Annotated in this window: 121 protein-coding genes, 1 pseudogene, 2 riboswitches and 1 other annotated feature (1 of these 125 running past the window's edge); of the genes and pseudogenes, 75 read left to right on the top strand and 47 right to left on the bottom strand. The window is 39.0% G+C overall.

Going from position 1 to position 115343, the window contains the following annotated elements; genetic code table 11:
• Positions 1-413, top strand: partial view of an AAA family ATPase gene (locus tag AC1VU3_RS11985; RefSeq protein WP_482983604.1) — the final stretch only. Its footprint begins 2668 nt before the window's first position; only the last 413 of its 3081 coding nucleotides appear in the window; its start codon lies beyond the left edge, outside the window; the stop codon is at positions 411-413.
• Positions 414-423: 10 nt separating this feature from the next.
• Positions 424-507: pseudogene (locus tag AC1VU3_RS11980) on the top strand (helix-turn-helix domain-containing protein); the annotation flags it as partial.
• Positions 508-608: 101 nt separating this feature from the next.
• Here AC1VU3_RS11980 and AC1VU3_RS11975 read toward each other — a convergent pair.
• Genes AC1VU3_RS11975 through AC1VU3_RS11960 form a run of 4 tightly spaced genes read right to left on the bottom strand, consistent with a single transcriptional unit; the run spans position 609 to position 4056 of the window.
• Positions 609-1979 (bottom strand): PH domain-containing protein, encoded by a 1371-nt coding sequence (locus AC1VU3_RS11975; protein ID WP_482983603.1) that lies wholly within the window; start codon positions 1977-1979, stop codon positions 609-611.
• Complete coding sequence (locus AC1VU3_RS11970) at positions 1948-2469, bottom strand: PH domain-containing protein (protein ID WP_482983602.1); 522 nt, start codon at positions 2467-2469, stop codon at positions 1948-1950. The genes AC1VU3_RS11975 and AC1VU3_RS11970 overlap by 32 nt, the downstream gene beginning before the upstream one ends.
• Positions 2462-3373 (bottom strand): ABC transporter ATP-binding protein, encoded by a 912-nt coding sequence (locus AC1VU3_RS11965; RefSeq protein ID WP_482983601.1) that lies wholly within the window; start codon positions 3371-3373, stop codon positions 2462-2464. The genes AC1VU3_RS11970 and AC1VU3_RS11965 overlap by 8 nt, the downstream gene beginning before the upstream one ends.
• Positions 3374-3375: 2 nt before the next feature.
• Complete coding sequence (locus AC1VU3_RS11960) at positions 3376-4056, bottom strand: ABC transporter permease (RefSeq protein WP_482983600.1); 681 nt, start codon at positions 4054-4056, stop codon at positions 3376-3378.
• 142 nt (positions 4057-4198) lie between these two features.
• On the opposite strand from AC1VU3_RS11960, the gene AC1VU3_RS11955 reads away from it, so the two are divergent.
• From AC1VU3_RS11955 to AC1VU3_RS11935, 5 genes are all read left to right on the top strand, one after another.
• Positions 4199-4900, top strand: a complete 702-nt coding sequence (locus AC1VU3_RS11955) for a response regulator transcription factor (protein ID WP_482983599.1) — start codon at positions 4199-4201, stop codon at positions 4898-4900.
• 2 nt (positions 4901-4902) lie between these two features.
• Positions 4903-6561, top strand: a complete 1659-nt coding sequence (locus tag AC1VU3_RS11950) for a sensor histidine kinase (protein ID WP_482983598.1) — start codon at positions 4903-4905, stop codon at positions 6559-6561.
• A 207-nt stretch (positions 6562-6768) separates the two neighbouring features.
• Complete coding sequence (locus tag AC1VU3_RS11945; RefSeq protein WP_482983597.1) at positions 6769-7590, top strand: ABC transporter permease; 822 nt, start codon at positions 6769-6771, stop codon at positions 7588-7590.
• A gap of 4 nt (positions 7591-7594) precedes the next feature.
• A complete protein-coding gene (locus AC1VU3_RS11940) occupies positions 7595-8374 on the top strand; it encodes an ABC transporter ATP-binding protein (protein WP_482983596.1) in 780 nt (259 codons plus the stop codon).
• 11 nt (positions 8375-8385) lie between these two features.
• Complete coding sequence (locus tag AC1VU3_RS11935; protein WP_482983595.1) at positions 8386-9468, top strand: ABC transporter substrate-binding protein; 1083 nt, start codon at positions 8386-8388, stop codon at positions 9466-9468.
• A 263-nt stretch (positions 9469-9731) separates the two neighbouring features.
• Here AC1VU3_RS11935 and AC1VU3_RS11930 read toward each other — a convergent pair whose 3' ends face one another.
• A complete protein-coding gene (locus AC1VU3_RS11930; protein WP_482983594.1) occupies positions 9732-10748 on the bottom strand; it encodes an S-layer homology domain-containing protein in 1017 nt (338 codons plus the stop codon).
• 946 nt (positions 10749-11694) lie between these two features.
• On the opposite strand from AC1VU3_RS11930, the gene AC1VU3_RS11925 reads away from it, so the two are divergent.
• Positions 11695-12147 carry a YaiI/YqxD family protein gene (locus AC1VU3_RS11925; protein WP_482983593.1) on the top strand — a complete coding sequence of 151 codons (453 nt, stop codon included), beginning with the start codon at positions 11695-11697 and terminating at the stop codon, positions 12145-12147.
• On the opposite strand, the gene AC1VU3_RS11920 is transcribed toward AC1VU3_RS11925, so the two are convergent.
• Entirely contained in the window at positions 12144-13004 is an 861-nt protein-coding gene (locus tag AC1VU3_RS11920; protein ID WP_480390542.1) for a glycerophosphodiester phosphodiesterase, read from the bottom strand. The two genes, AC1VU3_RS11925 and AC1VU3_RS11920, sit on opposite strands and share 4 nt — an antisense overlap.
• A 314-nt stretch (positions 13005-13318) precedes the next feature.
• Between AC1VU3_RS11920 and AC1VU3_RS11915 the strand changes: the two genes are divergently transcribed.
• From AC1VU3_RS11915 to AC1VU3_RS11890, 6 genes are all read left to right on the top strand, one after another.
• Positions 13319-14449: an ABC transporter ATP-binding protein gene (locus AC1VU3_RS11915; RefSeq protein WP_482983592.1), complete on the top strand. Its 1131-nt coding sequence runs from the start codon at positions 13319-13321 to the stop codon at positions 14447-14449.
• Complete coding sequence (locus tag AC1VU3_RS11910; protein WP_482983591.1) at positions 14446-15357, top strand: carbohydrate ABC transporter permease; 912 nt, start codon at positions 14446-14448, stop codon at positions 15355-15357. The genes AC1VU3_RS11915 and AC1VU3_RS11910 overlap by 4 nt, the downstream gene beginning before the upstream one ends.
• Positions 15354-16166, top strand: a complete 813-nt coding sequence (locus AC1VU3_RS11905; protein ID WP_482983590.1) for a carbohydrate ABC transporter permease — start codon at positions 15354-15356, stop codon at positions 16164-16166. Before AC1VU3_RS11910 ends, AC1VU3_RS11905 begins: the two co-directional genes overlap by 4 nt.
• Before the next feature lie 33 nt (positions 16167-16199).
• Entirely contained in the window at positions 16200-17558 is a 1359-nt protein-coding gene (locus AC1VU3_RS11900) for an ABC transporter substrate-binding protein (protein WP_482983589.1), read from the top strand.
• Between the two features lie 533 nt (positions 17559-18091).
• Positions 18092-19039 carry an oxygen-dependent tRNA uridine(34) hydroxylase TrhO gene (gene trhO, locus AC1VU3_RS11895; RefSeq protein WP_482983588.1) on the top strand — a complete coding sequence of 316 codons (948 nt, stop codon included), beginning with the start codon at positions 18092-18094 and terminating at the stop codon, positions 19037-19039.
• 147 nt (positions 19040-19186) lie between these two features.
• On the top strand, positions 19187-19624 hold the full coding sequence (locus AC1VU3_RS11890; RefSeq protein WP_480390548.1) for a GNAT family N-acetyltransferase: 438 nt from the start codon (positions 19187-19189) through the stop codon (positions 19622-19624).
• A 91-nt stretch (positions 19625-19715) separates the two neighbouring features.
• Here AC1VU3_RS11890 and AC1VU3_RS11885 read toward each other — a convergent pair whose 3' ends face one another.
• The gene (locus tag AC1VU3_RS11885) at positions 19716-20429 is read right to left on the bottom strand and encodes a TMEM164-related integral membrane acyltransferase (RefSeq protein WP_482983587.1); all 714 of its coding nucleotides are present in this window, start codon (positions 20427-20429) and stop codon (positions 19716-19718) included.
• Between the two features lie 273 nt (positions 20430-20702).
• On the opposite strand from AC1VU3_RS11885, the gene AC1VU3_RS11880 reads away from it, so the two are divergent.
• The 6 genes from AC1VU3_RS11880 (at position 20703) to AC1VU3_RS11855 (ending at position 25297) form a co-directional block, all read left to right on the top strand.
• Positions 20703-21341, top strand: coding sequence for an FMN-dependent NADH-azoreductase (locus AC1VU3_RS11880; RefSeq protein WP_482983586.1), 639 nt, complete (start codon positions 20703-20705; stop codon positions 21339-21341).
• Positions 21342-21603: 262 nt separating this feature from the next.
• The gene (locus tag AC1VU3_RS11875) at positions 21604-21993 is read left to right on the top strand and encodes a GntR family transcriptional regulator (RefSeq protein ID WP_482983585.1); all 390 of its coding nucleotides are present in this window, start codon (positions 21604-21606) and stop codon (positions 21991-21993) included.
• Positions 21993-23099, top strand: a complete 1107-nt coding sequence (locus AC1VU3_RS11870) for a DUF1648 domain-containing protein (protein WP_480390551.1) — start codon at positions 21993-21995, stop codon at positions 23097-23099. Before AC1VU3_RS11875 ends, AC1VU3_RS11870 begins: the two co-directional genes overlap by 1 nt.
• 99 nt (positions 23100-23198) lie before the next feature.
• Positions 23199-23504 carry an ArsR/SmtB family transcription factor gene (locus tag AC1VU3_RS11865; RefSeq protein ID WP_480390552.1) on the top strand — a complete coding sequence of 102 codons (306 nt, stop codon included), beginning with the start codon at positions 23199-23201 and terminating at the stop codon, positions 23502-23504.
• A 36-nt stretch (positions 23505-23540) separates the two neighbouring features.
• Positions 23541-23957 carry an arsenate reductase (thioredoxin) gene (gene arsC, locus AC1VU3_RS11860; protein ID WP_480390553.1) on the top strand — a complete coding sequence of 139 codons (417 nt, stop codon included), beginning with the start codon at positions 23541-23543 and terminating at the stop codon, positions 23955-23957.
• A gap of 65 nt (positions 23958-24022) precedes the next feature.
• On the top strand, positions 24023-25297 hold the full coding sequence (locus AC1VU3_RS11855) for an NAD(P)-binding domain-containing protein (RefSeq protein WP_482983584.1): 1275 nt from the start codon (positions 24023-24025) through the stop codon (positions 25295-25297).
• A gap of 333 nt (positions 25298-25630) precedes the next feature.
• Here the strand turns inward: AC1VU3_RS11855 and AC1VU3_RS11850 are convergent, their stop codons facing one another.
• Together AC1VU3_RS11850 and AC1VU3_RS11845 are read right to left on the bottom strand one after the other, a co-directional pair.
• Positions 25631-25813, bottom strand: a complete 183-nt coding sequence (locus AC1VU3_RS11850) for a hypothetical protein (protein ID WP_480390555.1) — start codon at positions 25811-25813, stop codon at positions 25631-25633.
• 71 nt (positions 25814-25884) lie between these two features.
• On the bottom strand, positions 25885-26325 hold the full coding sequence (locus tag AC1VU3_RS11845; RefSeq protein ID WP_480390556.1) for a peptidylprolyl isomerase: 441 nt from the start codon (positions 26323-26325) through the stop codon (positions 25885-25887).
• Positions 26326-26512: 187 nt separating this feature from the next.
• On the opposite strand from AC1VU3_RS11845, the gene AC1VU3_RS11840 reads away from it, so the two are divergent.
• The 9 genes from AC1VU3_RS11840 to AC1VU3_RS11800 all read left to right on the top strand — a co-directional run bounded on the left by AC1VU3_RS11840 (position 26513) and on the right by AC1VU3_RS11800 (position 35251).
• Positions 26513-27043, top strand: coding sequence for a GrpB family protein (locus AC1VU3_RS11840; protein ID WP_482983583.1), 531 nt, complete (start codon positions 26513-26515; stop codon positions 27041-27043).
• Positions 27044-27178: 135 nt separating this feature from the next.
• Positions 27179-27658, top strand: coding sequence for a DUF2975 domain-containing protein (locus AC1VU3_RS11835; protein ID WP_482983582.1), 480 nt, complete (start codon positions 27179-27181; stop codon positions 27656-27658).
• 161 nt (positions 27659-27819) lie between these two features.
• Entirely contained in the window at positions 27820-28023 is a 204-nt protein-coding gene (locus AC1VU3_RS11830) for a YwbE family protein (RefSeq protein ID WP_480390559.1), read from the top strand.
• 40 nt (positions 28024-28063) lie between these two features.
• Positions 28064-29143, top strand: coding sequence for an amidohydrolase (locus tag AC1VU3_RS11825; RefSeq protein WP_482983617.1), 1080 nt, complete (start codon positions 28064-28066; stop codon positions 29141-29143).
• A 17-nt stretch (positions 29144-29160) separates the two neighbouring features.
• Entirely contained in the window at positions 29161-30270 is a 1110-nt protein-coding gene (locus AC1VU3_RS11820) for a mandelate racemase/muconate lactonizing enzyme family protein (protein WP_482983581.1), read from the top strand.
• Between the two features lie 18 nt (positions 30271-30288).
• The gene (locus AC1VU3_RS11815; RefSeq protein ID WP_482983580.1) at positions 30289-30966 is read left to right on the top strand and encodes a GNAT family N-acetyltransferase; all 678 of its coding nucleotides are present in this window, start codon (positions 30289-30291) and stop codon (positions 30964-30966) included.
• A 338-nt stretch (positions 30967-31304) separates the two neighbouring features.
• Positions 31305-32537, top strand: coding sequence for an MFS transporter (locus AC1VU3_RS11810; RefSeq protein ID WP_482983579.1), 1233 nt, complete (start codon positions 31305-31307; stop codon positions 32535-32537).
• 70 nt (positions 32538-32607) lie between these two features.
• Entirely contained in the window at positions 32608-34266 is a 1659-nt protein-coding gene (locus tag AC1VU3_RS11805) for a hypothetical protein (protein WP_482983578.1), read from the top strand.
• Between the two features lie 202 nt (positions 34267-34468).
• A complete protein-coding gene (locus tag AC1VU3_RS11800) occupies positions 34469-35251 on the top strand; it encodes an alpha/beta fold hydrolase (protein ID WP_482983616.1) in 783 nt (260 codons plus the stop codon).
• 426 nt (positions 35252-35677) lie between these two features.
• Here AC1VU3_RS11800 and AC1VU3_RS11795 read toward each other — a convergent pair whose 3' ends face one another.
• From AC1VU3_RS11795 to AC1VU3_RS11780, 4 genes are all read right to left on the bottom strand, one after another.
• The gene (locus AC1VU3_RS11795; RefSeq protein WP_482983577.1) at positions 35678-36100 is read right to left on the bottom strand and encodes a hypothetical protein; all 423 of its coding nucleotides are present in this window, start codon (positions 36098-36100) and stop codon (positions 35678-35680) included.
• A 510-nt stretch (positions 36101-36610) separates the two neighbouring features.
• Positions 36611-37153: a hypothetical protein gene (locus AC1VU3_RS11790; protein WP_482983576.1), complete on the bottom strand. Its 543-nt coding sequence runs from the start codon at positions 37151-37153 to the stop codon at positions 36611-36613.
• A 131-nt stretch (positions 37154-37284) separates the two neighbouring features.
• Entirely contained in the window at positions 37285-37422 is a 138-nt protein-coding gene (locus AC1VU3_RS11785) for a hypothetical protein (protein WP_482983575.1), read from the bottom strand.
• Between the two features lie 524 nt (positions 37423-37946).
• Positions 37947-39677 carry a methyl-accepting chemotaxis protein gene (locus AC1VU3_RS11780; protein WP_480390685.1) on the bottom strand — a complete coding sequence of 577 codons (1731 nt, stop codon included), beginning with the start codon at positions 39675-39677 and terminating at the stop codon, positions 37947-37949.
• A gap of 362 nt (positions 39678-40039) precedes the next feature.
• Between AC1VU3_RS11780 and AC1VU3_RS11775 the strand changes: the two genes are divergently transcribed.
• From AC1VU3_RS11775 to AC1VU3_RS11760, 4 genes are all read left to right on the top strand, one after another.
• A complete protein-coding gene (locus tag AC1VU3_RS11775) occupies positions 40040-40528 on the top strand; it encodes a DUF4358 domain-containing protein (RefSeq protein ID WP_480390686.1) in 489 nt (162 codons plus the stop codon).
• Between the two features lie 3 nt (positions 40529-40531).
• Positions 40532-41917 (top strand): MBOAT family O-acyltransferase, encoded by a 1386-nt coding sequence (locus tag AC1VU3_RS11770; protein ID WP_480390687.1) that lies wholly within the window; start codon positions 40532-40534, stop codon positions 41915-41917.
• Between the two features lie 11 nt (positions 41918-41928).
• Positions 41929-43071: a DHHW family protein gene (locus AC1VU3_RS11765; protein WP_482983574.1), complete on the top strand. Its 1143-nt coding sequence runs from the start codon at positions 41929-41931 to the stop codon at positions 43069-43071.
• 116 nt (positions 43072-43187) lie between these two features.
• Positions 43188-43754: a histidine phosphatase family protein gene (locus AC1VU3_RS11760; RefSeq protein ID WP_482983573.1), complete on the top strand. Its 567-nt coding sequence runs from the start codon at positions 43188-43190 to the stop codon at positions 43752-43754.
• Between the two features lie 535 nt (positions 43755-44289).
• On the opposite strand, the gene AC1VU3_RS11755 is transcribed toward AC1VU3_RS11760, so the two are convergent.
• Positions 44290-45432, bottom strand: coding sequence for a YhgE/Pip domain-containing protein (locus tag AC1VU3_RS11755; RefSeq protein ID WP_480390716.1), 1143 nt, complete (start codon positions 45430-45432; stop codon positions 44290-44292).
• 126 nt (positions 45433-45558) lie between these two features.
• Here AC1VU3_RS11755 and AC1VU3_RS11750 point away from each other — a divergent pair, with 126 nt between their 5' ends.
• Both AC1VU3_RS11750 and AC1VU3_RS11745 read left to right on the top strand, forming a co-directional pair.
• Positions 45559-46152, top strand: a complete 594-nt coding sequence (locus AC1VU3_RS11750) for a TetR/AcrR family transcriptional regulator (protein WP_480390715.1) — start codon at positions 45559-45561, stop codon at positions 46150-46152.
• A gap of 33 nt (positions 46153-46185) precedes the next feature.
• Positions 46186-46590, top strand: coding sequence for an HIT family protein (locus AC1VU3_RS11745; RefSeq protein WP_482983572.1), 405 nt, complete (start codon positions 46186-46188; stop codon positions 46588-46590).
• Between the two features lie 134 nt (positions 46591-46724).
• On the opposite strand, the gene AC1VU3_RS11740 is transcribed toward AC1VU3_RS11745, so the two are convergent.
• Together AC1VU3_RS11740 and AC1VU3_RS11735 are read right to left on the bottom strand one after the other, a co-directional pair.
• The gene (locus tag AC1VU3_RS11740; RefSeq protein ID WP_480390713.1) at positions 46725-47747 is read right to left on the bottom strand and encodes a DUF4179 domain-containing protein; all 1023 of its coding nucleotides are present in this window, start codon (positions 47745-47747) and stop codon (positions 46725-46727) included.
• Entirely contained in the window at positions 47744-48307 is a 564-nt protein-coding gene (locus AC1VU3_RS11735; protein ID WP_482983571.1) for a sigma-70 family RNA polymerase sigma factor, read from the bottom strand. Before AC1VU3_RS11735 ends, AC1VU3_RS11740 begins: the two co-directional genes overlap by 4 nt.
• Before the next feature lie 402 nt (positions 48308-48709).
• Here AC1VU3_RS11735 and AC1VU3_RS11730 point away from each other — a divergent pair, with 402 nt between their 5' ends.
• Entirely contained in the window at positions 48710-49198 is a 489-nt protein-coding gene (locus AC1VU3_RS11730; RefSeq protein ID WP_480390711.1) for an LURP-one-related/scramblase family protein, read from the top strand.
• Between the two features lie 68 nt (positions 49199-49266).
• Here AC1VU3_RS11730 and AC1VU3_RS11725 read toward each other — a convergent pair whose 3' ends face one another.
• From AC1VU3_RS11725 to AC1VU3_RS11715, 3 genes are all read right to left on the bottom strand, one after another.
• Positions 49267-50061, bottom strand: coding sequence for a formate/nitrite transporter family protein (locus AC1VU3_RS11725; RefSeq protein WP_480390710.1), 795 nt, complete (start codon positions 50059-50061; stop codon positions 49267-49269).
• 312 nt (positions 50062-50373) lie between these two features.
• On the bottom strand, positions 50374-50685 hold the full coding sequence (locus AC1VU3_RS11720; protein ID WP_482983570.1) for a spore coat protein: 312 nt from the start codon (positions 50683-50685) through the stop codon (positions 50374-50376).
• Positions 50686-50709: 24 nt separating this feature from the next.
• Positions 50710-50913: a spore coat protein gene (locus tag AC1VU3_RS11715; protein ID WP_482983569.1), complete on the bottom strand. Its 204-nt coding sequence runs from the start codon at positions 50911-50913 to the stop codon at positions 50710-50712.
• A 143-nt stretch (positions 50914-51056) separates the two neighbouring features.
• Between AC1VU3_RS11715 and AC1VU3_RS11710 the strand changes: the two genes are divergently transcribed.
• Both AC1VU3_RS11710 and AC1VU3_RS11705 read left to right on the top strand, forming a co-directional pair.
• The gene (locus AC1VU3_RS11710) at positions 51057-51788 is read left to right on the top strand and encodes an SDR family NAD(P)-dependent oxidoreductase (protein WP_482983568.1); all 732 of its coding nucleotides are present in this window, start codon (positions 51057-51059) and stop codon (positions 51786-51788) included.
• Between the two features lie 78 nt (positions 51789-51866).
• Complete coding sequence (locus AC1VU3_RS11705; protein ID WP_482983567.1) at positions 51867-52691, top strand: squalene/phytoene synthase family protein; 825 nt, start codon at positions 51867-51869, stop codon at positions 52689-52691.
• A gap of 112 nt (positions 52692-52803) precedes the next feature.
• Here the strand turns inward: AC1VU3_RS11705 and AC1VU3_RS11700 are convergent, their stop codons facing one another.
• A complete protein-coding gene (locus AC1VU3_RS11700; protein WP_482983566.1) occupies positions 52804-53994 on the bottom strand; it encodes a class I SAM-dependent rRNA methyltransferase in 1191 nt (396 codons plus the stop codon).
• 260 nt (positions 53995-54254) lie between these two features.
• Here AC1VU3_RS11700 and AC1VU3_RS11695 point away from each other — a divergent pair, with 260 nt between their 5' ends.
• On the top strand, positions 54255-54887 hold the full coding sequence (locus tag AC1VU3_RS11695; RefSeq protein WP_482983565.1) for a hypothetical protein: 633 nt from the start codon (positions 54255-54257) through the stop codon (positions 54885-54887).
• A 132-nt stretch (positions 54888-55019) separates the two neighbouring features.
• On the opposite strand, the gene AC1VU3_RS11690 is transcribed toward AC1VU3_RS11695, so the two are convergent.
• Complete coding sequence (locus AC1VU3_RS11690; RefSeq protein WP_482983564.1) at positions 55020-55304, bottom strand: hypothetical protein; 285 nt, start codon at positions 55302-55304, stop codon at positions 55020-55022.
• Positions 55305-55421: 117 nt separating this feature from the next.
• On the opposite strand from AC1VU3_RS11690, the gene AC1VU3_RS11685 reads away from it, so the two are divergent.
• Positions 55422-55658 carry a hypothetical protein gene (locus AC1VU3_RS11685; RefSeq protein WP_480390566.1) on the top strand — a complete coding sequence of 79 codons (237 nt, stop codon included), beginning with the start codon at positions 55422-55424 and terminating at the stop codon, positions 55656-55658.
• Positions 55659-55700: 42 nt separating this feature from the next.
• Complete coding sequence (gene recQ / locus AC1VU3_RS11680; protein WP_480390567.1) at positions 55701-57467, top strand: DNA helicase RecQ; 1767 nt, start codon at positions 55701-55703, stop codon at positions 57465-57467.
• Here the strand turns inward: recQ and AC1VU3_RS11675 are convergent.
• The gene (locus AC1VU3_RS11675; protein WP_480390568.1) at positions 57452-57673 is read right to left on the bottom strand and encodes a DUF2187 family protein; all 222 of its coding nucleotides are present in this window, start codon (positions 57671-57673) and stop codon (positions 57452-57454) included. The two genes, recQ and AC1VU3_RS11675, sit on opposite strands and share 16 nt — an antisense overlap.
• 195 nt (positions 57674-57868) lie before the next feature.
• Here AC1VU3_RS11675 and AC1VU3_RS11670 point away from each other — a divergent pair, with 195 nt between their 5' ends.
• The gene (locus tag AC1VU3_RS11670; RefSeq protein ID WP_480390569.1) at positions 57869-59308 is read left to right on the top strand and encodes a DEAD/DEAH box helicase; all 1440 of its coding nucleotides are present in this window, start codon (positions 57869-57871) and stop codon (positions 59306-59308) included.
• A 290-nt stretch (positions 59309-59598) separates the two neighbouring features.
• On the top strand, positions 59599-60066 hold the full coding sequence (locus AC1VU3_RS11665) for an SRPBCC family protein (RefSeq protein WP_482983563.1): 468 nt from the start codon (positions 59599-59601) through the stop codon (positions 60064-60066).
• Here AC1VU3_RS11665 and AC1VU3_RS11660 read toward each other — a convergent pair.
• The 3 genes from AC1VU3_RS11660 to AC1VU3_RS11650 form a co-directional block, all read right to left on the bottom strand.
• A complete protein-coding gene (locus tag AC1VU3_RS11660) occupies positions 60052-60909 on the bottom strand; it encodes an alpha/beta fold hydrolase (protein ID WP_480390571.1) in 858 nt (285 codons plus the stop codon). The genes AC1VU3_RS11665 and AC1VU3_RS11660 overlap by 15 nt on opposite strands.
• Positions 60910-61152: 243 nt before the next feature.
• On the bottom strand, positions 61153-61335 hold the full coding sequence (locus AC1VU3_RS11655; protein WP_480390572.1) for a hypothetical protein: 183 nt from the start codon (positions 61333-61335) through the stop codon (positions 61153-61155).
• Positions 61336-61349: 14 nt separating this feature from the next.
• The gene (locus tag AC1VU3_RS11650; protein WP_480390573.1) at positions 61350-61916 is read right to left on the bottom strand and encodes a DJ-1/PfpI family protein; all 567 of its coding nucleotides are present in this window, start codon (positions 61914-61916) and stop codon (positions 61350-61352) included.
• Between the two features lie 144 nt (positions 61917-62060).
• On the opposite strand from AC1VU3_RS11650, the gene AC1VU3_RS11645 reads away from it, so the two are divergent.
• The 4 genes from AC1VU3_RS11645 to AC1VU3_RS11630 all read left to right on the top strand — a co-directional run bounded on the left by AC1VU3_RS11645 (position 62061) and on the right by AC1VU3_RS11630 (position 64744).
• Entirely contained in the window at positions 62061-63149 is a 1089-nt protein-coding gene (locus tag AC1VU3_RS11645; RefSeq protein ID WP_480390574.1) for an AI-2E family transporter, read from the top strand.
• A 12-nt stretch (positions 63150-63161) separates the two neighbouring features.
• Positions 63162-63617: a PH domain-containing protein gene (locus tag AC1VU3_RS11640; RefSeq protein ID WP_480390575.1), complete on the top strand. Its 456-nt coding sequence runs from the start codon at positions 63162-63164 to the stop codon at positions 63615-63617.
• 9 nt (positions 63618-63626) lie between these two features.
• A complete protein-coding gene (locus AC1VU3_RS11635) occupies positions 63627-64007 on the top strand; it encodes a DnaJ family domain-containing protein (protein ID WP_482983562.1) in 381 nt (126 codons plus the stop codon).
• Positions 64008-64204: 197 nt separating this feature from the next.
• Positions 64205-64744, top strand: coding sequence for a biotin transporter BioY (locus tag AC1VU3_RS11630; protein ID WP_480390577.1), 540 nt, complete (start codon positions 64205-64207; stop codon positions 64742-64744).
• Positions 64745-64990: 246 nt separating this feature from the next.
• Here AC1VU3_RS11630 and AC1VU3_RS11625 read toward each other — a convergent pair whose 3' ends face one another.
• A complete protein-coding gene (locus AC1VU3_RS11625) occupies positions 64991-65308 on the bottom strand; it encodes a DUF3243 family protein (RefSeq protein WP_480390578.1) in 318 nt (105 codons plus the stop codon).
• Between the two features lie 363 nt (positions 65309-65671).
• Between AC1VU3_RS11625 and AC1VU3_RS11620 the strand changes: the two genes are divergently transcribed.
• Positions 65672-66823 carry an NAD(P)-dependent malic enzyme gene (locus tag AC1VU3_RS11620; RefSeq protein ID WP_480390579.1) on the top strand — a complete coding sequence of 384 codons (1152 nt, stop codon included), beginning with the start codon at positions 65672-65674 and terminating at the stop codon, positions 66821-66823.
• Positions 66824-67612: 789 nt separating this feature from the next.
• Positions 67613-69751 (top strand): YhgE/Pip family protein, encoded by a 2139-nt coding sequence (locus tag AC1VU3_RS11615; RefSeq protein ID WP_482983561.1) that lies wholly within the window; start codon positions 67613-67615, stop codon positions 69749-69751.
• A 305-nt stretch (positions 69752-70056) separates the two neighbouring features.
• On the opposite strand, the gene pepT is transcribed toward AC1VU3_RS11615, so the two are convergent.
• The 3 genes from pepT to AC1VU3_RS11600 form a co-directional block, all read right to left on the bottom strand.
• The gene (gene pepT, locus AC1VU3_RS11610; protein WP_482983560.1) at positions 70057-71283 is read right to left on the bottom strand and encodes a peptidase T; all 1227 of its coding nucleotides are present in this window, start codon (positions 71281-71283) and stop codon (positions 70057-70059) included.
• Positions 71284-71319: 36 nt separating this feature from the next.
• The gene (locus tag AC1VU3_RS11605) at positions 71320-71970 is read right to left on the bottom strand and encodes a lysoplasmalogenase (RefSeq protein ID WP_482983559.1); all 651 of its coding nucleotides are present in this window, start codon (positions 71968-71970) and stop codon (positions 71320-71322) included.
• Between the two features lie 219 nt (positions 71971-72189).
• On the bottom strand, positions 72190-73839 hold the full coding sequence (locus tag AC1VU3_RS11600; RefSeq protein ID WP_482983615.1) for a M3 family oligoendopeptidase: 1650 nt from the start codon (positions 73837-73839) through the stop codon (positions 72190-72192).
• Positions 73840-74036: 197 nt separating this feature from the next.
• On the opposite strand from AC1VU3_RS11600, the gene AC1VU3_RS11595 reads away from it, so the two are divergent.
• The 6 genes from AC1VU3_RS11595 to AC1VU3_RS11570 all read left to right on the top strand — a co-directional run bounded on the left by AC1VU3_RS11595 (position 74037) and on the right by AC1VU3_RS11570 (position 77809).
• Positions 74037-74792, top strand: coding sequence for a DUF2087 domain-containing protein (locus AC1VU3_RS11595; RefSeq protein ID WP_482983558.1), 756 nt, complete (start codon positions 74037-74039; stop codon positions 74790-74792).
• 56 nt (positions 74793-74848) lie between these two features.
• On the top strand, positions 74849-75193 hold the full coding sequence (locus tag AC1VU3_RS11590; protein WP_480390584.1) for a DUF6176 family protein: 345 nt from the start codon (positions 74849-74851) through the stop codon (positions 75191-75193).
• Positions 75194-75238: 45 nt separating this feature from the next.
• Positions 75239-75868, top strand: a complete 630-nt coding sequence (locus AC1VU3_RS11585; protein WP_482983557.1) for an HAD family hydrolase — start codon at positions 75239-75241, stop codon at positions 75866-75868.
• A 78-nt stretch (positions 75869-75946) separates the two neighbouring features.
• Complete coding sequence (locus tag AC1VU3_RS11580; RefSeq protein ID WP_482983556.1) at positions 75947-76471, top strand: hypothetical protein; 525 nt, start codon at positions 75947-75949, stop codon at positions 76469-76471.
• 124 nt (positions 76472-76595) lie between these two features.
• Positions 76596-77342: a class I SAM-dependent methyltransferase gene (locus tag AC1VU3_RS11575; protein WP_482983555.1), complete on the top strand. Its 747-nt coding sequence runs from the start codon at positions 76596-76598 to the stop codon at positions 77340-77342.
• Entirely contained in the window at positions 77339-77809 is a 471-nt protein-coding gene (locus AC1VU3_RS11570) for a DinB family protein (RefSeq protein ID WP_482983554.1), read from the top strand. The genes AC1VU3_RS11575 and AC1VU3_RS11570 overlap by 4 nt, the downstream gene beginning before the upstream one ends.
• A gap of 609 nt (positions 77810-78418) precedes the next feature.
• Here the strand turns inward: AC1VU3_RS11570 and AC1VU3_RS11565 are convergent.
• Positions 78419-79006 (bottom strand): YdcF family protein, encoded by a 588-nt coding sequence (locus AC1VU3_RS11565; RefSeq protein ID WP_480390587.1) that lies wholly within the window; start codon positions 79004-79006, stop codon positions 78419-78421.
• Between the two features lie 9 nt (positions 79007-79015).
• Positions 79016-79663 (bottom strand): glycerol-3-phosphate acyltransferase, encoded by a 648-nt coding sequence (locus AC1VU3_RS11560; protein WP_480390588.1) that lies wholly within the window; start codon positions 79661-79663, stop codon positions 79016-79018.
• 140 nt (positions 79664-79803) lie between these two features.
• Positions 79804-79915: riboswitch (SAM riboswitch) on the top strand.
• A 114-nt stretch (positions 79916-80029) separates the two neighbouring features.
• Here AC1VU3_RS11560 and AC1VU3_RS11555 point away from each other — a divergent pair.
• Both AC1VU3_RS11555 and AC1VU3_RS11550 read left to right on the top strand, forming a co-directional pair.
• A complete protein-coding gene (locus AC1VU3_RS11555; protein ID WP_482983553.1) occupies positions 80030-81322 on the top strand; it encodes an O-acetylhomoserine aminocarboxypropyltransferase/cysteine synthase family protein in 1293 nt (430 codons plus the stop codon).
• A gap of 124 nt (positions 81323-81446) precedes the next feature.
• Complete coding sequence (locus AC1VU3_RS11550) at positions 81447-82433, top strand: homoserine dehydrogenase (protein ID WP_480390590.1); 987 nt, start codon at positions 81447-81449, stop codon at positions 82431-82433.
• Between the two features lie 144 nt (positions 82434-82577).
• Here the strand turns inward: AC1VU3_RS11550 and AC1VU3_RS11545 are convergent, their stop codons facing one another.
• The 4 genes from AC1VU3_RS11545 to AC1VU3_RS11530 all read right to left on the bottom strand — a co-directional run bounded on the left by AC1VU3_RS11545 (position 82578) and on the right by AC1VU3_RS11530 (position 86139).
• Entirely contained in the window at positions 82578-83129 is a 552-nt protein-coding gene (locus AC1VU3_RS11545) for a hypothetical protein (RefSeq protein ID WP_480390591.1), read from the bottom strand.
• 103 nt (positions 83130-83232) lie between these two features.
• On the bottom strand, positions 83233-84696 hold the full coding sequence (gene lysS, locus AC1VU3_RS11540) for a lysine--tRNA ligase (RefSeq protein ID WP_482983552.1): 1464 nt from the start codon (positions 84694-84696) through the stop codon (positions 83233-83235).
• Between the two features lie 64 nt (positions 84697-84760).
• Positions 84761-85020, bottom strand: a binding site (T-box leader).
• Between the two features lie 77 nt (positions 85021-85097).
• Positions 85098-85559, bottom strand: coding sequence for an NUDIX domain-containing protein (locus AC1VU3_RS11535; protein WP_482983551.1), 462 nt, complete (start codon positions 85557-85559; stop codon positions 85098-85100).
• 349 nt (positions 85560-85908) lie between these two features.
• Complete coding sequence (locus AC1VU3_RS11530) at positions 85909-86139, bottom strand: excisionase family DNA-binding protein (RefSeq protein WP_480390594.1); 231 nt, start codon at positions 86137-86139, stop codon at positions 85909-85911.
• An 85-nt stretch (positions 86140-86224) separates the two neighbouring features.
• Between AC1VU3_RS11530 and AC1VU3_RS11525 the strand changes: the two genes are divergently transcribed.
• Entirely contained in the window at positions 86225-86755 is a 531-nt protein-coding gene (locus tag AC1VU3_RS11525) for an EamA family transporter (RefSeq protein ID WP_482983550.1), read from the top strand.
• A gap of 131 nt (positions 86756-86886) precedes the next feature.
• Positions 86887-87264 carry an SET domain-containing protein gene (locus AC1VU3_RS11520; protein WP_480390596.1) on the top strand — a complete coding sequence of 126 codons (378 nt, stop codon included), beginning with the start codon at positions 86887-86889 and terminating at the stop codon, positions 87262-87264.
• 43 nt (positions 87265-87307) lie between these two features.
• Here the strand turns inward: AC1VU3_RS11520 and AC1VU3_RS11515 are convergent, their stop codons facing one another.
• A complete protein-coding gene (locus AC1VU3_RS11515) occupies positions 87308-87592 on the bottom strand; it encodes a transposase (protein WP_482983549.1) in 285 nt (94 codons plus the stop codon).
• A gap of 473 nt (positions 87593-88065) precedes the next feature.
• On the opposite strand from AC1VU3_RS11515, the gene AC1VU3_RS11510 reads away from it, so the two are divergent.
• From AC1VU3_RS11510 to AC1VU3_RS11500, 3 genes are all read left to right on the top strand, one after another.
• Positions 88066-88401: an NIPSNAP family protein gene (locus AC1VU3_RS11510; protein WP_482983548.1), complete on the top strand. Its 336-nt coding sequence runs from the start codon at positions 88066-88068 to the stop codon at positions 88399-88401.
• Positions 88402-88517: 116 nt separating this feature from the next.
• Positions 88518-89042, top strand: coding sequence for a sigma-70 family RNA polymerase sigma factor (locus AC1VU3_RS11505; protein WP_482983547.1), 525 nt, complete (start codon positions 88518-88520; stop codon positions 89040-89042).
• Complete coding sequence (locus AC1VU3_RS11500) at positions 89035-90426, top strand: DUF4652 domain-containing protein (RefSeq protein ID WP_482983546.1); 1392 nt, start codon at positions 89035-89037, stop codon at positions 90424-90426. Before AC1VU3_RS11505 ends, AC1VU3_RS11500 begins: the two co-directional genes overlap by 8 nt.
• Positions 90427-90537: 111 nt before the next feature.
• Here AC1VU3_RS11500 and AC1VU3_RS11495 read toward each other — a convergent pair whose 3' ends face one another.
• Both AC1VU3_RS11495 and AC1VU3_RS11490 read right to left on the bottom strand, forming a co-directional pair.
• Positions 90538-91008 (bottom strand): GNAT family N-acetyltransferase, encoded by a 471-nt coding sequence (locus AC1VU3_RS11495; protein WP_482983545.1) that lies wholly within the window; start codon positions 91006-91008, stop codon positions 90538-90540.
• Positions 91009-91258: 250 nt separating this feature from the next.
• Positions 91259-91915, bottom strand: coding sequence for a LytTR family DNA-binding domain-containing protein (locus AC1VU3_RS11490; RefSeq protein WP_482983544.1), 657 nt, complete (start codon positions 91913-91915; stop codon positions 91259-91261).
• 189 nt (positions 91916-92104) lie between these two features.
• Here AC1VU3_RS11490 and aceA point away from each other — a divergent pair, with 189 nt between their 5' ends.
• Positions 92105-93385 carry an isocitrate lyase gene (gene aceA / locus AC1VU3_RS11485; RefSeq protein WP_482983543.1) on the top strand — a complete coding sequence of 427 codons (1281 nt, stop codon included), beginning with the start codon at positions 92105-92107 and terminating at the stop codon, positions 93383-93385.
• A 22-nt stretch (positions 93386-93407) separates the two neighbouring features.
• Positions 93408-95003, top strand: a complete 1596-nt coding sequence (gene aceB, locus AC1VU3_RS11480; RefSeq protein WP_482983542.1) for a malate synthase A — start codon at positions 93408-93410, stop codon at positions 95001-95003.
• 182 nt (positions 95004-95185) lie between these two features.
• On the opposite strand, the gene AC1VU3_RS11475 is transcribed toward aceB, so the two are convergent.
• Entirely contained in the window at positions 95186-96085 is a 900-nt protein-coding gene (locus tag AC1VU3_RS11475) for a BsuPI-related putative proteinase inhibitor (protein WP_482983541.1), read from the bottom strand.
• A gap of 343 nt (positions 96086-96428) precedes the next feature.
• Between AC1VU3_RS11475 and AC1VU3_RS11470 the strand changes: the two genes are divergently transcribed.
• The 3 genes from AC1VU3_RS11470 (at position 96429) to AC1VU3_RS11460 (ending at position 100279) form a co-directional block, all read left to right on the top strand.
• The gene (locus AC1VU3_RS11470; RefSeq protein WP_482983540.1) at positions 96429-97094 is read left to right on the top strand and encodes a potassium channel family protein; all 666 of its coding nucleotides are present in this window, start codon (positions 96429-96431) and stop codon (positions 97092-97094) included.
• Positions 97095-97339: 245 nt separating this feature from the next.
• Positions 97340-98032: a response regulator transcription factor gene (locus AC1VU3_RS11465; protein ID WP_480390607.1), complete on the top strand. Its 693-nt coding sequence runs from the start codon at positions 97340-97342 to the stop codon at positions 98030-98032.
• Positions 98033-98173: 141 nt separating this feature from the next.
• Entirely contained in the window at positions 98174-100279 is a 2106-nt protein-coding gene (locus AC1VU3_RS11460; RefSeq protein ID WP_482983539.1) for a sensor histidine kinase, read from the top strand.
• 563 nt (positions 100280-100842) lie between these two features.
• On the opposite strand, the gene AC1VU3_RS11455 is transcribed toward AC1VU3_RS11460, so the two are convergent.
• Entirely contained in the window at positions 100843-101772 is a 930-nt protein-coding gene (locus AC1VU3_RS11455; RefSeq protein ID WP_482983538.1) for a nuclease-related domain-containing protein, read from the bottom strand.
• Positions 101773-101854: 82 nt separating this feature from the next.
• Here AC1VU3_RS11455 and AC1VU3_RS11450 point away from each other — a divergent pair, with 82 nt between their 5' ends.
• On the top strand, positions 101855-102313 hold the full coding sequence (locus AC1VU3_RS11450; RefSeq protein WP_482983537.1) for a DinB family protein: 459 nt from the start codon (positions 101855-101857) through the stop codon (positions 102311-102313).
• 140 nt (positions 102314-102453) lie between these two features.
• Entirely contained in the window at positions 102454-103842 is a 1389-nt protein-coding gene (locus AC1VU3_RS11445) for a M1 family aminopeptidase (RefSeq protein ID WP_482983536.1), read from the top strand.
• Positions 103843-103873: 31 nt separating this feature from the next.
• Here the strand turns inward: AC1VU3_RS11445 and AC1VU3_RS11440 are convergent, their stop codons facing one another.
• The 6 genes from AC1VU3_RS11440 to AC1VU3_RS11415 all read right to left on the bottom strand — a co-directional run bounded on the left by AC1VU3_RS11440 (position 103874) and on the right by AC1VU3_RS11415 (position 107711).
• Complete coding sequence (locus AC1VU3_RS11440) at positions 103874-104173, bottom strand: hypothetical protein (RefSeq protein ID WP_482983535.1); 300 nt, start codon at positions 104171-104173, stop codon at positions 103874-103876.
• A gap of 58 nt (positions 104174-104231) precedes the next feature.
• Complete coding sequence (locus AC1VU3_RS11435) at positions 104232-104873, bottom strand: response regulator transcription factor (RefSeq protein ID WP_480389871.1); 642 nt, start codon at positions 104871-104873, stop codon at positions 104232-104234.
• Complete coding sequence (locus AC1VU3_RS11430) at positions 104848-105933, bottom strand: sensor histidine kinase (RefSeq protein ID WP_480389872.1); 1086 nt, start codon at positions 105931-105933, stop codon at positions 104848-104850. Before AC1VU3_RS11430 ends, AC1VU3_RS11435 begins: the two co-directional genes overlap by 26 nt.
• Positions 105930-106631, bottom strand: coding sequence for a cell wall-active antibiotics response protein LiaF (gene liaF, locus AC1VU3_RS11425; protein ID WP_480389873.1), 702 nt, complete (start codon positions 106629-106631; stop codon positions 105930-105932). Before liaF ends, AC1VU3_RS11430 begins: the two co-directional genes overlap by 4 nt.
• 73 nt (positions 106632-106704) lie before the next feature.
• Positions 106705-107343: a PspA/IM30 family protein gene (locus AC1VU3_RS11420; RefSeq protein ID WP_480389874.1), complete on the bottom strand. Its 639-nt coding sequence runs from the start codon at positions 107341-107343 to the stop codon at positions 106705-106707.
• Positions 107344-107357: 14 nt separating this feature from the next.
• Positions 107358-107711 (bottom strand): lmo0954 family membrane protein, encoded by a 354-nt coding sequence (locus tag AC1VU3_RS11415; protein WP_480389875.1) that lies wholly within the window; start codon positions 107709-107711, stop codon positions 107358-107360.
• Between the two features lie 163 nt (positions 107712-107874).
• On the opposite strand from AC1VU3_RS11415, the gene AC1VU3_RS11410 reads away from it, so the two are divergent.
• Genes AC1VU3_RS11410 through AC1VU3_RS11400 form a run of 3 tightly spaced genes read left to right on the top strand, consistent with a single transcriptional unit; the run spans position 107875 to position 110399 of the window.
• The gene (locus AC1VU3_RS11410) at positions 107875-108963 is read left to right on the top strand and encodes a metallophosphoesterase (protein ID WP_480389876.1); all 1089 of its coding nucleotides are present in this window, start codon (positions 107875-107877) and stop codon (positions 108961-108963) included.
• Positions 108963-109565, top strand: coding sequence for a DedA family protein (locus AC1VU3_RS11405; RefSeq protein WP_480389877.1), 603 nt, complete (start codon positions 108963-108965; stop codon positions 109563-109565). The genes AC1VU3_RS11410 and AC1VU3_RS11405 overlap by 1 nt, the downstream gene beginning before the upstream one ends.
• 9 nt (positions 109566-109574) lie before the next feature.
• Positions 109575-110399: an undecaprenyl-diphosphate phosphatase gene (locus AC1VU3_RS11400; protein ID WP_480389878.1), complete on the top strand. Its 825-nt coding sequence runs from the start codon at positions 109575-109577 to the stop codon at positions 110397-110399.
• Positions 110400-110512: 113 nt separating this feature from the next.
• On the opposite strand, the gene AC1VU3_RS11395 is transcribed toward AC1VU3_RS11400, so the two are convergent.
• Positions 110513-110992, bottom strand: a complete 480-nt coding sequence (locus AC1VU3_RS11395) for a DUF2569 domain-containing protein (RefSeq protein ID WP_480389879.1) — start codon at positions 110990-110992, stop codon at positions 110513-110515.
• A 143-nt stretch (positions 110993-111135) separates the two neighbouring features.
• A riboswitch (cobalamin riboswitch) is annotated at positions 111136-111315 on the top strand.
• A gap of 145 nt (positions 111316-111460) precedes the next feature.
• On the opposite strand from AC1VU3_RS11395, the gene AC1VU3_RS11390 reads away from it, so the two are divergent.
• From AC1VU3_RS11390 to AC1VU3_RS11380, 3 genes are read left to right on the top strand one after another with little or no spacing between them, the layout of a single operon-like run.
• Positions 111461-113680 (top strand): ribonucleoside-diphosphate reductase subunit alpha, encoded by a 2220-nt coding sequence (locus AC1VU3_RS11390; RefSeq protein WP_482983534.1) that lies wholly within the window; start codon positions 111461-111463, stop codon positions 113678-113680.
• Positions 113668-114123 (top strand): flavodoxin, encoded by a 456-nt coding sequence (locus AC1VU3_RS11385; RefSeq protein WP_480389881.1) that lies wholly within the window; start codon positions 113668-113670, stop codon positions 114121-114123. Before AC1VU3_RS11390 ends, AC1VU3_RS11385 begins: the two co-directional genes overlap by 13 nt.
• A complete protein-coding gene (locus AC1VU3_RS11380; RefSeq protein WP_482983533.1) occupies positions 114095-115126 on the top strand; it encodes a ribonucleotide-diphosphate reductase subunit beta in 1032 nt (343 codons plus the stop codon). Before AC1VU3_RS11385 ends, AC1VU3_RS11380 begins: the two co-directional genes overlap by 29 nt.
• The last annotated feature ends 217 nt before the right edge of the window (positions 115127-115343 follow it).

Here is a 115343-nt window from a genome sequence, read left to right as displayed (position 1 = left end):
CCAATGGTCAATTTCAGCTCATTCGCAGTGAGCGTCAAGAGACACACGGGAAGCAAAGCGGTCTAGGATTAGATGTGTATGATGCATATACAGGTCAAATTCGAGATGTCAAAACGCTTTCTGGCGGTGAAAAATTTAATGCCTCTCTTTGTTTAGCCTTAGGAATGGCTGATGTGATCCAAGGACACCGTGGAAGTGTGAGAGTAGAAACAATGTTCATTGATGAAGGATTTGGCTCCTTAGACGAGGAATCGCTGAACAAAGCGATTCATACATTAATTGATTTACAGAAGTCTGGAAGAATGGTTGGTGTCATTTCCCATGTTGCAGAGCTGAAAGCAGCAATTCCTGCGGTCTTAGAAGTAGAAAAGCTAAAAGAAGGCTACAGCAAAACAAAATTCATCATTAGATAAGGATGGGAACTATGTACACGGAATTGTTGAGATGACAGGGATTAGCCGTGCTACAATTTATCGATATTTAAAACAAGAGCAGCCCAATATTTAACATTGTGCATGCTCTTGTTTTTTGATGATTTTTTCTTAATGTTGTAAATCAGCATTTTTATGACTCGACTCCTATAAGGTCATATGTTAAATCTAGTTTTATCAAGTTCTTCGTAATTCTAAATAAGCCTGCTGTATATTCTTTAAAACTTCTGCTCGCACATCTCTTAGCTGATATTCAGCAATTTGATCAGTATATGCTCGAACTGACATTGTTTGAAGCCCAAGCCAACGCTGAAGTAATGATTGCTCTAGCTCTAAATCGCAAATGTTGCTAAATCCAATAATCGTAATCTTACTGCCAAAAATCCCATGTCTAAGCTGGATTTGTTCATCATGTATACCAAATTGAAATTGCTTATAAGCTAACAGCACACCTACTAACACAGTAAAACTTATTGCCGCACCTAACCAATAATAGGAAAATGGTATCCACTCACGACCAATAAAACAAGCTAGCCAAATAACGATTACCAGCATAATTGCTCGAAAAATCCTCGGAATAAGTGAGACCTCTGTTAACCTCTCTTGCTCATTATGAATTGAAAATTTCGGAAAATGAGTATTCACAAAAGTAATTGCTTGCTCATATTCAAAATACGGATAAATTAACTGCAATTCATTTGCATCCCTACTCTTAAACTGTAATCTGATTTCTGCAAGGCCTAGTAATCGTTTCAAGAAACTTTGACGCACTTCTATCCCTGTAATATTTGAAAAATCGATTGTTACCTTCGATTCATTTATCATTCCTTTCCGAATGACTAACTGGTTCTCCTCCTTCACAACTTGATCTCGCCCAAATTTTATAAAAGTAAAGACTAAAGCACATAGGACTGAAACAACTATGTACAATGCAAGCGTTATTACAAGCCAAATAGAGTTTGTCTTCACGTTCTCAATAAACGTAGAAGTATACTGTTCTAGACGTATAAAATGATCGATTCGAGAGTAAAGCGATGCGAGGAAAGGAATCGCAAGTAAAAAGCGTAAAGGTGTAAATGACGCCTTTACTAATTGCTTACGTGTTGGTTGAAAGATAACATCCCCCTGCAACGATTGCTTCGTCTGTAGGTCATTCATTTTCTTTGCATCAATCATTTCAATTTTTAATTCCTCTTTTGCATCCGCTAGCTGATAACTACATGCTACCGTATTCGTTAGACGATGAAACCAGTTTTTCTTCATGGTCATCTGCTCTAACTGTGCAATAGGTACTTGTTGCGTCTTGCGTACAAAAATACCCGAACGCTTCGTCAACTGTTGTTCATCCAGCTTAAATGTTGTGAGCCACCAATCTAGTAAAATATAAATAACACTGAAACAGACGACAAACCAAAATATAGTCCGACTGAACTCGATTAATGTTGCTGACGAATCCTTTTTCACAACAAACAAAAATAAATAAAAGAAAACCGCATTCCGACCGATTGAAATACCTTTATATAAGAGGAGTAGTGGTGATTGTCTCATCCGTAGAAGTCTCCTTTTTTCCCGTCAATTCCGCTAGCTCTTGCTGTATCGTCAGTGCTACTTGCTTGTCCAATGCTGGCACACGGTATGCCTTTTCAATCACTTGTAATTCAATTGCTGCGAGATCAAGTTGACTTAATAATGAACCTTCTATTAGCGTAACAGCTTGGATTTTTTCAAATGGTAGTATTACAATCCGTTTTGTCCAAACCCCTTCACGAATGTAAAAAAAACGGTCGTCATACGTATAAGACCAATGTCTAAATCTCTTTTGCAGCGTACATAATCCAACTACGGATCCAACAAGACAAAGGACTAGTAAAATAATAAATATATACATGAGCCACTTCGGCCAATCCCAATATAATGCACTGCTCAATAATCCTCCAAAAATCAACACTGTTACAAAAAGTGTTATAAGTTCTTCCATACGCCAATAGACGCTAGCCTTGTCTGATAGCCGATTTTTCAACGCCTCCTTATTATGCATAGCGTTCATCCCCTATAAAAATATCCTCCAATGATATTTCATTGACTTCCACTCGGTAAACATCTGTTTTTAATTCATGGAACACTCTTAGTAAATGAGCAATATCTTGCTCCTGCTGTACATGGAAGCTAAGCCAGCCATCTTTCTTATCAACTAGCTCACCAAATTGTGTACAGCCTGCTATCAGTTGCTCTATTATTCCTTGTGACCGTGCTTTATATTTAATATTTACATAGTTATTAGTTACATAGCGTGCCCGTAACTCATCCATCGTGCCACATTTCACAATTTGTCCATCCTTCAAAATGGCAATACGATCACACAGCTTCTCTACCTCATATAAATTGTGTGACGTTAAAAAAATTGTTTTTCCTTTAGCTTTTAGCTCTTTAATAAAGTTTTGTAAATGAATAGCTGATTCTGCATCAATACCTGAAGTTGGTTCATCTAAAAAAATAAACTCTGGATTATGGATAACTGCCTGCGCAATACCTAACTTTTTTTTCATACCAAATGAAAATTTACCTACCTTCTCATGTACTGCCCCTTGAAGTCCCACTTTTGCTAGCAAAGCCATACAATGTGCTTTTGATACCTTGACCCCACTAATTCCCGCAAAGTATTGCAAATGCTTCAGAGCCGTTAAGTGGTCATAGAATGCCGTATAATCTGGTAGCACGCCAATACGCTTTTTTAAATCGGTTGTTAATGCCCCTTCATTAAAATAGTGTACTTGACCGCTTGTCGGCGGTAAAATTCCTGTCAAAATATTAATAAATGTCGATTTACCTGCCCCGTTGCGACCTAGAAAGCCGAAAATTTCGCCTTTCTCTACCGTTAAATCAATCGCATGTAATATATGTTTCTTGCCGAATCGTTTCTCTATTTTGGTTGCCTGTAACATTATTACGCCCTCCTTTTAAACACGATATATGTAAGTCCCATCATGACTACTCCTATCAAAAGCATAAAAATGATTTTCCAATCATCATTTTGCAAGTACTGATATGGTGTTAGGTAGCCCAACAGCCCCCACCAGTTGTCCGTGCCAATCAATAATAGGCTAACAATCGGTAGAGCTAAGCCAAGTACTGTGCTGATAAACATAGACATAAATGGCTTAGACACAACTACAGACAACAAGAACGCTAGCGACACCGAAAACATTAGCAGTAGCATCATCTGTATAAACAAATAAAACTCGATATGCCTTGCATATACAACAATAACTAAATAAGAGCAAACAAGGCAGACAAACCAGAAGCCTAAGACTCCTAGAAGCTTTCCCATTAAAATATTGGCATGTGACGTACGCGTTAATAAAAAACGAATTGTTTTGCTTGAAACTTCCCTGTTAATGACATCATGCGATAACGTAAAAGCAAAGAGAGGTCCAAATAATAAAAGAACGATTGAAAGTCCACTATAATAAACTTCCTTATCTTCCCCTCCCTCATTTAGAAATGTAACTAGCTCCGCACCATTTTGTGAAACAAAGTACGATGAACTAAGTAAAATGAATATAACAAAAATCGATTTTACACTTTTAAACAGCTGCCAAAACTCATATTTCGCAATTGCAATCATGTTTAAAACCTCCTTCAAATCTGTTATATTCACTATAATTTCTAAAGCTTACTCTGAGTGTAACATTACCTTAATTTTTACTTAATTCCCGATGAAATACATAATTGCGATGTTAATATATAGAGAGAAAGGTGTGAAAGGTTTGTATACTTCGAAAATTTTAATTGTAGAAGATGAAATAGCTATTAGTACTATGCTGAGGACAATTTTAATGAAAGAAGGCTTTGCTCATATCGATACGGTATATCGTGCAGAAGATGCCATTACCAATTGCCAACGTCATCTTTATGACCTTATCTTATTAGATGTTATGTTACCTGATCGAAGTGGTTTTGAAATTTGTCCGCTCATTCGACAGCTAACAGATGCTCCTATTTTCTTTTTAACTGCTCGTACTTCAGATTTAGATAAACTATCTGGCTTTGCATTAGGGGCAGATGATTATATTACAAAACCATTTAACCCGTTAGAGGTTATAGCACGGGTCAAGGCACATCTCCGTCGTCATACAGTGAATCCAAAAAGTGAGACAGAGCTCCTATTTCCAAACTTACATATTCAATTAAATGCCGGAATTGTGACTGTTCACGGTGAAGTAGTCAATTTACCTGCGCAAGTGTACCAGTTATTGGTATTCTTTTGTCAGCATCCGAATCAATTATTTAGTAAAGCTCAATTGTATGAACGCGTATGGGGAGATGATTATTTAGGTGAAGATAATACGGTCATGGTTCATATTCGCAAACTACGAGAAAAAATTGAACGTGATCCAAGTAACCCTCAATGGATTGTAACGGCACGAGGACTCGGCTATAAATTTGTCCCGACAGGCGGAGAGGTATAGCGATGCAAAGACGATTTATCACTCAATTTTTATTTCAAATTAGTTTTTTATCTTTGCTACTATTTATTAGTCTTGGCACGCTCGTCTTTGCGTTAGGCTTTTATCTTTCTGACTCTGAATCCTATCATAATATCCATAAAGCAGATGATGTGTTTTTTGAAAGCACAATAAAAAAGAAAGAAGATAATTGGCAACTCGATGAAGAGCTTAAAGAGGCTATCAAACAGCAAGATGGATGGCTTACACTATTTACCTTAGATGGTAAGTTGCTTTACCAATATAACGTACCACCGAATGAGCAAATCGATTACAAATTAATATTGCAAAGCACTCCGTTCGTCAACACAACGATGACAGAAATAAAACCACTTAGTGCAGAACCATTTATCGTTGCTTATAGTACTACTAATAGGGCAGCAAAGACCTTAAAAGTAATTAGCGAAAAAATGGACTGGTCACAAAATGAGTTACCTTACTTTAAAACTGACGCAATTATTTATTATGTCAGTCCAAACGGTGAGATGTTACATGCAATAAATCCTCTTTCGGAGCAATTAACAATGGATATCGTGACGAAATTGCAAAATAAGGAGCAATTTGATCTAGCTTCAATAACAGATGACACAACAAACAAAACGCTCATCGTCGCTTTCGAGCAAGTCATTTGGGATGACCTAGCATTTTTATCTGATTTCAAAAAGCCATTTTTTATTGGCTCAGCTATTGTTTTTTTCTGTTTGATAATGAGCACATTATTTTATGCAAAAAAATTCGGCTCTCCGCTACTCATTATGATGAAATGGATTCGCCAGCTTGGCAATAAAGATTACACTACGCCGAAGAATAAAAAAGGGCAAACGCTGTTGTTTAATAAAAAAGGGCAAATAAAAAGGAAATACAAATTATATAAAGAACTATTTCAAACGCTAGAAAGTGTCACGCAAACACTGAAAAAAAATGAGGATCAGCAACAGCTCATTGAGAAAACACGTGAGAAATGGATTAGCAGCTTATCACATGATTTAAAAACCCCACTTTCAAGCATTATTGGCTATGTTAAAATGCTGCAATCTGATTATGAATGGACTAAGGAGGAACAACAGCAATTTTATTCTGTAATGGATGAAAAATCTGACTATATGATGTCGCTTATTGAGGATTTAACGCTAACTTACCGCTTAAAAAACGGACAACTCCCTATGTATAAAGATGAGATTGATGTAAATGAAGTAATACGTCGTACTGTTATTCAATTAGTGAACCGACAGGATTTCAAAGAGTATCATTTTAATTTTAATACTAGCGAAGACAGTATATTTATTAATATCGATTTGAAATGGTTACAGCGTATTTTAGACAATCTTTTCATGAATGCAATCAAGCATAATCCACCTGGTACAACGATTTCAGTTGCGGTAGTTCGCAAACAAAATGAGGTCATTATTTCAATGGTAGACGACGGTATGGGCATGGATGAAGAGACTGTACAGCAATTATTTAATCGTTATTATCGTGGAACGAATACGACAGAAGCTCTTGAAGGTACCGGTTTAGGTATGGCTATTACGAAACAATTAATATTACTACAGGGTGGCACAATTGAAGTAAATAGCCAAGTTGGACAAGGTACTTGTATACACATCGTATTTTCAGCCTCATGAAATTTCATAATCAAAAGAGCAGATGAAAAGTGCACCTAACTTTTTATACAAAAATTTTTAGATGTTGTAGGGAACATAGGTTAATTGGTTATACAAACTTACGTAAAAAATCAAGAGAGCAGATTCAAGTTATATCTTTGTTCTAGGCAATTGCACCCTCACACATTTTGCCTATCCGACATATCTTTTTAGAAAGAGGTGGTGAATATGAGCAAAGAAAATAGAGTCGAAGAATACGACGCCTATGAAACGGAACAGAAGGAATGGAAAAAGCAACAAAGAAAAGAACGGGGTAAACAGTTACTTACCATCACTTCGCCTATACTTATTTTAGCTATTTGGGAGCTATGCTCTCGGACGGGTATTCTGGATATTCGATTTTTTCCGCCTCCGACGGCCATTATATCTACCTTTTTTGACCTAGCAGCTAATGGCACGCTTTGGACACATATTTCGGTTTCTCTCTATCGGATAGCTTGTGGATTCCTATTAGGGGTCATACCAGGAGTTGTTATTGGTCTCCTAATGGGGTTATATTCCCCGATTCGGCATTTTATTTCTCCGATTGTCATGGTGTTTATGCCTATCCCTACGCTAGCATTGCTACCAATCATCATCATTCTGTTTGGAATTGGTGATTTTTCTAAAGTTGTAACGATTGCAGCAAGCGTGTTTTTTCCTGTTGTCATCAATACCGTGGCAGGCGTTTTGAATATTGAGCGAGTACATTTAGACGTAGCAAAAAACTATGGAGCGAGTCCTAAGGATTTTTTCCTGAAAATTGCGTTCCCTGGAGCACTTCCTGTTATGTTAGAGGGAATTCAAATGGGGCAGGCAATCGCTCTTTTAACCATCGTTGCAGCAGAAATGATGGGAGCTACTTCAGGTATTGGTTATTTAATCTGGACCTCTTATAAAGCATTCATGTTAAAAGAAATGTTCGTCGGTTTGGTCCTCATTTCTTTTTTTGGGTTTCTTTTTTCCCTCTGTTTACGTGGGCTTCAAAAGAGAGTTGTCCCATGGAGGTGAGTAAATGAGTGAAGCAGTGAAAATCACTATTGATCAGCTGACAAAGGTCTTTTATAAAAAGCAAAATAGTGTAACAGCTATTAAAAATATCTCCTTTGACGTAAAAGAGGGAGAATTTATCTGTATAGTTGGTCCGAGCGGCTGTGGAAAAACGACATTACTACGCATTTTAGCGGGTCTAGAAAATCCTAGCTCCGGTAGTTTTGTTATAAACTCTGAGTCAGATGAGAGACCCCTCCAGTCCATGGTGTTTCAAGAAAAAGGGGTAATCCCATGGCTAACAGTTGCCGAAAACGTGGCATTTGGGTTGAAGATGCGCCACTTACCAAAGGAATTTATTCAAAAGCAAACAGCCTACTATTTGGAAAAAGTCGGTCTAACCAAATTCTCTTCTCTTTATCCCAATGAGCTATCTGGTGGAATGAAGCAGCGAATTAGCATTGCCAGAGCATTTGCCAATGACCCGGAAATCCTTCTAATGGATGAACCTTTTGCTGCGCTTGATGAGCAGAATAAATTCATCTTGCAAGAGGAGTTGCTCTCCATATGGTCAGAGCATAAAAAGACAGTAATCTTTATTACCCATAGTATCGATGAAGCACTTCTGTTAAGCGATCGAATTATCCTAATGAGTGCTCATCCTGGGGAAATTGTGAAGGAAATACAGGTACCTGTTCCAAGGCCAAGGACAATGGAACAGGTGAGAGCCAATGCAGAAATGGCGGAGCAATTTATTGCTATTTGGAATCACTTGCAGCAAGAGGTTCAAAAATCAAGAAAATAAGGAGGAAAGTTGTGAAGAAACGCTGGCTTGTCTTATTGGTATCTATCATTCTTTTGCTAGGTGCATGTAGTTCAACAGAAAAGGGCTCAGATGGAAAGCTTGATGACTCTGTAAGTAAAGATAATCCATCAGGGGATTTAGCGCCTTTAAAGGAAAAGGTAAAGGTTGTCATTGCGGAGGATGGAGCAGCTTCAGGAGCTGGTTTTTATATAGCAAAAGAGAAAGGCTATTTTGAGGAGTACAATATTGAAGTGGAATTTGCGCAATTTGCAAATAGTGATGAGATGCTTCCAGCTCTAGCATCAGGAGAAGTGGATATCGCAGGTGGCGTTTCAACAGCCTCCTTCTTTAATGCCATTGCACAAGGTATTGATGTAAAGATAATTGGAGATAAAGGTCATAATAACCCTGGTAGTTCTTATTTTTCTTTTGTCATTGGAAACCACATGAAGGACGTTATAAAAGAGTATAAGGATTTTAAGGGGAAAAAGATTGCGATTTCCTCTAAGAATTCTATAGACGAATATATCTTCTTAGAAATGCTGAAGCATGGTGGATTAACACCGGATGATGTGGAGTTAGTAGTTTTGGCTGATTTCGGAAGTATGCTGGGAGCAATTGAAAACCAATCGATTGATGCAGCTCTTCAAATCGAGCCATTAATCACGCAGGGAGAAGTAAATAATATGCATATCCGTTTTGGAGATGCAACCGATTATGCTCCTGAATCCCAAATTGCTCTAGTTTTAGGATCTCCAGAGTTTATGAATGAAGAGCAGGATGTGTCCTTACGCTTCATGGCAGCTTATTTAAAAGGAGTACGCGATTATAATGATGCCTTCTTAAAAGGTGAGGGAAAGAAAGAGATAATAGAAATCATGATTAAACACACTAGCTTAAAGGATGCTGCGATTTGGGAAAAGGTATCCGTTACAGGCTTAGATCCAAATGGGAATTTGTTTTTTGATGATATAGTGAAACAATTTGAAACCTATAAAAATAATGGTGCCATCACTGGTGATGTAGACTTTGATAAAGCAGTAGATACCTCCATGTCTGAAAAGGCAGTAGAAATTCTCGGAGAATATAAGTAAATAGCGCAAGGAATGAAACAGGTGGAGAATTTGAACTCTACCTGTTTTACATATTTTCTATAACTGGAGAAGAGTAAATACTAATAAAAAAGCTAAAGGACAAGCGAGTAATATGATTAGCATCATAAGTGCTTCCTTATGTTTTGAGGCTCAGGTTCTTGCTGAGTCGGACGCTTTCCGTGGGTCAACATTGTTGGAGCCAGAGTAATTTAAAAAAAGAGAAACCCTTCTGCATGAGCAGAAGGGTTTTATTTAGTTGTGATTTATCGTGTGAATTTGATTAATGCGGTCCATTTGTAATACACGATATAAACACCAAACGAATAGTCTGGAGCAATATATACCCCGCCTGATTTGATAACTTCGTTCACACCGTCATACCATTCATTGATACTGACACTTGAATTGATAGCCTCTAAGCCTTTTTCAAGATCACTTCGGAATTGTGGGTCATCAAATCTGTCTAATGTGTATGTACTTGTCCCGAACTGAGAACCAGTTCCTTTCTTTGGTGCGTACTGAAATACCGTATCAGCAATTGCTTTATCATGTTCTTTCGTTTTGCTCTCTGTCCAACCAGAAGGGACGCTGATTAATCCTGAGGGAAACGGATTCCCCTCGACTGGGGGCTTCGTTAGCGGTATTTCCGGTTTCGGTGTTTCACTCGGATGAAGCGCTCGGTATAAGAATACCGCATAGTTAGCTCGGGAAACAGGTTCATTCGGCATATATTTACCGTTACTGCCAACTGTGATTCCACTCATATACAATGACGAGATATAGTCTGTAGCCCAATGTCCCGTACTTACGTCAGTAAAGATAGTGCCTTTGTGGATGTCCAACTGAAACGCATTAACCATCACTTTTGCCATTTGAGCACGCGTTAAGTTGTCATTGATACCAAATGTACCATTTGCGTCCCCATCGAAGATACCGGCGCGATAAACACTCTGTACCGCTTCATAATATGGGCTTGTTTTCGGTACGTCTTTGAATTCTTTTCCTGCTCTCACAGATGGTAAATTAAGTATTCGGTCAAGCAAAGATGCAACGTGTACACGACTGATTGATTGTTCCGGTTTAAACGTGTTATCTGGATATCCACCAATTATGCCAAAGTCTCGCATTGCTGTGATTTCTTTGTATGCGGAGTGATTTTTTGAGACGTCTTTAAAATCTTGAGATATACCTTTACTAACTGCTTGTGCTTGTACGGGAGCTACTATTGCAGGTAAAGAAATAGTAGCTGCCAAGGATAATAAAAACAACTTTTTATTCATTTGAACATTCCACCCTCTTATAATAATATGGTTATTCTGCTTATTTATATATAAGTACATCTCTTAATATCATCCCATTTTTCTATGTGAATTAGGGTTCATCTTCTGAGATAAAGGTATTAGATTTGCGTATATATAACTATTTTAATCTAATTATTAAATAACCATATAAATACATTAACAAAAATTGAGAATAAAGGTAAGTATTTAAAATAAACACAGTCATAGAGGACAAAGAGCCTTTTAGTATATCTACATTCGACATGAGAAAAAAGACCTTGGAGAATGCTCTAGAAGATGCTAGAGCGGTAGATTTGTTGCGTGGAGGCAAAACAGTTATTTTATACCTTTCTAACTGGATTAAACTGTTAATAAGATAAATCATAATATGTAGATACACTAATTGACTACTTAAAAGATCCAATGGATTGTGCTACGTTAATTTTTATGGTAGATAACGAAAAACTTGATAATAGGAAAAAGGTAGTCAAAGCTTTGCAAGGATAAGCAAAAGCCATTGAGGCTAAGTATTTATTCAAAAATAACCTGCAGAAAGCTGGGAAAAGTATAGAGGATGATGCTATCACTATAATTAAGGGGAGATTAGGGAACAACCTGTTTTTAGGAGTCAATGAATTAGACAAGTTATCTCTAGCTTATCGTGATGAGAATGTAATAAGAGCGGATATTGTCAATAGTGTCTTATCTAGAACATTAGAAGACGATGTATTCAAATTATTAGACCATAATGCAAATAAAAGGTCTACTGATCTTGAGAAACTAGATGATTTATTCAGACTGGGAAATGAGCCTATACAGTGAAGGGGTGGAAATAACCTAGAAGGCCTTGTGAATTTATCTCCTTTGCCTAGTAAATAGCAACCACACTTCCTATAGTGAATAATTCCATAACCTAAGATACAATAGCTAAAAAGGAGGTACTTATATGGTTCGTGTGTTAGTTGATGCAGATGGCTGTCCTGTGGTCGATCAAACAATAAGTATAGCAAAACAATATAAACTCCCTGTTACGCTTCTTTGTGATACTTCCCACCATATGCAACGAGAGGGAGCAGAAACGGTAATGGTATCAAAGGGTGCAGATGCAGTAGACTTTGTACTGGTGAATAAGGTTAATAAAGGGGATATCGTAGTAACTCAAGACTATGGACTAGCAGCAATGGTTTTAGCGAAGCAAGGGTACGCCATCGATCAGAACGGACGCTGGTATACTTCGGAAAATATTGACCAGCTGCTAGATAGTCGTCATGTATCCAAAAAGATTCGACAAGCTGGTGGTCGCATGAAAGGTCCGAAGAAACGGAAGAAGGAAGACAACGAAAGGTTCCAAGAGAGCTTTCAAAGGCTCTGTGACTATGCCATGAACAGACAGCCTTAATACCTCTTTATTATTTCACGGGCAATATTTGGGCTGTCTGTAAAAATACCATTTGCTTTCATTTCAATTGCATTACGTACATCCGCTTCAGTTTTAACTGAAAAGAGGTGGACAGGTAATCCGCGTTCCTGAGCCTCGTGGATAAACGTTTGATCCACCATATTGATATTTACGCCAATTCCACTAGCGTACTTTTTCATGGTAGAGAAGTCTTGTCTAGATAACTTCCCTTTTTCTTTCAGGCTTAGTAGCTGGATGAGTGGAAGTTTAGGTTCTAGCTGATGCATCTCTTGAAGACTCGCTCTATCAAAGGATTGGATAATGACCTTTGGGATATCATTAGCTGTTTGAATTAAATCGAACTTCTTTAATAAACGTAGAAGCTCCTCCTCCATACCTTCATAGAGCTTTGGTGATTTTAATTCAATATAATAATTAGCTTCCTGTCCAAACTCCTCAAATATTTCCTCTAATGTTGGTACAGGTACGTATTCGTAAATCTCACTTGCAAAAGTAGGGTGAGCTTTATTAAACCAGTTACCGGCATTCAACTGCTTTATTTCCTTAAGTGTGTAGTCCTTTACTAAGCCGGTTCCGTTCGTAGTACGATCTACCTTCTCATCATGCATGGCAACCAAAACTCCGTCCTTTGTCATCTGCAAGTCTATTTCCATGTATGTGGTATCGAATTCTTTCGCTAGCTGGTAAGAAATCATCGTGTGTTCTGGTGCATAAGTAGAGGCACCTCGATGGGCGATTACTATAAACTCTTCACTTGTGATGGGAGAAGGTGGATTTTTAGTTGCACAGCCGGAAAGAAATGATATAAATAGTAGGATAATAGTTACCTTTCTCATAAATTTCCTCCGAATGTAAATTATATTTCAACTTGAAGAATATCATATTAAATATTGTGAAAATAGTAAATTTCTTTACTAATCAAACTTTTATTATGTAAAATAAAAAAGAGATTACATAATAAGATATATTTACCAATAGTGGACTTGAACCGTAAGTTAGGGGTGACTATTACGGATGAGTTAATTTGGGTGAATTGACACTTCATTTCAATACCATGAATAATAAGAATCTGTTATTCGAAAAATTGGTTAATATAATCTGAAATCTTGCATATTTTTCTATTACAAGATACATAGAGAGGATTGGGAAATTGAAACGTGTAGAACTGATAGATATCTCTAAGTCATATGACAAGCAAACGAACGTTATCTCTAATATTAACGTAACAATTGAGCCGGGTGAATTTTTTGTTTTAGTTGGTCCTTCCGGTTGTGGAAAAAGCACCATGCTTCGAATGATTGCGGGATTAGAAGATATCACTGGAGGGGTTCTGAAAATAGGGGATAAGGAAGTAAACGATTTATCACCGAGTAAACGTGATTTATCCATGGTTTTTCAGAATTATGCCTTATACCCGCACTTATCTGTGGAGGAAAATATCCATTTTGGCCTTCACGTAAAGAAAGTTTCAAAGGAAGAGAGAGCCAAGCGTACAGAAGAGGTAGCAAGTATGCTAGGGCTAACTGATTATTTAAAGCGTAAGCCTAGGGAACTTTCAGGCGGTCAAAGGCAACGAGTTGCTCTTGCGCGTGCCATCGTTAGTCAGGCACCAATCTGCCTAATGGATGAGCCACTATCCAATCTTGATGCAAAGCTGCGCGCTCATATGCGGTCCGAGATAAGACAGATCCAAAGAAGACTTGGTATTACGATGATTTATGTAACGCATGACCAAATTGAAGCGATGACAATGGGAGACCGGATTATGATTCTCCACCAAGGCGATATTCAACAAGTTGGTAAGCCTATTGATATTTATAATAATCCCGCTAATCCCTTTGTAGCTACATTCATTGGTTCTCCACCTATGAATATAACGGGCGGAAAGGGTGATAAAGGTACGCATACTATTATATTAAATGATTTGGTAAGTATTCCTGTCCCAGCTGAGGATGCCCACTATTTACAGGAAGAGATTATTGTCGGCATTCGACCGGAGCACATTATAGCCCCAACGAAGGATACGACAGAAGCAGAGAAATTTATCATTGATGTAGTGAACGTTGAGATACTTGGAAATGAAACCGTTTTCTCCTTCTTTATGAATGGAGAGCTATGGAATGTAAAGTGGAGCGGTCAATGGCAAATAGCAGTAGGAGACAAAATACCTGTTGTTATGAAGTACGAGTCTTTCTGCTTCTTTGACAATCAAACAAAGCAGATTATTAAAAAGCCATCTGATGTAGAGAATCATGTGTTTGGCAAAGAGGTACTGCTATGACGACCGTACAAGCGAAGCCTAAAAAGAGTCTCTGGAAACGCTCATTAGATGCCAGAACGGCACTCCTTTACCTATTGCCATCTATTTTACTGTTTTCTGTTTTTATCTTTTATCCAATGTTTCGCACGATTTATCTAAGCTTTTTCCTTACCAATCAGGCTGGAGAAGCGTCGGTTTTTGTTGGTCTAGAAAACTATGCGTACTTATTTGAATCAGCTGCTTTCCGAAACAGTATGAAGGCTACACTACTGTTTGTGCTGTATACAGTGCCAACGGGTGTGATAATTGCACTTGGTCTTGCACTACTTGCAAACGAGAAACTGAAGGGTATTGGCTTTTTCCGTACCATCTATGCATCTACGATGGGGGTGTCAGTTGCAGCTTCCTCCGTTGTTTGGTTATTTTTATTTCACCCAAGTATCGGGATGTTCAATAAAATCCTAAATCTACTTAATCTCCCACAGGTGGAGTGGCTGCTGGATCCGACATGGGCTCTTTTATCCGTGTCACTGACGACTATCTGGCTGAATACAGGATTTTCTTTCTTAATCATACTGGGTGGGTTACAAAATATTGACGAGCATTTATATGAAAGTGCACGAATAGATGGCGCGAGCTACTGGTATCGTCTTCGTCGCATTACCATTCCAATGCTGTCACCGACATTATTTTTTATTATTACAATTTCATTAATTAACGCGTTCCAAACATTTGGTCAGGTAGATATCCTAACAAAGGGTGGTCCATCTCAATCTACGAATCTCATCGTATATTCCATTTACAGAGAAGCCTTTGTTAATTATCAATTTGGTACTGCCAGCGCCCAAGCTGTCTTCTTATTTGTATGTATCCTAATCTTTACGATTCTACAATTTAAGCTGGGTGAGAGGAAGGTGCATTACCAATGAGATTATGGAAACGCGTCTTGCTCTATCTTTTATTAGTTGTGACTGCCTTAATCATGTTTTTCCCGATTATTTACGCATTCATGGTGAGCTTCATGACCGGTGGAGAAATTTTACAAGGGAAGTTCTTCCCATCCTCTTTTTCATTTGATAACTATGAGAGAGTGTTTGATCGTCTGCCTTTATTACAATATCTATTAAATAGCTTTATTGTTTCTGCCGGAGTGATGATCGGTCAGCTAATAGTCTGCAGCTTGGCAGCGTATGCTTTTGTATTTATTCCATTTAAGGGAAGGGATCTTGTATTTTTCATTTTCATCTCCACTATGATGATTCCGTGGGAAGCAACGATGATTCCAAACTTCTTTACGATTCAAAAACTAGACTGGATCAATACGTATCAAGGGCTTACACTACCTTTTTTTGCCCTAGCGTTCGGTACTTTCTTATTAAGACAGCATTTTAAAACGATTCCGAAGGAGTTGCACGAGGCAGCTCAAATTGCGGGCTTGAGCCGATTTGCATTCTTTATTCGAGTAATTCTACCAGTTTCTAAAACGAGCTTAGTGACATTAGGAGCTTACGGGTTCCTCACAACCTGGAATATGTACTTATGGCCATTACTTGTCACCACCAATGATTCTGTACGTACTGTGCAAATTGGGCTAAAGCAGCTTCAATCGCAAGAAGTCGCAACAGAATGGGGGGTGGTTATGGCCGGAGTAATCGTCGTTATTATTCCGACACTGCTATTACTTTTCTTGGGACAAAAGCAATTACAAAAGGGGTTAACGCAAGGCGCTTTAAAATAACAGTTGTTTGAAACTACTAAAAGAGGTGTAAAAATGGGGAAGAAATTTAAGTTCACTTGGTTAGTCATGATTTTAATGGGGATTTTTCTATTAGCAGCTTGTTCAAATAGCGACAGTGGTTCATCTGAAACTCCACAAAAGAGTGACGAGGATGTAGAAAAAACAGAGGATGGTAAAACAGTTATCTCCTTCTGGCACGCAATGTCAGGTTCGGGGCAAGAAGCTTTAGATAAAATTGTAGCAGATTTCAATGCTTCTCAGGACAACTATGAAGTAAAAGCGGAATTCCAAGGCTCATATGAAGAGTCTTTGACAAAGCTTCGTAGCGTTGGTGGAACTGCGGATGCTCCAGCGATTACGCAAGTATTTGAAGTAGGAACAAAGTTTATGATTGATAGTGGCTACATTGAGCCGATGCAAAAATTTATCGATGAGGATAACTATGATCTTTCTCAATTAGAGGAAAACATCTTAAACTATTATTCTTTGGATGGAGAGCTTTACTCGATGCCGTTTAACTCTTCTACTCCGGTAATGCTATATAACAAGGATGCATTTAAGGCGGCAGGACTAGATCCTGAAAATCCACCACAAACGTTCCAAGAGGTAATCGAAGCAGCTGAAAAGCTTACGACTGATGATATGAAGGGCTTCTCTATGTTGACATATGGCTGGTTCTTTGAGCAGCTAGTAGCAACTCAAGGCGGTCTTTATGTAAATGAAGAAAATGGACGCGCGGGAGATGCAACAGAGGCTGTATTTAACGGAGAAGAAGGCCAACGTGTATTCAATTTCCTAGACACAATGAACAAGGCAGGTACATTCGGTAACTTCGGTACAAACTGGGATGACATTCGTGCTGCATTCCAATCAGGAAAAGTAGCAATGTATATGGATTCTTCAGCAGGTGTGCGTGGAATTATTGATAATGCTCCATTTGAAGTGGGTGCTGCATTTATTCCTTACGCAGATGAAGTGGATAGACAAGGTGTGGCAATTGGAGGAGCATCCCTATGGATGTCTAAAGGTATTGCAGAAATAGAGCAAAAGGCAGCGTGGGAGTTTATGAAATACCTAACGACGCCTGAAGTGCAAGCAGAGTGGCACTTAAGCACAGGATATTTTGCTATTAACCCTGCGGCTTATGAAGAAGAAAGTGTAAAGCAAGCTTGGGAAGAAATGCCGCAGTTAAAGGTAACAGTTGACCAGTTACAGAGCACTGAACCATCTATTGCGACACAAGGCGCATTAATCTCTGTATTCCCAGAATCACGTCAACAAATCGTTACAGCTCTCGAGAATCTATACCAAGGAATGGATCCTAAGGAAGCTCTCGATCAAGCTGCAGAAGGTACAAACCGCGCAATTGAAATTGCAAATAAAACAAAATAATATAGAAAACATACTAATATTAGTTGCACAAACCAAGGTTATGGTTTGTGCTACTATTTTTTGGAGGAAGTATAGGAGAGTTGACCAACCTCTAGATGGTTTAAGACTCCGTATTGAAAACCTGCTAACTTCACCCCCTTATAACACGGTTGTATATTCTTTTTCGTATTTATTTACAAAATTTCTGTTAGCAGAGAACACTATTGGCTCGGAGTAGCGTCGGCGACTCCTGCGGGAAGAGGGAGACTGGTGAGACATAGCAGTGGCACGCGTTAGCGTTCGGCTGTGGCTCACCGATCCCCCGTGGAAAGCGTCCGACGCCGCGGAGAACCGGCGGTCCAAAAAAGAAGCACTTATGATTCTCATAAGTGTTTCTTTTTTTTAAAGTAGAAAAAATAGATTTAGACGGCTTCTCTCTTCTTATAGTGAGGAAGAAACAGAAAAATTATCTAACTAAATTAACTATTTAACTTATTCCTAAAAGTTTGATATGATAAATTGATGGACAAATTTTGAAAAAGGTGGAGTAAAAAATGGACACACATGCATACAGAGTATTACTTTACTACAAATATGTCCCGATTGAAGATCCAGTAACATTTGCACAAGAGCATCTTGCTGCTTGTAAGGAAATTGGGTTAAAAGGGCGTATTTTAGTATCGAACGAAGGTATTAACGGAACATGTTCCGGAACAATTGAGCAAACAGATGCTTATATGGACATGATGAAGGCGGATGAGCGTTTCGCTGACATGGTGTTTAAAATAGATGAAGCAGATGGTCATGCATTCAAAAAAATGCATGTTCGTCCGAAGAAAGAGATTGTTCACCTAGGATTAGAGGAAGACATCAATCCAAACGAACTAACTGGAAAGTATTTATCTCCGAAGGAATTCTTCGAGCAAATGCAAGCAGAGGATACAGTTGTAATCGATGCTCGTAATGACTACGAATTTGACCTAGGTCACTTCCGCGGAGCAATTCGTCCGGATATCAAAAACTTCCGTGACCTTCCTGAATGGATTCGTGAGAATAAAGAGATGTTTGAAGGGAAAAAGGTTTTAACTTATTGCACAGGTGGAATTCGCTGTGAAAAATTCTCCGGCTGGTTAGTGAGAGAAGGCTTTGAGGATGTAGCTCAGCTACATGGTGGAATTGCTACTTACGGAAAAGACCCTGAGGTTCGTGGGCAATTATGGGACGGTCAGATGTATGTTTTTGACGAGCGTATTGCTGTGCCTATCAACCAAGTAGAGCATGTCATTGTAGGAAGGAATCATTTCACTGGCGAGCCATGTGAGCGCTACGTAAACTGTGCAAACCCAGAATGTAATGATAAAATTCTTTGCTCGGAAGAAAACGAGCATAAATATATGCGCAGCTGTTCAGACGAGTGTCGCGAGCACCCACGCAACCGCTATATTGTTGAACACAACCTATCTGAGGAAGAAGTTCAAGAGAGATTAGCTGCAATTAAATAATTTTAGAAAGCCCATGCTATTAAGCGTGGGTTTTTTTACATACAGTAATAGAATGTTGAGGTAATACTGAAAGGATAAAGGGATTTGCTGACTATTAGCGAAGTTAATAGAGAGTTCGTTTTTCACTATTAGAATGGAGGCACGCATATGGCAATCGAAGTAAGGAAAATTTCTGATTTGATGCAAGTGGACGTATCCAAGTTAGTGCAAGAAAGCGAAAAAGAGGGGTATCGGTTTTTATCTCGTCTAGTTTCTGAGTATGAGGATGGCACAAACAGATTTACAGAAGAAGGAGAAGCACTCTATGGGGCTTGGGATGGGGATGAAATAGTTGCTATTGGCGGATTAAATAAGCATCCGCTAGATAATTCAGCTGCTCGGCTTCACCGCTTTTATACGCTCCCAGAATACCGTCGAAAGGGTGTCGGAAGTCAATTATTTCAATTGATTTCTGATAAGGCGAAGGGAAATTTTACAGAGATCACAACCAAGACAGAGTCTGCCAAGGCAGATGCATTTTATCGGGCAGTTGGCTTTATTTTCGATGGGAGATCAGCAGATACCACTCATGTAATCGGACTGTAGGTTAAATATTCTAAAGGATAGAAAAGAGACAATCAATTAAGTTTGACTGTCTCTTTTCTTTTTAAAATTTTTTAGAGAGATATGGAGAAAGCTACTTTTTATTTTTCTTACTTACTGGAACCTTTAATTGTTGGAGTTTATTCCAAGGTAAATACATCACAACCCATAAAAGAATAACGAGACAGGCTAAACCGAATATGTATCCAGGGTTTCCAAATATATTTTCAAGTGGTACTAATGGAGACCCGGGCGATGGAACATTTAAGAACATAAAGTTTGTATCCCATACTTTATTTAATAAATAAATAGTTGGTGCTATAACAGCTAAAAATAGAATGGAACTTATCAGTCTCTTCTTATTTGGTTTTACTATTCCCGCATATAACACCATGACACAGTACATAACCAACGCAAAATGGAAAATGAAACTAAACAAACTAAAAATATCACTGATTTGACGGTGCGTCCAATTACAAAATAATAAAGCTGCAATGGCACCCGGTAAAAATAGATTGTAAAGCGTTTCTCCAACCATCGGATTATTCGTATAGGAATGATAAAAGATTGCAAAAATGGCGAAGCTGCATAGCTCTAAAGGCAAATAATTAAGCGTAAATTCATTTCTGACAATCAAATAGGTAATCTTAAATATTTCTGCTAACAAAATGAACCATGCTATTTTTTGCTGGAAAGCTTCTTGTTTTTCGGTATTCAATTGGTTGAAATGTTTACTAACAAGGACGACAGATATAGTTATAAAGATGAGCCATCCAATATGATATGGTCCGAATAATGAAAAACCCATTTTTCTTTTCCTCTCTTAACTATTAAAAGCATTTCTGTAAAACGGCTCTTAAGAAGCTTGCTTCTTTTTACATAGTAAATATTAATATATTTTTTAGATTGATAGGTAAATTTATATGATATATTCATTAAATGCTCAAAATTTTTTTAAACTAAGTTAAAATGAAAGAAAATTACTATCATGAGCAGTTTTTTTGACATGTATTGATATCCTAATATAACATAGAATAGTCTCGAGTCTGAGATAAAATCAAAGATGAAGAGGAGTTCTATGATGAATATTTTAGTAGTAAAAGCGAATAATCGCCCTGCAACAGAAGCAATTTCTAGCAAAATGTATGAAACATTTATGAATGAAATCGAGGGAAAAAACCTTAATATAACGACGTATGATGTGTACGAGGAAGACACACCGTATTTTGGACAAGATTTATTTAACGCTTTTGGAAAAATGCAAAACGGTGAAGAGCTTACAGAATTAGAGTCTCGATTAGTAGCTGCTAAGCAAAAAGCAATGGATGTAATATCTGCTGCAGATGTAGTAGTATTTGCATTCCCTCTTTGGAACTTAACAATTCCTGCAAAGCTTCAAACATTTATTGATTACGTATACGCAGCAGGATTTGCTTTCAAATACGACGCTGAAGGTAATATGATTCAGTTAATGACGGACAAAAAAGCAATCTTCCTAAATGCTCGCGGTGGTATTTATTCTACTCCTGAGTCAGCTTCTATGGATATGTCCGTAAACTATATGCGTGCAGTATTTGGTGGCGTTTTTGGAATGCAAATCATTGATGAAGTAATCATTGAAGGGCATAATGCAATGCCAGACAGAGCTGCTGAAATTATTGAAAACGGACTGAATGAAGTAAAAGCAGCAGCACAGCGATTATTAGCTGAAAATGCATAAATAAGATTGAAAAGCCGACGATTGTCGGCTTTTTTCTTTTGGGATGAGGAATAATCTCCTCCTCATTGTTATCTATACTTAGCCACATTTTACTCTTACATAGCCTCTCATTACTCTCGTACAGCGTTTCCTTATTCTCGGATAACTTCTATTTACTCTCGTATACTTTAATCTTCTTACATTCTTTAAAAAATTGCTCTACTATTCATATAACAAATGTGTTACACTTATAGTAGAACAGAATGACAATTGGAGGCTAGCCATGTTTATCGAGATACAAACGAATTCTCCTGTGCCGATCTATTTACAGCTTGCACAGCAATTAATAGAATTAATGGCTCGCAATGAGTTGAAGCCAGGCGATTCTCTACCATCTGTTCGTGCTTTTGCTGCAGACTTAGGAATGAATATGCATACGGTTAATAAGGCGTATCATTATCTCGAGGAAAAGGAATTTATTAAGATCGTTCCTAAGTCTGGGGTAATTGTTCAACCAAATGGTGTGAACAAAGCAACTGATATAGAGCGCCAAGCACTTGCGCAACAAATTCGGCCGCTGCTAGCTGAGGGGTTGCTCCTGAAGTTAACGGAGCAGGAGCTGACAGAAATAGTAGGAGAACTAATACAAAGGATTAAAAAGGGGGAAAAATGATGGTCTGGTTGTTTGCATTTATTTTTTTATTTATTACTGTACTTCAAGCTTTTATTCCTTACTTTCTAAAAAAGACGATTGTATTTGGGGTGTATGTACCAGAGCAATATGCGATGACTGAAATGGTTGCTAGATTAAAAAAGAGGTATACCATTTCTGTTATCACTTGGGGGTTATTGATTCTTGTAGCTTATCTTATTTGGGTATTCACCAAAAAGCCATTGGAGGATTTAGTGGCTTTAGTTAGCGTAGGGCTACAGTTTGCCATTTTGTTTGTCTCTGTTGGCTATTATATGGTGAATCATATGAAAATGAAGAAGCTGAAGGCGGAGCAGCGTTGGACTGAGGGGAAAAGCGAGGTTCGTGTCGTAGATTTATCGTTTCAAGACAAGCTGCAGCTGATACCAAAAGTAGTTTTTACAATACCAATGATTATCACAGTAGGTTTAATCATTTACACTTATATGAACTATGAGAAGATGCCTGACCTCATTCCGACTCATTGGGGACCTTCAGGTGAAGCCGACGCATTCACCGAGAAGAATTACTTTACCGTTATCGGGACAATGCTCCTTCTGTTGGTTATGCAGGGATTAATGATGATTACGAGTGAAGGAATGCGTTTTTCAGGAGTGAAAATTAATCCTGTTGAAAAACAAAAATCAACGGAGCAGCAGTTGAAGTTTCGGAAGTATAGCAGCTGGCTATCGCTGTTTATTTCTATCAGTATTACACTAATGATGGGGTACTTCCATCTGCAAACCATTCATCCGGAAATTACCTCATCTGCTTTCATGATTGGTCTGCCATTGATTTTTTTATTTGCAACGCTTGTTGTCGTGGTAGTTTTCACTATGAAGGTTGGCCAAGGGGGAGCCAAGTTGAAGGTGGGAGAGGACCAGACAACGACGGATGGCAATGTGATTGCTGTGGATGATGATAAGTATTGGAAGGCAGGGGTAATTTATTTTAATAAAGATGATCCGAGTATTATGGTTGAAAAGCGCTTTGGTGTTGGCTGGTCCTTAAACTTTGCCAATCCTATCAGCTGGCTAATTTTCTTTGGACCACTGTTACTTATTTTTATCATAACTTTTGCACTATGAGAAGGAAACGAGCCGTCGTTTTCTTCTTTTTTATATAAGTGTTGACTTATATACGGGTGAAGGTTATTATATAAGTAAATACTTATATAAGGAGGAAACATGGATATTCTGTTAATGGAAAAACAGCTAAAAGCACTAGCTGATCTAAACCGATTGAAGCTTGTGGCTTGTATGAAGAATACAGAGGTATGTGTATGTGATTTTGTGGAAGTATTAGATATTTCTCAGCCTGCTGTTAGTCAGCATTTACGGAAGTTAAAAGAGGCTGGAATTATTGTAGAGCGAAAGGTTGGTACCTGGAAGCATTATCGTCTGGTTGAAGACTTATCACCGATCGTACAGGCAATTGTGCAAGAGCTTGAGCCTATAAAAGTTGCTTGCGAAGGAGAAGCTTGTGATTCCTAAAATCATGCATGCATCATACTAAATTAGGAGCTAACGATGAAAAAGATACTTTACTTTTTATGTACAGGTAACTCCTGTAGGTCCCAAATAGCAGAAGGGTTTGGGAAACATTTCTTGTCAGATGAATGGGAAGTAAAAAGTGCTGGTATAGAAGCACATGGGTTAAACCCGAATGCTGTAAAAGCAATGGCTGAAGTTGGGATAGATATTTCAGACCAAACCTCTGATGTTATAGATCAAAATATCCTAAATACCGCAACACTAGTGGTGACTTTATGTGATGACGCTGCAGATAAATGTCCGACGACACCTCCCTCAGTAAGACGCGAGCATTGGGGGTTTCCTGATCCAGCGAAAGCTGTAGGAACAGAAAAAGAGAAGTGGCGGATGTTTCAAGAGGTTCGAGATCAAATCAGTAAAAGAATAGAAGAATTTTCAAAAGTGGGGCAGTAATTGCTCCACTTATCTAAAATCTAAAATATAAGTAAATAATTATATACGAATGAAAGGTGAGAATCATGGAATTTAACATATTAAATCAACCTACATGCTGTACGCCTAGCCTTCCTACAGCTATCATTGGGGCGGGTCCTATTGGTTTAGCCGCAGCAGCACATTTACAGGAACGCAAGCTACCATATTTTTTATTAGAGGCTGGTGAACTTGCTCACAATGTAAGTACATGGGAGCATGTAAAGCTGTTTTCGCCTTGGGAATACAACATAGATAAAGCAGCAAAGCGTTTACTAGAACATACAGATTGGCAGGAGCCTAAGGGTGATGTGATCCCAACAGGTGAGGAGTTAATGAATCAGTATTTATCCCCACTTGCAGATTTATTTAAAGACAAGTTATATACCAATCATAAAGTAATCGCTATTACACGCGATGGGATAGACAAAATGAAAAGTGGAAATCGCAAAAATACACCTTTTCTGATTTACGTAGAAACATCGGAGGGACTTAAGACGTTTAAGGCCGGTGCAATCATTGATGCTACAGGAACTTGGGGAAACTCAAATCCAACTACGGGTCACGGAGTGTGGATGCAAAGCGAAGAAAAATTAAAAGATTTCATTGATTATATCATCCCAAATGTTCAAAAGAATAAAGAGCTATATGCCAATAAAAGAATTGCAGTTATTGGAGGTGGCCATTCGGCAATAAATTCGTTATTACAATTAGTAGAATTAAAAATGAGATACCCAGATACTCAGATAATATGGATTCTTCGAAAACCTCGTGTAGAAGATGCCTTTGGAGGTGGCTCCAATGATGAGCTTGCTGCTCGAGGAGAACTTGGCATGCGTATTGCCGCTGCTGTTAAAGATGGTGCTCTTCAAGTTTGTACACCATTCAAGATTAAATCCTTAAATAAAACAGAGGAAGGTATTCAATTAATTGGCACAGATGGCGAGCTAAATGGGTTCGATCGTTTAATTGTTAATACAGGTAATCGACCAAACTTTGATTTCCATAGGGAGCTACGCTACGAAACAGATCCGATAACAGAAGCGGTTCCAGCATTAGCGCCATTAATTGATCCAAATTTGCATAGCTGTGGAAGTGTGGATGCGCATGGAGAAAGAGAATTAAGACAGAAGGAACCGAACTTCTATATTGTTGGTTCAAAGTCATATGGTCGTGCGCCGACCTTCTTGATGGCAACAGGCTATGAGCAAGTTAGATCTGTAGTTGCACATTTAGCTGGTGATACAGAGGCAGCCTCACAAGTCCAGTTGAAACTTCCTGAAACAGGTGTTTGTCACAGCGGGGGTGGTGGATGCTGCTAGAGGTAACTAGCAAGCAGTACAAAATATAGGCAATGAATGGCTCTCTGACTAATAGAGGGCCTTTTGTTGTGTTCGTTCTCCATTCAATCGTAGCTAGGCACGCATTAATTATTTTTATATTATGCAAATTTTGGCTGTAGTTTTAACTTTTTCTGGATATAAGATGATAAAATAGGGATATTATGAAATGAGGGAAGGGAACAGAAGGGGAATTTTTTTAAAAAGTTACTTTTCTCTTTTCGTCATTCTACCAGTTAGCTTCCGTAATAGTGTTAAGAGCAATTTTTAGGAGAAATGAAACATATACATGTTGAGGAGGAGATAGTAAATTTTCTAAGCTTCCTTACCCTGTTCCTTTTCCATCAGCCTTCTTACCTGCTCTTTCGGATTCCAGCAATTGAACTTGTAGCGTGGGTCCGTTTGAAAGCCCAGTCTTTTGCACATATACAGCATGCTGTTCTTTGTTTTTTCACTGCCAAAATGAATGCAGGTAGCACAGCAATGGTAATCTTTCATGTCGTTACCTCCTATTGAAAAGGTTTTTATAAATAAAGGCCTTGGAAAAAATTCCAAAGCCCACATGTAAATTATTCAGCGTCAAATACTTCTACTTTTTGCATTTTGTCGCCGTTCTTCATTGATTTCGCTACTTCTAAGCCGCTTGTTACTTTACCGAATACAGTGTGCACACCATTTAAATGTGGCTGTGGCTCATGAACGATGAAGAATTGGCTAGAGCCAGTGTCTTTCCCAGCATGTGCCATAGAAAGGCTACCTGCTTCATGCTTATGAGGGTTTCCAGCAGTTTCACATTTGATTGTTTTACCGCTACCTCCCATACCTGTACCAGTTGGGTCTCCACCTTGGCTTACGAAGCCAGGAATAACACGGTGGAAGATTACTCCATCGTAAAACCCGCTGTTTGCTAATTGCTCAAAGTTTGCAACCGTGTTTGGTGCCTCATTTGGGTATAATTCGAATTCAATTTTATCGCCTGATTCCATAAGGATATAACCTTTTTTAGTCATGAGAAAAACACTCCTTTTATTCTAATAAAATCCTTCATAAGTATAGCATGAGCTAATACCAATTACCAAAATTGTAGATATAGGAAGAGAGAAAGGAGAGAAATACAGCGACTACAACAGTGCATATATATAAACGTTGTGAAACTACAGTGGTAGCATAAAAATAGGGCAAAGGGGATGGGTATAAATGAAATTAGGATTAAAAAAGGATGAGGTTCGCCTAGAATCACATCAGGCAGAATGGAAAAATGAATTTATAAAAGTGAAACAGGAGATTATCAACGCAACAATGCTTCCTGAGAATCAAATCGAACATATTGGAAGCACGGCTATAGAGGGCATAGCGGCAAAGCCGATTGTGGATATAGCCGTAGGAGTAAAGGACTTAGAGACGGTTGATAAAGCAGTATTTCGGGGACTTCAGGAGGTTGGATTTCTCCGGCTACGGGTAGAACGTCCGAATGAAATCGTTCTTGCCAAATTCAGTGATGAAACTTATCTAGAAAAAACTCATTATATTCACATGGTCCAATATGAGGGAGAATTGTGGAAAAATCTACTCTTCTTTCGCAATTACCTGAATGCAAATAAGCCTGCCAGAGAAGCGTATGAGGATCTTAAAAAGAGCTTTCTAGAAGAAAATGCTGGGGGAATAAATGAGTACACCGATTTCAAAGAAAGATTTGTAAAAGAAATCTATGAGAAAAGAACATTGTAACGAATGGGCATCGGCTAACATTTAGCCAATGCCTTTTATTTTTTCAGGAATAGTTGTTTTAGGGGAGAAATAGGATGAGTTAGAATATATCTCTTTATCGTCTTACGATAAAAAGTAACAGAAGGAGCGAATTATTTGAAGCATATTAAGACAACTTTTTTAAAGATGATCGTCATTATGATGGGCTTGTTAATCCTAGGGCTGTGTGTATTTTGGGTACCTATGATTGGGAATTATTTTGCTCACATCACTCAATTTGCTTTACTCAAATACGTAATTGTCATTTTCCTATATTCCACAGCAATTCCTTATTTCTATGCACTTTATCACACTTTACTGATACTAGCTTACATTAGTCAACAGAACGCTTTCTCCAATTTGTCTGGGAAATCTCTTCGTTATATAAAGTATTGTGCATCTATCATTACCGGTCTATATGTACTATTTCTCCCTATTCTCTATATCATGGCGCAGGCAGATGACGCACCTGGTCTTTTATTGATTGGCTTCATAATTATCATCGTATCTACGGTAGTTGCTGTCTTTTCAGCAGTTTTGCAAATGTTATGGAAGAACGCTTTGGCAATAAAATCTGACAACGATCTAACTATTTAAGTGGGAAAAGTCCCAATCATATGGAGCAAAAAATCACGGATAGTGGAGAAAGAAGTGAATTAGGAAAAAGCTAAAAAATGGCTCATTTTGTCGAATAATTTTAATTCTTTAGTGTATCTGTTGTATGAAAATGGTACGATACAAAAAGAGGTGAAATGACAGTGGACGGAAAAAAACGAAAGGATATTCAACCTGGTTTAGAGGTAGATATCATATTAAAAAAGGACCAGCGAACTGGTGAGCGAACCAGAGGAGTAGTGAAGGATATTTTAACTAATTCTTCGTTTCATCCCCATGGTATCAAGGTTCGGTTAACAGACGGACAGATTGGGAGAGTATGTGAAATAGTCGGTTCATCCAAATAATTATAAAGGGGTAAATATAGTGCAGACAGAAACCCATATTATGAATTGGTTTGAGTATTTTCATGAAAATCCAGAGATCAGCTGGAAGGAATTTAATACAACGAATAAGCTTGCTGAAATTCTAGACGAATTAGAAGTTCCCTATCGTAGATTTGATGATGTGACAGGTTTACTTGCTGAGATAGGAGAGGGCGAGGAAGTAATTGCTATAAGAGCAGACATAGATGCATTATGGCAGGAAGTTGACGGAGTTTATCAAGCCAATCATTCCTGTGGCCATGATGCGAACATGTCAATGGTTCTAGGTGCGTTGTTGTTATTGAAAAAGGAAAAGCTGAATAAGCGGATCCGCTTTATTTTCCAACCGGCAGAGGAGAAGGGTAACGGTGCATTATGCATGATTAAGAAGGGGGCTCTACAGGATGTAACCCATTTATTTGGTGTCCATTTGCGTCCAATAGAAGAGATCCCATTTGGTAAGGTGACCCCTGCAATCCATCATGGAGCAGCGATGTTCTTAGAGGGGAAAATTAAAGGGATAGATGCACATGGGGCTCGTCCACATCAAGGGAAGAATGCGATTGATGTTTCTTTTGCTATACACCAAGCATTGAAAAATCTGTACTTCTCTCCCTTTGAAGCGTATTCTGCCAAGCTCACAAAGCTTCAGGCAGGTGGGGATAGCATGAACATTATTCCGGGAACTGCTTCTTTTTCTATCGATGCTCGTGCTCAGAAAAATGAAGTGTTACGAAAGATGAAGGACCAAATTGATCATCAGCTACAATCAATTGCCGAGCTATTTGATATAGAAATAGAGTGGAAGTGGCAAGATATCACACCAGGAGCAGAGGTTTCGGTAGAAGCTGTATCTCTGGCAAGGGAAGCAATTATAGATGCATTAGGTGAAGAATATCTTGCGGAAGAGGTTATAACCTCCGGCAGTGACGATTTTCATTTCTATACAATTAAGCAGCCCGAATTAAAAGCCTCAATGATTGGAATAGGAGCGGACTTGGCTCCGGGCTTACATCACCCGAAAATGACCTTTCGAAAGGATGCACTAATATTAGGGTCTAAGGTAATTGCAGAAACGCTCCGAAAAGCTACGCAAATTTAAGAGGAAGGTGAGCTAGATTGAAAATTAGAGAGATAGAGATATTTGCAATACGGCTACCACTTATCAAGCCTTTCATCATCAGCTATGCAACCTATCCAGATATGCCATCTATTATTGTAAAGATAACCACAGAGGAGGGTTTCATCGGTTACGGGGAAGCGGTCCCGGATGAGCATGTAACTGGAGAGACTTGGGAAAGTACATATTCTTTATTAGTAAATACCGCGGCACCTATTTTAATAGGGGAAAACCCTATGGAGTTTGAGAAACTTCACGAAAGGTTGGATAAGGCGGTTTACCAAGCTCCGGCTGCGAAGGCAGCGCTGGATATAGCTTGCTACGATTTAGTGGGTAAAAAGCTTGGTGTTCCAGTTTATCAGCTCCTTGGAGGGCGTTATCACGAGCGCTTCCCACTTACCCATGTGCTAAGCATCGGGACTCCTGAGGAAATGGCAAGAGAGGCAGAACAGAAAATTGCGGAGGGCTTTACCTCCTTTAAGATGAAGGTAGGTACAGAAGTACAATCGGATGTAGAACGGATCCAAGCTGTAAGGACGAGAGTCGGCAACCAAATTGCAATCAGAGTAGACGTAAACCAGGGCTGGGTTAACAGTGCGAATACAATTACAGCCATGCGACAGCTGGAGCATTTAGGAATTGATTGGCTCGAGCAACCGGTAAGAGCAGATGATTTCAATGGCATGGTAGAAATAAAATCAAAGATAAGTACACCTCTTATGATGGATGAAGGATTAAGAGGAATAAGGGATATGCGGGAATGCATAGAAAAACAGGCAGCTCATAAAGTCAACATCAAGCTGATGAAGTGCGGTGGTATATACCCAGCTATGAAGCTTGCCCATATGGCTGAAATGGCAGGTATCGATTGTCAAATAGGCTCTATGGTAGAGTCGTCTATAGGATCGGCGGCTGGTTTCCATGTAGCTTTTAGTAAAAAAGCATTTACAAGTGTAGAATTGACAGGTCCGTTAAAATTCTCTAAAGATATAGGGAATCTTCAATATGATGTTCCTTTTATTCAACTAAATGATCTTCCAGGTCTAGGGATAGAGGTGGATGAAACGATTCTTCAGGAGTTGACCGTTTACTCAACCAAAGTAATTTAAGTAAGAGGAAGTGCGCACATGAAAGAATGGAAGGTCCAGCTTGGGGATAACGAGTACCCAGTTCGGGAATTAACGACCAAGGATATTGATCAAATTCTAGATTTACAAAGCGTTGTTATTGAAATGCTAGAAGATCGAGATTTCCTTCAGCCTTTATCCCGTGAAGAAGTAGAGGGGACAGTTCATAATCGTTTAATGGTAGGATTGTTTGTGGAGAACCGACTAGTTGCTTTTCGAACTCTCCAAATACCTGTCATGGATGAGCATCATCTAGGTCTAGATATAGGATTGGATAAGGATCGGTTACTTGATGTTGTCTATCAAGAGATTACGATTGTTCATCCCGATTTTCGAGGTTATGGCTTGCAAAAAAAACTTGGTCACATAGTCATGGAGCTACTGGTCGATTCCCCGTATTCTATTGTCTGTGCGACGGTGGCCCCATTCAATATTCCAAGCTTAAAGGACAAGCTAAGCCAAGGAATGAAAATAGGAGCGTTAAAGCCAAAATATCGAAATATGCTTCGATACGTATTTTACAAAAATATAAACGAAGAAGCGGATGCTGTTTACACAAAGCAAGTAGAAGTGAAGATGGCAGACGCAGAGACACAGCAGTCCTTATTGAAGGACGGCTGGGTTGGTGTAGAGATTCTTCTGAAGGAAAACGAATGGCATGTCGTATATAGAAAATGAGAGAGATGGAGAGCGCCTGGTGGATTTCACTGGGTGCTTTTTATATAACTAGATTTCGCTCTATGCAATCGCTGGCTAAGGAGACAGTTATAGTAGCATCGCGCGATAGGATCCCTTAACCGAGCGATAGCCCCCAGTAATCGCGCAGTAACCCCCACGTACCGCGCGATAAGTCGTCATAATCGCTCGATAAGGAACCCCTCAATCCTAATTCTCTCATTAGGATCCCAAACTCACATTCAGCCAAATGTATGAGACGTATTTTAGACCAATGACTGAATGAAAATTCTTCCTTTTCTATTAGAGTGAGAGTAGATAGAGAAAGGGATGTGATGGGATTGAAAAGTTTATATAGAGATTCGAGATTTTGGATTATTATATTGGCAAATATAGCTTCCTCAATAGGAACAGGTATTACGATGATAGCCATTCCTTGGATGCTTGTAACGAGTGATAATGGAGGGGCTGTGTTTGGATATATCACCATCGGAATGACAATTATTAATTTCCTTATAACCCCTTATGTCGGAGCTCTAGTGGATCGGATGTCGAGGAAGAAGTTATTGATAGGCAGTGAATTGGCATGTTTTCTTGTTTTATTGCCATTTACTGCACTTGGATTCTTTGGCGTGTCTTATGAAACGTGGCACTATACCGTTATTTATGTAATTGGTAGCTTGTCTTACACCTTGTTTTATCCGACTATGTTCGCGATGAATCAAGAGCTTTTTACTAAGGAACAGTATAAGACATTAAATGGAACGATGGAGGTGCAGAGTCAGCTTTCTAGTATGATTGCAGGGGGAGTAGCGAGCATCCTCATGCTGAAGTGGGATATACATTATATTTTATTGTTAAATATCCTAACTTATATAGCAGCAATCTATTTCTATTTGAAGCTGCCCTATGCTAGAGCAGAACGAACAAAAGGTACAAAGTCGTTAAATAGAAAAACGAGTGAAGGTCTTTTATATATGCTTGCACGACCTGCCATGTTTGCCTTTCTCCTATTTTCCTTCATGCCTTTTATTGGCGTTATGCTAACAAATTATTTATTCCCAGTATACTTATCAGACATTTTACAGACTGATGCAAACATGTACGGAATCCAAGGGATGATGTATGCGGGGGGAGCAGTGGTAGCGGGGCTACTGATTCCTACAGTAGCGAGGAAACTGGGGAATGAAAAAACAATTATTTTAGGTGTACTTGTATATACGATAGCAATTTCAATGGTTGTGCTCGTGGAGCTACCAATCTATTTGATGTTAATGTTCTTTCTGGCATTAGGGAATAGTAGCGCTCGAGTTGCAAGGAACTCCTTCTTAATGGACAAAATTCCAAATAACATAATTGGAAGAGTGGATAGCCTATTTCGAACGATTGGCCTGCTTCAAAGAATGATCTTATTAGCGATTTTTACTGGTATGGTCTCATCTGAGTTTATCGTTCCATGCTTTTATATTCTTAGCTCAGTCTTAATTGTGGCAACCATTATCGTTGGATTTAGCTGGAATAAAGGATTTCAGGAGGATGCTATTGCAAGTAAAACTGTCTTGAAAAGTAGCTAATGGCTAGTCCTGAAACCATATCCATCCTCATACGTATAGTAGTAAACAGAAAAAAGAGAGAGGGATTGATATGGTAACTGTATTTATTATTTCAGCGTTCATCGCCGTGGCTACTGCCCTTGTAGTAGTGCCTTTGAAAGCCAATCGGAAAGACAAGGTTAGCTCCTTTATTGGATTAGCAGCTCTAGCATTTATCGCATCCGCGCTTGTTTACTATATAACAAATCTAGATAGAAACTGGACAGCTCTATGGCTTTGGCTTGTCGTTATAACTTTGGTCGGGACTTTGTTGGCAAGAGGCATCGAGCAAAAGGTAAAAGGAATTCTATTTTTAGCTAGTCTGGGTCTAGCTATTTACATGCTGTCCGCTCCTCTATGGAATGCCGACAAGAAGTATGAGGTAGCAAATATGGATGTGCAGGTTGAAATTGAGGCGTTCGATGAAACAAAGACACCTGCTAGTGTACCGCCGCAATTTGCACGTAATAAAATGAAGAAAGCATTTGGTCAGGTACCGAATACGAGCTACTATGAGCTTGGTAATCTTCAAATCCAGAAAGTAAAAGACGAATATGTATATATTGCTCCTGTAGAATTCTCTGACTTCTTCAAATGGTGGAATGGAGATGTGACTCCTGGTTATTTTACAATGAGTGCGACAGACTCCTCGGACAATCCCAAATTTATCAAGTCAGAAATGACATATACACCGTCCTCTTATCTTCACAAAAACTTAGAGCGACATATGCGTATGAAGCATCCGACAAAGATTTTTTACGGAGATCCTCAATTAGAGGTAGATGAGGAAGGAAAGCCTTATTACATCCGATCTTACGGAAAATTTATTACCGCTCGAAATGGTTTTGATGTGGAGGGAATCGTAGTAGTAGACCCTGCTACTGGTCAAACAGAATCCTTTGAGCTTTCAGAGGTTCCTGCATTTATTGATGGTGCAGTTTCTCCAGAAGCAGTTAGCTTGCAAAATAGCTACTACGGGAATTACATTCATGGATTTTGGAATAGTGTGATTGGGAAGAAAGATGTGAAGCTGCCTTCTGATGAAGGAACGGAGGCAAACGTTAGCCCTATTTTCGGTGAGGACGGAGAAATGTATTACTTTACCGACTTTACAAGTCCAAAAGAGGGAGTCGATTCAATGCTTGGCTACTCTTTAACAGACGGCAGAACGGGTAAAGCGGTGTATTACACTGGCAATATGGAAGAATCCTATATGGATTCCCGAGGTGCTCTACAAATTATTGAAAAGAAATTTATTGAAAAGAAATGGGAAGGCGAAATGCCGGTTCTTTATAACTTCTACGGAGAAGCAAGTTGGCTGACCCCTGTACTGGATTCCAATGGATTCTTGCAAAACTATTTTATCGTTTCTGCAGCCGATCCAGAGATATCTGTATATGGCAATACTCCAAAAGAAGCGTTAAAGCTCTATAAAACAGCGCTTCAGCGTGGAGGAAGCTCCGTAAACGGAAGCTCTAACGCAGAGGAGAAAGCTATATCTGGTACCGTCCTACGAGTGTTTAAAGAACGAGTAGGAGATTTCACGCAGGTTTCCTTCCTGTTGGACAATAAAACAAACTATATTGTATCCTCCGAATCTTCACCTTATGCGGTTTACATGGAAGAAGGAGACAAGGTGCAGGTGACATACTTAAATACAGGAGAATTATTCTTACCTGTTAAGGAAGTTACGATTGAAGGGCTAGAATAAGAATGAAAAAAGCAGCTGAATGAATTCAGTTGCTTTTTTTCCGGTTCATCTGTAACTAGAAACACAATATCCAGATAGAATTCCTTATCTAAAAATACTTCATCTAGAACCAATATAGAGATGCCGTTTCATTGGCAGGATAAATGAAACACTTATTCCTCCTTTATTGAATAGGCTAGAAATAAAAACAGGGGGAAACACAATCGGTTACTTTGTAAGGGTAGAAGAAGAGGTAAATGTATATGTAGAAGACCTAAATCCGATGGCAATAGATACGATTCTTTTTATTCACGGCTGGCCATTAAGCCATAAACAGTTTGAGTACCAGTTAAATGTATTGCCATCCATGGGCTTTCGTTGTATTGCAGTTGATTGGAGAGGGTTTGGGCAATCCGACAAGCCGTTTAGGGGATATACCTACGATAGGCTGGCTGATGACATCCATGCAATTATTGACACGCTTGAATTGGAGGATGTCATTTTAGTCGGACATTCCACTGGTGGAGCAATAGCTCTAAGGTACATGGCCAAGCACGGTGGAAAAGGTGTATCGAAGCTCGTATTGGTGGACGCGGCTGCCCCTACTGGTTTTACAGAGGAAACCGCTACGCATTTTCTAAGAATCGGCTTAAATGATCGTCCGAAGATGATGCAGGAGGTAACAGATGGATTCTTCTTTCAATACATTACAAAGGAATTTAATGACTGGTTTGTTCAAATGGGATTACAGGCAGCTGGCTGGTCTACTGCAGCAGTAATCGCCCTGCTACGAGATGAAAATGTGCAATATGACTTAGCGAAGATAAACGTCCCAACACTGATCATGCATGGAGTTCATGACAAGGTCATACCCTATGCACAAGCGCAATTAGTTCAACAGCAAATCCCAAACTCTCAGCTTATTCCCTTCTACTATAGCGGTCACGGACCATTTTGGGAGGAAAGAGAACTATTTAATAAGCTGTTAGCCGATTTTGCAAGGTAAAAAGGATTTAGGTAGCAAGCCATTATGGTTTGCTATTTTTATTTGGGTTAAATGGAAAAATGTTATAATTATATTTTCGGATGTAAATAAAAGGGAAGAGATACACATGGTAAGAGGTGAGAAGTAATGAATAATCGTTTGGAGCTTACTATTAAAAAGAAGGATATTTTATTAGTTACAGCTTTATGGCATTTTTTATTTTACTTGGATCAGCCGTCATATTGTTCATAGATAGTCCGTACAGTGCCGGAGGAGGCTTAATTCCTCCTATTGTTTTTGGACTTTATACTTTGACACGCTATTTTAGTCGGAAGAGAAAAGGAAGGGAAGGTACGAAATCGGTGAGTTAGTACCCCTTAATAGAGATTTTCCACTCAATCTTAAAGGGGAGCAGCACCTGAATGTCCCCTTTTTTTATTAAATGATTCAAATATAGGACTCAATCACTTGCTTAAAATCTTGATTGATCATGGGGTTAAAGGCCTTATTAATTAACACTTTTTGTTGATTCTTTAATATAAGTACTGGATAATAACTGACGACTGGACTTTTTCTAACTTTTAGCTTCTCATATTCAATATGACTAATCTGTTCTTTTGGTATGGGAAATTCTTGCCCTTTTAAAGTCAACACAATCGTGTTTTCATAGATTGAGATTTTCTCCTCACGTTTAAATATAACTAGGTATAATCCGATGAAAATAAATAGGCCACCCGCTATCATTAACATCGTTCTTGCGTAGATAAAATTTGCGACGACAATTAATAAGATGCCTGAAAGAATAAATCCAAAACCGTTTCTGCTGTTGTCGGTCTTATCGGCGTACAAAAGCTCACCAAAATCCTTCACAATGATTCCTCCTTGATAAAATATGTTGAGGCTCACCACAATAAGTTTAAGATGCTTGATGCTTGGTAAAACGAGTAAGCGTCACATCGGGTGACAACGTTCATGTTGCCCCGAAGTCTCTGCCCTAGGTAAGCACCGGTCAGAGAGAAAATCATCACCGTCTTCTCGCGACAAGGGTATTGTAACAATATTTAGTATATTTCGGTAACTGGGAATAGGCAATTTTAGATTAATTTCGATAAAGATCATTATCAATTACAACGTAAATATCGAACCATGCAAGAACATTCCATATGCTTTAACAAATTGCTCTAGCAATACCTAATTTAATTAATTTTATTCCCTCTTCCTAGCACCGGGGTTAAGTCCATTCCAGTGCAAAGGAACATTGTATATGTGACCGAGCCCTCTACTAAGCGTAATGGATCTTTCTTATTCCTTACGCTGCAGCTTAATCAATTCTATTACTGCTTCCTCATCACCTGGATCCACATATACTAGCTTCGTATTTTAGATAATATCTAAGTAAAATTGCTCGCCAGCAGGGTTAATTCCATCCCAGCGTAAGGGAACATTGTATACGTTGATCGTGCCATTCCCATTCCCGCTATATGTGACCGAGCCATCTACTAAGCGAGAGCCGGCTAACTGGATGACATCCTCTGGGTAGCTTGCACTTGTGCTGTCATCAGGGTTAAGAGCTGTACCAGCTGGAATATGCTTTATATATAATTCGTCGAGCTCTTGATTGGGACCAAGCTGTAACCAAATTCTAGCGTATTCAATTTCTTCATTAGAAAAATGAGCTAGTGTTTCTGTTTCTGGATTTTCTTCTGTATATATTTCCGTATTAGTAGACTGCTCCCTAGAGGCCGAGTCTGTGTCTGTGTCTGTGTCTGTATTCTCTATATCATGTTCGGAGCTGTTACTATCTTCTTGTACATTTGCACTGTTTTCGAGTTCTTTGGTAGGAGATTCTTCCGTGGTATTACTATCGCAGCCTATTAGAATAAACATAACTACCATCCACATGGTGTATAGTTTTTTCATCATGCTTGGTCCTTTCTTCTTAAAAGGTAAAATGTGAATTTCACTTAATGAGCGTTTTATTATGCAATACTTTATTGACCAAATTAAACAAAAGCACTAATTGGAGAAAAGAACATCGTTCGCAATCTTAGTCATTAGGAATTCCTCGTTTTTACTACTTTATTGACTACATTTTCATAGCCTACTAAAATATACGATTCTAAAATCAGTTTATTTTTCGATTTAAAATAATAATATACTTTAGGGTCTCCCTCTAATCTAACCACTACCATCCAATGTCTATCTCCTGAAAGATTAGATTTTCGATATATCCTTCTTCTTCCAGATATTCTTCGACAAATATCTTGGTAGCATTTAACTTATAAAAACCGTATAAATTATATCCAGTGATCATAACAATTATTAGCCCAATCCCATATAAAATTTAGTAGACCGTTTCCATCCCATTTGTTTCACCCTCTAAAAAATATTTAATTTACCTGTTGAATTAAAATGAAAATGAATTTTTCAACAGAGCTGTCTTTCTTAATATACTTTTACCTTATTTTAACATAACCTTCCTTATTATCTTTAAGGTATTGGTATATCCAAACGGCAAGAGCTTTAACACGCAAAGCTGTTAAAGGTTCTTCCAATCTCGGCACTAGATTGCCTTTATACAGTATCTAGATGTTGATATAATTACAATTAATGTTTTTTTATTTGATGGTAATAAAAAGATGAAGGGGATAAACGGTTATATGAAAAATAGCCCTCTATCAGAAAAAAAGAGATAGAAGAGCTATTTATGTTTCTATTATTCTATACGGAAGCTATGAATCATCTTGTTTACTTTTTCGCTCAGTTCATTTAACATTTCAGCTGATTTTTGAAGATTATCAAAAGCTTTGTTTTGATGATCAATGGAGTCATTTATTAACTCTGTTTTTTGTGAGACTTCACCAGCGACGTGTGATATATCAGTTATAGCGTTTACGACATCCTCTTTTATATTATTCGCATGAGAAATTTCCTCAGCAATTTCATTGAGAGAATGTAGGATATGGCTAATTGTTTCGTTTATTGTGTGGAATGCTACTCCGGTTTCTGCAACTATATTACCTTGTTCATTGTTAATCTGTACAGTTTGATTCATTAATACTAACGTTTTCTTGGTGTCATCTTCAATTGTCGTGATGGTGTCTTCAATTTGTTTGGAAGCAGTTGCAGATTGTGCTGCTAATTTTTGTACTTCCGATGCAACTACCGCAAATCCAACCCCATACTCTCCAGCTCTTGCAGCCTCAATGCTTGCATTCAGTGCAAGTAGGTTAGTTTGACTAGAAATCTCATTTAGGGTCTGAACAATTGATCCAATTTTTTTCATATTTTCCGCAAGAACTTGTACTACTCCCACAACTTGATGTGTGCTGTTTATGGATATCTCTGTTTTTTCTTGTAAATCCTCTAGCTTGCCAACGCCTTGTTGTAAAACTACTTTTGCATTCGCAGATAGTTTGTCCATATCTATATTCTTTTGGTTCAATTTATTAATAACCTCTGATAATTCAAAGGTCTTTTGATTCGTTATTTCTGTTAGATTTTTTTGCTTTGTAACACCTGCTGCAATTTCCACAATCTCTTTACTAATTTTTTCACCCGTTTTACTTGTTTCCTCAGAAATGTAACCAAGTTGGTGGGATGAATCACTTAGATGTTCTACTGTTTTTCTGACAGTAGAGATTAGTTGCTTTGTTTGATTAGTCATTAAGTTGAAATCCCTGGACAATTCCCCTAACTCATCATTTGTAGATGAATTAATTGTTGCTGTTAAGTCACCCTCAGCCATCTTCCTGACATTATTTCTTAGCGTGAGAATTGGGCGATTGATCGAACGGATAACTAGTAAACCAAGCAACGTACTAACGATTAGCCCGAGGATAATGATAATGCATGTAATCAGAAAGAGTTGGGAATAATTTTCTTTCACATCTTTCAACATACTTTCATTGTTATCGTAATATAAGTCACCAATGACATCTAACGATTCCTCTGCAGCTTCAAATTTTTTCAAGCCTTCACCTTGAGATAGCAACATGCCTTGTTCACGGTCGGCAGGATTAGAAGAAGATAGTAATGATACAATTTCCTGTGAAATGATAAAATATTCTTCTTTCATGCTTTCATACGTTTGAGCAAGTTCCTCTTCATTTGGAAGATTGATAATATTACCGTAATATTCAGCGAATCTTTCTTGGATATCCTCTTTTTGGCCATTATACTCCTCAAGTTGCGCTTTAAAAGCTTCCGTACCCGGTTCGTAAAGGTAAAGATTTTTTTCGGCCAAGTACATTTGGTGAAAATCAATTCCAACTGTCCGTAATAGATTCAAATTTTTTGATCTACTTTCCAAACTCTCTTCTAAAGAGGACTGGACCTTCTGTAGATTATATAACCCAGTTATCCCTACTAGAACATTCGTTAAAACTACCACAATAACTATCGTATAGATTTTTGCTTTTATAGACATTCTAAAATTTTTAATCACAGTGAGTCTCCTTCAGGATGAATTAAATAGTAGTAATTTGTACCAATAAATATTTCTGTTGATGACTATATACCTTTCATATATGTCGTAAATGCTTAAATTTAGGGTCTTTTGGATTAGTCTTAATTAACTAGTATTAATTTTACCATATTTAATACTTTTTGGGAATAATAAATTTCTAAATATGTTTACTATAGGAATGAACAAAATGACGGAGAAAATATTAAATCGGATGTTATCGATAGTTGGAGAATTTGTATTGGTGGATATTAACTTTCGCTAATTTGCATAATACGTTTGAGTAATTGGAATAATTTTTGAAACAAAACAAAATATATTCTAAAAAAGGAGCCGACATTTCAATGAATAAGTTAAAGATGATATTGGGACATATGATGATAGGTGGATTGCTACTGGCAGGGTGTTCTAATAGTAACGAACAGGAATCAGCAGATCCAGGTTTAACGCCAAATGAAATGGTGGAAGAAATGTTAGCGAAGGTAGAGCAGCCGATGCTGATGGAATTAACTGATGATCAGATAAAGGATACGTATAACATAGACCCTGCAAAGCTTGAGGCATATGCGATACGAATTCCAATGATGAATGTGAAGACGAACGAAATTGCGATTTTAAAAGTAAAAGATGAAGCAGATGTACCAGAAGTGGAAGAAGCATTGAAGAAAAGAGCGGAAAACGTACAAAAACAATTTGAAACATACCTTCCAGACCAATATGAAAATGCGAAAAATTATAAGCTAGTTACGAAGGGCAAGTATGTGTTGTTCGTTATCTCAGAAAGTGCGGACGAGCTTGTAGAAGTATACGAAGGTTTTTTTAAACAATCCTAGAAAATGGTTTTTAGTAGTCTGCTTTTCCTGTTTTTATTCCTACCTGCAGTTTTAACTCTCTATTATTGTTCGCCCAGAAGGATACGAAACTTACTTTTATTTATAACAAGTCTTTTCTTCTATGCCTGGGGAGAACCAATTTATATTGTCATCATGCTGGTGTCGACCTTATCCGATTACTTTTTTGGATTGTTATTAGATAAACAAAATTTCAATGTTACTAAACGAAAAGTGGTAGTGGCATTATCTGTGACGGTCAACCTTGCGCTATTATCTTTTTTTAAATATGCTGATTTTCTTATTCAGAATATTAATGGGCTATTTGGTACCGATATACCGTTAACAGAGCTTCCACTGCCAATCGGTATTTCCTTTTATACATTCCAGTCCATGTCTTACATTATAGATGTCTATAGAGGTACAGCGAAGGCACAGCGCAACTGGATTGACTTTGGGGCTTACGTATCATTATTTCCTCAGTTAGTGGCAGGGCCGATAGTGAAATATAATACGATAGCAGAACAGCTTCAAAATCGGTCGGAAAATAGAGAGCAGTTTGCTGAAGGGGTTCGAAGATTTACTATCGGGCTGGCGAAAAAGGTGCTATTAGCTAATAATATCGGTTTACTCTGGGAGTCCATTTCGAGCTCCCAGACAGATGCATTGCCCATGCTAACTGCCTGGTTAGGGATTATTGCCTTTGCATTCCAAATATATTTTGATTTTAGCGGTTATTCCGATATGGCTATTGGACTTGGTCTCATGTTTGGCTTTCGTTTTAATGAAAACTTTAATAAACCATATACAGCCCAAAGCATCACAGACTTCTGGAGAAGATGGCACATCTCGCTAGGTAGCTGGTTCAGAGAATATGTTTATATACCTTTGGGAGGGAATCGCCAAGGACTACTAAAGCAAGCAAGGAATATATTAGTGGTATGGATGCTAACGGGATTTTGGCATGGAGCAAGCTGGAATTTCATCTTATGGGGTCTGTATTTCGGTATCATCCTCATGTTTGAAAAGTGGATAGGCTTGAAGCTTTTATCTGGCTTACCGCAGTGGATTAGGCATGTGTATGCGCTTGTATTGATTCTTGTAGGGTGGGTACTGTTTGCCTTTGAGACGCCTTCTCTAATAGTAGATTATTTAACGGCCATGGCAGGCTTCAATAACCAACCACTTTGGAATGCGGAGACGGGATACTATTTTTATACAAATATTATTTTGTTAATCGTTTTAATCATTGCCTCTCTGCCCAAGAAGCAGTGGTTAAGAGCGGAGGGTTTTTGGATGCTTTATCTAGCGTGGTATGGCTTTCTTTTCTTTCTGTCAGTCGCTTATTTAGTGGACGCTACCTTTAACCCATTTTTATATTTCCGTTTCTAAGGAGTGAAAACTTGAAGGAAAAAGCGGATAAACTATTAATAACTTTTTTCATCGGGTCACTGTTTCTTTTAGCATTTCTCTTTTTTCTGTTGCCACACCAACGATTTTCGGAACTAGAAAACAGATACTTACAAAAGCTCCCGGACCTTACCTTAAAAAATATACTGTCTTCCAGTTATGCAGCAGATGCGGAGAGCTATGTAACGGATCATTTTCCCTTTCGAAATAAGTGGCTAGAGGTAAAGTCCATTAGTGAACAGGCACGTCTACAGAAAGAGAATAATGGTATTTATAAAGGAAAGAATGGCTATTTATTTGAAAAGTTTCAGAAACCAGACGATCAAAAGCTCCGGCGCTATCTGGATACGGTGAATGGATTTGCTGCTAGTCGTTCGAATGTAGAGGTGACGTTTTTATTGGCACCTACATCTGTTGGTATTTATCCCGAGTATTTGCCATGGCTGGCACCTTCTTATTCTCAAGAAAAGGTGAATGAATTTGTCGGGTATCATTTATCGAAAGAGCTAACTTATTTAAATGGCTTTGATTTCCTTGACCCACAAAAATCTGAATCCATTTATTATCGTACCGATCACCATTGGACGACATACGGGGCGTACTTGGCGTATGTTGCTTATGCAGAAAAGATGGGGTGGCACCCACTGTCAAAAAGTGAATTTTATATCCATAAAGTGAGTGATTCATTCCTTGGTAGCTATCATACGCGAAGCCAGTTTAAAGGACTTTCTCCAGATACGATAGACGCTTATTTTCCACGCAAAGCTATTGCAACTGGAATGTTCATAGCAGATACCAATCAAACCTGGACAAGTATGTATGACAAAAGTTTTCTGAAGAAGAAGGATCAATACTCCTATTTTCTAGGCGGCGTCCATGCATTAATAAAAATAACTTCAAATCTGATTGCCCCAGACATTGAACAAGAAAAGCTACTCATCATCAAGGACTCTTATGCACATAACATCATACCATTCCTAACTTGCCATGTACCTGAGATTCATGTGGTGGATATTCGATATTACAATGGAAGTATAGGGGAATATATGAACGAGAATGGAATAGAGGATGTCTTATTTTTATTTAATACCTCCACCTTCGTCGAAGAAGAGTCGATATTAAAGCTGAATAGTTAGAATTACTTCATGCCATGGCCAAGTTGGTCATGGCATTTTGCGTGTTTACATCTAAATGGCTAAGAAAGGATTCCGATTGCTACTTGTAGAAAGTGAGAAGAGCAATCATAGAGGAGTTGTTTTTTGTAACTAATTTATATTTTGTAAGACATGCTCATTCCATTTATACACCAGATGAACTGGTGCGACCTTTATCAAGGAGAGGGTTTGAGGATGCTCACAGGGTGACAGAGCTTTTAAAAACGGAAAAGATAGATGTAGTGATTTCAAGTCCATATAAGAGAGCAATACAAACCGTCCAAGGTATTGCAGCATACGGAAATAAAGAAATCCAGATAGTAGAGGGATTTAAAGAAAGAAAGCTGTCTACGGAGCCGGCTGAGGACTTTCATCTTGCCATCCGAAAAGTATGGGAGGATGAGCAATTTGCTTGGAAAGGCGGAGAGTCCAATCTTGTTGCTCAACAACGGGGGATAGAGGCAATGTATCAGGTATTAGAAACTTACAAAAATCAAAACATAGTCATCGGCACACATGGAAACATTATAGTGTTGATGATGAATTATTTTGATAAGCAATATGACTTTTCTTTTTGGAGCAGCCTCGATATGCCAGATATCTATCGTTTAACGTTTGATAGTACAGAGTTAAAAGAAGTTAAGAGATTGTGGAAAAGAGGATAAAGATGTAGGCCCAATACCATCGCAAAGACCTCTCGTCTTATCGTAAAGACCCTTGGTGTAATCGTGGAGATAAGGTGGATTATCGCAAAGACCTCGAATTTAAATGCAGACTTCCTAGCTGGGATGTCGCTATCGTAAAGAACTGGCACGTAATCGTCTCTACAAAGAATTGAAAAGAGATGTAGAAATATAATTAAAAAGGTTCATCACCAAAAGCTGGAGATGACATATAAGAAAAAGTTGATTGAAGTGTCGGCTGGCGACTCCTAGGGGATTAGCGAATTTATTTGCGACGAAACCGAAGCGACAGGAGCACCCGTGCGGAAAATCCAATTGTTTCGGAAGCATCCGAAACAAGATGGAAAACTAAGAACGGCACATCGTGTGCCAACGTTTTCCTGACCAACATCCTGTTGTCCCGAAGCCGCACCCCCAGGAAAGCGTCCAGCCAGAACGGAAATCCACCCCAAGTTATGGTGAAGAACCATTAAAAAAGACGTTATTCTGCGATAGCTGCAAAATAACGTCTTACCTCTTATTTTTTTGCTACTTTCACTGGCTTGAAGAGTGAGAGTAGATAGATAACAAAACCGGCAATACCGATACCTAAAATAGTAAGGAACGAACCACCTGTATAGAAGCCGCTGCCGAAGTAGAAGATTTCTCGTAGACCTTCTGACGCGAAACGGATAGGAACCCAAGGGCGAATGAAGTTTACAAAAAAGTCTGGAAGCATTTCTTGTGGCGTCATGAGTACTCCCATACCTAAAAGCATGACTACCATAAACAATGTAATAGCTGGCTTACCAATCCAAGCTGTAATTGCAGATACTAATAAAAAGAAGCAGAACGCTGCAAAGGACACAAAGAAAGCAACTAGGAAGTAGCTAGGCATGTTAATCCCAGCGATAGATGCTAAAGTTGCCACGGTGAAGCCTGAAAACAGGGCAACAAAAACACCAAATAATAATTGTTCACCCATTAAACGTAATGTTTGTTTACGAGTTAGCATTTCTCTTTTTAGAATGCTAGAAGTAGCCAAGAATAAAACGAAACCACCAATTAATGCTCCTACCCAAGCAGGCACTGCCATTAAAGTAGGTGCACTACCATTTGCTGTAGCGGCAGTAATAGGGTTAAATACTTGTTCTTTCGAGATAATCGGATTCACTAGTACTGCAGCTTTGTCAGCATCGATTTTTTGGTCGCCCAATTGTTCGATAAAGTTAGCAGAGTATTGTCCGCTTACCTGAGTGATTAAACCGTTTAAGGCTGTTTTAGCGAAGTTAGCACCTGTCGCGTTAAAGCCTTGGTTAATATATACTTCTAATGTTGCGGCACTGTTGTTTGTTAAAGCGTTTTGTACGGCATCATTATAGCCTTCTGGAATAACTAATGCGCCATAATATTTCTTATCATCAAATAGCTTTTCAATATTCTCTAGTTTTTCTTCCGTAAAAGCTAACGTAGGTTCTTTACCGTCTATGCCGATACTAATTTGTTGCACGGCCGCTTTTACAGCATCTACATGATTACCTTCATCATTCACAATGAGTGCGACTGGTAGATTTCTTACTTGAGGATCTCCTTGTGCAAATAAGTTTACTGAGAATAGTGCAATGATTAATATAACAGCGATGGGTGCTGCCCATGCTAATTTTTCTTTAAATAGTCTCAAGCGATCTTCGTCCCTTCTTAATTATGAACACACTGTTTAGTGGTTTCTATTAATTTTATGATTTACAATAAAGCAAAGCAATCAACAAAATGAACATATTGTTCAATTTTTGAAAGGGGGATGTTTTTGAGCACTTATTTAGAGAAAAATCGTAAAACAAAAGAGCTTATACAAAAATCGTTTATTCAAATTTTAGAGGAGAAGTCATTCGAATCCATTACGGTTGGAGACATTGCGAAGCAAGCAAAAATAAATAGAGGAACATTTTATTTACACTATAAGGATAAATTTGACCTGCTAGATCAAATTGAACAGCAATTATTTAATGACTTAGGGGATCATATTGATAAATTACAGTCAAATTATTCTTCTACCAATACATTTGAAGCAGGGCAGGAGCAGCTTGCTGCGGCCCTGTTCGACTCTATAAAGAAGCATTCACCATTATTAAAGATTTTTTTAAACGACCACGGAAGAGCAGGCTTTCACCTTAGATTTAGGGAAGCTTTTTCAGAAAAGGTACGTATAAACCTGGAGAAAAATGAAGTATTTACTGCCGATTTAACTGTTCCAATGGAGTACTTTTTATCATTCATTACATCGGCTTTTTTAGGATTAATCGAGCAATGGGTTCAAAATGGTTTAGATAAAACTCCAGAAGAGATGACCAAGTTATATATTGATATTATTTTATTTATTAAAAGTAATAAGGGTGTTTGAGAAATAAATCCTAACAAGAGGGGGGCCTTTAAGATGAATGAATGTCAGCTGTGTCATTTAGAGTTAATGCCTACACAAACGATAATGATGGAAAATGAGCATTGTATGTTTTTGCAACTGGAGGATGCTCGTAAGAAAGGTATGCCACTTGAGGGTGCTGGAATTATTGTACCGAAAATACATAGAGAGACAGCTTTTGATTTAACGATAGAAGAGTGGAATGCTACCTATGAGCTTCTACAGGAAGTAAAACAGTATTTAGATGAGGTTTATGACCCAAGTGGCTATAATTTAGGCTGGAATTGTGGAGAAATCGCAGGACAACATATCATGCATGCGCATTTTCATGTGTTGCCACGGTACAAGGATGAGTCATTAGCAGGTAAAGGTATACGATATATGTTCAAGGGTGAAAAAAATAAAAGAAATGAGAAGTAAAAATAGGAAGAGAATGGATGAAAAAGTGGGTAGATGAGCTGTGTACAATCTTGCTGTTTATATTCAAATGAAGAGGTTTGATAGAATACCAAAAGTGCCAAGACCGTTATATGGACTTGGCACAAAAATACACATTACTTTATATTAATTACAATAGGCTCCAACTCGATTTCAATATGTCCTTTCCCATAAAGTAAGCTTGCAACTTCCGCAGGCTGGATAATGAGTTGGGTTGCATCTTTATGAATCACTCCAAAGGATGTTGTTCCTTTAAATGTTTTATAATCATCGTCTGTTGTGCCAGCTCCCCCAGTACCATCCATATATTTATTTCCTAGATTATCTGTGATATAGAAAACAGGCGAAACACTCTCCCACTCCTTTAGCAAACTATCCTGAACTGACTGATGGTATGAAATAATCGTGGATACATCTGTAAATTCTATGGATGAAAGAGTGAAGCTCACTTCAGAATTTGAAATAGTTTTATTCAATAGCTGTAAGTTACCTTCTAATCGATTTAGTGAAAAGTCAAATGACCAATCACCCTCTACTTCGGTATTTGTGACAGGGTTGTAAAATGCTTTAGGCTCCCATGTAATGTTAACTGTTTCAGGATATTCATTGCTTTTAAAGTGAGGTGTAAAACTGGAAAAGCCCACATAACGGGAATCACTAATCTTTGAAATGCCACCAGTACCTCCACTCCCCTTAGAACCGGCTACTTCAAACCAATTAGGAGCGCGAACATGAATAGTATCACCAAAATCGTGTTCTGTTTCTATGGCATAAGACACTGTAATATTTGTGCCATCATACACTGCGTTATCAATCATAATAGTCATACCGTTGTCAGTTTGAACCATTCCAATTTCACTAGAAAAAGACTCGAAGTTAGTGTATTGCTTATTTTCATCGTTTATATAGTGAATCACATTGTCCATAAATGGTAACTGGGATGCCACAGAAGGAAAAGCAAAGTTTGTTGCAGCTACTGCGCTAATTAGTATTGCTGCTGCAGCCACAAATTTCTTCCATGCCGTCCCCTTCTTTTGTTTATTTAATACATGATTTTTCACTCGTTTTTTTTCTGACTCTGAAACCTGTTCTAATTCCATTTGGTCTATATCAAGTTTTACCCATTCCTTTATACTCATACAAACCTCTCCTTTAGCTTTGTATTATTAGCCAAAGCCTTTTTCCCGCGATATAGCCTATTATCAACAGCGGCTTTTGTTATTCCTAGGGAGTCTGCGATTTCGCCATTCGAAAGTTCAAGATAATATTTCATAATAAATACATGACGATCTAACTCTGAAAACTCACTAAGCGCAAACAGAATTTCATTTTTATCTTCCTTACGCATGATTTGTTGCTCTGTTTGAAGTAAGCTTGCTTTTTCATTAAGTAGTATATCTGGTTGCTCAATGGTCTGCTGTTTTTCAGCACGTCGGTATAAATCTATTGCTTTATATTTTGCAATCATACCTATCCATTTTTTAAAATCCTCTTGGTCACCTTTAAACTGTTTGCTATTTTCCCACACAGAAAGAAATACATCGTTTACACATTCATCAATATCTGCTCGCTTTTTATTGTGTAGGATTTTGATTGTTATCGTTTTAACCAGAGGCATATATTGATCAATAATATATTCTAGTGCATCTTCTTTTTGTTTTCTTAATCTCAAAATAAAATTCTTAGGGGTACTTTTCATCGACTCCGCTCCTTATATAAATTAAAAAAGCTTTTTCGTTAATTACAACGAACGATAGGCTAACTTATTCTTAAAAACTTTTGAAAAAAAATCAGAGGTATTGTTAAAGCGTCTATTTGTTTGAGAGTAGCACCCCTAAAAAGATAGAATATTTAGATTAAAATGCTACAATTAATTTTATTTATAGTAAAGTTGAATTTGTATAATCGATATAACTTTACTTGCAGATGGGTGATATAGAGAGAATATAATTCCTATAAAATTATTATTTAGGTTCATCACCAAAAGTTTGGGGATGACATTCAACCCCAAGTTATGGTGAATAACATTATTTAAGTGGAGAACTAATCAAGGATTTAATCAATCTCAAGATATCTAAGTCAAATATGAAGGAGACAAAAAATGAAACAGCTATATATAAAGCAAAAGGTGTTTAGTTTAAGTGGTAAGTTTACAGTAAAGGATCAGCAGGAGAGAGATGTTTATTACGTGGAGGGCAGTTTTCTGAGAGTGCCCAAGACTTTTTCCATTATGAATAAGGCAAGAGAGGAGGTTGCGTTAATTACTAAAAAGGTATTTAGCTTTTTGCCTAAGTTTTTTGTAGAAGTGAATGGGCGAGAGATATTGACGATTCAAAAGGAATTTTCCTTTTTTAAAGCACGCTATACGATTCAGGCGGCGAATATGGAGGTGCGTGGCAATTGGTGGGATATGAATTTTCAGGTATTTCAAGATGGTGAAGTGGTTGGCAGTGTAAGTAAGGAATGGTTCACTTGGGGTGATAGCTACAAGGTGGAAGTGTTAAAAGACGAGATGGAAACGATGATCATTGCAATTGTTGTGGCAATTGATTGTGTGAAAGCTGATGAAGCTGCCGCAGCTTCTACGTGATGTAATTATACAGAGTAAAAAACAGGCACATGTCCTACTTGTTGGTAGGATATGTGCCTGTCTAAATTTTATTTTTTATCTTCTTCAGCTTCCATAAACGGTTTGTTTAAGTAATGGTACATGAATGCCATGAACAATGTTCCACCAATAAGGTTTCCGAATGTTACAGGAATAATATTGTGTAAGACATCACTAAATGTCACTGCATCTGGATGCTGAGTTGCCATTGTCACACCAAAGGTAACAAAATTAGCGATACTATGTTCATAACCGGATACAAAGAAACCGAAAACTAGAAACAGCATTACGGCAATTTTTGCAGTCTCTCCCTGAATACGATAAGGAAGGAAAAAGGCAAGGCATACAAGCCAGTTACATAGAATACCACGGAAAAACAATTCGGACGTCGGTGCAGATGTTTTTCCTTCAGCTACACTTACTAAAAAGCTGTTTACAGAAGGATCTTTGAATAGCCCGGTTGCAAAAATCAACAGTGCAAATAAAACTGCTCCAATGATATTTCCAACGTAGCTGTATAACCATAACCTTCCGACATCTTTCCAGCCCAATTGCTTGCGAATAGCACCATAGGTATAGTAAAAGGTATCTCCAGTGAACAGAATACCCCCGCCATAATAAATCAAGATAATAGCAATACCAAATGTAAAGGCTGCAACTGGATATGCAAAGGGAGAATGTTCTAAGTAAAAGTAATTACCCGTTTTAAACGCTACAATAACGCCAAAACCAATGAATAAACTTGCAAGTATAGCTCTTAAAAGATAATTGAGAGAGCTACTTTGATGAATAAATAACCTCTTTTGAGCCAGAGCTTCTATTTTGGATAATGCTTCTTTTTCCAATTCAAATCACCACACTATTTAAATTTAGATCGATTTTTCCAATCATCTTAAGTTGTCCTATATCTGTTTTTACATACATAGTGGACAGCACATTATTTTAAAATAATTAATGGATAAACAAGAGGATAAAACGAGGGATTTTTAGGACATTTTTGCGCATTTTAAATAGATGTGAGTTTTGTTAAGGAGATTGTATAGGTATTAAGAGAATAACAAGAGAGAGGTAAAAATACTTGGAAGAAATAAGTGTAAAAGGAATTTCTAATTGAAGACAGAAAAAAACTTGGGACAATTGACGTCCCAAGCTACTTCTTATTTTTTCGCTAAATTCAAAGCAATATCTGCTTTTTCTAAATCATGCTCCATTTGCTCGTCCAAATCGTATGCATGATACATTTCGTTTTTAATCATATATTGAGCAATCTTGTCATGAGTATCAATAGCGTTGTCCAGTTCACGGCGTAGTAGCTTCTTCACAGAAGGAGTAGCTGTTTCAGTGATAGCTGTCGCAAGGTTACGAACAGCGGCTTTGGATGTGATCAATAAATCAGTTGCAATTGCTAAGTCGTCAATCATTGCCATTTCTTGTTGTTCATTTTTTGTTTCTTCTTTTTTAGTAGCCATGTAATATTCCTCCTATTCATTCATTTATTTACTTGCATCTGCAAGAACTTTTCGTAAATCTTTAATAGCCTTCGTAGAAAGCTCTAAATCTTCCTCTAAAATTTCCTTAAGCTTTTTATCTTGAACTAGATCCACAAATAATTTACTTTTTGTTACACAAGCAGTTTTGAAAATCAGCACTTCATGTACCTCTAATTGTTCATGTAAAGCAAGCTCCTTGGTAGCCATTGTATTACCTCCTAGTTCTTTTTGTCCTTATTCGTTTACCCCGCCAGAAAATTTTTAATCATTTTACTAGCTTGTTAGATTATATTTGAAAGAGGTATAAGAGAGGGCTATGCTAGAGATATGAAAAGTGAGGGGGAGCCTGGATGGATGTTTTTATTGTAACTGGTACAACCAGCGGAATTGGTAAGGAACTAGTGAAGCAACTATTAGAGCAGGAGAAAAAAGTGTTTGGTATTTCTAGAAGTCAGAGTGATATCAACCACGAAAACTATCATCACACCAAGCTAGATTTAGCTGAAAGTTCCTTGCTGGAGCCTGAAATGAAACGAATACTAGGAAAAGCATTGGATAACGCTTCAACTTTAACGTTAATTAATAATGCGGGAACTATTGAACCTCTTGGATTAGCTGGTAATTTAAGTGCAGAAGATATTGCGAAGAGTATTGCGGTTAATCTAACTGCGCCTATGATCTTGACGAGTGTGTTTATCCAAGCAAGTGCAACAAGCGCAATTCCAAAGCGAGTGCTACAAATATCCTCTGGAGCAGGAAGAAAAGGCTATGAGGGTTGGAGCTGCTATTGTGCAGGAAAAGCTGGGTTAGACAGATTTACAGAGGCAGTGCAGCTTGAAGAGGCGAATAAACCGTATGGCGTTCGTCTAGTTTCAATAGCACCGGGAATAATTGATACAAATATGCAGGGAAAAATAAGATCTTCCTCTGAGAAAGAATTCCCGTTAGTTGACCGTTTTAAAGATTACAAAGCTTCTGGACAGCTTAGCAGTGCAGAAGAGGTAGCAAGAAAACTGATAGAATTTGTGCAAAGCGATCGTTTTGAGAAAGCGGAGGTACTATCAGACTTACGTATTCTGTAAACAATCCCATTTTATCTTTTGAAGGAAATCCGATACAATAGAGAGAGAGTCTTAAGGTAGTGAAATGGAGGACTAGTTGTGCAAGAAGTAGCAACATTACAAAAAGAAGCCATGGACATGCTGAAGAAAACGAGCAGAACCTTTTATATTCCAATAACCTTTTTAGAGCCTACGCTTAAAAAGGCGGTTGCTTCTGCATATCTTTGCATGCGTGCTATAGACGAAATTGAAGACCATGAAACATTGGATCCTGATGCTAAGCAATCTATCTTACGTGCTACTAGCCAATTGTTATTAAATGATAGTTTCGATGAAAATGAATACAGAGAGCTTGTCGCTCCTTATGAGGATATATTACCACCAGTTTCTTTACGTTTAGGGGATTGGTTAAAGATCTGTCCGAGTGATTTACTTCAAACAGTCAAAAACTACACGAGTGAGATGGCACAAGGAATGGCCAAATGGGTAGAGAAGAACTGGCAAGTAAAAACCAAGGAAGATTTAGATGAGTATACATACTATGTTGCAGGTCTTGTAGGTGTTATGCTCTCTGATCTTTGGAAATGGAATGCAAACATAGAGGCAGATCGGGAACTGGCAATTGCCTATGGAAGAGGACTTCAAGCGGTCAATATCCTTCGTAACAAAGACGAGGACAAAGAGCGTGGTGTGCAGTTCTTCCCAGAGGGCTGGACAAGAGCAGATATGTTTGCGTACGCCGAAGGTAACTTGGCAAAAGCAGATGAATACATCAAGAGCATTGATCGCAAGAGTATCCTGCTTTTCTGTAAGCTGCCATTAGCGCTAGCACATAAAACATTGAAAGCACTGAAAAACGGAAAAGAAAAAATGTCTCGTTCAGAGGTAGAGGAAACAGTACAAGAGGTACAAGCTGAGGTATAAATAGAAACTTAAAAGCTGCTGTCTGTAATTTTACAGGTGGTAGCTTTTTTATGTACCCGAAAAGAGAGACATTTTAAGAGCGTCTCTCTTTCGGCTATAGTCTAGAAATATTTTATTTCACTCGAATAAACAATACCTTTAAGTAATTACCTTCTTTAAATAAAGGACTTGTTTTAAAGTCACTTGGCAAGGAGTATTCCTCTTCAATTTCGTAGCGGAGATTGCTATCCTTAAACGCCTTATCTACAAAGCTTTTAAACTTTTTCATTCCAAAGGTAGCATTATTGGTTGATGCAACAATCACTCCGTTTTTATTCGTAAGAGAAATAGCATCCTTCAATAGTTTTGTATAATCCTTTGAGGAGCTGAAGGTATATTTTTTAGAACGAGCAAAGCTTGGTGGGTCTAAGATAACTAAATCAAAGGATAGTTCTTTACGTTTTGCATATTTAAAGTACTCAAAAACATCCATTACGACAATATCCTGTTGTGATGGATCAATACCATTGACCTCAAACTGCTCGGTTGTTTTGCTTAAGCTTCTTTTTGCTAAATCGACGCTAGTTGTTTTTTTAGCTCCGCCACTAGCTGCAAAAACAGAGAATGCGCCTGTGTAAGAGAAAGTATTTAGGACTGTTTTTCCTTTGGAATAAGTATCTCTAATCTTCTTCCGAACATCTCGTTGATCCAAAAATACGCCAACCATGGCGCCATCATTTAAATAGATAGCAAAGCTTTGGCCGTTTTCCTTTACTATTAAAGGGAATTCGCCTCTTTCCCCACAGACAAAATCATCATCTTCTACATATTGTCCCTTTGTGTCAAAGCGCTTCTTCTCATAGATACCTTTATATTCAGTACTAGATTCAAGTGCTTCTAATATCATCTTCTTAAAGGAATAGATTCCTTCACTGTACCAGCTAATCAAGTAATAGCCATCAAAATAATCGATGGTTAATCCACCTATCCCATCACCTTCTCCGTTAAACACTCGAAAGGCCGTTGTATCTGGATTTTGGAAGTATTCTTTACGATATTCAAGCGCAGCTTTGATTTTTCGCTGAAAGAACTTAGAGTCTATCGTTTCCGCTTCATTTTTTGTCAGTACCCAGCCAAGTCCTTTGTTTTGATGACCAATATAGCCCTTGGCGATAAACTTACCGGAGGGATTTTGAAGCTTTACAATGGCCCCTTCCTCTAACGAATCTATACGAGGAAATCCTTCCTTGTGTAAGATAGGAACCCCTCTCTGTAAATCATTTGCAGTTGTCTCGTTTACTTTTATAGCTAATTCTTGTTTCAAATATATTCATCCTTCATTTTGAGTTTCTATCATTATCACATACAAAAACTAATATACAAAGGAGGGTGCCTTGGTAGGTACAAGTTTAATAGAGATTTGGATTGTATATTTTTAAACTGCAGAAGTATTTATGTAATAACTTTCCTTCTCCCAGATGAATACGGTTGGTCCAATATTATCCTTACGAAAAAGTTAGTTAGATTTGAAAAGTGCTTGTTGTTAAAATATTTTTGTAAAATATGTACGAGGTGAGACACTATATGGCAAAGGAAAATGTATTAATTGTGTATTTCAAAACAGAAAGTGAAGCATTTCAAGCCTTTACGGAAATTTGTCAAAATACTTTTTCGAGAGAAAAAGATATTTTAATAGAGCAAGCGTCACTTATTAAGAGAGAAAATGGCAATATAATTGGAAAGGATCATTTTACTAATGAACAAAAGAAAAGTGAAGGTGCTGTAATTGGTTCGATTATAGGTAGCTTTATTGGTCTTTTAGGTGGTCCAATAGGTGTGCTATTAGGGTTGGGCGTAGGTGCTTCCCTTGGTACACTTCCATCGATTGATGAAGAGGAGGAAAACGCAGGGATTCTTCATTCAGTGACAAGTCGTTTGCAAGACAACGATGTGGCAATTTTGGCTGTTATTCAGGAAGAGGATGAAGCAAAGCTTGATGACTATTTCGCTAAATTTGAAACGATGATTGTTCGCTACGATGCACATGTCATTGAAGAAGAAATAGAGTATGCGGAGGAATTGCAAGAAGAATTGGCTTATCAAGCACGAATTCAAATGAAACACGAACGTTCGGAGGAACGAAAACACAAAGTCGAAGAAAAACGCGAGCAAATTCGTGCTCGCTTTGAAGCGTTAAAAGAAAAGATAAAATCGTAATTATAAAAGAGCTCTAACATAGACGGTAAGCTGACTAAGAGTATCAAAAGCGCTTATGATCCTGTTACAAATCATAAGCGCTTCCTTTCATTAAACGAGTCATTTTATAGGCCCCTCATGTGCTTGGTCAGCTTAACCATGCCATTTTTTAAAAATGCCTATTAGTAATAGGACCAGACCAATGATGAAAACAATAGGAAATAAAATTACCATCATGGCTCCTGCGGCAAAACCATCCCCAACGAGTATCCCAACACTCATACCGAATAGCCAACTAAGGCCCGGCGCGAAAATGAACATAGTTAGTAAACCCCAAGTAACAAACTTCCTTTTTCTACTTTTCTTCAAAGTTAGTAAAAATCCCACATAAACAGTAACGAAAACAAAAATAAAAGCGAATAATAGTAATTCCCACATTTGGCTTCCCCCTCTCCTATTTGACGAAAAGCAGGAAGAGAAAGATTCCTTGAATCTCCTTCTCTACCGACCTTGTGGTACAATGGAGATAGATATGTAACGGAAAGGAAGTTACCATTGAATAAATTAAAAGGTATTGTGCCTATCATGGTAATAGTAATCATATTGGCCACGATTATGCTAAGTCAGGATCAATACGATGAAGTATCCAACCTAAATAAAATTATCATGACTGCTGGAGCAGCAATCCTTTCTTCTCTTCTTGGATTACTGTTATTAAGACCAGACAAAGACAAGATTGATCCAAAGCCGACGAATCAATCAGGACCGAATAAAAGAGGAAACGGAAAATAATCTGTTTCCTCTTTTGCTTCACTAATATAAGGAGTGACATTATTGATAAAACAAGCAAGACAATTACTGCATAAATACTACGGCTACGACTCCTTCCGTGAGGGGCAGGAAACGATTATCCAACATGTGTTGAATCAGCAATCCAGCTTATGTGTAATGCCTACTGGAGGAGGGAAATCGCTCTGTTATCAGATTCCTTCTCTTATGCTAGAAGGTACTACCATTGTGATTTCTCCCTTAATTTCCCTCATGAAGGATCAGGTGGACACACTATTGCAGGCGGGGATACCAGCAGCCTTCATCAATAGCTCATTGACTACGGAAGAAGTGAGAGAAACGATGGAGGAGGTTGTGAATGGTCAGTATCGCTTACTGTACATTGCTCCTGAACGACTAGATTCGCAATTTTTTTTAAACCAGCTAAAAAGAGTAAAGGTGCCTTTGATTGCAATAGATGAAGCGCATTGTATTTCACAGTGGGGACATGATTTTCGTCCTAGCTACCGTTTGATTCATCGATTAAAGGAAGTTTTTACCGAGGAGCCTGTCATCTTAGCGCTAACTGCAACAGCAACTCCGGCTGTTCGAGAGGATATTTGCAAGCTACTGCAAATCAGTGAAGACCACACGGTAATTACGGGTTTTGAAAGAGAGAATCTAACCTTTTCTGTCGTGTTGGGACAAGACAAAAACAAATTCCTCAAGGATTTTATTAAAAAGAATGCAAATGAAGTTGGGATTATTTATGCAGCAACGAGAAAGACAGTGGACTTGCTCTATGATTTGTTAAATAAAGCAGGGGTTCGTGCTGCAAAGTATCATGCAGGCTTGTCCGAGGTAATGCGGAATCAAGAGCAGGAACGCTTTCTGACGGATGACGCTCAGGTAATGGTTGCCACGAATGCTTTTGGTATGGGGATCGATAAATCCAATGTTCGCTATGTCATTCATTATCAGCTACCGAAAAATATGGAAAGCTATTATCAGGAGGCAGGGAGAGCAGGGAGAGATGGATTGCCAAGTGAATGTGTTGTCCTCTATGCATCTCAAGACGTCCAAACGCAACGTTTCTTAATTGATCAGTCACCGGACCGCGATAGAATTCCGCAAGAGCTAGAAAAACTCCAAGGAATGGTAGATTACTGTCATACAGAAAGCTGTCTACAAAAATTCATCGTAGAATACTTTGGCGAACCAACTAGCGGGGACTGTGGCAGATGTGGAAACTGCACAGATAATAGAGAAATTCAGGATGTCACAAAGGAAGTGCAAATGGTCCTTTCTTGTGTTGTTCGCATGGGACAAAAATTTGGAAAGACGATAACTGCGCAAGTTTTAACTGGCTCAAAAAACAAAAAAATCCAAGACTTTGGATTTACGAAGCTATCTACTTATGGAATTTTAAAAGGAAAATCAGTAAAAGAGGTTTCTGGACTTATTGAGTTTATGATTGCAGAGGGATTATTACTAGTAAACCATGGGAGCATGCCTACGATTTATATTTCCCCTAAGGGGAAGGAAGTTTTATTAGGGAGTAGTAAAATTATGCGAAGAGGGGCAACGGTAACGAAGAAAATTGCTGTGGATGATCCGTTATTTGAAGGATTAAGAGCACTTCGGAAAAAACTTGCGGACGAGGCAGGAGTACCTCCGTTTGTCATTTTTTCTGATAAAACGTTACAGGACATGTGTGTAAAGCGTCCGCAAACCGAAGAAGAGCTATTAGATGTCCATGGTGTTGGCGCTAATAAACGAGATAAATACGGAAAGGCATTTATCGAGGAAATTAGACGTTATATTACGGTGTAGTGTTTATGAGATACTACTGTTAAGTTGGAAGGGACATTAATCTTTTTTGCATCTTCCGTGGATATTTCCACAATTACCGATTGCTCTAAGATTTTAAAGATTGTGCCTTGCACCTCATGGTTATTTCGAGTAAAAGAGATTTTCTCATCAATTTTCCGTGCTGCCACGAAAGGTGTAACATCCTTTGGTTGTCGTTGGAAACTCATGTCATTGCCTCTTTTCTATAAAATTCTCACAAAAAGCGATAGTTTCATTGTACCATAGATGGAACCTAAACAGAGGAAATTAAGCTTTTATATAGAGAGATTACCAGAATAAGATACGTTTTTGTCGATTAAACGAATAAATTAGTTGTCGAAGTTTAAAATTAATTAGAAAGCTTAAAATAGAGGAGAAAATAAATGAACCAGTTTAAAAATCTAAAATTAGATGAAAAAATTATAAAAGCGATTGACCAGTTAGGCTACCAAGAGCCGACAGAGGTTCAGCAAAGAGTGATACCGGTTGCACTACAAAAGCAGGATGTAACAGTCCAATCTAAAACAGGAAGTGGTAAAACTGCTGCCTATGCTATTCCACTGTGTCAATTAGTGAAATGGGAAGAAAACAAGCCACAGGTACTTGTTTTGGTTCCTACGAGAGAGCTAGCTGTACAGGTACAGGAGGACTTTACAAATATCGGCCGTTTTAAGCGGATAAAGGCTCTTGCTGTCTATGGAAAGTCTCCTTTTGCAAAGCAAAAGCTTGCATTAAAGCAGAAGACACATATAGTAGTGGGTACCCCAGGGCGTGTATTAGACCATATAGAAAAGGGTACGCTTGACGTTTCGAAAATAGAATACTTAGTGCTTGATGAAGCAGATGAAATGTTAAATATGGGATTCCTAGAGCAGGTAGAATCTATTATTAAACTGTTGCCGGAGAACCGCACAACGATGCTTTTTTCAGCCACACTTTCTGAGGATATAAAGAACTTGAGCAGTGCGCATATGAAAGCACCTGTTTCTGTCGAGGTTGAAACCAATGAGTTACAACCATCCTCTATCGAGCATGCAAAATATGTCGTAAAAGAGGAAGAGAAGATAGCATTTCTGGAAAAGATGACAATTGTAGAAAATCCAGATAGCTGTATTATCTTTTGTCGAACGAAGGATCGCGTTGATATGCTAGTGGATGTGCTGGACCGAAAAGGATACACAGCAGATAAGCTTCATGGGGGCATGCATCAAGAAGACCGTTTCGAAGTGATGGATGATTTCCGAAGAGGGGAATTTCGCTATCTTATTGCAACGGATGTAGCAGCACGTGGAATTGATATAGAAAATATAAGCCTTGTTGTTCATTTTGATGTACCACTTGAACGAGAAAGCTATGTACACCGTACGGGTAGAACTGGACGTGCTGGGATGACCGGAAAGTCTATTTTACTTGCTACCCCTCACGAAGGGAAATTTGTAAAAGAAATTGAGGAATATATCGGCTTTGAAATAGAAGCGGGTCCTAACTATACAGAAGAAGAGGTTTCGAAAAATAGAGAAGCTTTCCTTGAGAAAATGGAGGAAGCACCTAAGCTTAAATCACAGAAAGGTGAAAAGCTAAACGAAGGTATTACGAAGCTTTATTTTAACGGTGGTAAGAAAAAGAAGCTTCGCGCAGTCGATTTTGTAGGAACCATCGCAAGAATAAATGGTGTCACTGCCGACGATATTGGCATTATTACGATTCAGGACAACTCGACCTATGTAGAAATACTAAACGGTAAAGGTCCCCTTGTATTAAAGACCATGAAAAACACAACAGTAAAAGGAAAACAACTGAAGGTCCACATAGCGAAGAAATAATGATGGAGGCTTGGACAAAAAAACATGATGAGTATATTCCACTTGTTAAAGATTTTTATTAGGAAGTACTCATGGTTCAAAGCGGTGCCGATGATTGCTGTAAAAACAGGGTTACAGTTGAGCCATAGCAACAGTATGCGTTAGCGTGCAGCTATGGCTCATTTTAAGTTTGGAAAATAAGAACGTCTCATCGTGCGATAACGTTTTCCTGCTCTAAGTGGCCGTCGCATCGGAGGACCAAAAAGAACGTCTTAATTGTCCCACCCTCATGCTGATAAGGAGCAAAGTTTATGCCAGTAATCCAATATGAAGTGTATATAGAAGCGCCAATAGAAGTCTGCTTTGACTTAGCCAGAGACATTGATATACATATGAAAACAACAGCCAAAACAAAAGAGAGAGCAATTGCCGGAGTTACTTCGGGATACATTGAAGAGGGGCAGACCGTTACTTGGGAAGCAGTACATCTAGGAGTTAAGCAAAGACTAACAGCTAAAATTTCGCAGATGGATCGACCACACAAATTTACAGATGTCATGGTGAAGGGGGCATTCCATTCCTTTACCCACACCCATGAGTTTGTTCAAAAAGGTAACGGTACAGTAATGAAGGATACCTTCATCTATACTTCTCCCTTAGGTATCCTTGGTAAGCTTGCAGATAAACTGTTTTTAGAAAGATATATGAGAAACTTTATTGTGACTCGTGTAGATGCTCTAAAAAAGTACGCAGAAGAACAACAATTAGTTAGGAAATGAGAGTCCCTGAACAATGAAAGAAACAGCCTCCTCAAAAGCTTGTTTTTCCTCTAAAAAAGGATAATGATTACTTTCTTCAAAAATCCATAAAGAGGAGCGGGGGATCAATTCTTTCATTTCAAATGAAAATTCTACTGGACATTGGACGTCATGTTGTCCGCAAAGGATATAGGTTTTGACTTGAATGGAAGGCAACTGACGAGTGACATCGTAAATCAGCGCCTCTCTGCTAAAAAAGTTCAATCGACTAGCAACAATGCTTTTGGAGATACCTTTAGAAAAGAACTCCTCATATTTTTCGGGACGATAAAGGGAAAGCTGGATTCTTTTCTTGCTATAGGAAGTTCTTTCTTCAGCAGAAAGAGTAGATTTTTTCAATATCTCCATCAGCTCTTGCATTCTAGCATAGTGGGGATGTTTTTCATTATAAATACATCTTTCAGAGGAGGAGCTGTATTCTCTGGCAGCTGATCCTACAGCGATAAGAGCATCCAATGAAGAGGAGAAATGGATTCCATAAAGAAGTCCTAGCATTCCGCCTGTTGAATGTCCGACAAAGGCCCAAGTTGTGAATCCTTTTGATTCTCTTATAGCCTCTAAATCTAGTACAGCATCAATCATACTAAGCTCAAATGCTTCCTTTGGCTTTTCTGAATTCCCTGCATCCCTTAAATTGACTAGGAATACCTGATAATGGTCGGTGAACATCTCTGCAAAATAGTCACCAGAGCTGTTGTATTCTGAATACAAATGGGTGACACAGAGGGGTTTACCAACTCCCTTTGTAAAAATCTCAAACCTTCCCCTTGGCGTCTGAAGCATTTCCACCTTCCATTTCGTCATGGTCCATTCTCCTTTGGTTCTTTTGGTAAAAGTGGATTAATTGTTCCTGACCAGCTCTAAGGTCACTTAATAGGCTTGTGATATATATTAATAAAACAATAATGAAACACACTACAAATAAAATTATTTCATTGCCTCCGAACAAACTTAAATCCAATAATCCAATAATGATAGATAGAATCATACTTATAAATAAAATGAATGATATCTTATCCAAATTAATTCTTGTGTCTCCTCAGAGTGTTATTTTATTTTTTCATTTAGCTCCCTTAACAGATTAATCGCATAGATTAACAAGATGACTATAAGGGATAAAATAAAGACAAACACCAGCTCTAGGTCATTGAATAACACACCAATTCCCATAAAAATAAGCGTAAGAATCCAACTGAAGGCTAAAATTAGCAGTATTCTAATTAAACGCATACAAGCACTCCTTTCTATGCTGACCCTTTGCAGAATGTAAGAATAGACTCTGCATGCTTGCTGTCTTTGATAAGTCCGGCTAATTTGCATACCTCTAGTGTAAATTGCGGAAAAGCAGTTCCTTTTGCTGTGATAAAGCCTTTTCCAATTTCCACCTCACTACCGATATAGTGAGCACCTTCAAATAACTCTCTAAAGTGCTCGAAGGTCCCAGGCTGACAAGTAAACTCCTTTCCTTCAAGCAAACCTGCTTTTGAAAGAAATGTAGCGGAGGCACAAATACTTGCAATAGGGATATGGAGTGAATAAGCTTGTTTTAATAAGTCTGAAAGAGTGGAGTTATCCAGTACCTCTTGCACACCATCTCCTCCTGGTAGTAGAACAAGATCAAACTTCCGAACATCCACCTCTTCCGCGGAAGTGTTTGCAATTGTTGTCAAGCCAGCAACACTCTCTACAGGCTTTCCATCCGCACTAAAAGTAGTTATTTGGGCTTTCCCAAGCTTTCTTAGAAAGAATAAAGTATGAGCAACCTCAAAGTCGGCATATTGAGGAAAAGCAAAGAATAATACATTCATCATAGATGTCCCCTTTGGTTTAATATGGTAAATAATCATACTAATAGTTTATCATAGAAGATGGTAATATTATTGATAGGAAATGAAACTTTCCCAGAAGTTCATACGTAATGTAATTTAGGATAAATTAGAGGATGTGAAGTAATTTTGACCAAGAAGCTCTGGTTTCAAGTTGGAGTAGCAATTTTATTAACTTTAGGTATTATTTATATGTTTATGCTTGTAAAAGGCATATTCTCACCATTCATTATTATTGCCCAGGCAATTTTTGTCCCATTATTGCTTGGAGGAGTACTATTTTATTTAACTCGCCCGTTACAAAAATGGTTAGAGTCAAATAAGTTTCCACGATGGGCTAGTATTATCTCTGTTTTTATCGTAATCGGATTATTAGGATGGGGCTTCTATGCATTAGTAGGTCCTGCTGTTTCAAAGCAAGTAAGTACTCTAAGTAAAAATATGCCGGAAATGGTGAAGGAAGTGGAGGAATTTATAAATTACTCTATTTCTCAGCGAGATAGGTTCTCGGAGCTTCCACAAGCGATTCAGGACACAGTTGAGAGTGCAGCTAAAAAAATAGATAGCTTTGCTGTGTCGGCGGGATCCATTCTTGTGAAATTTATTCAAAATGTTTTTCAAGGGGTATTTCTACTTATACTAGTGCCTTTCTTCCTAGTATATATGTTGAAGGATCATGAGAAATTTCTTCCTTTTGTCACTCAATTCTTTAAGGGAGACAAAAAGAAGTGGGTTGCTAAGACATTAAGAGATATTGATGCAACATTGCGTGCGTACATTCAAGGGCAATTATTTGTCAGCTTTTTAGTAGGAGTCATGCTCTTTATTGGTTACTCTATTATCGGACTTGAGTATGCGCTGTTATTAGCCATTTTTGGTATGCTAATGAATGTAATTCCTTTCTTGGGACCTTACATTTCATTGGTGCCAGCGTTAATAATTGCACTAATACAAGAGCCAAGACTTGCTATTTATGTAGCGATTGTCATGCTATTAGCACAGCAGATTGAAAGTAATTTTATAACTCCGAATGTGATGGGTAAATCCTTGGATATTCATCCTTTAACAGTTATTACAATCATTTTGGCTGCGGGGAATATAGCTGGACTATGGGGAATTATTTTAGGGGTTCCTACTTATGCAGTGATTAAATCTATTCTAAAGAATATCTATGCTATTCGAGAGGGGATAAAGGATACCGCCACCAAGTCGGTATAAGGGGTGTTTGGGATGGAGTTTACGTCGAAGATGGACAGTACGTTTAAAAAGTTGATGGGCATAGCCATGGGGCTTATAGGGGTAGCTTGTCTTTGGCCAGTAGCTTATGAAATATTTATAAGTGAAAAAAAACCGGAGTGGGCCGGTATCTTCCTCTGTCTTGCCTTGCTTGTATTATTCGAGGGTTTTTTACTTTGGATATCCCTAGATATCCGCTATGTGTTCGAGAAGGACTATCTCTTTGTTAAAGGTGGTCCTTTCCGAAGCAAAATCCCTTATGAGGATATAACCAAGGTTAACCATACGAAGGAAATTCTATCTGGTTATCGTATTCTGTCCTCTAAGGATGCCTTAGAAATTCACTACAAAAGAGCTTCCTTAGGGAGTGTCATCATCTCTCCTAGCGATAAAGAGAAGTTTTTGGAGGTCCTATTACAAAAAGTACCGTCTATTCATTATGTGAAATGAGGGATAGGGATGGATCAATTTGAGAACCAGCCAAGAAATGACTTAATGGGAGATATTTTAAGGTCGTACGAGAAGACAGGTGGAATGGATAACTTGAAAGGCCAAGGAAAGCCTCTGAGTGAGGAATACCTTACTGGAGACGTCTTTCAACACTTTCAAAAGATTGCAAAGGATGCAGGCTTTAAACCCCATTGGCTAAAGCTTCAACACGAAATTCGAGAAGAAATCCAAGATATCTCGAATAAGAAGAAGAGCGGTCTAACAGAAGGTTTGCAGTTCCGCATCACAAAAGTAAATGAGAAAATTATTGCTTATAACAAGGCATGTCCTCCTTTACAAAAGGGACAGGTAAGATGGGAAACCATAGAGAATATAGTCCAACATTGGTAGACAAAACCTATATGGTTTTGTCTTTTTTTATAGCACTTTGCCAATTTTGATGGGACAGCTCAGTATTCGAAGTGCTTTATTGTCCTTCACTTGCGCCCTCTCCCTTATACAATTTTCAGAACCCTCTTTCTATTATTTGTTAAATGTGTTAACTTATAATGACATTTAGGTTTACTCATTTTAAAGGGGAAATGGAAATGGGAAATAAAAAACTAAAGGAAATGATTGTAGCGGCGATGTTTGCTGCAATCATAGCAGTGGCTGCACAAATAATGCTCAATATTCCACCGGTGCCGTTCACTTTATTAACCATTGCAGTCATGTTAACAGCTACTATTTTACCAACTAGATATACTCTATTGGCAATCGTTTTATACCTTGCAATGGGGATGGCAGGTGCTCCAGTTTTTGGGGGCATGAAGGGCGGGCTTGCTGTACTTACAGGACCTACGGGAGGTTATTTAGTAGGTCTTCTTCCTGTTGCAGTATTCATAAGCAGTTATACAGAGTTTTTTAAGTACAACAAATGGCATACTATTATCGCGAATTGTTTAGGTGCTCTGCTTATTTTGGTAATTGGTTCCTTGTGGTTAAAAATAGTGTCTGGATTAACATGGCATGCTGCGTTCGAAAGTGGATTACTTCTTTTTATAGTTCCCGACTTAATAAAAGCTATAATAGCTGCATTTGTTGGTTTGCGCATAAGGGTACGACTAAAGTCCGCAAAATTAATATAAAAAATAAAAGAATTGCTCCTGGAGGTAGAGCAATTCTTTTATCTTTAACTAGGGGGATAACGCTCCTCGCTAGAGGAACGATCTTTGGTGTGAGTAGGATTTTTTTCGTCTTCCAAATTGAGTCTTAGATCTTCGATAGAAATGGTGTCAACGGTCTGCATATCCTCATGCATATCGAATATGCTAATTTTATCCGACTTGACTCCTTCAGGATTATCCATAAATCGGCCATCAGCTTCTTTTCGATTATCCTTCATTCTTCACAAGATTTAATAACATGTGGCTAAGAGCTTTTTGCTGATCTTTGTCAGAGCTTTTCCACAGTTCTTTTAGAAGGTGCTCTTCACGATTTCTTGGTTCTTCATGAGTCGCAAGGTAGCCAGCAACTTTTTCTGTAGCTTTTGCTAACGTTTCTTCACTGAAGCCCATTTTCTCTCCAGCACGTACTTTATCAGCAAGGTAGCCTTTAAAAGTTGAGAAGTTCTTCAGAATATCGTCTTTTTGCTCAGGACTAAAGCTTTCTAAAGCGATTTCTACTTCTTTATTGATGTTTTTCTTCTTCATGCTTTTCCTCCTCCCTTTTCTGTATTTAGCTATTCCCAGCGATGATGGTAATATGCATTTTAAGGTTCTAAAAAAAATAGGAAATCTATTGACATTTTAATTGAAAATGATTATCATTACCATATAGAAAACCTCCTCTTAAAATAGAGAAGGCTCTTACAGCAACTTTTCTCCAAATTGTCGCTGAAAAAGTTAATTTTGCACAAGTGACTCCCCTCAACAGTTAACATTGTGCATTAGTAAGGTATCTACTCCCATTGTAGATACCTTTTTTTTATGAGAAAAATGGATACAAATTGTCATCCAGCTTCATAATACTGATAAACATTTAAACAAATTACATGTGTGGGGATGTGTCGGTAGATGACTTTAAGGGAAAGTGCTTTACAGCTTCATCAAGAAAATCAAGGGAAAATGGAGATAAAAACAAAGGTGCCAGTAAATAATATGGATGACCTTAGCTTAGCTTATTCTCCTGGGGTGGCAGAGCCATGTATAGAAATTCAAAAGGATGCTAATAAAGCATATGAATATACCATGAAAGGCAACTTAGTTGGTGTTGTGACGGATGGCTCAGCTGTTTTGGGATTAGGAGATATTGGTCCGCTTGCTGCATTACCTGTGATGGAGGGTAAGTCGATTTTATTAAAGGAATTTGCAGGTATTGATGCCTTTCCTATTTGTCTAGACACGAAAGATGTAGAGGAGATTATCAAAACGGTGAAGGCGCTGAGTCCGACGTTCGGTGCGATTAATTTGGAGGACATATCAGCACCTCGTTGCTTTGAAATTGAAACCCGACTTCGAGAGGAATTAGATATTCCTGTTTTCCACGATGATCAGCATGGTACAGCAATTGTGGTCAGTGCAGGATTGGTGAATGCCCTAAAGCTAGTGGACAAAAAGAAAGAGAACATAAAGATTGTCGTTAATGGAGCAGGTGCTGCCGGAATATCTATCCTAAAGCTTTTAAATCAACAAGGTTATACGGAAATTATTATGTGTGATACGAGAGGAATTATATATAAAAATCGGGAGCAGGGCATGAATGCGGTAAAACAAATGGTAGCAGATATATCTAACCCTAATGGCATAAAGGGTGGTTTAGAAGAGGCGATGAAAGGCGCTGACGTCTTTATAGGTGTATCTGTGGCAAACCTGCTGACGAAACAAATAATTGACTCTATGAATGAGGATCCAATTATTTTTGCTCTAGCAAATCCTCATCCTGAGATTTCGTATGAAAATGCAGTGGAATGGGGCGTGCGAATAATAGCTACTGGTCGATCAGATTACCCTAACCAAATTAATAATGTGTTAGCTTTCCCAGGGATTTTCAAAGGTGCTTTAGAATCTCGTGCAAAAGACATTACAGAAAAGATGAAGCTTGCAGCGGTGGAGGCGATAGCATCATTGATCTCACCTGAGGAGTTAACTGAACAATATATCATCCCTAAGCCATTTGACCAAAGAGTAGTGACGGCCGTTGCAACAGCAGTAAGCGCTGCAGATTAGAAACCTTTTCCCTTTTTATCCGTAGAGGAGGGAATAAAAATAGAACCCTTAGAATATTACGTTTCCACAAGGCCCGAGGCGACCGCTTATCTAGTTGAAGAACTTATTGTTCATAGCTCGCTCTTTGGTCAGGGGTGTGGGAAGCAGCCTTATAAAAAGCATGGAAAAATCGCTTGAACCATATAACAAGTAACCCATCAACCTGGTTGGTGGGTTTTATTTATACTAATTACACGTTAGCAAAGTCCGATGATTTTGAGACCCAGTAACCGCACACTTGGGTGTTTTCAAAGGAGTTTAATGGGAAAAATACTTGACTTCCGCAAGTAACTTCTCTCAATCCGCAAGAAATGGCATCTATTTCGCAAGTAACCTGTACCGAGCGCAAGTATTAGATAGGGAAGTGCAAGTAACGATTGAATAACCGCAAGTATTTCCGTTTATTTGGAAATTATTGAGGGGTGAGGCTGTCACTAGAACTTTTCATCCTTTTAAGTGAACGGAATCTTTAATCTATCAGGTATTAGTCTATCCTTTTCACTATTCATTTCTAATTAGCAGCCTTTTCATTTTCTTCCTCGCCAAATAATCTTTCCACTATAACAGCTCTCCAAAACACAACAGTATCAGTACTTTTACTGTTATAGTAGCCAAAATAAACGCTCCTTTTTACAGAAATTGTTATATAACAAAAATAATGTATTTTCTAAAAATTTGAAATATAATTAGTGTAAGAATAAAATGAATGACCATTCATTTTATTCGAAAAAAAGATAAAGGGGGTTTAGTATGGGAACGTTCAAACTGCTGGGAAAAGAGCTTTCTAAGCTCACAGAGAAAAAAGGGGTGTTATTTTCTCTAATCGGAGTTCTCTTGATTCCGATTGTCTATGTTGCTGTATTGTTGTCTGCAACATGGGGTCCATATGATAATTTAGACAATCTTCCTGTTGCATTTGTCAATAACGATGAAGGCGCTATGTCCGGTGAAACACCTATTAATGTGGGAGCCGATTTGGTTGAAGAACTAAAGGCAAATCCTTCATTAGGATGGAATTTTGTATCGAAAGAGGAAGCGGAAAAGGGATTGAAAAGCCAAAAATATTACATGATGGTGGAAATCCCGCAAGATTTCTCTAAAAAGGTTTCTACTGTATTAGATGCAAATCCTGAAACCCCAGAGCTTCTTTATACACAAAACGAAGGGCTAAACTTTATGGCATCTCAAGTTACCAAAAGTGCTACGGAGAAGCTAAGAGAACAGCTAGGAAATAAGATTACGGAAACATATACTCGTACATTATTTGCTCGTTTTGGAGATATTTCGAACGGCTTTGCTAATGGTGCGGACGGATCTAACCAAATTTATGAAGGGACCACGACTCTCTCGAATGGGACTAATCAATTACTACAATCTTTAAATGAGAAGTCAGGTGACATTCAAACACTAGCAACTGGTGCTCAAACTGCAGAGCAAGGAGCTTCGCAGTTATTAAACTCCATCAAGGGTGGAGAAGGAGATATCAGAAGGCTTGCTGCGGGTTCTAAAGAATTGGCAACGGGTGTTGATTCCTTGAAAGCAGGCTCTGAACAAGTATTAGCAGGATTACAATCTGCTAAAGCTGGCAGTGCTAATTTAACAGCTGGACTAGAAAAACAATTAAAACCGGGGACGGAGCAACTAGCTGCTGGCATAACGAAAGTGACTGAAACTACCAAAACACTTTCAGGTGGCTCTCAGCAACTAACTGATGGGTTGAAGGCATACTTAGCGAAACATCCTGAGCTTGCGAAGGACGTAGATTTTCTCACTTTAGTTGGGACAAGCGAAAAAATCTCTCAAGGGTTAGTTCAATTCGACCAACAGGTTCAGCCTTTACAGCAGGGAGCTAACACGGTTGTAGCGGGTGTGAATCAACTAACAGCTGGCTCTAAGCAGCTGGACGGTGGCTTAAATCAGCTTGTAGCAGGACAAACCTCCGCAGTAGCTGGTATTGATAAGCTGAAATCTGGTGCAAACCAAGTGGCTAATGGGAACTCTTCTCTCACTGTTTCTTGGAATAAAATCACTAATGCTGTTTCTGACCTAAAAACTGGACTATCTCAAATTAGTGAGGGCAACCAAACAGTAGCAGTAGGTTGGGAAACAATTACGTTAGGGGTTAATTCTTTAAACGATGGAGCAACGAAGCTCCAGAGTGGAAGCCAAGAGTTGAACACTGGGCTTACAGGTGGGCGTGACCAAGTAAGTGCTATTCAAGTTGGAGACAACAATATTGCGATGTTTGCAAATCCTGTTCAATTGAAGGGGGATACAGTTAACGGCTATAGCTTCTATCGTGATTCAACAGCGCCTTATATTATTTCCTTGGCATTGTTTGTAGGCATGCTAGTACTGTCCTTTATAGTAGACTTCAAGCGTCCAGCTGTATTACCGGGATCGGTTGTTAGCTGGTATACAAGCAAACTGCTACAGCTTTCTATTTTTGCGGTAGCGCAAGGGCTATTCGTATCATTGTTTACGCTATTATTCCTCAAGCTGGATGTTGCAAACGCCGGGCTGTTCATTCTGTTCACGATTTTCGTGAGCTTGACTTTCATGGCGATTATATTCTTCTTGGTAGCAGTAGGTGGAAACATCGGCCGTTTTGTAGCCCTTGCATTTATCGTATTGCAGTTATCTACAACAGGATCAAACCTTCCGATCCCTATGCTGCCTGAGAACTTACAAACATTAAGTAAATTCTTACCGTTAACTTACTCAAATGCAGGCTTTAAAGGAATTATCTCATTAGGGGATACGCCGTACCTAATGGCGAATGCGTTTGTATTGCTGATGGTATTACTAGCGTTCCTAGTATTGGCATTTGCAGTATTTGCATTTAGCTATAAAAAAGTTACTAGTTCTTTCACGAAAGAAGCGATCTAATAAGAAAAGCACAAGCGCCTATGTCTGCCCCGACAAGCAAATGGGAATTGGAGAGGAGGCATTTCCTCAGCCACCACAGCCGATACCCATTTGACCTCGAGGGGCAAGGCGCTGGAACTGGACAATAAAGAAAAGCACAAGCGCCTATGTCTGCCCCGACAAGCAAATGGGAATTGGCGAGGAGGCATTTCCTCAGCCACCACAGCCGGTACCCATTTGACCTCGAGGGGCAAGGCGCTGAAGCTGGACATCTTATTATCTAATAAAAAGTGTCAGACTCCTCAGTGGGTCTGACGCTTTAAAAATTAAGCTTGTTTTTCGAAGGATTGGATAATCCCCTTCATTACTTCTGTGGCCTTTTCCATGGCATCCACTGAGATGTACTCATACTTCCCGTGATAGTTTTCTCCGCCAGTAAAGACATTTGGAGTCGGCATTCCCATAAAGGAGAGCTGAGAACCATCTGTTCCTCCTCGAACTGGGATGATTAAAGGTTCAATTCCTAAATCGATCATGACATCCTTTGCGATATCTACGATTTCCATTACAGGAGTGATTTTTTCTCCCATATTGTAGTATTGGTCATTTACAGTTACTTCAATTGCTTTTTCTCCATAAGCCGCCTTTAATTTTTCAGCAGTATCAAGGAACAACTGTTTTTTCGCTTCAAATTTTACGCGGTCATGGTCTCGGATGATATAGCTTAATTCCGTTTTCTCTACGTCTCCATTAAACTTCATGAGATGGATGAATCCCTCATAGCCATCTGTCTTTTCTGGAACCTCTTCCTCTGGCATATGAGCTTGGAATTTTGTTGCGATGGTAATAGCGTTGATCATTTTATCCTTCGCAGATCCAGGATGAACGCTCTTTCCGTATGTGATTACTTTAGCGCCGGCAGCATTGAAGCTTTCATATTGAAGCTCACCAAGTGGCCCGCCATCCATTGTATACGCATACTTCGCACCAAACTTCTCTACATCAAACTTATGAGGTCCACGTCCAATTTCCTCGTCCGGCGTAAATGCCACACGAATCTTCCCGTGCTTCACCTCTGGGTTTTGAAGGAAGTATTCCATTGCAGTCATAATAATGGCAATTCCGGCTTTATTGTCGGCGCCAAGAAGCGTGGTACCGTCTGTTGTCATTAAAGTATGACCTACATAATTCTCTAATTCCGGAAAGTCAGCAACCGTCATCACAGTAGACTCGTTTAGTTGAATATCTTTCCCGTCATAGCTCTCGATTATTTGAGGCTTCACGTTTTTCCCTGTATAGTCTGTTGCTGTATCGACATGCGCTAAGAAGCCGATTGTAGGGACTTCTTTATCTGTATTAGCTGGAAGAGATGCGAAAAGATAGCCATTTTCATCTAATGTGATTTCTTCCATTCCAAGCTCTTCTAATTCTTTTTGTAATAAATGCAGTAAATCCCATTGTCCTTCTGTCGAAGGGCATGTTGGGCTTGCGGCATCCGATTGCGTATCAATTTTAGCGTAGCGAGTTAAACGGTCAATTAAAGTATTTTTCATGTGTAAAAGTCTCCTCCATTGGTGCAAAGCATGTCTTTATTTTAACAGATTATTCCGAGAAGCGGAATAATGGGCGTAAATACTATGGGCGAATAAAAATTGAGCTCCGTAATAGGAAATCATGATGAGGGCGTGAGAGTACGGCACCTCCATGATAAATTTATTAATCGCTAGAATGGAATCGGAAAAAATGAAAGAAATAGCTCCGACAATGGCTAATTTGTTGCCGGTTTGGATGGCATTCCAGCCCATCGTAAGAATGACTGCAATATATAACACTACTGCCACGGCAAGGACTGTATCTCCATCTCTCCATAATGTTCCGGCTAACCAGATTACCATAATGAGTCCATAAGTCAGCAGTAGAGCAGCAGCCCATTTTGGGATTGGCTTTGCTTTAATCTTACGAAACGCAAATATATACCAAATATGACCGATTAAAAAGGTAACTAAACCGATGATAAACCAATAAATAAGACCGTCAGCAAGCATACAGATAAATAAACCAGTAACGATTAGCGTCTTATGGTTTTTTGGTGTCCCAGCTGGCTGCAGCAGCGCATAAAGAATAATAAGAAGCATAGGTATTAATTTAAAGAAAATTTTGGTGCCGACCGGCTCTGCTGGAATAAAGAAAATATAAATAATCCCCATTACTCCTGCTAGTATTGCAATGATTTTATTCACAAAATAAGCCTCCTTTTTCTTCTATTTTATTTTCGAGAGTATAGTGAAAATTTCCTTCCATACAAGTAAAAAAAGGGAATTCTGAAAACTATCTAGAGAGGGGTCCTTTGCAAAAAGGATAGATCTGACTAAAGCTGGAGCAATAATACACAAAGAAGGAAGGGGTGCCCCATAAGTTTTCTGCTTATAGGACACCCCTTCTTATAAAACATAATGCTATTAAAGAGCTGCGTCATCTACGCTATTTAAATATTCTTCTATAGTGCCAATTACTGACTCTACGCAGCCATCCTCGAATGGAGAAATAAGGTTCGCTTCTTCTACTAGCTTTGTGAAGGATTTGGATCCACCAAGTGAGCAAAGGTGAAGATAATCCTTCCAAGCCTCTTCATGGTTTTCTCTTGAACGCTTCCAGAATTGGAACGCACAAATTTGAGCCAGTGTGTAGTCGATATAATAGAAAGGGCTACCGAAAATGTGACCTTGTCTATGCCAGAAGCCACCATTTTCATAATAGCTGTTTCCATCATAATCTCGATGTGGTAAGTAGGTCTTTTCGATTTCTCTCCAAGCTGCCTTTCTTTCCTTAGGCGTCATTTCTGGATTTTCATACACAACGTGCTGGAATTCATCTACTGCCACACCATATGGAAGAAATTGAAGACCGCTACTTAAATGAGCAAACTTATATTTTTCCGTTTGGTCTTTAAAGAAGAGCTCCATCCACGGCCATGTGAAGAATTCCATACTCATCGAGTGGATTTCTGCTGATTCAAAGGTTGGCCATAGATATTCTGGGATTCCGATATTTCTGCTAGAGTAAACCTGAAAGGCGTGACCAGCTTCGTGTGTTAAGACATCAATGTCTCCTGACGTTCCATTGAAGTTGGAGAAAATAAATGGAGATTCATAGTCCTCGATGAAGGTACAATAGCCTCCAGCCTCTTTCCCTTTTTTCGCAACTAAATCCATCAAATCACGATCAATCATGAATTGGAAAAACTCAGCCGTCTCTGGAGAAAGTTCTTCATACATTTTCTTGCCATTTTCAATAATCCATTCAGGAGAACCCTGTGGTGTAGCATTTCCTGTTAAAAAGTTAAGTGGTTCATCATAGAATTTTAGCTTTTCTACGCCAATGCGCTTCGCTTGACGCTCATACAGCTTTGTAGTTAATGGGACAATAAATTCCTTTACTTGATCACGGAAGTTTTTCACCATAGCTGCATCATAATCGATACGATTCATGCGAACATAACCAAGCTCTACAAAGTTTTTATAGCCAAGCTTTGTCGCAATTTCATGACGTGTTTTTACTAATTGATCGTATATATCATCAAACTTTTCTTCATTATCAGAGAAGAAGCTAGCTGATGTTTCTCTTGCTTTTTTACGTGTTTCGCGATCTGTTGACTCAGTAAACTTCCCTAATTGAGCCAGTGTGTATATTTCACCTTCAAATTCGACCTGTGCAGAAGCCACTAGCTTTGAATAATCCGAGCTTAGTTTATTTTCTTTTTGCATTAGGCCAATTACCTCAGGAGAAAAGGCTTTTATTTGAAACTCTGCTAGATCAAATAGTTGGCTTCCCCATTTTTCCTCTAGCTCTTTACGGAAAGGCGAAGCTACTAGAATTTTATAATACTCTGTGATTAGCTCCTCTACCTCTGGTCCAGTTTCATCAAGATAATCTCTCTCTTTTTGATAAAACTCATCATGTGTATCGATAGAAGCTCTAATGTACACCAAGTTGGCTTGTGTAGAATAATTGTTGCGAATAGTATTTAAATCTTCGATAATGCTGTTTTGTTCCTCTAACGTAGAAGCTTCCTTTAACTTAGATAAAAGACCGTGAAAGTTTGTCTTCATTTCCACTAATTCGGGTCTCTTATACTCATAATCCTTAAAAGTAACCAATGCTTTTCCCCCTTTGGAATAACTATATTCCTTCTAATTGTGCTTTATTTTCAGATAAATCTCAATACATTAAATTGTCAGTTGACATTATATAGACAATTATATAATATGTTTATAAAAAATCAAACATTTTAAGGGGCTGTTTGTTCGTGGAGTTAATAGAAAACTTTTGGGACGCCAATATGGAGGAGCTGAAGAGGGGGTATACAGAGAGTTCCGAGTCATTTGAGTGCTTACTGTGCGGAGAAAAAATTGAAAAGGGAATTATTTATCACAAGGAAGAAGTGTTATACGAGGCGGAGCGCTATACAAAGCTTCATATTGAGGAAAAGCACGGCTCTGTTTTTCAATATTTAATTGGATTGAATAAGAAGGTTACTGGTTTAACAGATCATCAAAATAGCCTGCTAGCTCTCTTTTATGAAGGGAAAAGTGACAAAGAGATTCAGCAGGAGCTCCAAATTGGTAGCGCTTCTACTATACGTAATCATCGTTTTGTATTAAAGGAAAAAGAGCGACAAGCGAAAATATTTTTGACCTTGATGGAGCTGTTAAAGGAAAAGGATCAACATGCCCCAGCATTTCTTGCTCCGCATAAGAATGCAACGATGGTGGATGACCGATACAATATGACGCAGGAAGAGCAGCAAGTGCTTGAGAAAAAGCTATTTCCTCAAGGTGTTGAAGGGATGCTGGTCAAATTTCCGAAAAAGGAAAAGCAGAAGCTTGGTGTCCTGCGAGTAATTATTAAACGGTTCGAAGAAGGAAAAAGTTACACAGAAAAAGAAGTCAATGAGGTATTAAAAAGCATCTATGATGACTATGTAACATTACGCCGCTACCTTATCCAGTATGGATTTTTAGATCGAAAGGACGATGGGAGCGTCTACTGGGTGAAGAGCTGATAAAAAGAGATGGTGTAAGAATATTAACGAATGAAAGTGTAAGGGGATGAATGAGAATGAATATAGAGTGTACGAGATTTAGAGTGAAACCAGGTAAAACAGAAAAAGTAAATGAGTGGTTAGGCTACTTAAACGAAAATATGGAAGATGTTCTGATGACACTCGAAGGCGAGAAAATGTATGTCGAGACGATTTTTCGAGAAATCTTAAACGGAGAAGAGTATCTATATTGGTACTCTGTTCAAGGGACCGACGGAATCGAGGTGGAGGAATCAGAACACTGGATTGATAAAAAGCACCTTGAATATTGGGAAGAGTGTATCGATAAAACATACAAACCGGTTCATTTACAAACAGAAGTAGTAATGATTCCTGAAAAAGTACGAGAGTCTATGAAATAACTATTAGTATGAAGAGGCTTTTTATAGGATGGGGTGGTGAACCGTATGATAAAAGTGATATTTTTTGATGCTGGTGGTGTCTTATTCGATACCCCTGTAAAAGGCGATGATCGAGTAAGATCCCTATTAATGGAAAGAGGCTATCCTCTATCTCGCATTGACGTTGCTCTCAGAAAGGCAAAACAAGTTAAACTACCTTTTATTACAAGTTGGGATACAGAAGAAGCTTATTATAAAGAATATTATGCAACGATAGCTGAGGAGCTTGGTGAACTAGTGCTTGCCCAAGAGTTATTTAATTGCACTCATTATGCTGCCCAATGTGAGCTATATCCAGAAGTAATAGGAGTTTTAGAGGAATTAAGCAAGCATTACAATCTAGCTATTATTTCAAATGCAATGCCAAGTATGGATTGGGTATTTGACCGATTGGGGAACCGCAAGTATTTTGATCCTATTAATCTTTCAGCTTTTGTAGAGGCAGAGAAGCCGGGAGAGGAAATATTTCGCATAGCACTTGATCAAGCGAATGCTTTGGCAGAGGAATGTGTTTTCATTGATGATAAGCTGGAAAATATACTTGGTGCTGAGAGACTAGGCATTCGGACGATTCACTTAGATAGAGGCAAACTAGATTTGATTACCCTATTAAAAGAGTCACGACTCGATTCGTAAAGAAGGATTCAAAGCAGTTCTTATAGAATGAGATTAGGTGATACTTGGAAGTTTCGTTTTGTCTGGAGGGGGGATGTTTTGAAAAGGTCTTATTTTGTAATAGGTATATTAACCGCTATCATTCTTATGTCAAGCCTTCTATATTATAGATATGCTAGTGAGACATATATCTTAAAAAGTGAAGATTTCTCCAAAGAAGATATCGTGATAAAAGAAGAATATCCACTGTATGATGAAGAATCAGCTTCTGTCTTTCTACTGGCTAATCCAGAAAAAATAGGTCTAATCGTTTCTGTGGAAAATAAATGGGGATTGTGGAGTAGTAAGCTAAGATCGATCGCTAATAAACCAGCTGACGAGCAGCTAGTGACAGTGGGGTTTGCCAGAACTACAGAGGAAACAATAGATATAGAGTCCCATATGATGGTTGCCTATTATGTGGATCATCCCTTTGATGTGGAAAGTCCTGCGGAATATGATTTAACAGTCAAATTCATCCCTGTAAATGACCGAACGTTGTTGTTTGCACATGCCGTTAGCAATGGTAATTCCTCTTTATCTTCAGTTGAAATGGTGTCCTATCTAGAAACCTACTATGAATAAGCTTCATCCCAAGAGAGAGCCAAATTATGTCCTCTCTTTTTTTATGGATGAGAAGTCTTTGTTATATCATTAACCGTCAAGAAGGAATATTAGCTCCTCTAATAGAATGAGATGGCGGGGAGGAATGAAAATGAATGATATGTTAGCAATAAATAAAGCGGGCTGGGAAAAATCGGCGGAACGCTTCTTTGGTAGAACGGCACTACCAGATTATGGTCCATATGCACCATCAGAGGATATACTTCAGCTGTTCGGTGATTTGCAGGGAAGAAATGTGTTAGACATAGGCTGTGGCAGCGGACATTCACTGCAGTATATGAGTAGGAATGGCGCAAGTGAGCTGTGGGGACTTGATATGTCAACCAAACAGATAGAGACTGCCACGAATGTACTGGGAGAACAATCGGTAAAAGTGTCATTGTTTGAATCACCGATGGAGGAGAATCCGGGACTTCCAGCAGGATATTTTGATGTTGTCTACTCAATCTATGCTCTAGGCTGGACTGTGGATTTAAAGAAAACTCTATCCAACGTTGCAAGTTATCTAAAGCCAGGCGGGGTTTTCATTTTTAGCTGGGAACATCCTTTACATGATCGGATAACTTATGGAGAAGAGAGATTTTATTTCCAGAAGTCATACAATCAAGAAGGACCGGAATATAACGAGGCGTGGCATAGCGAGGTAATCACATTCCATCGGAAGTTAAGTACATATATTAATACGCTCATAGAATGTGGATTTTCAATCGAAAAAGTAGTCGATGACATTGTTATGCCGGAGGGAGAGACTCCACCAACTAAATGGTATTCCAATCAAAAAGCGGAATTTCTTCCGCCGACCTTTATTATAAAGGCGCGTAAAAATGTATGAATCATTATTGTGACAGTGCTTTGAATCAAATAAAAATTGCGTTAGATAGTGTCTTAGTTATCATGGAACAGCTAACAGAAGAAGAGTTGTCGGTAAGACCATCTTCTGAAATGCGATCGATTCAGGAGCAGCTTGACCATCTGGTAACGATTTGCAAGGCGGATCTCCTTATCGCAACTGGCTATGGGCAGGAAGAGATGAATGAATTCTATTCCTCCGTAAAATTCGAAAGTATAGAGGATTTAAAAAGGGAGGCACTAGAAAACTTTGCGTATCTATCTGCAACCTATAAAGCGTATTCTGAAAATCAGTTGGAGGAGCAGGTAACCTCCTATTGGGGAGCGACCTACACAAAATTTGAATGGCTGCTAGAAATTGTAGCTCATGTCTATCACCATAGAGGCCAGCTTCATGCACAGCTAGTATACGGAATGGGTAAAGAGATAAAGGTATCGTTGTTTGAATAGGGGAATTGGTCTTCTAAGTAGTAGAATATTCTAATTAGTAAGGCGGAGATGGAACAGGGAGTAACGTCTAGAGCAGTAAGAATTGGAAATCGAGTGAGAGTAAAATTGCTCTATCCGAGAATAAATAGCCTCCGAACGAGAGTAAATCAGCTGAATGAGAGTAAATAGCTTCCGAGCGAGAGTAACGGGAAGCCATCCGAGAATAAAGTGTCACCGAATGAGATTAACCACCGCCTAACTGAGAGTAACGGCTGACCCAGTAAGAGGTGGGAAATTGAGTGAGAGTAAATAGCCTCCGAGCGAGAGTAACGGCCAACCCAGGGAGGTGGGAATCGAGTGAGAGTAAATTCTCTTTATTCGAGAGTAAAGTAACCCCGAACGAGAGTAAATTGGCCGAATGAGAGTAAATAGCCTCCCAGCGAGAGTAACGGGAAGCCAACCGAGAATAAAGTATCACCGACTGAGAGTAACCATCGCCTAAATGAGAGTAAAGGGTGGCCCAGTAGGAGGTGGAAATCGATCCACCAGTAGGAAGCGGAAAATCAATAATCCTAGCTGCCCCACCCCTTACTCCAATTAAAAAACTCTGCCGTCCACATAGGCAGAGTTTCATTGTCCAGTGATAAATGTCCTTAGTAATGCTACACGTTCCCTTAGTCTCAGCTTTGCCTCGGTTACTGGTGGTGTCTCGGCAGGAACTACGTCTGCATCCCAACCAAGCCCCTCGGCAATTATCTTGGACCGTTGCAAGTGGAAATCACTAGTGATGATAGTGACAGCTTCCACGTCATCAGGCAGAATCTCCTGAGAGAATAGTAGATTTTCATAAGTAGAGGTAGATTTATTTTCCAGAATGATTCTTTCCTCTTCAATCCCGTGTTCGACCAAGTATTCTTTCATTACAACTGCTTCTTCTATATCCTCATCAGGTCCCTGACCGCCAGAGACTACTAGTTTGATGTGTGGATATGATTGGGCATATTCCAAAGCGGCTTCTAGTCGATAGCGAAGTGCCAAGGATGGGATATTTCCTTCTTTGACTTTTGCTCCTAATACGATTGCATATTCATTTGTGCCATCTGCTGCTGGCTTAAGTCCATCCTCTAGCCATTTGCCAGTTAGTAACCATAATCCTCCTCCAACAAAAAAGGTGATAAAAACGGGTACTAGCACAATCCACCTCATTTTTCTTTTCATGTATGCTCCTTAGGTTGAAGGCTTTTTCTTCTTAATAACAGATGAAAGTGTTCGCTCTTCCTTTTTCATTAGTCGCTGAACATTCTCGCGATGAAGTAGAAGGGCCATCAAGAACAGAAAGCTGGCAACTATGACAGGACCTAATCCGTCTGCTACCCAGAAAGATGCTGCTACGAAAACGATATAAAATGCAAAAACTCCGATTAATAAATAGTCCGTTATAATAGTGATTGCTATAAGTAGCAGTAATGCGGCAAGCCCTACCGGCCAATGCAATGCAAGTAATACTCCGATAATGGAAGCAGTACCTTTTCCTCCTTGAAAGCGTGTGTAAATAGGAAAGTTATGTCCTAGGATTACAGCAGCCCCAGCTAAATAGAGTAAAAAATCTAACTGTGCAGGAGAAAAAATCTCTGTATATTGAGCAAACAATCGAACGCCGATGATCATAACGGCGCCTTTTAATATATCGATTACCCCAACAAGAATGCCATATTTCCAGCCAAGTACAATGGTTGCGTTAGATGCACCAGAATTATTTAGGCCTTCCTTTTTAATATTCACACCACTAAAAAATTGTGCTAGTTTCGAACCATGAATTGACCCAAGAAGATATCCGATGAAAAGAGTTGCAACTCCATATACCCAAATACTCATTTTACGTTCCCCCTTTCCAAGGTATTCCTTTTATTAAACGAGTGTAAGAATGAAAAAGTTTCAGAATTTTAACTATTTTCCTTGACGAATAAAAGAAGAGGAGCTAAACTGTGTAACAAGATGGAAATACAAACCAAATACTCTTATCAAGAGAGACCGAGGGAATAGGCCCTACGAAGTCCAGCAACCCCAGTTTTTACTGGAAGGTGCTACATCCTACAAATCCATTTAGTTGGATTTGGAAGATAAGAGGAGGAACAAGTCAAACAGTCCCCTCTTCTCATTACTAGAAGAGGGGTTTTCTTGTTCAATATCCTCTCGAGGCCTCCAGCATTCCATCTAAACTACTAAATTGGAGGAATTCAAATGACTAATCTTCACAAAGAAACATTACTTCTGCACGGTGGACAACAACCGGACCCTGTCACTGGCTCACGAGCGGTACCCATTCACAAAACGACTTCCTATGTATTTAAAGACACGGAGCATGCACAAAACTTATTTGCTTTAAAGGAAACTGGTAACATTTACTCCCGTATTACGAACCCAACAGTTGATGTGTTTGAACAACGTATTGCAGCATTAGAAGGAGGAACAGCGGCTGTCGCACTTTCCTCTGGGATGGCGGCTATTGCTTTTTCTATCTTAAATATTGCAGGAGCAGGCGATGAAATAATTGCAGCTGAGAATTTGTATGGAGGAACATTTAATTTATTTGCCCATACACTCCCAAGGTACGGCATTACCGTAAAATTTGTTGATTCAACCAATCCAGAAAGCTTCCGAGAAGCAGCTACGGACAAAACAAAGGGATTCTTTGCTGAAATAATCGGTAATCCAAGTCTCAATGTGTTGGACGTAGAGAAAGTGGCAAGCATTGCAAATGAGGTGGGAGTTCCATTACTGGTGGATAATACATTCGCGACACCTTATGGCTGCAATCCAATTGAGCATGGAGCTCACGTGGTGATTCACTCTGCAACAAAGTGGATTGGAGGTCATGGAACAACAATCGGTGGAGTCGTAGTAGACGGTGGTAATTTTAACTGGAACTCTGATAAGTTCCCAGGCTTCACGGAGCCAGATGTAACCTATCATGGATTACGTTACGGCATTGATGTACCAGATGTAGCGTTTGCTATTAAGCTGAGAGTACAGCTGTTAAGAGATTTTGGTCCCTCTCTTAGCCCGGAGGCTGCCTTTTCCTTCTTACAAGGATTGGAGACACTTCATTTAAGGGTGCCGAAGCATAATGAAAATGCACAGGAGATAGCTGAATACTTACAACAGCATGAAGGAGTGACATGGGTCAACTATTTAGGGCTTGAAAGTCACCCGACTCATGAGCTTGCAAAAAAATACTTAACATCAGGATATGGCTCCATTCTAACCTTTGGAGTAAAGGGTGGAAAAGAAGCGGGTCGAAAAATCATCGACAATATTGAAATTTGGTCTCATGTTGCAAACGTAGGAGATGCAAAATCGCTGATTATACACCCAGCATCCACTACCCATCAGCAGCTGACTCCAAAGGATTTAGTAAAGACAGGTGTAACCGAGGATTTAATTCGCTTATCAGTGGGCTTAGAATCAGTCGAAGATTTAAAGGAGGCGCTTGGTAGAGTTCTTCTAGAAAAAACAAATGTCCTCTCTAGATAGAATTTTTGTTGTGATTTGGGTTAAAATGGTCTACAATAAGTAAAATAATCAATCGTTGAAAGATTGGAAAATTTACTTCAGTACGATTTGGCTCAGGTTGTACGGGTTCTGAGGAGGAAACATCATGGCGAAAATTAAAGCGGCAATCTTAGGCTTTGGGACAGTAGGTCAAGGTATATATCACATTGTGAATGAAAAACGAGAAGACTTAAAAAAGTCATTGGGATTAGACATTGAAATTAGTGCAATTCTGATTAGAGATCTAGGGAAGGAAAGACCTGAGACACCAGGTGTTTTAGTCACGGATGATTTTGAGGATATTGAGAATATACCGGGACTTCAAGTGGTATTTGAGGCCATCGTGAATGAAGAGCCAGCATATAGCTATCTATGCAGGGCGATTGACAAAGGATGTCATGTTATTACTGCAAATAAAGTAATGTTTTCAAAATACAGCATCCCACTGCAGGAGAGAGCAAAATCTAGAGGAGTGTACGTTGGTTTTGAGGCTACTACAGCTGGAGGAGTACCGATTATTAAGACACTAAAAAACTTACTACAGGTCAATTCAGTTAAGCGTATTCAAGGTATCTTAAACGGAACCTCCAACTATATTCTTACTCAAATGCGTGTGGAAGGAAGCTCCTTTGAGAGTGCGTTATCAGAAGCACAGCTTTTAGGGTATGCGGAAGCAGATCCTTATAATGATATATCTGGTCAGGACGCTTTTCGAAAACTAATGATCTTAAGTGCGCTAGCATTCGGAAAACAGCCTAACTGGGATGATGTACAGGTAATTGGGATTGATCAAATATCCTCTGAGGATGTAGAAAAAGCAAAGCAGGAGGGATACCGCTATCGCCATGTAGCGGAAATAGAACAAGATGAAAACGGGGACCTATATGCCTCAGTTGGTCCACAGCTTGTGGGACCGGATCATCCGCTTTATGCAATTGAAGGAGTAAACAATGCAGTTTCTTTAGACACAAATTACATTGGTACGCTGACATTGGTAGGACCAGGTGCAGGAATGTACCCAACTGCTAGTGTAATGGTAGAGGATTATGCAGAGATTATTGGAAAACGTGCAGGATTTTTTATTACCATCTAAGGGAACATGCTACTAGAATCACCTGGAGTTGAAGTATCCATTTAAATTAAAGAGGGGTATGCCATTAATATGGGATACCCCTTGCTTCTGCCATTGTCTCAATAAAACATTATTCTTGTCTCATAAAGTGCTCTCACGAACTTTCTACTGCTTGTGCGCCTCCATTTTTCCCCGAGGCCAAATAAAGTATGCAATGGAAATAAAGAAGTCAATCACTAGCACTAGTGACCAGATTTTTAAGGCAATCGATAAAATTTCAGTGCGACTTGCGTCGTTCACTAAATAAATGAAAAGAAATAAAAATCCTGCCCCAATGGCGTATGCTACAAAATGCTGGACAAAGCCTTTCATAGAGAGGCGTGCATATTCGTATCCAACGATTTTCTTCGGCTTTTTGCCTATCCTTTTGAAATAAAATAAAAAGCGTTCATCTGCCCAGCGTATCAGGTTCTTGCCGAACACAATGGATATTCCTAGGTACACAGCGGCAAGGGCATGCACCTCAGTTGCGGTTCCGCCTTTTAGCAAATCAATCGAGGTAAAGACCAATAGAAATAAATTAATAATTGGGGTGATTGCTAGTAGGATACCCCCAAGTCTTTTTCGCTCCAAAGCATATCGAGTGATAAGACCAAGTATAAGAACAACCCAAAAACCTATTTCTGCGGCAAGGATGGACCAAACAATCACCTTCATTTAATCACCTCTTTTTTAGATTATATGAGGCGTTCAGAAAAGATATCAACATATTAACATAATAGTGTGAATAATTTAAATCCTAAGCATAAGTTATTCACTATTAATCGTTTGCCTTCCTGGTTAACGGGAAGAAAACACAATCTTTGATTGTTTTACAATCAGTTAATACCATCAGAAGCCGCTCGATTCCAAAGCCCCAGCCAGAGATGGGAGGCAATCCGTACTCCATCGCAGTTAAATAATCCTCATCCATTTCCATCGCCTCAGTATCGCCGTTTGCTTTTAACCTAGCCTGTGTTTCTAATCTCTTTCTTTGCTCGATTGGGTCTACTAACTCAGAATAAGCGTTAATCACCTCAGCACCATTAATAACCAATTGAAAGCGATCGGTTAGCCTATTGTCTTTGTCGTTTGCTCTTGCTAAAGGTGAAAGGTCTATTGGATGCTCTATAAGGAACGTCGGTTTAATGAGAGCAGGTCTAGAGACTTTTTTGTAGAGTAGGTCAATTAAGTTTCCTCTCCCCATTTGTTTGGCCTCCACATGGTCGAGAGAGATACCTTTCTCTTCGATAGCTTGATACAACTCGGATGCTTCAGGAAAAAGGTCAATATCGATAGCACAGTCCCTCCATATTAAATCTCGGAAGGATATTACCTCCCAGTCCAAAGAAAAATCAATTGGTTGCCCATTGATTGAAACAGTTGTTGTATGAAATGTCTCCTGCAGAACAGTTAACATCATCTCTCTCATAAGTTTCATGGTATCTTTGTAGTTCCAGTAGGCTGCATACCCTTCTAGCATGGTGAATTCTTGTAAGTGCTGGGGACTTATGCCTTCATTTCGAAAACATTTAGCAAACTCAAAAACCTTTGTAAATCCACCAGCTATCAGCCTTTTCAAATAAGTTTCAGGAGCAATTCGTAAGTTCAGCTCTGTATCTAAGGAATGATGAAAGGTAGAAAATGGCTTTGCGATTGCTCCCGAGGAAGTGTGCTGTAAAATCGGTGTTTCAACCTCTAAAAAACCATGGTCTTCAAAAAACCTTCTGATAGAGCGGACTAACCTTGTTCTCGTAAGTAGGCGATTTTTTGTTTCCTCCGTCATGATTAAATCCACATAACGCTGACGGTAGCGAAGCTCAATGCTGCTCAGTCCATGCCACTTCTCAGGTAATGGACGCAATGCTTTTCCAAGGAAAGCATAAGATTGTATGCGAAGCGTTTTTTCACCTGTATTAGTCGTGTACATAGTACCTTCCGCACCTATAAAATCACCAATATCCATAGAATGGAGGAATTGCTCAAATAGAGCTTCTCCAATTTCTTCTCTTTTTAATAAAAGCTGAAGCTTCCCTTCAACGTTAGCAATGGTTAGGAAGCATAGCTTGCTGAAGCTCCTGACGCCAATAATTCTCCCTGCCACTCTAACTCCATTTGCTCCGTCCTCTAGCTGTGACGCATCAAGTAAATCGAAATTGATAGAATATTTCTCCGGATAAACCTGTACATCCGCCGATCGAAGACTCTCTAGTTTTTCTATTCTGCGCAGCATTTGTTCATTCATTCATTTTCCCTCCAATTTTTAAAATCCAGCCCAACAAAAAAACTCTCGCCCCCAAGATTTTCATCTTGAGGACGAGAGTATTCATCTCCGTGGTACCACCCCAGTTTATCGGTATGTCACCATACCAACCTCTTCGGGTACGGCATTACACGTATACCCTATCTCTATAACGGGAGATCCCGTCGCAGTATCAATTGCCAGTATGGCAAAATCCGTGCGAAGCTCCGAGCCTTTTTTCATGACGAACGTTAATGCTCCATCCCACCAAACAGGAGCTCTCTAGGAATAACATTTCAGCACTACTCTTCTCTTCTTAGCTTTTTAATCGATTTATAAAATTAAGATTATTCTAAAGAGCGGAACGTAAGAAGTCAACTGAAATTTTAAAGTGTTGCATTGGTTTAATTAATATCTCCTACATAAACAGGCGTTTTAATGCCATCTGCATAAGCCATCAGATGAGGACGAAGGTCAGCTGGCAGTAAATGAAAGGAATCAAGCTTGTCTAGTGGAATCCATTCAATCCCAATTTGTCCGTTATCTAAGTTAGAGCCAATAGGTAATACTTGTTCCTTCAGTGAGCATAAAAACATCAATTCCATCACATGTACACCCGCATGATAGACAGCGACCTCATGATTTTTCCCTATGTACTCTCTAACAAATAAAAGATCTTGAATTTCTATTTCTGCACCGAGCTCTTCCATGCACTCTCGCTTCAAGACATCGTGAAGATTTTCTTCATGATGCTGACCTCCTCCAGGCAAAATATAATACGTACCTGCTTGTTCCTGAATTTTCAGGACCAATAGACAATCATTTTGAATAATAATAGCCTTTGCCGCTGTCCGTCTTAGCTTCATGGGTTTCACCTAACCTATGCATTATTTACCAATATGATAGACTATTGGGAAAATTAATACAATATATAGCAAATAATTAAGTGAAAAAAGGAAAGTTGAGCAATGGGATTTTCTGCATAATAAAGGGCCCGTCTGAAAAGTCATTTTGAGACGGGCCCTTTGCGACGAGGCTGGTGGCATTTTGATGCGACCACCACAGGAGCAAAGAAAATGTCTGAAAAGTCCCTTTGCGACGAGGCTGGTGGCATTTTAATGCGACCACCGCAGGAGCAATGCTACATAGCAGATACCTGTCAAAGAAGGAAGGGGGTGTCCCATAAGTTTTTTACTTATGGGACACCCCCGTAATTTAATCTTCGTCTTTTACATCTATATCCTCTGGAATAGGGGTATTTCTCCATTCTTCGATTAATTGCTTCACTTCTTCTAATTGTTCAAAATGGGTCTCAAACTGGGAGCTGTTTACCAAGTATTGTTCCCCGTCAAATACCGCTCGGATTTTCTTTTCAGCTATATATCTTCGGACTTGCTCCACAGGCATAGATAAATATGCGGCTACTTCTTCAACTGTCATATACATGTGCAAATCCCTCCTATCTATATTAGTATAAGGGAGAGAAAACCTTATCTCAATCTCTGTTTCTATCATTACATAGGAAAGGTCTGTGTATAAACAGCGGCCAACAAGGATCTGGGGCTTCTCCACGGCTTTTGCAATTGTAGGCTGTCTCTTTTTATTCCTGACAAAGGGAGAGGTAACTATTGATCCAATAGGAGTTGGCTATTCGCTAGTAGCAGGGCTGATTTTTGCTGTATATACAATGACAAGCAAAAAGTTGCTGGAAAAGGAGGATGCAATTGCAGTAGTTGCAGTGACCTTTTCCGCTAGTGCTATCCTATTATTGCCGTTCTTCTTTCTCTTGGACACGAGTTGGCTAAGTAGTCCGACCAATATTGGAATCATTGTGTATTTGGGGTTAGCCACCACGAGTCTTGCATATGTTTTGTACGGAATTGGTCTTCGGCAGATTCCGGCTTCCTCCGCTTTGACCCTATCTTTGGCTGAGCCAACAACGGCTGCATTACTAGGAGTTGTAGTGGTAGGAGAGGTGCTTGGAATGACCTCCTGGATTGGGATTGCCCTCTTATTAGGAAGTATAGTCCTGTTAACAGTGGGAAGTAAAAAAGCGGTGTAAAATACAGCGGGATGGTACAGCTATAAGTGATTTATATTCCTCTTAAGCAGCTACTACTTTAAAATAATCAAGCGAAATGTGCCAATTTGTGGTACAATAATAAGATAACTTTAAAGTGAGTAGGCGAATAAATGATAGAGATAAAAACATCTCCACTAAGTGACGGAGAATTTAATAGAGGCGTATTTGCAAAACAGGATATTAAAAAGGGAGAGCTTTTCCATCAAGCACCGGTGATTGCTTATCCAAACGAACAGCATGAGCACATAGAAAAAACGCTACTAGCTGACTATGCTTTTGAATATGGGATTGGGCAATCTGCTATTCTGCTAGGCTATGGAATGCTGTTTAATCATTCCTATGAGCCAAATGCAACCTATGAAATTAATTTTAGAAATCAAACTTTTGATTTCTTTGCACATACAGATATTAAAGCTGGGGATGAAATCCTCATTAACTATAATGGCGACGTAGACGATCAAGACGAGCTATGGTTTAACAAAGAATAAAATAAAAAAGTGTAAGCAAGTAGCGAACTTGTTTACACTTTTTTTATTTTTCGTGAAGGGTGATGACAATTAAACGATACAACAAGTAAACACCGAGATAAGCACCGGAAATTAAGAAAAATGGATTTAAAAAGATTCCGTGAATCGTGGTCATAAAAACGGCATCATCCACGATAATCTGATGAATGGATAGCGAAGCGATATTCCCAAAAATAAGTGCTGAAAGTATAGCCAATACATTAAAAATGAAGCGAAAAACCTTCTTCTTATAAAGTGCATACATCACAATCGGAGCCACTATGCTCCCCAATACTAATAATACCTTCATTATAGAACCTCCCTATTCTATTACTTTCCTTTCGTTGAGCTGTCTAAACAGTGAGTAGTCAGAAAAATGGAACTAAATGTATTTGGAAGCGTCTAAATAAGGAGAATTCTAGCAGTTTTGTCATCAGGCGTTATTCGAGAAATGGATTGTAGCAAAAACGGGGTCCATTGTAGCAAAAATCGCAGTGATTGTAGCACTTTTTGTTTCATCGAGCTTCTAGGGAATTGATTGTAGCAAAAACGGGGTTCATTGTCGCAAAAACGAGCGTGATTGTAGCAGAAATCGAATTGATTGTAGCACTTTTGAGTTTCCGGAGTCCCTAGGGAAATGATTGTAGCAAAAATGGAGTTCATTGTAGCAAAAAAGAGGCTAATTGTAGCAAAAATCCCAGTGATTGTAGCACTTTTAAATTTCACGAGATTCACTAGTAGCAACAATTCTATTTTACCGATAGTCAGGAAGGGGAATATTGTATGTTTTATCGTCGTAAGCATTATCTGGTGAAGCTAGAAATAGTGGAAAGCTTTAATGAGCATTTTAATGAAACCAATCTACCTGAACAATTAAGGAATGGCTCACGCTTGGTAGGACGCAGGATGAAGGAAAGGGAAGACGGGGTAGAGATTTTCGCTATTTGGGAATACGATAGCTATGAGGATTATGTGAAAATCGAAAAGACAATTAGAAGCAACAAGGCTCATGTGGAGAGAGTGAAGGCTTGGTACGATAAGCATGGAGGAAAAGAAGAAGTGTTAGCGAAATATTTAATAGAGGTGAAGGACGAGGAAATAATCTCGACCCTAACATAAGCGGATTCTTCAAGAATCTGCTTTTTTTATAGCTTTAACTGATAATTTCTTTATTTCAAAAACGCCATACATAGTAGCTTCGTCTATTTAGTAAAGAGAGGAAAGGGGGAGTGAGAGTGAACCGTTATTTAGAGGAGCAGCAATTCCGGGAAATCATGCAGGAGCATACGGATTACTTACTAAGATTGGCTTATCTGTATGTAAAGGAGTGGCCTGCTGCAGAGGATATTGTGCAGGACGTCTTCTTAAACTACTATCAAAAATTTGAGCAATTTGAAGAGCGAGCCTCTCTCAAGACATACCTGGCCAAAATGACGATCAATCGATCCAAGGATTATCTGAAAAGCTGGCGCTACCGAACTCAAATGCTAACGAATTCATTTAAAGCTCCAGCAAAAAAAGGTAGAAATCGCATTATAGAAAAGGATGAAAAGTTAGAGCTAGCAGACGCAGTGCTCCAGCTTCCATTAAAATATCGAGAGGTCATTATTCATTATTATTTTGAAGAGCTTTCCATCCTAGAAGTATCACAGCTCCTAACGATTTCAGACAATACAGTAAAGACTAGACTCCGAAAGGCAAGGTCACTCTTGAAGGAACAATTGAAGCATGGTGAATGGGAGGTGCTTGTTCATGAATGAAATAAAGCAGCAGCTTTTAAGGAAGATGGGAGATACCACCGATCGGGCAGCAAGAGTGCAAGAGAATGTACAAAACAACAAAGGGGACTATCCAAAAAGAAAGTCTGGTAAGTTAACCTACTATACAACAATTGTTGCTTTCGTCAGTTTACTAACAGTAGCTAGTATTTTGCTCATACCGAATTTTCTTAATGAAAAGCAAATGCAACCTTCAGAGGAACCGACCGAAGTAATTCCACCTGTTGAGGATCCTGTGGAAGAGGATTTAGAAGTTCCGCAAGAAGACGATTCCGAAAATATCGAAGAAGCTCCATCCGAAGACGACCTTGATTATACTTGGGCGCTAAGAAAATATTTTCCGAGCAATAGCACCTCTACCTTCAATGGAGGTTACGAAAATAGCGGTTCTACTATTAAGTCACATTGGATTAACCAATACTACTTACAGCAAATAATTGAAAATACAGGAACAACTATCGAGCATATTTTTCGTTTTAAAGATAACAAAATGGATTTAGTGTATAGAGAAAATATTGATGGTAGATCTCCATCAAATATGACATTTGATGAATTAGAAGCGTTAACCTCAATTGAGCTATTCCTAGAAGCACCTTTTGAGGTAGGGAGTCAGTTTGGTTATGGGGGACTGTTTGGTGAAGGGATGATTATTTCATTAGACGAAGAAATAACAACACCTTTAGGCACTTTTACAGACGTGATGATTGTGCAGACGGAGGCAGATGGCTACCGAAAAATCAGCTACTATGCTCCGGAATATGGCTATATAAAAGGCGTTGCAGAGGGTTGGGACTGGGATACCGAGGATTATGTAGTAAATAATACAGAAGAGATTATTAGTATTACGTATGCAGAGCACGCTTTCAATAAAGAAACACCAGCAGCTTTTGAAAAGACGACTACCTCCAATTACAAGCCTAACTTTCATACACCATGGGAGATATCGCCAAATGGGAAACTTCAAGCAACGATTGAAGGAAAAGGAGAAGAAGTTATAGAGGAAGGTGTTGCTACTCTAGTAATCGAGAATAACGAAACAAAACAATCTATTATTTATAAGCTATTAGAATCTGAAAAGTACCCACAATATACACCAATGGGAGTAGCTTGGATAGACGATCACCAATTATTCGTAATTATTGGTTTTGGTTTCGGGACAGTGAGCATGGGTGGAGAGCTATATATTTTAGATATTGAGAAAAATGAGCTAAAGCCTGTTATCACCGAATTATCGAATAGAGAGGGAGTAATATCAGTAGAAGTAAATGATAATGGCACATTCACTTATCAGTTACATGTCTACGACAATGATTCTTTATCGTTACCAGAGAGTCATATAGAGGAAGAAACCTTGCCGTTACCATAGGGTAACACCCATTACAAACTTCATTCAAAGCGGAGTCTTCATCTAAAGTAAAAAGGACCGAAGCAACAAAAATCGGTCCTTTTATTATTGCCTTATCTCTCTAAATTCCTCTCACGAAAGAGTTTTCGTCATATCTGTCATATTCTGAAATCCAAGATGCTCGTAGACAGTTCGACCAGCTGAACTCGCCCATAGTCTCGCTCTTTTCGCTCCTTTTTGCTGGAGCCATGAACAAATTTCATCTACTAATTTGTGTGCTAATCCATTTTTACGATGTTCTTTTAATGTATACACGGATATCACCCAACCAAAAAGGCTTTGTTCAGGGGCAAGTGGGAAGGAATACTCTGTTCTGACTAAACCTCCTGCACAAGCGACGATGTTATCTTCGTTATCTACAGCAACTCTGAACGATAAATTACCTAATTTGTATTCTTTACTAAACAGGTTCTTTACCTCTTCTGCTCTCTGTAAATCTGGCTTTGGTATTCCGTCACATTCGCCCATTTCACAAGCCATCCTGTACCAATAATCTGCTAGAAGTGATATTTCTTCCTCTGTAGCCCACCTTGTCTCATACATGCTAAAATCCCCTAACCCAATCGTAGTAGTTGATACTATTCTAACTGTAACATAAGATTTCCCATAGTCTTGGTTGATTTGTTGCGAATCAATCACCGTAATTTTTATAGGTAAATTACTGTTTGTTTCTTTATTATCTACTTCTACCAGGATTTTATTACGCTTCCTTTTCGGTGAATTTTAGTTATCTTGGGGTATTTGTTTGCTGTTTAAGTAATAACATAAGAAAGGTACTAAAGAGTGCCCCTTTTTAAAACCCTAAAGTTTCTCTCACGCTAGCTAAATAGGATTGGCTAACTGGCAGCTCTTTGCCACTCTGTAATACAATCACTAAATTAGAGGAAAAATCACGAACGATTTTATCAATAAAATCAATATTTACTATATACGATCTGTGTATTCGTAAAAATTGGGCTGGCAGTTTTCGTTCTAGCTCCTTGAGAGCAGTATTAATCTTATATGGTTTCTCCTCAGCGTAGAACCATGTCTTCTTTTGAAGGCTCTCGATGTGTGAAATCCTCTCGATAGAAATTGGCTTCCATTCTTCCTCTCGTTTTCCGGTAAGAAAGCGAACGGGTGGTGTTACTGTAACAGTGTGATTTGGAGGAAGGATTACAATGAGTGCGGCTTGTTCGCCATTTAGCTCGATCGGGTAGCCGATTCCGTAATATGGCAAACCATATAATGTCATGTCCATTGTAGCTTCTGCTCTTTTCCCGGTCTGTATAACAAGATCTGCAATACTTCCCTTCTCTACTAATTGTCCCTCTGCTATCTGCAAATCCTGAATCCCAGCTCCATAATAAATGTACTGTCCTTGTGAAGCGATAGCGATTGAAGCCTCCTTTGGAATCCACTCCTCTAATAGATTGCCATACTTCTTTAATTGGTCTTTGGTAATTTCCATCACTACACCCCTTTGAAAATTTTATGACTCATCACGCTTATTTTTCGTTCATCCCCAAAATTATGCATTTTATCCAAATACTCATACAATTGTTTCTATTCTGTTATATATTACATTATAATAAAGTTAACTGTTATGATACAGTAAAAAGAATAGAAATCCAAAAATTAGTAGAGAGGTGTGTTATGAATGACAAAAAGACAACAACAAGTAGAAGAACTACAAAAGCAATGGAGTGAGGAGCGTTGGAAAGGGATTGAGCGACCATATTCTGCTGAAGATGTTATTAAACTACGAGGCTCTCTTCAAATTGAATATACATTAGCAAGAAAAGGAGCAGAGCGCCTATGGAATTCTCTTCATAAGGAGGACTTTATCAATGCTCTAGGTGCGTTAACTGGTAACCAAGCTGTTCAGCAAGTGAAAGCGGGATTGCAGGCTATCTACCTAAGTGGATGGCAAGTGGCGGCGGATGCAAACTTATCAGGTCAAATGTATCCGGATCAAAGCTTATATCCAGCAAATAGTGTGCCAGCCGTTGTAAAACGTATCAACCAGGCACTGCAACGTGCAGACCAAATTGACCAAGCAGAAGGCCGAGAAGAAGAGTTTGATTGGTTTGCTCCTATTGTTGCGGATGCAGAAGCAGGATTTGGTGGTCCACTAAATGTATTCGAGCTTATTAAAGGAATGATTGAAGCAGGAGCAGCTGGAGTCCATTTAGAAGACCAACTGGCATCTGAAAAGAAATGTGGTCATTTAGGAGGGAAGGTTTTACTTCCAACACAAAATGCTATTCGTAACTTAACAGCAGCTCGCTTAGCGGCAGACGTATGTGGGGTACCAACCATCATTATTGCACGTACGGATGCAGATGCAGCAGACATGGTTACAAGCGATATCGATCCACGCGACCATGAATTTATTACAGGAGAAAGAACACCAGAAGGCTTCTATCGTACAAAAGCAGGAATTGATCAAGCGATTGCTCGAGGTTTAGCTTATGCACCATATGCAGACCTAGTTTGGTGTGAGACATCTCATCCGAGCTTAGAGGAAGCAAAGCAATTTGCAGATGCTATCCATGAGAAATTCCCGGGCAAAATGTTAGCGTATAACTGCTCACCATCCTTTAACTGGGAAAAGAACCTAGACAAAGAAACGATAGCAAAATATCAAGTAGAGCTAGGGAAGATGGGCTACAAGTTCCAGTTCGTAACATTAGCTGGTTTCCACTCATTGAATCACAGTATGTTTGAGCTTGCTCATGACTATAAAACTAATGGAATGGCAGCGTACTCTAAGCTTCAGCAAGCAGAATTTGCGAATGAATCGAAGGGCTACACGGCTACGAAGCATCAACGTGAGGTTGGTACAGGATACTTCGATGAGGTTTCACAAGTGATCTCTGGTGGAACATCATCTACAACAGCAATGAAAGGCTCTACGGAAGTAGCGCAATTTGCTTGATTAGAGAATGGAGGCAGATGGCATGGAACAAACGACAGTAAAAAATATAGAAATTGTTGGAGAAGAGGTGGAGGGTCTCAAGGAGATTCTGACACCGGAAGCATTAGACTTCGTAGCATCTCTTCATCAAAAATTTGATGAGCGACGTAAAGAGCTCTTGATTGCTCGGAGAGACCGTCAGGAAAAGCTAAGTAAGGGGGCGTCTCTTAATTTCCTAGAAGAGACGAAGCATATCCGTGAAGCCGACTGGACGATTGCTCCTCTTCCAAAGGATTTGCAGGATCGACGAGTAGAAATCACAGGCCCTGTTAATCGGAAAATGGTCATTAATGCTCTTAACTCTGGTGCAAAGATGTTTATGGCATGCTTTGAGGACGCAACTTCTCCTACATGGGAAAATATGATTGAAGGTCAATTGAACATGCGAGATGCAGTCCGTAAAACAGTCTCCTATACACAGCCTGAAACTGGAAAGGTGTATCAATTAAACGAAGAAACAGCGGTTCTAATTGTTCGCCCTCGTGGCCTGCATTTAATGGAGAAGAATGTGCATATTGACGGGAATTCTATCTCTGGCAGCTTCTTCGATTTCGGTCTTTATTTCTATCATAATGTGAAAGAGCTATTGGCTCGAGGAACTGGTCCGTACTTCTATCTACCAAAGCTTGAAAGTCATTTAGAGGCAAGGCTTTGGAACGATATTTTTGTATATGCACAAGAGCGTTTCGGTATACCGGTAGGAACAATTAAAGCGACTGTGCTAATCGAAACTATAACAGCGGCGTTTGAAATGAATGAGATTTTATATGAATTAAAAGAGCATTCGGCTGGTCTAAACTGCGGTCGCTGGGATTACATCTTTAGCTATATCAAGCGACTACGTAATCATCCAGAGGTTATCCTGCCGGACCGTGGTCAGGTCACGATGACTTCGCCATTTATGAGGGCTTACACACAGCTATGCATTAAAACGTGCCATCGCCGAAATGCCCCAGCTATTGGAGGAATGGCAGCTCAAATCCCTATTAAAAATGATGAGGAAGCAAACGAAGCAGCTTTTGCAAAGGTCCGAGAGGATAAACGCAGAGAAGCTACCGATGGACACGATGGAACATGGGTGGCGCACCCGGCATTAGTTCCTGTAGCGATGGAGCAGTTTAATGAGCATATGCCTACTCCGAACCAAATCGATCGCAAACGCGAGGATGTGGAAGTGACTGCTGAGGAATTACTAGAGGTGCCTACTGGAACCATTACAGAGGAAGGGCTTCGAATGAACTGCAGTGTTGGTGTTCAATACATCGCAGCTTGGCTAAGAGGAAATGGAGCAGTTCCGATTAATAATCTAATGGAAGATGCTGCTACTGCAGAGATTTCCCGGACTCAAGTTTGGCAATGGGTTCGCCACCCAGAGGGCAAACTAGAAAATGGTCAAAAAATTACGTTTCCACTCGTTGAGCAAGTCCTCACCGAGGAGCTCGGAAAGCTAAAGGGCATCTATGGAAACGAGAACTACAGTAAAGGACGTTATTTAGAGGCGGCAGAGCTATTCTTGACGCTAATTAAAGAAGATACATTTGTAGAATTTCTTACGATTCCAGGCTATGCAAAACTATAGGAGGTGATTGGTATGAACAAGCAAACAACAGAGAAAAACCCGAAAATCTGTCTTGAATGTGGATGCGTCATCCAAGAAAAAGTCGAATCTCCCATGTTTGAATGCGAACGTTGTCTGAATAATAAATGTGAATAGGAAAATGAAAAACGTGAGAGTCGCAAATGACTCTCACGTTTTCTTTGTTATTCTGGCTTGGTGTATACATCGTCGCGAGTAAATACTTCTACCGGACCGAAATGCGGAAGTTCTGCATTTTGACCGTTTTCTTTGAAGAGGATTTCCTCTAAGCTTGGGTAAGCATCAAAATAAGAATGAAGAATACTTCCTACGAAAATGGCTTCCCCTGCTGAACCTTCTACATTTTCTAAGATTCCTGACATGTTCAATACAAGTGTTTTCTCTTCATTTTCGAAGCTATAGTCCTCAAGGGTTACTTTCGTATCTAACTGGTCAAAAATTTCATGTACCATATCTTTACTTGAGTCTATGGAAGCCTTATGTGGCTCCACATAACTAACTGTTGGGTCAGCACGGTATATGTTTACTGTGCCTGCAGCTTGTTCATTTCCACTTTCGTTAGCAGTCGCCTCGTTCTTGCTACCATCTTTCCATTCATACGATGCTTCCACCTTTTGTTCAGCAAGTTCATTTGCTGTAGACCAAGCAACGATTGTATAGGAGCCTTCTGGAATGTTAGCAGCTGCTAATTCGTTTGGTAGATCTAGAGGAACTTCTATCTTTTCGTTTGGTCCTAGCAATTTATCTTTAATTGCTTGTGTAAACATCTTGTTTGCTGAGTAGCTGAATACTTCTTTCTTCTCTTCGTCAAGTAGATGATAATCTACCTCTTGTCCACTAGAGAAGGTAAGCTGTACATCCTCTTGTGATTCATTTTCAATAATAAACACAGCGTCCTCGTTATCCTTCATATCTATAGAAGTCGCAATAGTATTCTCCATATTTTCCTCCCCGCTAGTAGGGTCTTTTTCTTCATCCTTATTGGCATTATTATCACTTGTTCCGCAAGCCGTTAAAAATAGAACGAAAGAAAAAGCGATGAATGTTAAGAAAAGTTTTTTCATCATTTTTGCCTCCTTTACTGTATTAGACACGTAAGAACAGAGAAAGTTTCAGGTATTCTAAAAAATGGTTAGATTGTCCTCACTCATGGAATGGTTTATAGGTTTTTCTAATGGGATTACGAAAAAATCATCTATTTAATTGTATTTACAGATACTAAAGAGAGGAGTAATATGTGTATATTTCCATCGTTGAATCCGAGGAGACGGGAAGCCATGTCTAGAAAAGTGATGCGTAGTGAATCCTTTTAGGAAGGGCTACTTTTGGTCTAGCCCGTGAACTATTCTCGTAAGAATGAGTAATTAGATGAATTGAAAGCAGATAAAATGAGTAGGAGCGAGCAACATGTCAAAAACAGAAAAACAATTTGCAGTAATTGGACTAGGAAGATTCGGTGGTAGCGTGTGTAGAGAGTTATATTCCTTAGGTCATGAAGTACTAGCGATTGATATAGCTATGGAACGAGCAGAAAATTTTCTCGACTATTCCACGCAAGCAATCCAAGGAGACTCTACAGATGAATCCTTTTTAAAATCGATTGGTATACGAAATTTTGACCACGTAATTGTGGCAATCGGAGAAAATATTCAAGCAAGTGTACTAACGACATTGAATCTTAAGGAGCTTGGTGTTAATAAAGTGTGGGTGAAGGCACAAAATACTTATCATCAGAAAGTTCTAGAAAAAATTGGTGCTGATCGTGTGATTCATCCTGAGGTAGATATGGGGATTCGAGTAGCTAATTCGATGTCCTCTAATCATCTCGTTGATTACATCAACCTTTCTGATGAATATAGCATTGGGGAATATCATGCAACCAAGCTCATTGATAATAAAACCTTACAGGACCTAAATTTTCGAGGGAAATACAGGGTTAACATCCTCGCTATTAGGAGGGATAATCTTGTGAATATAAACCCGCTGCCTACGGATATTGTCAAAGAGGGGGATGTACTAGTAGCGATGGGGCTTAACAAGGATCTAAACCGATTTGAAGAGAAGGCTCTGTAATAACCCTTTACATTTTTGATTACATGAAAAATGTTTCCACTAATAGCTGAAAATGTCCCTTATAAATGTGAACGCTGGCAGTCTAACTGCTGGCGTTTTTTTCGTTTAGAATAGCGGAAATAACCTTTTGAAACCGATAATGGTATAAAAAGGTTATAATTTTCTTAAGAATTTCTTCAGATTTATGCTACGAGAATGTTCATAATTGAACGATACAATAATGACAGGTGCAAGGGAGGTAGATGGTGAGCATGTACACAGTGTTAATTACAGATGACGACCAAGATATCAGAGATGGAATTGAAATTTATTTAAAAAATGAAGGCTATCGAGTATTAAAGGCAGCGGATGGGAGAGAGGCTCTACAATTACTGAAAGAGAATGAGGTCCATGTCATTATTCTAGATATTATGATGCCGAATATGGACGGAATTTCAGCTACTTTTAAGATTCGAGAGGAGCGTAATGTTCCAATCATTATGCTAAGTGCCAAAGCAGAGGATTCAGATAAGATTCATGGTCTATCTGTTGGAGCAGACGATTATGTAACAAAGCCCTTTCATCCAATGGAGCTTGTTGCTCGTGTAAAATCACAGCTCCGTCGGTATACAAAGCTTGGAACCTTTCAAGGGCAGCAAGAGGTCATCGAAGTGAATGGACTAACGTTAAATCAAGAAGCGAAGGTGCTAACAGTCGAAGGTGAACCGGTTAAGCTCACGCCAATCGAATACAAAATTACAGAGCTGCTCATGCTGAATGCCGGTCGCGTATTTTCCATTCATGACATTTATGAGCGAGTTTGGAACGAGCCCGCATACAACGCAGAAAACATCGTCGCAGTACACATCCGGAAGATTCGAGAGAAGATTGAAGCAGATCCTAAAAATCCTCGATATTTAAAGGTGGTGTGGGGCGTTGGCTACAAAATCGACAAGTAAGGCAAGCATCATTTTATCAATGGCGGCAATTCTATTAGGACTATTGTGCATTGTTTATTTTACACTAAACCTTTTCCCTATCATTTTGGAAAATAACAGCTTTAAACAAATTATAAGAGTGATGAAAGGCGGAACTACCGGATGAAAATGAAATTAGGGAAAGTAATCCTGCTTAGTCTTTTGGCAGTAATAGCAATTACTTCTCTTTATACGCTTGTAGATGAGGGTCGGAATTATATAGGGAAAAATTATTTTGACAGTGATGAGTTTCAATCTGAGCTATCGCAATATCAAACAGAGCTTGTCCCATTAGCGTTAGTGGAGCTAGACCCGGAGGAATTAAAGAAGGAGATTACTGTAAGTCCTTCTGATATAGAAGAGTATCGCTATCGATATGGTAACCTGGAGAGTCAGTTGGATTCCATCCGCATGCAGTATGAGGGGGTCGAGGATCAAGCCTTAATCGATGAAAGAGATCAAAAAATAAAGGATATCACTCGCAATTTCCAGGACGATGAATATGTGGAGAATAAAATAAAAAAGGAAAAAGAGAAAGAAGTTGATGCTTATTTTCAAGCGCTGGAACGAGCGAAGAGAGAATTTGAGTATCGTCAATCTCAATTTGTCTATGACCTAGAGAATGTGAAGACAGGAGAGAAATTTACTAGTGGTGGCTTGGACGGTAAGCTTGCTTTCGAGAAAGTATATTCCAGTAAAAATGGATACCTAACAGAGAACCCGATTTATTATCCGACAGAGTCCTTTAACATCTCTCTTCCTCCAGAACGATTTAAAGGAACGATTGCTATTACAAAGGATAGTATCTTGAACGGCAGTAGAGCTTATGAATATAGCGATTTTGTTACAAGGCAATGGATTTTCTATGGTCTACTTGTAGGTGGAATTATTGCAGGCTTCCTTTTTGTAAGATTATATCGAGGGAATAGAGAGCTCTTTGATTATAAGCCTGGAAGAGAGAAATTTAGAGCGTTGCCGATAGATGTACGCATAGCGCTGATTGTTGTTTGTGCTTATTTTGCTCTCTTGTTTTCCAATCGACTCGTCTGGTCGATCCTATACTCCTATAGATATATGGATATTCCTATTACCAGTTTAGTGTTTTCGGCTTTATTATTTGCTGTAACTATATATATGTGTGAATGGTTTATAAGGGATTACGCTCGGAAGGATTGGGAGAATAGCTGGATATTGGGGGCGTGGAAATCCATAAAAGGTTTCTTTAAGGTTCGCACTATTGGTCTTCAGATATTGATTCTCCTAGTGGTTATCTTTTTCTGGGGGTTTGGAACGATGCTTTTACTTCAAGTTCCAGAAGCTATCGTAGTCTGGATAGGGGCTTCTCTTTTCATTGGTTTCCCAACACTATTTATTTTATTATCTAAGACCTCTTATTTAAATCGAATTATCCGAAAGTCAGAGGATATGGTGAAGGGAATAGGGGAGACAGAAATAGAAGTAAAGGGACATTCGGCCATTGCACAATTGGCAGCAAACCTAAATCACCTTCGAGGAAGAGTTCAAACCTCTCGAACCGAGCAAGTGAAAAGTGAGCGCTTGAAAACCGAGCTCATCACCAATGTGAGTCACGATTTACGAACACCCTTGACGTCGATTATTACGTACACGGATTTACTGAAGAACCCTAATTTAACAGATGAAGAGCGAGCTTCATATATTGCGATTCTGGACAAAAAATCGCTGCGATTAAAAACATTGATTGAGGACCTATTTGAGGTATCCAAGATGGCATCGGGCAACATGGAGCTGGAAAAACGCAAGGTCGATCTGGTGCAGCTTTTAACCCAGGCCATTGCCGAGCATCAAGAGGATATCGATAAACAAGGACTCGACTTCCGAGTAACAATCGGAACGAAGCCAATCATGGCCTATGTCGATGGCCAAAAATGGTGGCGAATGTTAGATAACCTCATCATCAATACATTAAAATATGCAATGCCGAATACGAGAGTCTATATCAATCTGGACCAGGAAGGGCAGGAAGCTGTTTTTGTCATAAAGAATATTGCTAACTATGAATTAGGCAATAATGATATAGAGGAACTAACAGAACGATTTAAACGAGCAGACACCTCTCGTCATACAGAGGGATCGGGACTAGGTCTTGCGATTGCTCAATCTATTGTAGATTTGCATGGCGGTGTGCTAAATATTGAAGTGGACGGAGATCTTTTCAAAGTCACTGTGCGCGTTCAGGCAGTGTCGTGATTGGATGGAACCCCCTCTTGGTGAGGGGGTTTTTGTGTTGTGAGAGCGCAGCTAGTCTAACCGAGCGAGAATGTTGTAAAAAAAGACGAGAATGTTGTAAAAATGAAGACCAATGTTGTAAAAACTCGGCCTAATGTTGTAATTCTGGGAGCAGAGAGACCCGCCGAGCGAGAATGTTGTAAAAATAGACGAGAATGTTGTAAAAATGAAGACCAATGTTGTAAAAACTCGGCCTAATGTTGTAATTCTGGAAGGAGAGAGTTCCTCCGAGCGAGAATGTTGTAAAAAAAGACCAGAATGTTGTAAAAGTGAAGAGCAATGTTGTAAAAACCCGGCCTAATGTTGTAATTCTGGAAGGAGAGAGTTCCTCCGAACGAGAATGTTGTAAAAAAAGACGAGAATGTTGTAAAAATGAAGAGCAATGTTGTAAAAACTCGGCCTAATGTTGTAATTCTGTTAGGAATAAATTCAAGGAGTAAGTGCGCTTAATAACAAAATGTCTCTTATCTATATCACTCAGCAGATATCGCTTTCATCTTGTTCATCTACCTTAAGAATAAGTATTATTTCTTCAAAATTGGCACTGGCTTGGGAAGAAAATAATATCTTCCTCGAGTTTTGTTTGATGAATGGAGTCCAGAATTTCTCAATACATAAGAAGCTGCATACTTGTCCTTCAACCCCAAAAACTCCATGCATTCCTTATTAGTAATCGTGTCCTTGCATAAGTAGAACCAGTCCTCCAGTCCTTGCTGAAGCATCAGCTTCTTCTTGGTTCCGCACACTGGGCAACCCCCACCGCTGACCTCCACTATTCTTAAGCATGTGGGACAGAGCAGCCCTTTTCTTACAGAGGCAATATCCAAGTCAAATATGGTCGATAGTGGCTTCGGGATAAACGGGGTGTTGTGCTCCTGCAGGAATTTCACCAGTCCTCGAAGCTTAGCGGAAGTTATTTTATCTGGGAGAGCATGTAGTTCTTCGATATGCATGGCGATATCGCATCCGATTACGGCTTTTGTTTCGCGAGGTGGCTGAGCGACGATGGTTTTGGAGTAGGCAAATACGATAAAGGGTTTGATTGGGAGGGAGATGCCTTGTTGCTTTAGCAGTATACCCAGGCTCTTGGCGTGGCGTTTGATTTGTTGCTCGGGGCATTTGAAGGAGGTTGTGTCTCCGTCGATGACTCTTAGAAGCTGTTCAGGATTCCGCTGAAAATAGAGGGTGCCTTTAATATTTTTTATTTCTAAGATAGCAACATATTTCTGTGTAAGAATGAGCGAGTCGATTTGGAGATAGTGGTCGTCCTTTAAGGAAATGTGTAAATCCTTCAAGATGGAATAATTTTTAGGGAAGGTGACTTGCTTCAGAAAGTTATCTACGTATGCCTCGCCAGAAATGCCGGCTTCTATGCTTTGCGTTCGGTTCTCTAGGTAAGATATTAGGGGATGTTCGAGGGGTAGGCGTTTCATAAGACGAAGAAAAATATCCATTTGTATAGTAATCACTCCTTTTGATAAAAAATACCATATTCGCAAACAGAATGCTATACTCAAATAAAAAAGGGGTGGAAGCATGGAAGCGCTAGATCAACTAAATTTTGCTCGAGTATACACCTTAGGAAGAATAAAACAAAGTGACTTATCAAAATGGGATAGCCAGCCACCAGGTTTTCATAATACTATTCGGTGGAATGTGGGTCATATCTATATCCAAATGGAGCTTTTGACAAAAAAAGCTGTACCTACATATGAAGTTGTTAACCCTGAGTGGGCCCCATTTTTTATACCGGGAACAAGTCCCGCACAATGGAAGGATGAGCCGCCAAGCACAGAAAAATTGGTGCATGCATTAGAGGAGCAGGCACCAAGGATCATTGCTTTATTAAAAGAAAATCTATCAGAATACTTACCGGAAGCAATGCAAATTGGCACCTTGCATACGATGGAAACTGTCGATGCGCTGGTACAATTCATCGTCTGGCATGAAGGCGTGCACGCTGGGATTATTCACTCATTAAATCTAGCAACCTAATCAACTGCATCTCCCGAGAGATGCGGTTTTTCTATTTATGAAGCACCAATTCCCCAATATTTAGAAGGTATATTATTGGAATATATAGAATAATTGGATCAGTTGTGATTGCTATTTTACTAAGTGTTGGTGCCTTTTTTTTGTTACCAAAAGAGGAAGCAGCAGTAGAGAAAAATTCGGTAGTGAAAGATGAGCAAAAAAATTCTTCTAAACGGAAGGTTCCTTTATCGGAGCTACCTGGCTCGAGAGGTAGCTATAAGATTGATATTCAGCAAGCGGAGGATTTGCGCTTCTATATTTCTGCTGAAATTAAAGTGGTAAATGAATCGAAAAGCGTTTGGGAGGATATCGGGTTTTATTTTATTCCGAATGCGATGACTAAGGAAAATGTTGATTACTCGTTGCATATGCCGGGAGAGGCAGAGATTTCTTCTATCACAGGGGAAGCGGGGAAAGAGCTTAGCTACACGCTGGAGGATACAATGCTTCATGTAACTCCAGATAAAAAACTTCATCCTGGAGAGAGCACCACCTTAAAAGTAGAATATATGCTTATGCCACCGGTAAATGGGCAACGTTTAGCGCATGTAGATAATAATTTTTATCTGGCGTTATGGTACCCAATGCTGGGGAGGTATACGGATAGATGGGATCTTCATCCTTACTATCATCATGGAGAATTTTACGATACGGGCTATGGAAATTATGATATCACTTATAAGCTGGCTAGAGAATATTTAGTAGCGAGCTCCGCAGAGGATGGGGAAATAAAACCTGTTAAGCAAGGAAGAATACATGCGAAGAATATAAAAGACTTTTACCTAGCATTGCTAGACCCGACAGAATGGATTTTTGTAACAAACCAAGCAAATGATACGGAAATGCGATATTTTTATCCGTACGATGATAAAGATACACTGAATAAAATTGCTTTAGATGGACAAAAGGCATTCCTATTTTTAGAGGAAAACATCGGGGATAATCCTACAAAGGAAATAGATGTTGTCGTAAATAATAATGGGATGGAGTATCCTAATATTGTTGAAATATGGAATAGGAATGGGAGATATCACTTCGTCTTGGTACATGAGCTTGCTCATCAATGGTTTTATTATATGGTGTCGAGCGATTCGTATGAGGAGTCTTGGTTAGATGAAAGCTTAACTACTCTCTTAGAATCTACCTATACGACGCAGTTATACAGTAGCGAGACAGGGGAAAAGATAGGCTTTCGTGATGCGGAAATTCATGCTTCTAGACATAAAGCGTTTCAAAAAGAACATGCCAACATTCCGGTTACAGAATTTGGAATGGTACATGGCCCTAGCTTATATGGGAAATTCCCTATCATATTAAGAGAGTTTTTCAAGGAGCAGGGAGGCCATGAAAAAACTATTGAGTTTCTATCTGCATATTTTAACGAGTTTCAATTTGAATATGTTGATACGGAAGCCTTTGTGGAGTTTTTCAACGAATATCACGGGGAAGATCATACAGAATTTCTATCAGAATGGTTAATCTTAGAATAAAAGAAAGGGGATGACTTCGAAATGTTCGAGTTCATCCCCTTTTCTTAAGGGTTTCCATTTCATTGATCAAGAGGTCCAGCTTTCTTTGGATATCATCTAGTTGCTTAGCTGAAATTGAACTATTGTTCTTTTCTTTCTTAGAAGAAGTGGAAGAGTTTCTTTGCTCGTTTTCTTTTAGCTCAGAAATAACGATGGCGTCTGCGAAATTTTGAACAATAAAACCTAAAGTAACCAGAATAGAACCTAAGAAGCCGACGGTGACTCCTAAGCTAACGGTCCCCTGCTCTTGAGCATTGTTTCTAGCTGCTTGGTTTGCTTTGCTGCGTGGCATTTTTCATAATCACCCTTTATACACTTTTTAATACTATATGTCAGAGGGCGCAGATTCGTTATTTCTTATTTTGTACAAGCTGGTGCTCGAATGCATAGATGACAGCCTGAGTTCGATCATTCACCTCGAGCTTCGATAAGATATTACTTACATGTGTTTTGGCAGTCTTCAATGCGATAAATAGGGTATCCGCTAGTTCTTGGTTTGTTTTCCCTTCAGTCATCAACAAAAGGACTTCTAACTCTCGATCCGTCAGCTCCTCATGTAGAGCTCGGTTAGAACCTTTTCTCATCCGCTGCATCATTTTATCGGTAACCTCAGGCTCTAGTACTGCACTCCCAGTTAACGTTTTACGGATAGAATCAGCAATATGAGAGGCTTTGGAGGTTTTCAATAAATAGCTTATCGCACCAGCCTCCAAGGCAGGATATACCTTGTCGTCATCGATGAAGCTAGTAACAACCATCACTTTAGCTTCCGGCCATTTGGATACGATTTCCTTCGTAGCCTCTGCACCGTTCATTATAGGCATGACCATGTCCATCAAAATGATGTCTGGCTTATGTAAAAGAGCCAGGTCGACTGCCTCCCGTCCGTTCGTAGCCTCCGCTACTACCTCCATATCAGGCTGTGATTGAAGGTAGGCTGCTACCCCAATTCGCACCATTTCGTGATCATCCGCTAATAGTATTCGGATCATTGCTTGCTTCCTCCTCGCTAACTGATAGGCTATTTACCTCTGTGGAAATAGGAATTTTTACTTCGACAATCGTGCCTTGAGAAGGGACGGAAACAACCTTACACGTACCTCCTATTTCAACCGCTCGCTCTCGTACACTTTGTATGCCATAGGAGCCATTTTTTCCTTCTCCTGTCTCGAACCCAACCCCGTTATCTTGTACTCGGAAGATGGCTAGGTTATCTCGCTCTACAAAAAGCACATCCAGCTCTGTCGCTTTCGCATGGCGTAGCGTATTGGATAAGGTTTCTTGTGCGATGCGGAATAAATGATCCTCTGCGCCTTTTGAAAGAGGAACCTCCTCGAGCCGATAGCGGATGGTAAAGAGAACCTTTGCCTGAAGCTCCTGTAACAATTCCTCCAGCCCTTCTTTTAATGTTTTATTGTGAAGGGCAGCTGGACGTAAGTGAAGCAGTAATGCTCGCATTTCGAGCTGGGCCTGCTGGACAATCTTTTCGGTCTGCATGAGTGTCTTCGGGGCCTCACCGCTTTTTGCCTCCTCCATCTCTACCATCGTGGAAAGAAGCATAGAAGCAGCAAATAGCTGCTGCGATACCGAATCATGGAGCTCTCTGGCAAGACGCTGGCGTTCCTGTATAATTTGCTCTTGTATTATTTTTTCTTGCGCTTCTGCTTTTTCGTCAGTAATTCTCTGTAACGTTTTTCGCTGAGTAAGGATAAGGGTCTCGAGTTCTTTTGCTGTCACATGCATTCTCTTTGAATACGTGATCCTTTTTTTCGGAGGTTTATACGTCTCCGGATGAATAAGGGGACGCAAGGTTGTTTCTATCCTTTTTTCCTGATTTCGTACCTTTTGAAGGGTGTTAAATGAAATAAGAAAGCTAATGATAGCAGTAATAATGATAATCCAAGCTCCAAAAGGCACCTCTGCATACGTGTCACGTAGAAGGGACCACCAGGCTTCTTCGTTTGGCCATCCCCATATAACATATAAGACCCCAATGATTAATAGAAGAAAATAAAGAAAAATAGAGATACCCTGTCCTAGAAAGATTTTCATTTTCTAATCACCTCGATATCCCCAATCCATGTGGAAACAATGATAACAAGATCGGATGTGTGTGTAACATCGTCCCTGTAACCATCTTTAAGTAAGACAGTATGGTTCCAAAGACGTTGTGGTCCTCGGCCGAGAAGGTTTGCTTCTCCGATTACGGTTGCATAATGTATTCTTACTGGAATTTCATAAGGAATATGAATAGTAACTTTCCCAAAGGATTGGCGGATTGAGATAAAAGAAGTGCCCTTTGGTAGTACGGTTTCTGTTACATCTATTAAAAAATCACCATAAAAGCTTTGGACGTGTATATCCTTCCATTCGTAAGCTTGAAAGGGGGTTGTTTGGGTGGAAAACAGCTTGTTTTGTATCACTTGATCTGGAATATCCTCATATAACTTTTCGGTAGGTCGTATAACGTCTGTAACAGGTTCATTTTTCCAGAGCTTATAAAGAAAATAGGAGATAATCCCGACAACGAAAATTCTTAGACTCCACATAGAGAGAATAGCGATGACTAATAGAATAAATCCTGTCCAAAATAAGCTTTTGGATTGCTTGCGGAGACTAAAGTACATGAGTCCGAGTCCGATTAATACCAAAATAATATTTCCATTTCCAAAAACAACTGCCTCTATAAAAACAAGAAAAACAAAACAAATGAGTAAGAATGCTAGCTTATTTGTCTGGTTGTCTCTCATATTTGTTTTCCTCCCTTCTAGACTTACAAGTGAAGGAGAAGGCATAAGCCTTCTCCAGTATCTACTAAATAGTTTACACAATTTCCTGCTTGGTTTGGTTGTTTTTTTCTAATATTTCTAGGCGCTGTTCCATAGAAGTAATTTCATGCTCTTTGTCTATCTTCTGACCAAGGCGTTCTATATAGCTTTCCATTTGATTGAACGTAGCAAAATTTTGTTGCTTTGATTCAGGGTGGAGCATACGATCCATTTGTTGATGAGCTCTTATTACATTTTCTTTCCCCATAAGCTGAAGCTGGCGGACTTTCATATCCTTGACCTTATGCTTCATTTCTTCATATTTGCGCTCTAGCTCAAAGAGCTCCTGTGTAGTCTGATGAATAGTGTTCTCTACTACCGCTGCGCGTTCCTTATAAGCTGACACCTCTGCTTCGGCGAAGGTGATCAAATCATCTTCTCCTGCAGTTCGTGCAAGCTCTGCTTGTTTCTGGCGTTTTTCGACCATTTGAATCGTTTCTGCTAACTCTTTTTCGAGCTCTGCTTTTAATTTTCCTTGTCTTTCTAACAATTTCCCTGTCTGCTCCGTTTGTTTTTCCGCTTCTCGGATGTATTGATTAAGCATTGCGATTGGGTTTTTCTCTTCTTTTTTGTCAAATAGTTTATGAAGATCTGCTTCTATACTATATTTTAGTCTTTGTAATAATGTTGCCATGTTCGTATCCTCCTTTATTTGTATAAATCGTTCCATTGCTTTTCAAAGTTAACAAATGGATCATTTGTATCTAGCTGAGAAATAGAAGAGTGATTCTCTAGTTGCTTCCATTTTTTCACGATGTAATAAAGTGCTCCAATTGCTATAATTCCAAGCAGGCCTGGAATATTAGAAACGGCTGATAATAAGCCGATGATACCAATTATTGCCCAGAAAACTTTTAATAGGGTGGTATTACTCTTTAGATAAAAGTGAGCCCCTGCTATCACAAATAAGCCGGAGATACCGAGACCTAGAATTGCTCCAAGTGTAGAAAGAGCCGTAATGCCTGCAATAATTCCTGCTACTACTAACCAGAATTTTTTCATGTGTATGTTCCTCCTCTCGTACTGTATCTAAAGCTTACCAGCTGTACGGTTTCTACTAAACGGGCTTAAAAAGGATTTTCTTCTCGGTCTAGAGGCGTAGAAGGAGGAAAAACAACATTTCTGTTATACTAATTGAAAAAGTTAAATAATGGAGATTACAAGGATGAAGAAAATCGGAGCTATAATATCTGTACTCGTTTTATATGGAGCAATTGTCTTTTATTTTGGTTGGAATGTATGGGCATGGCTGAATTCTTACTTCTCAGTGAATATTGTATTGTTTAGCTTTGCGTGGGGATTGATTGCATTTTCCATGGTTTTAGCAAGGCTGAACCATCAACTAAAATTCTTTCAAGTTATTGGTGCTTATTGGATGGCTATATTGCAGTATGGCCTGATTCTTATCCCGCTTGGTACAATAGCAGCCTTTTTGTTCCCTGAAAAAATCGGGACAATTGGCTGGGTTATTTTCCTACTATTCCTTTCTATCCTCCTGTATGGTTCCTATAAGGCCTATACACCGGTAGTAAGAAGGTTATCTATCACCATCCCTAAAAAGGAATCTACTATAGAAGAATTAAAGGTAGTGGTTGCATCTGATTTCCATCTTGGTTTATTATCCAATAAGGCACATTTACAAAGGTTTGTCCGAATATCAAATGAGGAACAGCCGGATTTAGTATTATTAGTAGGGGATCTAGTAGATGATGATCCTATCTGGTACGTAAAAAATGGCATGTCCGAAGTGATGAAACAGCTAACTTCCACGTATGGTATTTATGGAGTGCTAGGTAATCATGAATATTATGGAGGGAAAATCCCACAGCTAGTGGAAGAAATGAAGGGCTCCAATGTTCGAATGCTGTTAGATGAAACTATAGAAGTAGCAAAAGCGTTCTATTTAACAGGTAGAGAGGATCTAACGAACAAACACAGAAAGAGTTTAGAGGAGCTGAGTCCTGAAAACAGGAATCTCCCTTGGTTTGTCATGGACCACACACCTTCTAATTTACTGGTACCCGAAAAGGCAAATGTAGATCTTCATGTCTCAGGTCATACTCATTTAGGACAAATGTGGCCAAATCACTTATTTACGAAAAGGATTTTTGAGTTAGACTATGGATATAGAAAAAAAGGAGCAATGCACGCAATCGTATCCTCCGGTTTCGGTTTTTGGGGACCACCAATTCGAATAGGGAGTCAGTCCGAAATTTGGTCGATACACATTATGTTTAAGAATGGAGAGTTTTAATGGAAGCATGGGTTACAGACTGGATGAACCAGTTTGGCTATTTTGGTGTTTTTATCTTAATTTTGTTAGAAAATGTTTTTCCTCCTATTCCATCTGAGGTCATCCTTACGTTGGGAGGATATATGACTGCAACTACTAGTATGACGAAGCTAGGGGTAATTATTGCTTCGACCCTAGGTTCTGTATTAGGAGCAACGCTTCTTTATGGATTAGGTCTTTTACTAGATGTAGAAAGATTAGAAAAGATTGTGAAGAAATACGGAAAGTTTCTTCGTTTAACAGTAAGTGATATTCATAAAGCGGATGCTTGGTTCGATAAATATGGACCTTGGGCAGTATTCTTTGGTAGATTGGTGCCACTGATTCGAAGCCTTATTTCGATTCCAGCCGGTATGTCTAATATGAAATTTTGGTTGTTCCTATTATTTACTACATTAGGAACGCTGATTTGGAATACGGTTCTTGTTTCAGTTGGAGCAGCAGTCGGAGAAAATTGGGAAGACATTGTAGCGTATATGGATATTTACTCAAATATCGCGTATACACTTATCGCAATCGGAGGAATTGCTTTCTTGTTTTGGTATTTTAAAAAACGTAACTAAGGAGATATTATGGAGATTCTAGAATTATTAAAAGCGTTAATCCTTGGCTTTGTGGAGGGAATGACGGAATTCGCACCGGTTTCTTCTACAGGGCATATGATTATTGTGGACGACATGTGGCTTCAAACAAAGGAATTTTTAGGTGAATATTCAGCGAATACATTTAAAATAGTTATTCAGCTAGGATCCATCCTAGCGGTAGTAGTCGTTTTCTGGAAACGATTATTAAGCTTAGTAGGCTTATATAAAATAAAGGATGTAGCGCCAGGAAGTCAGTTAAAGCTAACGCATGTAATTGTTGGGCTTATTCCAGCTGGAGTGCTTGGTGTGTTGTTCGAGGACTACATAGATGAGCATTTGTTTACAACAGAGACAGTACTAATTGGTTTAGTGCTAGGTGCCATCCTAATGATAGCTGCAGATAAGTTCGGTCCAAAGAATCCGAAAACAAATTCATTGGATAAAATTACTTATAAGCAGGCAATCCTCGTTGGGTTGATACAATGTCTATCTTTGTGGCCAGGTTTTTCAAGATCAGGCTCTACTATTTCGGGTGGGGTTCTATTGGGGATGAATCATAAGACTGCGGCAGACTTCACGTTTATCATGGCAGTGCCTATTATGGCAGGTGCTAGCTTCCTATCACTGGTGAAAAACTGGGAGTACATGGATTTAAATCATCTCTCGTTTTATATCGTAGGATTTGTAAGTGCATTTATCTTCGCTTTAATATCAATACGCTTCTTCTTGAAGCTGATTGATAAGATTAAGCTTACACCATTTGCAATCTATCGTATTGTTTTAGCGATTATCTTGGCGATTATTATTTTGTAAGTAAAAACGAAAGAGGCTTTGGAAATTATCCAAAGCCTTTTTATTTTGATGCCAAGTGCTTCCACGTAATTCCCCAAATGCTTGTCAGAGCAAAGAGAGGTGCTTGTGCTTTCTTATTCATTTACAAATGTATTATGGACACGCTTGGATACCATGAAATAGGCAATCCAAATAATGGACAAAACAAAGGAGGAAACACTGATAGAAGCTGACTCATTGTCCGTACTTACATTGTTAATGAGTATTGCATCAACGATATCCAATATCATACTAAGAATGAGATAGGAAATAATTGCTTTCGGGAAAAATTTTTTCTTTTTAAAGAAAATTATGATTAAATATATTGAAATAAACAATAAGAGAGCGTTACAAGCCATTTCGAAATAAATAGCTTTCTCAAAATGAGGGTGCACTTCTGGGGAGGTGACCACTTCTGTCCATTCACCAGAGTTGATTAATAAGAAAGATATGATAAAATATCCGACTGAAAATATTACAGTCAAAAACAAATATATGATAGGTAATAGCAGCCAACCTCTAATTCCTTTCGGTCCTTCCTCGTAATGCTCTTGCTCTTCTAATGGTTGAGTCATTTTATTCTTCCTCTCTCTAAATTTTCCAATATCACTTTCCATTATATTGTAAACATAAATATTCTATAAGGAAAGACTTTCTTCCTATGTACAAGTTTAAACACTATATGTTAGGGTTATTAAGTAAATAAAACACAATATATTGTACTGATAGATGATTAGGTACCATTACGGTTTAATAGGGAATTCGGTGAAAAGCCGAAGCTGTCCCCGCAACTGTAAGTGTGGACGACTGTTGAAAATGCCACTGCGATTTATTCGTGGGAAGGTCAACAGGAGGAAGAAGCACGAGCCAGTAGACCTGCCTAGTCGTCGAAAAAGCAACACTTTCTTCGGGGGTTGAGAGGTGGGAGCGAGGACTTTTATAAATATGTCTTTTTGTTTCCTACTTTTAAACGTAAGCACTGACTCGGCCGAAGAGGCTATGGTTAGTGCTTTTTTTGTTGCTCAAATAAAGGAGGAGTTCATATGACAACGTCAATAAAAACAGAAAAAGCAGTGCAGTTAGACAAATTATCCAAAGAATTTGGAAAAGAGAAGCTTACCCCACTCCTGACCTATCAGCAAAAGTGGCTAGCAAGACATGATGACGACCATAGCTGGGCTCGTGATATGTCTCTTCATGCACTCAGCCTACTAGACGAGCAAAGCCCTTACTGGACATTTGTCGCAGCTCGAATTTATCTTTGGGATATTTATGAGCAAGTAGCTGATAACCGTAGAACAAATGTTGAAAAAGTATATCTTGGTTTCCTGGAAAATGTTAGAAAATTAAGTAATCGAGGGATTTATGACAGAAACATAATGGAATCCTACTCCGACGAAGAACTACAAGAACTGGCGGAAGTAATTGTTCCGGAAAGAGATAATTTGTTTACTTATATTGGCCTCAAAACCTTGCTCGATAGATATGTAGCAAAGGATTTTAATAAAGCGATTGTAGAGTTGCCGCAAGAGCGCTGGCTGGTGATCGCAATGACTTTAATGAAAGAAGAAACAGAAAAGCGGCTAGAAAAGATTAAAGAAGCATATTGGGCAATGAGTAATCTCTATATGACTGTAGCTACACCTACTCTTTCGAATGCAGGAAAGCCCCATGGTCAGCTATCGAGCTGCTTTATCGATACAGTGGATGATAGCCTTCAAGGGATTTATGACAGTAATACGGACGTCGCTACTCTATCCAAATACGGTGGTGGAATAGGCGTCTATATGGGGAAAATTCGTAGCCGTGGCTCTTCTATACGAGGATTTATAGGAGCATCAAGCGGAGTATTACCTTGGATTAAACAATTAAACAATACAGCAGTCAGTGTGGACCAGCTAGGGCAGCGACAAGGAGCGGTAGCAGTATACCTGGATGTTTGGCATAAGGACATCTTTACGTTTTTAGATTTACGGCTAAATAACGGAGATGATCGCTTAAGAGCACATGATATTTTCACAGGTATTTGTCTACCTGATTTGTTTATGGAAAAAGTAGATGCGAGAGAGGATTGGCATTTATTTGACCCACATGAGGTTCGTACAGTAATGGGATATTCGTTAGAGGATTTTTATGATGAAAAGAGAGGGAGCGGCTCTTTTCGTGAAAAATATACAGAATGTGTAAATCATCCGGAGCTATCAAAAGAGACCGTACCTGCAATTGAGCTGATGAAACGAGTTATGCGCTCTCAATTAGAGACAGGCGTACCTTTTATGTTTTACCGAGATGAGGTGAATCGTCGAAACCCGAATAAGCATGAGGGGATGATTTATAGCAGTAATCTATGTACAGAAATCTTCCAAAATCAAAGCCCGACCATTTCTGAATCCATACAGCTAGACGGAGACACCATTGTTACTCGGAGACAGGCGGGAGATTTCGTTGTCTGTAACCTCTCCTCTATCAATTTAGGTCGTGCAGTGCCGGATCACGTGTTAGAGCGGCTAATTCCTATACAGGTGCGAATGCTTGATAATGTGATCGATTTAAACATGATCCCAGTTCCACAGGCGGAGCGTACAAATGCTAGGTACAGAGGGATTGGCTTAGGGACGTTTGGTTGGCACCATCTACTTGCGATTAATAGTATTCGCTGGGAATCGGATGAGGCGGTAGAATTTGCAGATAAGTTATATGAAAAAATAGCGTATCTAACCATTAAGGCTTCCATGGAGCTAGCAGAGGAAAAAGGGGCCTATCCTTTATTCCCGGGGTCTGATTGGCAAACTGGTGCCTATTTCGACCAGCGTGGCTATGAGGATGATAAATGGATGGAGTTAAAGAAGCAGGTGGCAACATGCGGAATGCGTAATGGCTATCTCATGGCTGTTGCTCCAAACTCGTCTACTTCTATACTAGCTGGCAGTACTGCGAGCATTGATCCTATCTTTCAAAAATTTTATTCGGAGGAAAAGAAGGACTATAAAATTCCGGTAACTGTTCCGGATTTAAATAATGAGACTACCTGGTTCTACAAATCGGCTTATTTTATTGACCAGCATTGGACAATTAAGCAAAACGCGGCGAGACTGCGACACATCGACCAAGGGGTGTCCTTGAATTTATACGTGCAAAACACCATCAAAGCGAAGGATTTACTGGCATTACATTTAGATGCTTGGAACAGTGGCCTAAAAACAACCTATTATGTACGATCTACATCCGTAGAACTAATAGAATGTGAGTCGTGTTCAAGCTAATGAAGGCACTAATTTCTTATCTTAGTTATAGCGGAAATACAGAGGAAATTGCGGAGCTGATACGGGGCGGATTAGAGACATTTGGCTATGAAACAGAAATGCGATTCATAGAGGATGAAACGACAATTGACTATGTAGATTATGACCTTCTATTCATCGGGACATTTACCTGGGGGCGGGGGAGTGTACCGGATGAGATAGTTCCTTTTATTCGACGAATCAAGGAAAATCCCACCAACCTATATGTGTTTGGTTCAGGAGATACACAGTTTGGTGGTGACGCCTTGTTTTGTCGTGCGGTCGATCTCATAAGAAATTATGTGGGCTGTGCGTATCCAGGCTTAAAAATAGAGCAATCACCTAGAGGTAGCCAAGAAGCACTCGTAAAAGAATGGCTGGAAGGAGTAATAATAGATGCAAAGAGCAAAAACATTAGAGCCTAGAAATCCAAATAAATCTACAGGGATATTTGGGGGACAATCCAGTGGGATATTGAACTGGAATGACATTGCTTACCCACATTGGTACAAGATTTATAAGAGATTATTAGGGAACTACTGGCAAGCTGATGAAATCAATATGTCGAATGATGTAAAGCAGTTTAGAAATCTCACGAAGGAGGAGCAGGAGGCCTATCTAAAAATAATTGGTCTGCTTGCGACGCTTGACGGTCCGCAAACAAGAACAGCATTGCTGTTGTCCTTGTATGCAACGGATTCTTCGGTTCAATCCATTCTGGCAGTCATCGCTCAGCAGGAAGCTGTACATAACGAAAGCTATTCCTATGTGCTATCATCTGTTGTTTCCTTAGATGAACAGAATCGCTCCTTTGAATTTGGAAGGACAGATGAGATTTTATTGAAACGAAATAAAAATATAGAAAAATATTACAATGAGTTTGTAGCAAACCCTACACTTGAAAATACGGTCAAAACAATGGTTTATACAACTCTACTAGAAGGCTTGTTCTTCTATTCCGGCTTTGCCTTCTTCTACAACCTTGCTCGTTACAATAAAATGGTCGGCACCTCTACGATGATCAGCTATATTAATAGAGATGAATTAGAGCATGGTCGTTTTATCACCGAGCTATTCAGGGCGACCCTGGGAGAAAACCCAGAGATTCATACAGACGAACTAATTAGCTGGGTATATGAGCAGTTTAGAGAATCTGTCGATTTAGAAATAGAATGGTCTCATTATGTACTAGGAAAGATAGATGGTATTGATCTAGAAGAAATGGCCGGATACGTGAAATACCGTGCGAACAAAATGCTGCGCCTACTCGGACTTGAAGAAATCTATCCAGAGTATGTAGAGAATCCGATGAAATGGATTCGCGCCTATGCAGATAATATCGACGGCACTAAGACGGACTTTTTTGAGCAAAAATCACGACAGTATGTAAAAGTAAATGCAATTGATAATGGTTTTGATGAGCTTTAATGGTGGTATTCAGGGCGACCAACTAGCTAATAGCAGAGATTCCCTTGGCTATAGTTTACTTTATGGAAATGAAAAGGTAATACTTGCGATTTGTGCCGAATTACTTGCGGAAGCCACTAGCTTACTTGCGTTTGTCAATTTTTATCCCGCATTAAGGGGCAGTATGACTCCCACTTCAAGATGGCAAAAGAAATGAGACAGCTAAGCGGGAGATCAA

It is taken from the genome of Psychrobacillus sp. Z16_25 (assembly GCF_056856695.1).
The sequence above is the reverse complement of the archived record's forward strand: the minus strand, read 5'-3'. Positions and strand labels throughout refer to the sequence as shown.

Bases quoted from the DNA above. Each gene is read 5' to 3' on its own strand.
- AC1VU3_RS11925 (WP_482983593.1), top strand. From the start codon at position 11,695: ATGGTTCGTGTGTTAGTTGATGCAGATGGCTGTCCTGTGGTCGATCAA.
- AC1VU3_RS11805 (WP_482983578.1), top strand. From the start codon at position 32,608: ATGGTAACTGTATTTATTATTTCAGCGTTCATCGCCGTGGCTACTGCC.
- lysS (WP_482983552.1), bottom strand. From the start codon at position 84,696: ATGAATGAACAAATGCTGCGCAGAATAGAAAAACTAGAGAGTCTTCGA.
- AC1VU3_RS11855 (WP_482983584.1), top strand. From the start codon at position 24,023: ATGGAATTTAACATATTAAATCAACCTACATGCTGTACGCCTAGCCTT.
- AC1VU3_RS11845 (WP_480390556.1), bottom strand. From the start codon at position 26,325: ATGACTAAAAAAGGTTATATCCTTATGGAATCAGGCGATAAAATTGAA.
- AC1VU3_RS11440 (WP_482983535.1), bottom strand. From the start codon at position 104,173: ATGCCACGCAGCAAAGCAAACCAAGCAGCTAGAAACAATGCTCAAGAG.
- AC1VU3_RS11840 (WP_482983583.1), top strand. From the start codon at position 26,513: ATGAAATTAGGATTAAAAAAGGATGAGGTTCGCCTAGAATCACATCAG.
- AC1VU3_RS11650 (WP_480390573.1), bottom strand. From the start codon at position 61,916: ATGATGAATGTATTATTCTTTGCTTTTCCTCAATATGCCGACTTTGAG.
- AC1VU3_RS11730 (WP_480390711.1), top strand. From the start codon at position 48,710: ATGAAACAGCTATATATAAAGCAAAAGGTGTTTAGTTTAAGTGGTAAG.
- AC1VU3_RS11710 (WP_482983568.1), top strand. From the start codon at position 51,057: ATGGATGTTTTTATTGTAACTGGTACAACCAGCGGAATTGGTAAGGAA.
- AC1VU3_RS11600 (WP_482983615.1), bottom strand. From the start codon at position 73,839: ATGAAGACAAACTTTCACGGTCTTTTATCTAAGTTAAAGGAAGCTTCT.
- AC1VU3_RS11435 (WP_480389871.1), bottom strand. From the start codon at position 104,873: ATGATCCGAATACTATTAGCGGATGATCACGAAATGGTGCGAATTGGG.
- AC1VU3_RS11490 (WP_482983544.1), bottom strand. From the start codon at position 91,915: ATGGAAATTACCAAAGACCAATTAAAGAAGTATGGCAATCTATTAGAG.
- AC1VU3_RS11950 (WP_482983598.1), top strand. From the start codon at position 4,903: ATGCAAAGACGATTTATCACTCAATTTTTATTTCAAATTAGTTTTTTA.
- AC1VU3_RS11655 (WP_480390572.1), bottom strand. From the start codon at position 61,335: ATGCGTTTAATTAGAATACTGCTAATTTTAGCCTTCAGTTGGATTCTT.
- AC1VU3_RS11620 (WP_480390579.1), top strand. From the start codon at position 65,672: ATGACTTTAAGGGAAAGTGCTTTACAGCTTCATCAAGAAAATCAAGGG.
- AC1VU3_RS11970 (WP_482983602.1), bottom strand. From the start codon at position 2,469: ATGCATAATAAGGAGGCGTTGAAAAATCGGCTATCAGACAAGGCTAGC.
- AC1VU3_RS11515 (WP_482983549.1), bottom strand. From the start codon at position 87,592: ATGAAGGTATTATTAGTATTGGGGAGCATAGTGGCTCCGATTGTGATG.
- AC1VU3_RS11690 (WP_482983564.1), bottom strand. From the start codon at position 55,304: ATGTGGGAATTACTATTATTCGCTTTTATTTTTGTTTTCGTTACTGTT.
- AC1VU3_RS11660 (WP_480390571.1), bottom strand. From the start codon at position 60,909: ATGACGAAATGGAAGGTGGAAATGCTTCAGACGCCAAGGGGAAGGTTT.
- AC1VU3_RS11715 (WP_482983569.1), bottom strand. From the start codon at position 50,913: ATGGCTACCAAGGAGCTTGCTTTACATGAACAATTAGAGGTACATGAA.
- AC1VU3_RS11815 (WP_482983580.1), top strand. From the start codon at position 30,289: ATGAAAGAATGGAAGGTCCAGCTTGGGGATAACGAGTACCCAGTTCGG.
- AC1VU3_RS11560 (WP_480390588.1), bottom strand. From the start codon at position 79,663: ATGAGTATTTGGGTATATGGAGTTGCAACTCTTTTCATCGGATATCTT.
- pepT (WP_482983560.1), bottom strand. From the start codon at position 71,283: ATGAAAAATACTTTAATTGACCGTTTAACTCGCTACGCTAAAATTGAT.
- AC1VU3_RS11475 (WP_482983541.1), bottom strand. From the start codon at position 96,085: ATGAAAAAACTTTTCTTAACATTCATCGCTTTTTCTTTCGTTCTATTT.
- AC1VU3_RS11460 (WP_482983539.1), top strand. From the start codon at position 98,174: ATGAAAATGAAATTAGGGAAAGTAATCCTGCTTAGTCTTTTGGCAGTA.
- AC1VU3_RS11720 (WP_482983570.1), bottom strand. From the start codon at position 50,685: ATGGCTACTAAAAAAGAAGAAACAAAAAATGAACAACAAGAAATGGCA.
- AC1VU3_RS11875 (WP_482983585.1), top strand. From the start codon at position 21,604: ATGTTTATCGAGATACAAACGAATTCTCCTGTGCCGATCTATTTACAG.
- AC1VU3_RS11975 (WP_482983603.1), bottom strand. From the start codon at position 1,979: ATGAGACAATCACCACTACTCCTCTTATATAAAGGTATTTCAATCGGT.
- aceB (WP_482983542.1), top strand. From the start codon at position 93,408: ATGGAACAAACGACAGTAAAAAATATAGAAATTGTTGGAGAAGAGGTG.
- AC1VU3_RS11380 (WP_482983533.1), top strand. From the start codon at position 114,095: ATGCAAAGAGCAAAAACATTAGAGCCTAGAAATCCAAATAAATCTACA.
- AC1VU3_RS11565 (WP_480390587.1), bottom strand. From the start codon at position 79,006: ATGAAAAGAAAAATGAGGTGGATTGTGCTAGTACCCGTTTTTATCACC.
- AC1VU3_RS11575 (WP_482983555.1), top strand. From the start codon at position 76,596: ATGAAAATGAATGATATGTTAGCAATAAATAAAGCGGGCTGGGAAAAA.
- AC1VU3_RS11625 (WP_480390578.1), bottom strand. From the start codon at position 65,308: ATGAAGAAGAAAAACATCAATAAAGAAGTAGAAATCGCTTTAGAAAGC.
- AC1VU3_RS11890 (WP_480390548.1), top strand. From the start codon at position 19,187: ATGGCAATCGAAGTAAGGAAAATTTCTGATTTGATGCAAGTGGACGTA.
- AC1VU3_RS11585 (WP_482983557.1), top strand. From the start codon at position 75,239: ATGATAAAAGTGATATTTTTTGATGCTGGTGGTGTCTTATTCGATACC.
- AC1VU3_RS11900 (WP_482983589.1), top strand. From the start codon at position 16,200: ATGGGGAAGAAATTTAAGTTCACTTGGTTAGTCATGATTTTAATGGGG.
- AC1VU3_RS11695 (WP_482983565.1), top strand. From the start codon at position 54,255: ATGGCAAAGGAAAATGTATTAATTGTGTATTTCAAAACAGAAAGTGAA.
- AC1VU3_RS11940 (WP_482983596.1), top strand. From the start codon at position 7,595: ATGAGTGAAGCAGTGAAAATCACTATTGATCAGCTGACAAAGGTCTTT.
- AC1VU3_RS11735 (WP_482983571.1), bottom strand. From the start codon at position 48,307: ATGAAAAGTACCCCTAAGAATTTTATTTTGAGATTAAGAAAACAAAAA.
- AC1VU3_RS11410 (WP_480389876.1), top strand. From the start codon at position 107,875: ATGAAGAAAATCGGAGCTATAATATCTGTACTCGTTTTATATGGAGCA.
- arsC (WP_480390553.1), top strand. From the start codon at position 23,541: ATGAAAAAGATACTTTACTTTTTATGTACAGGTAACTCCTGTAGGTCC.
- AC1VU3_RS11420 (WP_480389874.1), bottom strand. From the start codon at position 107,343: ATGGCAACATTATTACAAAGACTAAAATATAGTATAGAAGCAGATCTT.
- AC1VU3_RS11415 (WP_480389875.1), bottom strand. From the start codon at position 107,711: ATGAAAAAATTCTGGTTAGTAGTAGCAGGAATTATTGCAGGCATTACG.
- AC1VU3_RS11905 (WP_482983590.1), top strand. From the start codon at position 15,354: ATGAGATTATGGAAACGCGTCTTGCTCTATCTTTTATTAGTTGTGACT.
- AC1VU3_RS11825 (WP_482983617.1), top strand. From the start codon at position 28,064: ATGAATTGGTTTGAGTATTTTCATGAAAATCCAGAGATCAGCTGGAAG.
- AC1VU3_RS11395 (WP_480389879.1), bottom strand. From the start codon at position 110,992: ATGACTCAACCATTAGAAGAGCAAGAGCATTACGAGGAAGGACCGAAA.
- AC1VU3_RS11790 (WP_482983576.1), bottom strand. From the start codon at position 37,153: ATGATGAAAAAACTATACACCATGTGGATGGTAGTTATGTTTATTCTA.
- AC1VU3_RS11470 (WP_482983540.1), top strand. From the start codon at position 96,429: ATGTCAAAAACAGAAAAACAATTTGCAGTAATTGGACTAGGAAGATTC.
- AC1VU3_RS11670 (WP_480390569.1), top strand. From the start codon at position 57,869: ATGAACCAGTTTAAAAATCTAAAATTAGATGAAAAAATTATAAAAGCG.
- AC1VU3_RS11785 (WP_482983575.1), bottom strand. From the start codon at position 37,422: ATGGTAGTGGTTAGATTAGAGGGAGACCCTAAAGTATATTATTATTTT.
- AC1VU3_RS11390 (WP_482983534.1), top strand. From the start codon at position 111,461: ATGACAACGTCAATAAAAACAGAAAAAGCAGTGCAGTTAGACAAATTA.
- AC1VU3_RS11865 (WP_480390552.1), top strand. From the start codon at position 23,199: ATGGATATTCTGTTAATGGAAAAACAGCTAAAAGCACTAGCTGATCTA.
- AC1VU3_RS11455 (WP_482983538.1), bottom strand. From the start codon at position 101,772: ATGGATATTTTTCTTCGTCTTATGAAACGCCTACCCCTCGAACATCCC.
- AC1VU3_RS11775 (WP_480390686.1), top strand. From the start codon at position 40,040: ATGAATAAGTTAAAGATGATATTGGGACATATGATGATAGGTGGATTG.
- AC1VU3_RS11495 (WP_482983545.1), bottom strand. From the start codon at position 91,008: ATGTATGAGACAAGGTGGGCTACAGAGGAAGAAATATCACTTCTAGCA.
- AC1VU3_RS11555 (WP_482983553.1), top strand. From the start codon at position 80,030: ATGACTAATCTTCACAAAGAAACATTACTTCTGCACGGTGGACAACAA.
- AC1VU3_RS11400 (WP_480389878.1), top strand. From the start codon at position 109,575: ATGGAGATTCTAGAATTATTAAAAGCGTTAATCCTTGGCTTTGTGGAG.
- AC1VU3_RS11530 (WP_480390594.1), bottom strand. From the start codon at position 86,139: ATGTATATGACAGTTGAAGAAGTAGCCGCATATTTATCTATGCCTGTG.
- AC1VU3_RS11405 (WP_480389877.1), top strand. From the start codon at position 108,963: ATGGAAGCATGGGTTACAGACTGGATGAACCAGTTTGGCTATTTTGGT.
- AC1VU3_RS11570 (WP_482983554.1), top strand. From the start codon at position 77,339: ATGAATCATTATTGTGACAGTGCTTTGAATCAAATAAAAATTGCGTTA.
- AC1VU3_RS11665 (WP_482983563.1), top strand. From the start codon at position 59,599: ATGCCAGTAATCCAATATGAAGTGTATATAGAAGCGCCAATAGAAGTC.
- AC1VU3_RS11880 (WP_482983586.1), top strand. From the start codon at position 20,703: ATGAATATTTTAGTAGTAAAAGCGAATAATCGCCCTGCAACAGAAGCA.
- AC1VU3_RS11630 (WP_480390577.1), top strand. From the start codon at position 64,205: ATGGGAAATAAAAAACTAAAGGAAATGATTGTAGCGGCGATGTTTGCT.
- AC1VU3_RS11520 (WP_480390596.1), top strand. From the start codon at position 86,887: ATGATAGAGATAAAAACATCTCCACTAAGTGACGGAGAATTTAATAGA.
- trhO (WP_482983588.1), top strand. From the start codon at position 18,092: ATGGACACACATGCATACAGAGTATTACTTTACTACAAATATGTCCCG.
- AC1VU3_RS11960 (WP_482983600.1), bottom strand. From the start codon at position 4,056: ATGATTGCAATTGCGAAATATGAGTTTTGGCAGCTGTTTAAAAGTGTA.
- AC1VU3_RS11930 (WP_482983594.1), bottom strand. From the start codon at position 10,748: ATGAATAAAAAGTTGTTTTTATTATCCTTGGCAGCTACTATTTCTTTA.
- AC1VU3_RS11535 (WP_482983551.1), bottom strand. From the start codon at position 85,559: ATGAAGCTAAGACGGACAGCGGCAAAGGCTATTATTATTCAAAATGAT.
- AC1VU3_RS11965 (WP_482983601.1), bottom strand. From the start codon at position 3,373: ATGTTACAGGCAACCAAAATAGAGAAACGATTCGGCAAGAAACATATA.
- AC1VU3_RS11550 (WP_480390590.1), top strand. From the start codon at position 81,447: ATGGCGAAAATTAAAGCGGCAATCTTAGGCTTTGGGACAGTAGGTCAA.
- aceA (WP_482983543.1), top strand. From the start codon at position 92,105: ATGACAAAAAGACAACAACAAGTAGAAGAACTACAAAAGCAATGGAGT.
- AC1VU3_RS11885 (WP_482983587.1), bottom strand. From the start codon at position 20,429: ATGGGTTTTTCATTATTCGGACCATATCATATTGGATGGCTCATCTTT.
- liaF (WP_480389873.1), bottom strand. From the start codon at position 106,631: ATGAGAGACAACCAGACAAATAAGCTAGCATTCTTACTCATTTGTTTT.
- AC1VU3_RS11500 (WP_482983546.1), top strand. From the start codon at position 89,035: ATGAATGAAATAAAGCAGCAGCTTTTAAGGAAGATGGGAGATACCACC.
- AC1VU3_RS11740 (WP_480390713.1), bottom strand. From the start codon at position 47,747: ATGAGTATAAAGGAATGGGTAAAACTTGATATAGACCAAATGGAATTA.
- AC1VU3_RS11545 (WP_480390591.1), bottom strand. From the start codon at position 83,129: ATGAAGGTGATTGTTTGGTCCATCCTTGCCGCAGAAATAGGTTTTTGG.
- AC1VU3_RS11450 (WP_482983537.1), top strand. From the start codon at position 101,855: ATGGAAGCGCTAGATCAACTAAATTTTGCTCGAGTATACACCTTAGGA.
- AC1VU3_RS11430 (WP_480389872.1), bottom strand. From the start codon at position 105,933: ATGAAAATCTTTCTAGGACAGGGTATCTCTATTTTTCTTTATTTTCTT.
- AC1VU3_RS11920 (WP_480390542.1), bottom strand. From the start codon at position 13,004: ATGAGAAAGGTAACTATTATCCTACTATTTATATCATTTCTTTCCGGC.
- AC1VU3_RS11640 (WP_480390575.1), top strand. From the start codon at position 63,162: ATGGAGTTTACGTCGAAGATGGACAGTACGTTTAAAAAGTTGATGGGC.
- AC1VU3_RS11870 (WP_480390551.1), top strand. From the start codon at position 21,993: ATGGTCTGGTTGTTTGCATTTATTTTTTTATTTATTACTGTACTTCAA.
- AC1VU3_RS11945 (WP_482983597.1), top strand. From the start codon at position 6,769: ATGAGCAAAGAAAATAGAGTCGAAGAATACGACGCCTATGAAACGGAA.
- AC1VU3_RS11590 (WP_480390584.1), top strand. From the start codon at position 74,849: ATGAATATAGAGTGTACGAGATTTAGAGTGAAACCAGGTAAAACAGAA.
- AC1VU3_RS11615 (WP_482983561.1), top strand. From the start codon at position 67,613: ATGGGAACGTTCAAACTGCTGGGAAAAGAGCTTTCTAAGCTCACAGAG.
- AC1VU3_RS11510 (WP_482983548.1), top strand. From the start codon at position 88,066: ATGTTTTATCGTCGTAAGCATTATCTGGTGAAGCTAGAAATAGTGGAA.
- AC1VU3_RS11850 (WP_480390555.1), bottom strand. From the start codon at position 25,813: ATGAAAGATTACCATTGCTGTGCTACCTGCATTCATTTTGGCAGTGAA.
- AC1VU3_RS11910 (WP_482983591.1), top strand. From the start codon at position 14,446: ATGACGACCGTACAAGCGAAGCCTAAAAAGAGTCTCTGGAAACGCTCA.
- AC1VU3_RS11675 (WP_480390568.1), bottom strand. From the start codon at position 57,673: ATGAGTTTCCAACGACAACCAAAGGATGTTACACCTTTCGTGGCAGCA.
- AC1VU3_RS11745 (WP_482983572.1), top strand. From the start codon at position 46,186: ATGAATGAATGTCAGCTGTGTCATTTAGAGTTAATGCCTACACAAACG.
- AC1VU3_RS11635 (WP_482983562.1), top strand. From the start codon at position 63,627: ATGGATCAATTTGAGAACCAGCCAAGAAATGACTTAATGGGAGATATT.
- AC1VU3_RS11770 (WP_480390687.1), top strand. From the start codon at position 40,532: ATGGTTTTTAGTAGTCTGCTTTTCCTGTTTTTATTCCTACCTGCAGTT.